This window comes from Pseudomonas sp. Bc-h (assembly GCF_002080045.1).
Taxonomy (GTDB): Bacteria; Pseudomonadota; Gammaproteobacteria; order Pseudomonadales; family Pseudomonadaceae; genus Aquipseudomonas.
In genome coordinates this window covers 115344-228681 of sequence record NZ_MUIN01000012.1, presented here as the reverse complement: position 1 = coordinate 228681, position 113338 = coordinate 115344, and the positions used below count along the sequence as shown (strand labels likewise).

Here is a 113338-nt window from a genome sequence, read left to right as displayed (position 1 = left end):
GTGCCACCGGGCAGACGGCCTACCGGGACTTCATGCTGGTCATGCAGAAGTCGCTGAACATGCGCTGGGGCGACGGTCGGCCGGTGGAAAACCTGGCTGCAGAAGGCAATGGCGTACCGGCAGACCCGCAGGACAACTCCGGCATGGCGATCAACTACCGCTCCGAGCCGCTGTGGTACCGCTTCGGCATGGCTCCGGATGCGCCGTTCGGTCACGCCGACGGTCATGGCTTCGCCGATGTGCCGAACGCCCACATGGCCTACAGCAACGCGCTGGTCGGTGGCGATCCGCAGACGCCGGTGCTGTACGTCAAACCCGGGCAACCGTTCCGTACTCACCTGACAGTGCCGGGCGGTGGCAGCCGTGGCACGACCTTCCAGCTCGATGGTCATGTCTGGGCGATGCATCCGTTCCAGGCCGAGAAGTCCGACTCTGGCGGTTACCCGATGGGGCCGTCGGGCGTGGGCTCGGTGCGCTTCGCCTATAACCCGATGTCGCTGTACATCGGCGCTCAGGAAAGTCTCCTGCCCGCCGCGCACTTCAGCCTCATGTTCCCGAGTGCCGGGGGCGCGAACGCTGTACCTGGGGATTACCTCTTCCGCGACTATGCCGGGTTCGGCAACGTTTCGGGGCTGTGGGGGATTCTGCGGGTGACCAACGATCCAGAGCCTGCGGCCACGCCTTGAGCGCCCGCAAGCCATGACGACCAGGCCCGTTCGTACAAGAACAATCAGGACGGGCCAGACACAACTCATCGGAACCGGCGCACTGGTGCCGGCTCCACAGGGGGTGCAGCGTGAATGGATGGATCAGAGGTGGATTTGCAGGCGCAGCGCTGGCGACAGCGCTGGTGGTCATGGGGCATACGGGCGAACCGCTCAAGGACGCCAACCTGGCGATGGGTGAAGCGGACAGCCCGCCGACGATCCCGAGCATGACCAGCGACCGGCAGCAACTGGTCAAGAACGGTGTGACCGTGAAATTCGAGGCGCGCCCGCTGAACAGCGGGCCGTTGATGGAGGGGATGTTCGCCGACGTGCGTTTCAGCGTCAGCGACACCGCCACTGGCCAACCGTTGCCGGGTGTCGCGCCTGGCGCATGGCTTGACCCGAGCGTTGCCGAAGAAAAGCCCGGGTCGCGGGACACGCAATGCAAATCGCGGGTGGGCCTGTACCTGAAAAGCACCATCGGCGCGCGGCCCTTGCTGGACCTCAACAGCTACTTTCTGATGGTGCTGAACAAGGACGCCAGCGCCACGGTGATCGACCCGACTGTCTCGGTGGGCGGCATCACCAGCACCATGAGCCGCATCGCGCTCAAGCAACCGGGCATGGACTGGACCTCGACCAACGATGACAAACGCGTGTTCGTGTCGATGCCGGCGGCGGGTGAAGTGGCGGTCATCGATGGCGAGAAATTCCAGGTGATGACCAATATTCCTGCCGGTGAGAACCCGCTGCGCGTCGCCTTGCAGCCTGACGAGCGCTACCTGTGGGTCGGCAACAACGCGTCGAGCGAAGCGGCGAGTGGCGTGACGGTGATCGATACCCAGTCAATGAAGGTTGCCAGGTTCCTGCCCACCGGCACCGGCCATCACGAGATCGCGTTTAGCAAGGACTCGCGTTTTGCCTTCGTCAGCAGTCGCGATGCCGGGACCGTCGACGTGTTCGATGTCGCCACGTTAGCGCACAGCAAAACCCTGAAAACCGGGTCCCATCCGTTGTCGGTCGCCTATTCGCCGCTCTCCGACGCGGTGTACGTGGCCGACGGCAAGGACGGCTCGGTGACCGTCATCGATGCCCATAGTCTGGAAGTGCGCAAAGTCATCGCCTCGCAGCAGGGACTGGGCCCCATGACTTTCAGCGATGACGGTCGGTATGGCTTCGTGCTCAACACCTTGAACAGCCACGCGCTGGTGATCGACGCCTCGAACGACAGCGTGGTGCACGACCTGGAAGTCTCGCCCGAACCGTTCCAGATCAGCGTGACCCAGAACTACGCCTACATCCGCGGGCTGGCGTCGCCACGGGTGACCATGGTCAACCTGTCGAGCCTGGGCAAGGACCGCAAGCCGATCCTGCAGTCGTTCGAGGCAGGCCCGGCGGCGCCGCGTCTGGCGGGGGATCTGCCGCTGGCGGCCGGCTTGAGCCCGGCGCGGGACAACGATGCGGTGTTCGTGGTCAACCCGGTGGACAACACCACCTATTTCTACGCTGAAGGCATGAACGCGCCGATGTCCGGCTATCCCAACAGGGGCAACGCCGCCCGCGCGGTGCGGGTGATCGACCGCAGCTTGCGGGAAGTCGAGCCCGGGGTTTACAGCTCGCGGGTTCGCCTGCCCAGCGCGGGCACGTTCGACGTGGCGTTCATGCTCAACCAGCCACAGGTCATTCACTGCTTCACCGCGCAGATCGAGGTCAATCCGGCGCTGGAAAAACGCCTGGCCGTGCCACGGGTGGCGTTCTTGCTGGAGCGTCGTTTCGAGCCGGTTGGCAAGCTGGTGCCGATTCGCATCCGTCTGGTCCAGGGCCGCGATAACACGCCCATGACCGGCGCCAAGGACGTGTATCTGCGCTACTTCCTCGCTCCCAGCTCGCGGCCCCGGGAAGTGCTGGCGGTTGAAGTCGGTGAGGGCATCTACGAGGCCCAGGCTGACCTGAGTGAAACCGGAGCCTATTACCTCCACGCCCGTTCCGAGTCGTTGGGCATCCGGGCCAACGAGCAGTCCTACGCCAGTCTGCGGGTGATGCCGGTCGACACCTCGCCGGTGCACCTGAATAACCAAAGCCCTGCTGTTTCCGACAGGACGACGCCATGAAAAATGTCATTGCAGTATCGATGTTGGCATTGCTGATTTCCCAAGGCTTTACCCCGCAGGCTCGGGCCCATGGCGGCGCGGATCACGCACCGCCCAAGGCGGCGGTGACGCAGGACAGCGCCGTGGTGCATTTCGCCGATGTGTCGCTGACCAACCAGAACGGCGAGCGGGTGAACCTCAAGCGCGATCTGGTCAGTGATCGCATCGTGGTCATGGGTTTCATCTACACCACCTGCACCACGATCTGCCCGGTGATTTCTTCGATCATGGGCAAGGTGCAGAAACAGCTCGGCGCCAAGGTCGGCACCGAGGTGCAACTGGTTTCGATCACCGTCGACCCGCTGCGCGACACGGCGCCGCGCCTGCTCACCTACGCCAATCGCTTTCAGCACGGTCCTGGCTGGGCCTGGCTGACCGGCACGCCGCAGGCCATCGACGCGACCCTCAAGGGCTTGGGCACCTGGACCGCGGACCCTGAAAACCACCCGCCGCTGATCATGATCGGCGACGGCCACAGCAGCCACTGGACACGGTTCTATGGCTTCACCGACCCGCAATTGCTGGTCGAGCGAGTGGAGCAACTGCGCGGTGACCGCGCCAACCGCAGTGGCCGACATGGGGTGTATGTGATGGGGGAGGATCTGCCATGAAGCTCCTGCCTGTTTTGACCTTCGCAGTCTTTGCCCAGCGACGCGATTGCTCAGGTGAGCTCGGTCACTGTGGGAGGGACCTTGCCCACGAAGAGGGAGGGTCAGTCACCTCCAGCGGTCCTGATACACCGCATTCGCGAGCCAGCTCCCTCCCACAGGGTGCGCCGCGTCTGTTGATGTTTCGTTTGATCCAGACCTGGGTTGCGATTGCTCTGACATTGTCTGTACCTGACCTGATGGCCCACGAAGCCCACGAAAATCCCACCCTGGCCAAAGCCGCGCCGGTGCAGGTCGCGCCTCCTTCCAGCGGCACGCACGACGCACAGCAATACTTCACCGACACGGCCCTGAAGGATCAGGACGGCAACACCGTGCGTTTCTACAGTGACGAACTCAAGGGCAAGCGGGTCCTGCTCAACGTGGTGTTCACCCACTGCCAGGACGCCTGCCCGCTGATCACCCGCAAACTCAAGGACGTGCGCGCTGCCATGGCCGATGACGTCGCCAGCCAGGTGTATTTCATCACCCTGACCAGCGACCCGAAGAACGACACCCCTGAAGTGCTCAAGGCATTCGCCGCCAAGCATGGTGTGGATGGGCCCAACTGGCGGTTTCTGACCGGTACTCAGGAGCAGATGGACCTGGTGCTGGCGCGCCTGGGGCAAGTGATTCCGAGCCCCGAACAGCATTCCACGCAGTTGATCGTGGGCGATGTGGCGAACAAGCGCTGGGCGAGGATTCGTCCCGATGCGCCGGTGGACGCCATTGCCCAACGCTTGCAGTTTCTGACCTTACCTGTGGCCGGACGTTAAGGAGTCGACCATGAAGTCGCTGGCGCTTTTTCGCCTGAGGCTGACTTTACAGTTCAGCCTGCTGTGGTGCCTGACGAGCGCAGCTCATGGTATGGAGCTGAGCCCGATGGAGGCGGCCGGCAAACGTGTGTACCGCGAAGGCGTCTCTGCCAGCGGTGCCGACGTGTCGGCGCGCATCGGCGTGTCGGGCACCGTGGTTCCGGCCGCGACTGTGCCGTGCGCGGGTTGCCATGGTGCCGATGGCCGCGGGCGACCGGAAGGCGGCGTGCGTCCGCCGGACATCACCTGGCGGCGGTTGAGCACGCCCTACGGTCAACAGGTCAGGGCAGGGCGCAGCCATCCGCCGTACAGCGACAGCGCGGTGTCCCACGCGATCATCGAGGGCATCGACCCGGGCGGCAATGCACTGGACAGTGCGATGCCGCGTTTCGTCATGTCCAGTCAGGATCAACTGAATCTGGTCGCCTACCTCAAACGCATCGAAGACGACGGCGATCCCGGCGTGCAGGCCACGACCTTGCGCCTGGGCACGTTGTTGCCAACCCAGGGTGCCATGGCGCCGCTGGGCGATACCGTGGGCGCAGTGCTCAAGGGCGCGCTGGCAGCGATCAACGAAGCAGGGGGCATTCACGGGCGCCAACTTGAGTTGCAGATCGTCGACCCCGGCCCCGATGCTGAAAGCGCCAAAGCCGCGCTGCAAACCCTGACCGGCGACGACGGCGTGTTTGCGCTGATCACGCCGCTGGTGCCTGCGCTGGACGGGCATCTGGGCGAGTTGCTGGAGCAGGTGCAACTGCCGCTGGTGGGCTCGGTGTCGCTGGTTGGCGGGGAAAGCGACAATCCTTTGATTTTCGAGCCATTGCCCGGTACGTCCGAACAACTGGGGGCGCTGGCGAGCTACGGCCAGCGCACGCTGGGTCTCGCCGGGCAGGCAACCCGGATCGTCTATCAGGACAATCCGCAGGATCAGCAGCAGGCCGAAACCCTCAAACAACACCTCAACGCCCAGGGCTGGACGGACGTCAGCCTGCAGTCCTACCCGACAGGTCAGACCGTGGGCGTCGGCGTTTACACCGCTGAAGTCAAATCGCTGTTCTTCCTTGGCCGCGCCGCCGACTTTGCCGCCATGACTCAAACCCTGGACGGAGCCGGACAGCATCCGTACCTGTTCGCGGCGTCGGCCCAGGTACCCAACGATGTCTGGCAAGTGCCTTCTTCGTTCTCCCGCCGTCTTTTGCTGGCCTATCCGTTCATCCCCGGCGACTGGACCGACGAAGGCAAGGCCGCGCTCGCCAGTGTCCGCGAACGCAGCGGCCTGAAAGGGCAATACGCGGTGTTGCAGGTCGATGCCTATTGCGCAGTTCTGCTGGTGGCCGAGGCATTGCGACAGATCGGTCGAAACCCCGCGCGAGAGCAGTTGGTCAAGGCGCTGGAAGGGTTGCACGATATACAGACCGGACTGACCCCACTGTTGGGATTTGGGCCGGGGCGCCGGCTGGGGATGTCGGGCGCCCATGTGGTGACCGTGGATTTAAAGCAGCAGAGGTTTGAACTGGTCAGCCCGTACACGCGGGTCAGCGCGGCCAATTGAAGTGAGAATTCGCCATGAAGCTCAAGGTGCTTTTACTGTTGTTGGCGTTTGTGATGCCGGGCGTGCTGCTCACGGTAGGCCGTACCGAGGCAGTGGCCGAGCCGACCGTTGGGCAAATGGCCGTGGCGCGGGTCAACGGCGTGGAGATCGGGCAGATGCAGCTTGAGCATTACTTTGCCGACTACTTGCAGGCTCAGGGGCGTATGGTGGGTTCGATACGTAACCCGGTGGCCTATAACCGCTTGCGCAACGCCGCGCTGGACGACTTGATCGACAAGGAATTGTTGTGGCAGGAGGCCGGCAAGCGCGGAGTGCGCATCGATGAAAAGAGCGTGCGGGAGAATTTCGCCGCGCTGCGGGGCGAGTTCACCTCCGACGAGATATTCAACCGTCGGCTGGAGGAAGCGGGTTTTGACACCACCTCTTTCCAGGCTTACCTGCGTCGCGAACTGACCAGCCAACGGATGCTCGCCGAGCTCAGTCAGGTCCCGGCGCCCGGCGATGCCGAGGTAGAGGCGTTCTACCGGCAGCTGTCGCCGCGCATTCATGCCCGGCACATCCTGCTGCAACTGGACGCCACTGCCGACGCCGCGAAAGCCGAAGCCGTGCGTGAACAACTGCTGCAATTGCGCGCGCGAATCGTTGCCGGAGAAGACTTCGCCAAGGTCGCTCAGCAGCACTCTCAGGACAGCCGGTCAGCCGAAGGCGGCGATCTGGGCTATTTTTCTCGTGAAAGCATGGTCTCGGAGTTCGCCGATGCCGCTTTCAGTCTCAAGCCTGGCACCGTCAGTCAGCCGGTACGAACCATTTACGGCTGGCATTTGATCAAAGTTGAGAACACTGTTTCAGCTAACGCCATCGAAGACAGTCAGGGACTGGCGATGGCGCGTCAGGCGCTGGATCAGCAACGCCAGGCACAGGCGACGGCGGCGGCGCTGCAGCGATTGCGAGCGGCGAGCAGGATAGAACGGGCGGCGGAGCGATGACCCGGGTTTTCCCCGAAAGTGGGGGCAAATCCGATTATCGATGGCGCCTCCCCCCGCTAGTGGGGTCGAGGCCGGACCACGGGTCTTTCTTTTTTATCGAAGAAAATCAGTGGCATGGGCAAAGAAATTTTCAAGTGGAGGGTCTGGCATGAACAGTGCTCTTGTACCTATACAAGGCGGGAATCCCCAGACCGGGCCACAGGACCTGTCCCGATTTCAGGAGTCCACCTTGTTGAACAAAGTAATGGTTGTAGAGGACGAGCAAATCCTGGCGCAGAACCTTCAGTCGTATCTGGAGGCCAAGAGCCTGGATGTCCGGGTCGCGAACGATGGCGCTGCTGCCATCGACCTTGCACAGGGTTTCGCACCGGACGTGGTGGTCCTCGATTTTCGCCTACCCGATATGGAAGGGTTTCAGGTACTCGATGCGGTACGCAAACAGAAGGACTGTTTTTTCATTCTGATCACCGGCCATCCGACCAGCGAAGTCTGCGGTCGGGCCACCGATCTGGGTGTCAGCCACATTCTGTTCAAGCCGTTTCCGCTGGCCGAACTGGCCCGAGCTGTCTGTGACTTGTTGGGTACTGAGCGACGCTCGACGAGCAGGGCGCCACAGGCGGCCGGTTTCATCGAGCGGCGACACAGCCCGGCTGAGACGTTCCCGTTGCAGTTGTACGACGGTTCCTGGGTTCATGCAGACCGTCGAAGCAGCAAGCAGATCGCGTCGCCTGACAGCGACAAAGCGGTCCACGACGGGGAGGGCAAACTCTAGCCGGGACCGGGATCTTCAAGACCACGGGTATTGAAGGTTCCGGGAACGGCACACCGGTCATGGACGGCCGGGCGCGTCGAATGTGTGGTTCCTTTTTTGGGGTCCGGGAGTGCATTCGATGGAAAGTCTTACGCTCGCAGTCGAAAGACCGCCACTGGCGCAGCCAGTCGAGTCACCCATACGTTTTCCCGGCAGCCTGCTCAGCGCCGCCAGAGAACGCGCCATCACCGAGAGCGAACGCCCTGTCGAAGCGCTCGAAATCCTCTCAGACCTCGAACCCACAGCGTTCATCCGCGCCCTCGGCGCGACCTTGCACTACCCGGTGCTGGACGCCTCCAGCCTGTTCAAATGCAGCCCCGACTTCGATCAGGTCAGCCTTGCCCAGGCACTGAAACGCGAGTTCGTCATGCTGCGGCACGGGGACGCCCTGATTGGCGTGTTCGCCGACCCGTTCGATGACTCGCGCCTGGCCTGGATCGACGAGTGCCTGCAAGGCGCTGCGCTGTACCTGTGCCATCCGGCGGATCTGGGCGCGTATCTGGCCCGTCAGGAAGAAAGTTTTCACGCGGTGGCCGCCCTCGATACCCATGGCGACGAGCAGCATGAATTCGACAACCTCGAAACCCTGTCGCTGACCAGCATCAGCGAGGACGCGAGCGCCGTGGTCAAGCTGGTCAACTCGACGCTGTATGACGCGCTGAAAATGCATGCCAGCGACATCCATCTTGGGGTGACCGGCAGTGGTCTGGTGATCAAATACCGCATCGACGGCGTGCTCAACAACATCAGCAAGGTGCAGGGGGCCGAGTTCGCCGATCAGGTGATTTCGCGGATCAAGGTCATGGCCGAACTGGACATCGGCGAGAAACGCGTGCCACAGGACGGCCGCTTCAAGATCGGCATCAATGGCCGGCAGATCGACTTCCGGATTTCCATCATGCCCAGCATCTTCGGCGAGGACGCGGTGCTGCGGGTGCTGGACAAACAGGACCTGGCCGACCGGGTCAGTGGCGTCAGCCTCGAAGCGCTGGGTTTCGAGGACGCGACCCTGCGCAGCCTGCGCCGGCTGGCGGCAGAGCCCTATGGCATGGTGCTGGTGACCGGCCCCACCGGCAGCGGCAAGACCACCACGCTGTACGCGATGATCACCGAGATCAACCACGGCGTGGACAAGATCATCACCATTGAAGACCCGGTGGAATATCAGTTGCCGGGCGTGCTGCAGATTCCGGTCAACGAAAAGAAAGGCCTGACCTTTGCCCGCGGCCTGCGCTCGATCCTGCGTCACGACCCGGACAAGATCATGGTCGGTGAGATCCGCGACCCGGACACCGCACAGATCGCTGTGCAATCGGCGCTCACCGGCCACCTGGTGTTCACCACCATCCACGCCAACAACGTGTTCGACGTGATTGGCCGCTTCACCCAGATGGAAGTCGACCCTTACAGCTTCGTCTCCGCCCTCAACGCGGTGGTTGCCCAGCGCCTGATTCGTCTGGTGTGCAGCGGCTGCTCCACCCCGGTCAAGCCTGAAGAGGAAGAGCTGCGTGCCTCGGGCCTGACCGCAGAGGACAGCGGCCATTACCACTTCGTGCACGGCGCCGGTTGCGGTCGCTGCCGTGGCACCGGTTATCGCGGCCGTACCGCCATCGCCGAACTGCTGCATCTGGATGACGAAATTCGCCAGATGATCGTCGAGCGCAAACCCATTTCCCAGATCAAGCATTACGCCTGCAGCCGTGGCCTGCGCCTGTTGCGCGGCTCGGCTCTGGAACTGGTGCGCGATGGCCGGACCACGCTGGAGGAGATCAATCGTGTCACTTTCATTTCGTGATCATTATGTGGCCGTGATCGGCGCCAACGGCGTCGGTCTTTCCCGCTGCAGCGCCAGCGGCAGGACCTGGCTGGGCAGTGCAGGGTTCATCGCCGATCGCCAATCCACCGCGACCCTGGCCCTGGATACTCTGCAACGTTTGCTCGCCGAGCATGTGAAAGGGCGCGCCCGGCTCAGCGTTCTGCTGTCCAGTCACTACAGCCGCTTCGGCCTGATTCCGTGGAGCGAGCACATCACCACCCCGGACGAACTGCGCGCTTATGCCAGCGCCTGTTTCGACGACACGTTCGGCAAGTCGACGCAAGCCTGGAGCCTGAGCCTGTCGCCAGAGAATGCCGGGATGCCGCGCATCGCCGTCGGCCTGCCTGACGCCTTGCTCGGCCGCTTGCGTGAGGTGGTCAAGGCACTCGGCTTGCGTCTGGTGTCGGTGCAGCCGTACCTGATGACCGCCTTCAACCGCTTTCAGAAGAGCTTCGGTGACCGCGACTTCCTGTTCGTGGTCGCTGAACCCGGCCGCAGCACCTTGTTGCTGGCCAGGGAAGGGCGCTGGTCTGCCGTGCGCTCCCTGCGCATCGCCGATACCGATGCTGCGCTGGCTTCGATGATCGCCCGGGAAAGCGAGCTGCACGGGCTCAACGGCGACAAACCGGTGGACCTGTTCGTACACGCCCCGGCCCGCCACAACGATGCACCGTTGATTCTCGGCGTACAGACCCTGGAATTGCCTGTGGTCGAGGGCGACATCCAGGACGCGTTGCACCTCATGTCCAGAGCGGTGAACTGACATGCGCGCCCTCGATCTGGAATTTCAGCCCCAACGCCGTGGCAGCAAATTGGGCTGGACCCTGTTGAGCCTTGGTCTGGTGCTCAGTGTTTCGGTTGCCACCGGCGCCCATGTCATCGGCGAAGAGATTCACGAGCAGCAAGGCCGGTTGGGTCACGCACAGAAGAAAATGCAGGTGCACACCGGCCCCGTTGCCGGTCTGACCCCCGCCCAGCAGCGCGAGCAGGAAGTGCGGCTGACGGAGATGAAACAGATCTCCGCGCAGTTGCGTCGCCCTTGGGAGCGCCTGTTCGCGGCCCTCGAGACCCTGCGCGGCAAGGACATCGCCTTGCTCAGCCTGAGCCCCGACGCACGCAAGGGCCAGGTACGGATCAGTGCCGAAGCGCGGGATCTGGAAGCGATGCTGACCTTTCACCGGCAGTTGGAAGACAGCCCTGAGCTGAGCGACGTCTCGCTGGTCAACCACGAGATCGTCGCCAACTCACCGCAGAAACCGATCCTGTTCAACCTGTTGGCCACCTGGGAGGTGAGCGATGTCCGTCCCTAGCCTGATTCTGCGTGAACACGTGCAACGGGCCGGCTGGCCTGGCTTGGGGGGTGCGGCGCTGGTGATTCTGGTGCTGGCGTACGGGGTGTTCAGCCTGCTGCCTGACTGGCAGTCGCTGGGCAGTCTGCGTCAGAACAGCCAGAAGGCCAGCGAGTTTCTGGAGAAGGTCGCCAACGGCACCGCCGCGTTGCCGGTGGTGCCCCAGCAGCAACTCGATGAGTTCCATCGTGCGTTGCCGACCCAACTGGATGCCACCTCGGCCATCGACCGCATCTACGCCATGGCCAGCAAGGAAAAGATCAACCTGTCCCGGGGCGAATACTCGCTGGGCATCGACCCGAAAACCCAACTGGCGCGTTACCAGATCCTGTTGCCGGTGCGGGGCAGCTACCCGCAACTGCGTCGATTCATTCACGCCCTGTTGAGCGAGCTGCCGGCAGTGGTGGTGGAGGACGTGGACTTCCAGCGCAAGCGCATCGCTGACACCGAGCTGACCGGGCGTATCCGCATGACCCTTTATCTGTCGAGGTCATGATGAACACTCGTCGCGTAGCAGGCTGGCTGGCGTTCTTCGGCATCTGCGGGCTGATCGCCTGGGTGCCCGAGCAGTTTTTCAGCGAGCAGGCGCAGGATTCGGTCAGCGATGCCGCGCCTCTGGCGAGCAAGCACCGGGATGGCATCGCTGGGGCGAAAGCCGCTTCGGACAAGGACGGCACCGCCAAATCAGCAGCGGCCAAGGTTCCGCAACTGGACCTGTTCGCTGCGCAGAGCTGGTTCGTCGCCCCAGTGGTGACGGCCGAGCAGGCTGCGCTCAACAACGCACCTGCAGCACCCACGGTGCCCACTGCACCGCCTTTACCGTTCCAGTTCATTGGCAAGCTGGAAGACAGCCAGCAGTTGCAGGTGTTTCTGCAAAACGGAGAACGGCTCTATGTGGTCAGGGCCGGCGATGTGATCGACGACGTCTACAAGGTCGACCGCATCTCCGCCACTGAAATGAGCCTCGTCTATCTGCCGTTGAAGTTTGCGCAGACCTTGTCTGTGGGGAGTGCACCATGAGTCCGCTGCGGTTGTCGTTGAACGCGTTGTTGCTGGGCTTCACCTTGGCGCTGGGGCTGATGCTGGCTTCCTGCACATCGGACATGAACCGGGCCATCGGTCAGGATTTGATCGAGGAAGGCCGTTACGAGGAAGGCCTGGCCAAATTGCAGGAGGCGGTCAACGCCAATCCGCGGGACGCAACGCTGCGCATTGCCCTGACGTCGGGCAAGGCGCGGGTGGTCAAGACCTTGCTGACCAAGGCCGACTCCGAGCGCTCCCAGCGTGATTTCAACAGCGCGGCGATCGACTATTCGCGAGTCATCGCCATCGAGCCGAGCAATGGCCGCGCCCGTGACGCGCTGTATCTGCTTGAGCAGATGCGCAACATCAACGACATGCTGATCAAAGGGCAGACCAGCCTGCGTCGCGGTGATCTCACCGGCGCCGAACACCAGGCCCGCCAGGTGCTGGCGCTGGATCCGCGGCACGAAGGCGCGACGGAACTGATGCGCAATGTCGAGCTGATGCGCAGCCGCAACACCGTGTCCAATCCGCAGCTCAAGACCCGTCTGGAAAAGCCTGTGACCCTGGAATTCCGTGACGCCAACCTCAAGGTGATCTTCGAGGTGCTGTCGCAAGTCGCGGGCCTCAACTTCATCTTCGACAAGGACCTGCGCGCTGACCTCAAGGCCACGATCTTCGTCCGTGAAGTGCGCATCGAAGATGCCATCGACCTGCTGCTGCAGCAGAATCAGTTGCACCAGAAGGTGGTGAACGACAACACCATTCTGATCTACCCGGATTCGCCGCAGAAGGTGAAGGATTACCAGGAACTGGTGATGCGCACCTTCTACCTGACCAACACCGATGCCAACACCGCGCTGAACATGGTCAAGACCATGCTCAAAACCCGCGATGTGTTCATCGACGAACGCCTCAATACCCTGACCATGCGCGACACACCGGATGCGATCCGCATGGCCGAGAAGCTGTTCTTCTCTCAGGATCAGTCCAACCCCGAGGTGGTGCTGGAAGTGGAAGTCATGGAAGTCGCCCGCCAACGCATCCTCGATCTGGGCCTGCAATGGCCGAACACCTTCGGCGTGATCAACAGCGACGGCACGGCAGTCAGCGTGCTGAACCAGCTCAAGGGCATCAACTCCAGCCGGATTTCGATCTCGCCTTCGCCGCAGCTGAAAATCAACGCTCAGGACAACGACGTCAACACCCTGGCCAGTCCGACCATTCGCGTCAGCAACCGGGAACAGGCCCGTATCCACATCGGTCAACGGGTGCCGATCATCAGTGCCACGTCGGTGCCTTCCACCCAGGGCCCGGTGATCACCGAAAGCATCACGTATCTGGACGTCGGTCTGAAGCTGGAGGTGACACCCATCGTCCACCTGGACAACGAAGTGGCGATCAAGATTGCCCTGGAAGTGAGTAACGCCACCCCCCTGGAACCGACCCGCCAAGGCACGATTCCGGTTCAGGTCGATACCCGCAACGCCCAGACCACCCTGCGACTGCATGACGGCGAAACCCAGATCCTTGCCGGTCTGGTGCGTAACGACAACAGCTCCACCGGCAACAAGATTCCGGGACTGGGCGATATCCCCGGCATCGGCCGGCTGTTCGGCAGCAATAAGGACACCGTCGGCAAGTCCGAGCTGGTGCTGTCGATCACCCCTCGCATCGTACGCAACCTGCCGTATCAGGCGCCGAGCGACATGGAGTTCGATTCGGGCACCGAAACCAGCATGCGCATGAACCCGGTCAACCCGGACATGGCGCCGATGACCGTGGAAATCGACCGCAAGTCGGCGCCGCTGGCTGCCGTACCTGCCGTACCTGCCGCAGCCGAGAAGCCTTGATCATGAACGGCCAGAGCAGATCGCGCGGTTTTACCCTGATCGAGATGGTCGTGACCCTGGCCATCGTCGGTCTGCTGGCGAGCATCGCTGCACCCCTCACCGAAACCGTGATCCGGCGCGGCAAGGAACAGGAATTGCGCACCGCGCTGTACCAGATTCGCGATGCGGTAGACGCATACAAACGGGCCGCCGACGCGGGGCGGATCGAGAAGTCGGTCGCCAGTAATGGTTATCCCGCGAACCTCAAGGTGCTGGTCGAGGGCGTGCGTGATCTGCGCAGCCCCAAGGGCGCGAAGATCTTCTTTCTGCGGCGCATCCCACGCGATCCGCTGCTGGGCAAAAGTAAGCGCGACGCCGAAGACGAATGGGGCCTGCGTTCCTACGACAGCCCGGCGAACAACCCTCGGGACGGCGAAGACGTATTCGACGTGTACTCCAAAGCCCGTGGCAAAGGCCTCAACGGCATTGCCTATTCGGAGTGGTGAATCATGCGCAGACAAAAGGCTTTCACGCTGATCGAGCTGCTGGTGGTCATGGCCATCATCGCCACGCTGATGACCATTGCCGTACCGCGCTATTTCTCCAGCCTGGAAAACTCCCGGGAGACCGCACTGCGCCAGAGTCTGTCGGTCATGCGCGAGGCACTGGATCACTACTACGGCGATACCGGCCATTACCCGGAATCGCTGGACGACATGGTGACTCATCGTTACCTGCGCAGCCTGCCCCAGGACCCGATCACCGGGCGCAGCGACATGTGGGTCATCGTTCCGCCGCCGGAAGGCGTGCAGGGTTCGGTGGCGGATATCAAGAGCGGATCCACCGGGAGGGCGCGTGATGGCAGTCTTTTCGGGCAATGGTAGAGCGCTCGGCGCCGGCCTGCCGGTCCGCCAGCAGGGCTTCACGTACCTGAGCGCGTTGTTGCTGATTGTGATGATGGGCACCGCGTTGGCCGCGGTGGGGCAAGTCTGGTCCACTGTCGGCAAGCGCGAGCGCGAACTGCAATTGATCTGGGTCGGCACTCAATACGCCCAGGCGCTGCGCAGTTATTACCGCAGCGGCACCGGGGTGTCGCAATACCCGGACTCGCTGGATGAACTGCTGGAAGATCATCGCTTCCCGTCCATTCAGCGGCACCTGCGCCGCCTGTATCCCGACCCCATGACGGGCAGTGCCGACTGGGGGCTGAGCAAGTCCATCGACGGTCGTATCACCGGCGTCTACAGCCAGTCGGCCGAGACCCCGCTCAAGACCGCGAACTTCCCGCCGCAGTGGCAGGAATTCGAAGACATGACCAGTTATGCCGACTGGCGCTTCGTCGCCGAGAAGGCGTTTCTCGAATCCTCGTCCAACCGTCCGGCCGGTGCGCCTGGCACGCCGGGGGCACCACCGACCTCAGGACCAGGCACTTCGCTGGGCACCTCGTTGGGCACTCCGTTGGGAGGGGCCAGCCAATGAACGCCGTCAGCTCCCACGTCAAAGGCTTGTGCCTGTGCGCTGCGCTGTTGATCGGTGGGCTCGGTGCCAGCTTTGCCCATGCTGACGACGAAGACGAAATGATGGGTTTCATCGTCGACGACTGCATCTCGCTGGTCGGCCATAACTTCTACAACGCCTTCACCGACCGGCTGCGCGCCACCAGCCGGCTGGATTTCAACCTGGTGGTGCGCGAGCGCCCCGACCCTCGCTGGGGCAGCCTGATCTGGGTCGAATACGACCAACGCATCGTGTACCGCCGTTTCATCGCACCCAACGCCACGGAAACCCGGGAGCTGGCCATCGAAGCCGCCGATCAGGTTCGCGCGGCGGTGGTTCAACGCAAGCTGCAAGTTCAGTTGCAGGACAACATTGATCTGGGGAAGGACGAACTATGAACAGAACAATAACCGCCGTCTCGACCTGCCTGTGCCTCACAGGCTTCAGCCTGATCTGCCAGGCCACGGAGCTGGTCTACACACCGGTCAACCCGAACTTCGGCGGCAACCCGCTCAACGGCCCGACGCTGCTCAACGAGGCGCAGGCGCAGAACGACTACAAGGACCCGGACCTCAAGCGCTCGACCACCACCGCGACCTCGGCGCTCGAGCGTTTCAGCCAGCAGCTGCAATCGAGCCTGCTGTCCCAGGTGCTGACCAACATCCGCAACGGCAACACCGGCAGCCTCACCACCGACGCCTTCATCGTCAATGTCATCGACGATTCGGGCTCGCTGAGTATCCAGATCACCGACCGGGTGACGGGCGAAATTTCGGAAGTAAACGTCAACGGACTTACCTCCAACTGACGCGTGCTGAAGTTCCAGAGGAGCGATAGACCATGAAAAGATGCATCACGATTCTGATGCTGGTCGCTGCACTGCAAGGCTGCGCTGTCCGCGAGCCGATGCCGGCCGAACAGGCGAAGGAAACCCCGACCCTGACCCCGCGTGCCTCGACCTATTACGACCTGTTGTCCATGCCCCGGCCCAAAGGGCGTTTGGTGGCGGTGGTCTATGGTTTTCGTGACCAGACCGGGCAGTACAAACCGACCCCGGCCAGTTCGTTTTCCACCAGCGTGACCCAGGGCGCGGCGAGCATGTTGATGGACGCCATGCAGGCCAGCGGCTGGTTCGTGGTGCTCGAACGCGAAGGGCTGCAGAACCTGCTGACCGAGCGCAAGATCATCCGCGCCTCGCAGAAAAAACCGCCTGCCGTGATCGGCCCGAACGGCGCGCCGGTCAACATCCAGATCCCCAACGAACTGCCGCCGCTGCAGGCGGCCAACCTGATGCTCGAAGGCGGCATCGTTGCCTACGACACCAATGTGCGCAGCGGCGGGGAGGGCGCGCGGTATCTGGGCATCGGGCTGTCGCAGGAATACCGCGTCGACCAGGTGACCATCAACCTGCGCGCCGTCGACGTGCGCAGCGGCCAGGTACTGGCCAACGTCATGACCAGCAAAACCATCTACTCCACCAGCTACAACGCCGGCGTGTTCAAGTTCGTCGAGTTCAAGAAACTGTTGGAGCTGGAAGCGGGCTATACCACCAACGAACCGGCGCAATTGTGTGTCTTGTCGGCGATCGAAGCGGCGGTGGGGCATCTGGTGGCGCAGGGCATCGAGCGGCACATGTGGCAGATCGCAGGGGACACCAGCGCCCCCAATGAGACGCTGGATCGCTACTTGAGCCAGAACAAGTCGCCGGAAGACGGGCAGTGATTCGCGGCGCTCATGGCGGCGGGGGGGCGGTTATGAACAGGATATCGTCGTAGCTGAGGACTACGCCCTGATCCGCTGTAGCTGGCGATCAGAGGCACCACGGTCGGGCGCTCAGAGGTACGAGGGTACATCCCACTGCTTGCAGTCGTTGCAGGCGTCTAACGTGGCGTTCTCGGATAAATCCGACCTCTGACACGTCTGCAAACGTGAATTAACGCAGGTTTGAATGCCTGCGCCGTTGTGCCGCGTCATGGCAGGGTGCCACAATCTGCCCCTATAACCGTGGTATGGCCAGGCGAGATCCGATGTCCACCCTTGAGTATCCGCACGAACGCGATGCCCTCATCAGGGCTCAGGTGCGAACCGACCGTTTGCAACTGCTGTTTCGTCAGACGTTTTTCTCGGTGCTGGGAAGCTTTCTGGCCGCCCTGATGTTGAGCTGGCTGTGCTGGGCGCGGATCGAGCACTCGGTGATTCTTTATTGGCTGGCATTGTTGGGCGTCTCGACCTCATTGCGCGTGATCCTGTTGGTCACGTATTTTCGCAGCCCCTCCGATACCCGCACCCCGCAGCGGTGGGAACTGAAATACTGCCTGACACTGGTGTTGTCGGCGGCCATCTGGGGTGGCGGCGCACTGGCGTTGATGCAGGCCAACGATCTGCTGACCCAGACCCTGGTGCTGTTGTTCACGGTAGGGATGTCGGTCAGCGCGGTGTCGTGCTATTCGGCGTATCGCTCGATGACCATCGTCTCTATTGGTCTGGTGTTGCTGCCGTGTTCCTTCTGGTTGTTGTTCCAGCCAGCGCCGATGCAGATCGGCATGGCTGCCGCGTCATTGGTCTTCGCCTCGTTCGTGGTCAGCGCCACGCGCAAGCTGTCCGAGGCCATGGAGAAAGCCTTCCGCCTGACCCGCGAGATGGAATATGCCCACAGCATCGCCAACCATGCCGCACAGACTGACGAGCTGACGGGACTGAAAAACCGTCGGGCGTTTTTCCAGGAGGCAGAGCAGACCTACGAGCACTGCAAGCGCAACCGGCTCCCGCTGTCGGTACTGATGATGGACATCGACCACTTCAAACACATCAATGATTCCTATGGTCATCAGGCGGGCGATCAGGTGCTGCGGCAGATCGGCGCGGTCATCTGCGAGGCGGTTCGCGATGTCGACCTCTGCGGTCGGCTCGGCGGCGAAGAATTTGCACTCTTGCTGACCGACACCTCGATCGACGTGGCCCGGGCCACAGCGGAGGAATTGCGCCAGGCCATCGCCAGACTGCCCTGCGAACATATCGAAGGCATCACCGCAAGCCTGGGTGTCGCGACCATGAGCGCGGTCGATCAGAACGTGCACATGCTGCTCAACGATGCCGACAAGGCATTGTTCCGGGCCAAGGCTCAAGGGCGCAATCAGACAGCGGTGGCATGAGGCTTTCAGTTGTCTGACCTTCCGCATCGCCACTGTCGTAAACTCCAGCAGCTCCCACAGGTTCAGCGTCAGGCTCAACCCTGCGGTTTCCTCGATTCCTGTGGAAAGGTCACGCTCAACCCTGCGGTTTCCGCCGATTCCTGTATACAGGTAGGCCCAAACCTTCGGCGCAGCGCATTCCCTGTGGGAGACGCCGGAGGTCACGACGGCAGCGACAGCGTGGGTTCAGGCGACTCATCTGTGACTGATCCACCGCATCGCCACTGTCGTAACCTCCAGCAGCTCCCACAGGTCCAGTGTCAGGCTCAACCCTGCGGTTTCCGCCGATTCCTGTGTACAGGTCAGGCCCAAACCTGCTGATCCACCGCATCGCCACTGTCGTAACCTCCAGCAGCTCCCACAGGTCCAGTGTCAGGCTCAACCCTGCGGTTTCCGCCGATTCCTGTGTACAGGTCAGGCCCAAACCTCAGGCGCAGCGCATTTCCTGTGGGAGACGCCGGAGGYCACGACGGCAGCGACAGCGTGGTTTCAGGCGACTCATCTGTGGCTGATCCACCGCATCGCCACTGTCGTAACCTCCAGCAGCTCCCACAGGTCCAGTGTCAGGCTCAACCCACGGCAGCGACAGCGTGGTTTCAGGCGACTCATCTGTGGCTGATCCACCGCATCGCCACTGTCGTAACCTCCAGCAGCTCCCACAGGTCCAGTGTCAGACTCAACCTCGCGGTTCCCCTCGATTCCTGTGGAAAGGTCAGGCTCGACCCTGCGGTTTCCCCCGATTCCTGTGTACAGGTCAGGCCCAAACCTTCGGCGTAGCGCATTCCCTGTGGGAGACGCCGGAGGTCACGACGGCAGCGATCTCTGTCACGCAGCCGTGACATTTGTCACAACTCTTTTCATTCGCTTCAAGCTGTGGCGTAGTGTGTTTCGCACGATTACCGACTGGAAGAGGTAAAGAGAAATGACCCTGCAAAACCGCCTGGACAACCTGTACCCGAGCGCCGATGAAATTCCTGAGCAGTTTCGCGCAGGCCCTGCCATCGAGCAGCGAGAGTACTTGGTCAATGGCGAACTGCGTCAGTGGCAAGGACCGCTGGCGCCGGTGCTCAGTCCGGTTTCGTTGAAGACCGACGCAGGCCTTGAGTCGGTGGTGCTGGGCAGTACCCCATTGATGGACGCCGACACCGCGATGACCGCTCTGGACGCGGCGGTCAAAGCCTATGATCGGGGGCAGGGCGCCTGGCCGACCATGCGCGTCGTCGATCGCATCAACCACGTCGAGACCTTCCTCAAACTGATGCGCGAGCAGCGGGACGCCGTGGTCACGCTGCTGATGTGGGAAATCGGCAAGAACCTCAAGGACTCGCAGAAAGAGTTCGACCGTACCTGCGACTACATCGTCGACACTATCAATGCGCTCAAGGAACTGGACCGCCGATCCAGCCGTTTCGAACTGGAGCAGGACACTCTTGGCCAGATTCGCCGTGTGCCGCTGGGCGTGACCCTGTGCATGGGCCCTTACAACTACCCGCTGAACGAGACCTTCACCACGCTGATTCCGGCGCTGATCATGGGCAACACCGTGGTCTTCAAACCGGCCAAGTTCGGCGTGCTGTTGATCCGTCCGCTGCTGGAAGCCTTCCGCGACAGCTTCCCGGCCGGGGTGATCAACGTCATCTACGGCAGCGGCCGCGAGACCGTCAGCGCGCTGATGGCCAGCGGCAAGATCGACGTGTTTGCCTTCATCGGCACCAACAAGGCCGCCAGCGCCCTGAAAAAGCTGCACCCCAAGCCGCATCGCCTGCGCGCAGCCCTGGGGCTGGACGCCAAGAACCCGGGCATCGTGCTGCCCGACGTCAATCTCGACAACGCGGTCAGCGAGGCCATCACCGGTTCGCTGTCGTTCAACGGCCAGCGCTGCACCGCACTGAAAATCCTCTTCGTGCATGAAAACGTGGTGGGCAGCTTCCTTGAGAAGTTCGAAGAGAAACTGGCGCAGCTCAAGCCAGGCATGCCGTGGGAGCCGGGCGTTTCGCTGACGCCGCTGCCGGAGCCGGGCAAGACCGAATACCTGCAAGGGCTGGTCGACGATGCCGTGAGCAAAGGCGCCAAAGTGGTCAACGAGGGCGGCGGCACCACCCATCAGCAGTTTTTCTACCCGGCGGTGCTGTACCCGGTGACCCCGGACATGCGCGTCTATCACGAGGAACAGTTCGGCCCGGTGGTGCCAGTGGTGGCTTACCGCGATCTGGATACCGTCATCGAATACGTGCTGGATTCGGACTTCGGTCAGCAGCTGAGTATCTTCGGCAACGACTCCAAGCAGGTCGGACGACTGGTGGATGCATTCGCCAATCAGGTGGGCCGGATCAACATCAACGCCCAGTGCCAGCGCGGCCCTGACAGCTTCCCGTTCAACGGACGCAAGAACTCGGCGGAAGGGACCCTGTCGGTCCACGACGCCTTGCGCGTGTTCTCGATCCGTACGCTGGTGGCCACCAAGTTCCAGGAGAGCAACAAGGCGCTGATCAGCGACATCATCCACAATCGCGAATCGAGCTTCCTGACCACCGACTACATCTTCTGATAGCAGGTTTGCACCCGGCTGCCGCGTACATTAGTGTGCGCGGTAGCCCATTGCCTTGAACCTGCAGGTGGCTTTGTACTCCAAGATTTCCCCCCTACTGACTGGACGCCACCGCCCTTGGTCGAAGCGACTCCCGAGCTGCACCTCTCCACCGCACCGCTGACGCCGCTGCCCGTCCTGCAAATGCTGCGCATCGCCACCGCCGTGCAGCACAAGCGGCTGGAAGCCCGGCTGCCGCTGACGCACCCCCAACTCGATCAAGCCACCTATAAACGGATCATCGAAGCCTATTACGGTTTTCATGCCCCGTTGCAGCGGCGCATCGAAGGCTTTCTGGGCGCTGAAGGCGCAAATCCCCAGCGGCAGAAGATCCCGGCATTGCTCAAGGATCTGCATGCACTGGGCCTGACCGCCGAACAGATCGCCGCGTTACCTGTGTGTTGCGAACTGCCGACACTCGATTCCCATGCCCGATTGCTCGGCGTGATGTACGTCATGGAAGGCGCAACGCTGGGCGGGCAGGTGCTGCGAAGGATCATCGCCGACAGATTGGCCATCGGCCCGGATAACGGTGGCGAATTTCTTGATGTCTATGGCCGTGACACGGGCCGCCTGTGGAAAGACTTTCTCAAAGAGTTGGCAGCCAGCGACCATCCCGACTACAACCAACAGACGGTGGACGCTGCGTGCGCCACCTTTTCCTGTTTCGAAGGATGGCTTGAAGGCACAGGAGTGCTGCTATGACTGCCATGTCCGAACAACGTCTGGACGCCTTGGTCCAGAACTGCGCCAATGAACCGATCCGCATCCCCGGCGCGATCCAGCCCCATGGTGTGTTGCTGACGGTCGACGAGATGTCCTGGAGCGTGCAGCAGGCCAGTGCCAACGCTGCAGCCGTTCTGGCGTTGGCCGGCGATGTCGCACCCGGTCAGGCGTTGTCCCGCTGGCTGGGTGAAGAGCAGGCGAGGCGTTTACGTCTGGTGCTGGAAACCGAGTCGACTGAGGACATCAATCCTCTGTCGCTCAGTTTCCGCGATCAGTCCTTTGATTGCCTGGTGCACCGCCATGACGGCTTGCTGTTTCTCGAGCTCGAAGCCCTGCAGCCTCTGTCACCGCTGGCTGGCAAGTCTCTGGACCAACGCCTGGGCCGCACGTTGCGGCGTATGCAATCGGCGAAAACCCTGGCTGAGCTTTACATCATCAGCGTCAATGAAGTCCGCGAGCTGACCGGCTACGACCGGGTGCTGGTCTACCGTTTTCAGGAACAGGGCCATGGCCAGGTCATCGCCGAGTCTGCGACACCTGAACTGGATGCGTATCAGGGCCTGTTTTTCCCCGCCAGCGACATTCCGCAGCAGGCGCGCGAGCTGTATCGCCTGAACTGGCTGCGGATCATTCCCGATGCAGCGTATGTTCCGGTGCCCATGATCCCGGCCCTGCGTCCTGACAACGGCCAGGCGCTGGACATGACCTACGCGGTGCTGCGCAGCGTGTCGCCGATTCACTGTCAGTACATTCAGAACATGGGCGTGCGCTCGTCCATGAGTATCTCCTTGCTCAAGAATGATCGGCTCTGGGGCCTGATCAGCTGTGGCAACCGCCAGCCATTGCACGTCCCGCATGCCCTTCGCGCGGCGTGCCAGACCATCGGCCAGGTGCTGTCGATGCAGATCAGTGCGCTGGAAGATCTGCACGCGCAGCACCAGCGAGAGGCCAAGGCCGGCGTGCTCGGCACCCTTGCCCGGGCCATGTCCGAGGTTGAAGGAGACGTGTACCAGGGGCTTATCGAACATCCTGAGGATCTGCTGGCGCTTGCCGATGCCGATGGCGCTGCCGTGATCATCGAGGATCGGTTGCATCTGTTCGGCCAGTGCCCGACGCCTGAGCAGGTCCGGGCGTTGCAGCAATGGGTACAGCAGCAGCCCGAAACCACGGTGCACACATCGAGTCTTTGTGAGGCATTCGCCCCAGCGAAGGATTACCCGCACCTTGCCAGCGGGCTACTGGCATTCAGCCTGCCCAAACCGATCGACAACGCGGTTCTGTGGTTCCGCCCTGAGGTGAAAAGCAGCGTGCAGTGGGGGGGCGACCCGGATAAAACCAAAGTGGTGGTGGCCAACCGCCTGCGCCCACGGGAATCGTTCGAAGCGTGGAAGCAAGAGGTGGCTGGCACAGCCCGAGCGTGGACGAGCGGAGACATTTACGCGGTATCTGACCTGCGTCGTTCGGCGCTGGAATCCGATCTGTCGCGTCAGGTGTTGCGTGAGCAAGACGCCGTCCGCGCTCGCGATGAGCTGGTGGCAGTGGTGTCCCACGACCTGCGCAGCCCGCTGACGGTGATCGTCATGCAGTGCGGGATGATGCAACGGGTGATCGCCGCCGATATCAGCCCGTCCTCCAAACGGCTCAGTTCTGCAGTCGACACGCTGCAACGAGCATCGGGGCGCATGACCAACCTGCTGGAGGACTTGCTCGACACCTCTAAGATCGAGGCCGGGCGCTACCTGATCGCCCCCCATCCGCTGGAGGTCAGTCAGCTGTTCGAGGACGCCTGGTCGCTGCTCATGCCTCTGGCGCTGAACAAATTCATCGACCTGACGTTCAGCAGCGAGCCCCAGCTGAAGATCATGGCCGACACCGAGCGCCTGTTTCAGGTGTTGTCGAATCTGGTGGGTAACGCGATCAAGTTCACCCCGAAGGAGGGCCGCATTAGCGTCACGGCCACTGTCGACGGGGATTTTGTCGCGATCAGCATTACCGATTCGGGAACCGGCATCGATCCAGAGCAACTGCCCCATGTGTTCGAACGTTACTGGCGCATCCGCGAGGGCAACCCCAGCGGCAGCGGGCTGGGCCTTTACATCTCGCAAGGGATCGTCAAGGCTCACGGCGGCGAGCTGACGGCCAGCAGCGAGCCGGGCGTCGGCAGCGTGTTCCGTTTTACCGTGCCGTTGGCGCGGTAGAGGTGAGCCGAGGGTTGGCTCGGCTGCCTATAGGAGGGAGCTTGCTCGCGAATGTCCTTTCATCTGATTCAAGGTTTAATGACACACTGCATTCGCGAGCAAGCTTCCTCTCACGGTTTCTGCGCTTGCCCTATCAATCCGGTAGTCATTGGATACTGAGGCCGCTTCCCCCTTGAACATCGACACCCGCATCAAGTTTCGTCATCTGCTGTGTTTCCTTGAGGTCGCGCGCCAGGGCAGTCTGGCCAAAGCCTCGGACAAGCTTGCGATCAGCCAGCCGGCCTTGTCCAAAACCCTCAAGGAACTGGAAACCCTGCTCTGCGCCAACCTGTTCGTGCGCAGCAAGAGCGGAGCGGCGTTGACCGAAGCCGGTGTGGCATTCATGCGCTATGCCGGGCCCAGCGTTCAGGCGCTGCGCGAAGGGGTGCACAGCTTGCGTTCCGGTGAGCACGAGCCGGTGACGGTGCGCCTGGGCGTGTTGTCGACCGTGGAAAGCCTGCTGGTTCCGGAAGTGATCTGCCGTCTGCACGCCCGGCATCCGGCACTGGTGGTCAGCGTCGCCACCGGACCGAGTGCCTATCTGCTCTCGCAACTGCGTCTGGGCGAGCTGGATCTGGTGGTAGGACGCATGACCGACAGCCCGCAGATTCTCGGCCTGAGCTTCGAACACCTGTACAGCGAGTCGATGACTTTGGTGGTGCGCGATGGCCATCCGCTGCTCGCCAACAATGACAATCGCCCAACGCTTGAAGACTTCCCGCTGGTGTTGCCGCTGGCGGGCACCACCATCCGCAAGTTCGCCGACAGCCTGTTCGTGCAGCACGGCATCAGCCCGCCGCGCCAGCGTCTGGAAACCCTCTCGCTGACGCTGAGCCGACGCTACGTGCAATGCAGCGACGCGGTGTGGATCGCGCCGTTCGACGCGGTGCGCCAGGATCTGAGCCGAGGCGAACTGGTAGAACTTGAGCTGGGGATACGCGAGCCGGGCGGTTCGGTCGGCCTGTGCAGCAACCCCGCGTTGCCGTTATCGATTGCCGCGCAATGGTGCGTGGATGTGTTGCGGGAGGTCGGGCAAGCCTATCGCGAAGGCGCCTATCCATAACCGTTTGGTTATGAATGCTTGTGTTTTTTTCAGTTTTGTCGAGGTCGATTGCGCGGGACACTGCGCTATCGCCTGCTCCTTTGTTGCCTGAAACGCCATGGAGCAGCCGCAGACCTCCCATAACTACAAAAGGAGACCGGCATGTCCGACGCCCACGACAGCCGTTTCGCCATTCGCGACCGTAATTGGCACCCCAAAGCCCTGACCCCTGATTACAAGACCTCGATCCTGCGCTCACCGCGCCAGGCGCTGGTCAGCATCCCGCAGTCGATCTCCGAAACCAGTGGCCCCGACTTCACGCACCTGCAATTCGGCCGTCACGATGCCGATTTACTGCTCAACTTCGACAACGGCGGTTTGCCCATTGGCGAGCGCATCATCGTCGCCGGTCGAGTCATCGATCAGTACGGCAAACCCGTTCCCCACACGCTGGTGGAGATGTGGCAGGCCAATGCCGGTGGACGTTATCGGCACAAGAAGGATGCCTATCTGGCGCCGCTCGACCCCAATTTCGGTGGCGTTGGACGCTGCCTGACCGACCGCGATGGCAACTACAGTTTCCGCACGGTAAAGCCCGGACCATACCCGTGGCGTAACGGCCCGAATGACTGGCGCCCGGCGCACATCCACTTCTCCATCAGCGGCCCGTCGATTTCAACCAAGCTGATCACGCAGCTGTATTTCGAAGGTGATCCGCTGATCGGCATGTGCCCTATCGTCAAGTCGATTGCCGACCCGGACGCGGTGCAGAGCCTGATTGCGCGGCTGGACATGAGCATGGCCAATCCGATGGATTGCCTGGCTTACCGCTTTGATATCGTCCTGCGCGGCCAGCGCAAGACTCACTTCGAAAACGTCTGAGGAGGGAAGCCCATGCCCGTTCAAATTCTGCCGGAAACCCCTTCACAGACCGCCGGCCCTTACGTGCACATCGGCCTGGCGCTGGAAGCCGCAGGCAACCCGCCTCGCGAACAGGAAATCTGGAATGAGATGGCCCGGCCCGACGCGCCAGGCGAGCACATCCTGCTGCTGGGGCACGTCTATGACGGCAACGGCCATCTGATTCGCGACTCGTTTCTGGAGCTGTGGCAGGCCGACGCCGACGGCCATTACGACTGCGATTACGACCTGAGCAAAGCCTTCAACAGCTTCGGTCGCACCGCCACCACCGACGAGGGCGAATGGCTGGTCAAAACCATCAAGCCGGGTGTGGTACGCAATGCAGCCGGTGTGCCCATGGCGCCCCACGTCAACGTCTCGCTGTTTGCCCGGGGCATCAATATTCAGCTGCAAACGCGCCTGTATTTCGATGACGAGGCGCAGAACAACGCAGTGGACCCGGTGCTGAACCTGATCGAACAGCCGCAGCGACGTCAGACCCTGATCGCCAAACGGTGTACGGTCGACGGCAAGTTGGCCTATCGTTTTGACATCCGCGTACAGGGCATCGATGAGACGGTGTTCTTCGATTTCTGATCGCGAACCAGCCAAATCTGTAGCAGTCCGGCTTGCCGGCGGCGGCTTTTCTCCGTTCGTCGTCGCCAGGCGGGCTGCTACTGTTGATGCGTAAGGATCGTATGAACGAGCCGTCAGGAGCAGTCCGTTGAACAGACCCGGCAACCAATTATTCGACCGATATTTTACTCAGGAGCCCATGCGCCGGATCTTTTCCGATCAGGGCCGCGTGCAGGGCATGCTCGATTTCGAAGCAGCGCTGGCCCGCGCCGAAGCGGCCATCGGCGCGATACCGACCGAGGTGGTGAACGATATCGTCGCCGCCTGCGATGCCTCGCTCTACGACTTCGATGAGCTGTCCATCGCTATCGGCAATGCCGGTAATTCGGCGATTCCGCTGGTCAAGGCGCTGGGCAAACAGATCGCTGCGCGCAACGAAACGGCTGAGCGCTACGTACACATGGGCGCCACCAGTCAGGACGTGATGGACTCAGGTCTGGTGCTGCAATTGCGCAGCGCCGTCGGCTTGTTGGAGCAGGATCTGGCCAGCCTCGCCGACGCTCTGGCACAACAGGCCCAGCGGCATGCGGGCGTGCCGATGTCAGGGCGGACCTGGCTGCAACAGGCGACCCCCGTCACCCTTGGCGCGAAGATTGCCGCTTGGCTGGGGTCGATCACCCGACATCGCCAGCGGCTCAAGGAGCTCAAACCACGTCTGTTGTGCCTGCAGTTCGGCGGCGCTTCCGGCAGCCTCGCGGCGTTGGGCGAGATGGCATTCCCGATTGCCGAGAGCCTGGCCCGTGAACTGAAGTTGAACTTGCCGGACCAACCCTGGCACACCCAGCGCGATCGTCTTGTGGAGTTCGCCGGTTTTCTGGGCCTTGTCGCTGGCAGCCTGGGCAAGATCGGCCGCGACATCAGCCTGATGATGCAGACCGAGGCCGCAGAAGTGTTCGAGCCAGCCGCAGCAGGCAAGGGCGGTTCCTCGACCATGCCCCACAAGCGCAACCCGGTGGGCGCGGCGGTGATGATCGGCGCGGCGACCCGTGCCCCTGGGCTGGTGGCGACCATGCTCAGCGCCATGCCGCAGGAGCACGAGCGCAGCCTGGGTCTGTGGCACGCTGAGTGGGAGACGTTGCCGGAACTGTGCTGCGTGGTGTCCGGCTCATTGCAGCAGGCGTTGGCGGTGATCCCCGGCCTTGAAGTCGATGCACAGCGCATGCTGCAGAATCTGGACCTGACCCACGGGCTGGTGCTCGCTGAAGCTGTCAGTATCGCGCTGGCCCAGCGCATGGGGCGCGATGCGGCGCATCACCTGATCGAGCGATGCTGTCGCCGCGCCGTTGAGCAGGGTAAGCACCTGCGCGAAGTCTTGGGTGCCGAGCCGGAGGTCACTGCGCAGTTGTCGTCTCAGGCGCTGGACAATCTGCTGAATCCAACCCATTACCTTGGCCAATCCAAACGCTGGGTCAAGCGCGCGGTGGCCGATCATCAGGCTTTCAACCTTCGATAAATCCGACTGGACCGAAAATGGACGAGAAACAACGTTACGAGGCGGGCATGAAAGTCCGCCGCGAAGTATTGGGCGATGCCCATGTCGACCGCAGCCTGGAAAAGCTCACGCCGTTCAACGGTGAGTTTCAGGAAATGATCACCCGCCATGCCTGGGGCGACATCTGGACCCGCCCCGGATTGCCGCGCCATACCCGAAGCCTGATCACCATCGCCATGCTGATCGGCATGAACCGCGAAGGCGAACTGCGCCTGCACCTGCGTGCCGCGAAAAACAATGGCGTAACCCGCGACGAGATCAAGGAAGTGCTGATGCAGAGCGCGATCTATTGCGGGATTCCGGCGGCCAATGCGACGTTTCATCTGGCTGAAGAAGTGTGGAATGAGCTGGGGGTCGAGTCTTTAGAGGAGTGATCGGTTCGCGCCTCGACGCCTCATTCCTGTAGCGCTCCGGCGTGCTACAGGGATGAGGCGTCTGTAAGGTCAGTGCCTTACAAAACCGAAATCGGATAACTCACGATCAGCCGGTTCTCATCGAACTGATTGCTGCTGAAATCCCGGCGCATGGTCGAGTTGCGCCAGCGCACGGACAGGTTCTTCAGGCTCCCTGCCTGAATCACGTACGCCAGTTCCGACTCCCGCGCCCATTCCTCGCCATCGGTGATGCTGCCCGTGTGGACATTGTCGCCCTTGATGTAGCGATTCATCATCGTCAGCCCGGGAACGCCCAGCACCGCGAAGTCGAAATCATGCCGCAGTTGCCAGGACTTCTCCTTGGCGTTGTCGAAGCTGGAGTTGTAGCTGTCGTTGGCCAGGGTGCCGCCGCTGGTGCCATTGACGCGCATCCACGCGTTGTCGCCGCTGACTTTCTGCAGGCCGACATAAAAGGTGTTGCCCAGATACCGCGCCGACAGCAGCGCCGACCAGGTGCGGTTGTCCAGATCGCCAGCCAGCGCGCTGCCGTCTTCCTTGCCGGTGAAATATCCGAGATTGGCCCCCAGCGTCCAGGCGCCAATCGGCTGGCTGTGAATCAGGTTGAGGTACTTCTGCTGATAGATGTCTTCCAACTGCGCATACCACAGGCCGATCTGCGTGTGCTTGTCGTTGAAGCTGTACTCGGCGCCGCCAAAATTGAAGCGGTCCGAGGTGACCGCCGCGCGGCCGGTCATGGACATGTCCTCCATACTCGCATCGTTGCGTGGGCTGTTGCCGCGGAACTGCCCACCGTAGAGCGCCAGGCCCGCCAGCTCTCGGGAGGTAATCTGCCCGCCACGAAAAGTCTGCGGCAGTGAGCGACCGTCATCGGAGCGCAGAATCGGCAGCACCGGCATCCACTCGCCGATCTTCATTTCGGTGTTGGATACCTTGGCTTTCGCAGCCACCGCCAGCCGTCCAAAATCGTCGGCAGGGCGCCCGTCATCGTGGATCGGCAATAACTGGGTGCCGCCCGATCCCTTGCCGCCATCGAGCTTTACCGAATACAGCCCCAAGGCGTCGACGCCAAACCCTACTGTGCCCGGCGTATAGCCGGAGCGGGCATCGAGGATGAAGTTTTGCGTCCATTCCTGGGCGCCACTCTGCGCGTTGGCCGGGTCGACGAAATTGCGGTTGATGAAGAAGTTGCGCAGGTTCAGACCGACTTTGGCCTCGTCGACAAAACCTTCGGCATGGGCGGTCAGAGAGGTGATTGCGCTGGCGGAAATGACGAACGAAAGACGGCTGACGAGACGAGATGAGCTATGCATCGTTTGGACCTTTTTATAATTATTGGCAAGGCGAAACTGAGGCCCATGGTGCGAGGCGGGAAGGGGGCCGATCAATTGGTGGAATGCAGTTTGGTGCGGTAATCGAACGTTAATTAACCGGTTCGTACATTCCTAGGCGTTAATTTAATGCCCTGCGGTTATCGTTATCGGGAACTTGCCAGTGCCCGGTGGAATAGCTGCCAGAACCATCGGGAATACCTGAAGAATGTTTCATGTTTGCTTGGTTATCTGCCGGTGGCTTCTATATTCTTTCCAGGTCTACCCAACGTGCTCGCGGCGGCTATGGACAGACCACGCACTCACGCAAGACCAAAGGAAAGCTGATGAGTACCACCAGCACGCCGCTCTCCGGCGTCAACCAGCCTCTCAAAGGCATCGCACTGATCGTCCTTGCGACCTTTCTGTTTTCCACACACGACACGCTGTCCAAATACCTCTCTGGCATCTACCCCATCATGATGGTGGTGTGGATTCGCTACGTGGTGCATACCGCGTTGATGGCCTGCATCTTCATGCCCTCGGCGGGGTTGCGGGTTTTGCGCACCAAGCGTCCGGGCTTGCAGGCTTTGCGTGCGGCCTGCCTGCTGGGCACAAGCCTGTTGTTCACCAGCGGCCTGATGTTCATCCCGATTGCCGAAGCGACGGCTGTCAACTTCCTCGCGCCGTTGCTGGTGACTGCATTGTCGGTGCCGTTGCTTAAAGAGAACGTCAGCCGCGGCCAGTGGATTGCGGTACTGGTGGGCTTCAGCGGAGTCATGGTGATCGTCCATCCCGGCGGCGAGCTGTTCACCCCGGCAGTGCTGCTGCCACTGGGTTCGGCGCTGTGCTTCGCCTGTTATCAATTGCTCACCCGGCTGGTGGCTGCCCACGACAGCCCGACCACTAGCAACTTCTTCGCCGGTCTGTTCAACAGCCTGCTCATGAGCGCCATCGTGCCGTTTTTCTGGCAATCCCCGGAGTGGAAGCATGTGCCGTTCATGCTGGCACTGGGCACCTGCGGGATGGTCGCTCACTTGATGTTGACCCAGGCGTTCCGCTTCGCCGCGCCGGCGTTGCTGGCGCCGTTCGGTTATTGCCAGATCGTGTTTGCCGGGCTGTGGGGTTTTATCGTGTTCAACCACGCGCCGTCGCTCACCGCCCAGGCGGGGATCGCGATCATCTGTCTGAGCGGCCTGGCGGCGGCATGGCAGCAGCGTAAGAAGGGCGGTTGAGGTCAGGTTCGGCTGCTGTTTTCAGTGAGGGATAAACGCTTCGCCCAATAACCTCTGGCCGACAGCACCCACAAAAAAGCCCCGTCGCAACGACGGGGCTTTCAGCTACAGCCTGCAGTGATTTAGAACACCACACCCTGGCTACGCAGGTAATCATCGTAGGTGCCGCTGAAGTCGGTCACGCCGTTCGGGCTCAACTCGATGATGCGAGTGGCCAGGGACGATACGAATTCACGGTCATGACTGACGAAGATCAAAGTGCCTGGGTAGTTTTCCAGCGCGAGGTTCAGCGCCTCGATGGATTCCATGTCCAGGTGGTTGGTCGGTTCGTCCATCACCAGCACGTTCGGCTTTTGCAGGATCAGCTTGCCGAACAGCATGCGGCCTTGCTCACCACCGGAGATGACTTTGACCGACTTGAGGATCTCGTCGTTGGAGAACAACATGCGGCCCAACGTGCCACGGATGATCTGCTCGCCCTGCGTCCACTGACCCATCCAGTCGAACAGGCTGACGTCGTCTTCGAAGTCATGGGCGTGGTCCTGAGCGTAGTAACCCAGCTCCGCGCTCTCGGTCCACTTCACCGAACCCGCATCCGGCGTCAGTTCGCCCATCAGCGTGCGCAGCAGCGTGGTCTTGCCGATACCGTTCGGGCCGATGATCGCAACGCGCTCGCCCGCTTCAACGGTGAAGCTGAAATTCTTGAACAGGGTCTTGCCGTCGAAGCCCTTGGACATGTGCTCGATGGTTACCGCCTGGCGGTGCAGCTTTTTGGTCTGCTCGAAGCGAATGAACGGGCTGACGCGGCTGGAAGGCTTGACCTCGGCCAGCTGGATCTTGTCGATCTGCTTGGCGCGGGAAGTCGCCTGCTTGGCTTTCGAGGCGTTGGCCGAAAAGCGGCTGACGAAGGTCTGCAACTCGGCGATCTGGGCTTTCTTCTTGGCGTTGTCCGACAGCAGTTGCTCACGGGATTGGGTCGCCGCGGTCATGTACTCGTCGTAGTTGCCGGGGAACAGACGCAGTTCGCCGTAATCCAGGTCCGCCATGTGGGTGCAGACGCTGTTAAGGAAGTGCCGGTCGTGGGAAATGATGATCATGGTGCTGTTACGCGCCGTGAGAATGGTTTCCAGCCAGCGGATGGTGTTGATGTCCAGGTGGTTGGTCGGTTCGTCGAGCAACAGCACTTCAGGATTGGAGAACAGCGCCTGAGCCAGCAGGACGCGGAGCTTCCAGCCTGGCGCGACTTCGGTCATCGGGCCGGAATGCTGCTCCAGGGGAATACCCAGACCCAGCAGCAACTCGCCTGCGCGAGATTCGGCGGTATAGCCGTCCATCTCGGCGAACTCGGTTTCGAGCTCGGCAACGGCCATGCCGTCTTCTTCGCTCATCTCTGGCAGCGAGTAGATACGGTCGCGCTCGGCCTTGACCTTCCACAGCTCCTCGTGGCCCATGATCACGGTGTCGATCACGGTGAATTCTTCGTAGGCGAACTGATCCTGACGCAACTTACCCAGACGCACGTTCGGCTCGAGCATCACCTGACCGCCCGACGGCTCCAGATCGCCGCCCAGGATCTTCATGAAAGTGGATTTGCCACAGCCGTTGGCGCCGATGAGGCCGTAGCGATTGCCGTTGTTGAATTTGACCGAAACGTTCTCGAACAGCGGCTTGGCGCCGAACTGCATCGTGATGTTAGCTGTGGAAATCAATTGCTTATCCTGCTTGGGTTACAAGTATGTATGAGTGAGTCGCCTTCATCCCTGAGCCGGTTTCGAGCCGATTCACATTCGATTCGGCAGCTTCTCTACCGCCTTCCATTGAGAGGCAGAGCGGCGGCAGTTGGCAAAGGTGCAAAGCAGTATTTCGACGCCATCTTCAAGTGGCCTGGCAGTGAACGAAGGGTTCATGCCTGCCAACCCGTGCATGGTCGCATAGGGATGGTGCGTGTCGTGTTGGCGCCGCCGATATACGTTCGGGACGCTCAGTGCTGACGTAAAGTGCGCGATTGTAACACCGGTCGAGTTGATCTACATCCCGCGCTTGCTCGACGGTCCTATATAAGCGCTATCTCATGGAAATCATGGCGCGCTGGTGTGCCAGGTGATGGAGGTGTAGGAATCGTCTGGTTCTGCTGTCCCTGGATTGCGAAGCGGTCAATGTCGTACCAGAATCCGTGGCACTTGTCGGCACGTTGCGTGCCTCTCGATCACTTCACATGGACGGACTCGACAATGCCAGCCAATTGCACTCGTGATTCTACTTCCCGCCCGCTGATGTCTCGCCTCATGGACGTTCGAATGATCGCCCTGACTGCGGGTTCCGCCTCAGTGGCCAACATGCTGATACCGGGATTTGGAAGTTCGGCAGTGGGCGCAGCACTTGGAGCGGCTTTTGCCCTGCATGTGCTCAAGTCCCGGGACTTCTGAGGCCTGCGACATGAGCGCAGAGCAGTTCGAATATTCGTTTTTCGTGAGTGCGCTTTTGGTATCGATGTATATAGGCAGCGCACTTTTCTACAGGCAGAAACCCGACCTGGCTCACGCTTTGATTATCGCCACGTCCTGCTCAAGCGCGATGGCTGCGGCGTTGGCCGGATTCATGACCTACCACGCACCGGCGGAACAACTGGGGGTACTGCGCGAGCACAAGACTATTGTGGCAACGGGGACGCTGGCGCTGGTATGGGTTTCGGTCAGTGCGGTTTTCAAAAGCTTGATGCACCCGCGGCGTCGATCAAGACAGGTGACGTGAAGCGCCCTGAGAAGGTGGTCACGGAATCGCATCACTCAAGAAGGCTTTGACGATCGATTTCGCAGATGGATTGACCTTCTGCGCGCCGAGCTCCTTGGCAGTAAACCATCTGCAATCGGCAATTTCATTCTTCGGTGACGGGGTGGCCATGAACGTCACGGAGACCTCGAAGACGTGGTGAAGCACTTCTCCACCTTCGAACCGCGTCACATAGGACAGATCTGCGAGAATCAGACCCGTCTCCTCGCGAAGTTCACGAGCTGCGGCTTGTGCCGGAGACTCGTTGGCCTCGACCTTGCCACCCGGCAACGTCCAACGGGCCTTGGTTTTGCGCACATACAGGATTTCGTTGTCCCGTCTGCAGATCACTGTGGCTCGTTCTTTCATTGGGTGTTCCCTCCACCGTACAACGTGTGAGATGCACGCGACGCTATAGTCGTCACGCCAGTGTCACAAAAGCTTCATAAAAGGCTTTGAAGCATTTACGGTGCCAATGTTCCCTTGTTTTTAGTACAGCAACGTCCTGTCTGAACCATAGCAGTCAGGTGAGCCAGACGTTGTGACAAGTCAGAGACTTATTGAGTTGGCTGCGGATGGGTGGCGCTCGTTTTGTGCGTCGCAGATTTTTTGTGTTCAGTCTTTTTCTGAGCGGGTGCCTGCTCAGTTGAATGCCCCGAGGGTTTGGCCTTGTCGTCGGAACCGGGCGGTGGGGGGTTGACCGGCTTCTTATCCATACCTTGGGCATCGCCGCCATTACCTCCTGCCGGTGATGAAGGGTTCACGCCAGGCGGCAGGGCGGAGCCCGCGGATTCGGAGGCTGCGGCGACGGTCGTCATCATCGGCAATGGGGTACTGAATAGCAGCATCGCCGCCAGCCACAGCGTTGATCGTTTTGACTTGATCATGGTGTATCTCCCAGCTGAAGAGACATCTCACGACCTTTGGCACCTGATGCGATGCCATTGTGCCCTCAGTGTGACGAACGGTCAGGGGCCGGGTCAGGAGACCATCTTCGAAGGCCGTTTCACGCGATACAGCTCCCAAGTTCCGGCACTGACACGCATCAGATGTTGCCCGTTTGTGGCGCGCTGCGCACAACAGTGGGGCCCGGGTACTCAGCCGTTTGTGGCGAGCAGTAGCGGCTTGCGCTCTTTCTGATTGACGTCATGCATCCCAGGTTTCTGCCAGCCCTTTGATATTGCAAGCTTTTCCTGTGCTGTTTTTTCGCCGTCGTTCTGTGGCACACTTTCTGCTGTTAATTCCGTTGTTACATGCTCAGTTCCGGTATAGCGGAATATACATCTTCTCGGCGGAGTTCATCACATGCATCGCGGACCTTCTTTTTTAAAAGCTTGTGCGTTCGTTCTGGTGGCCACGGCCACTTTGGCCGGTACTGCTCAAGCAGCTGACAGCAAGCTCGACAGCGTGCTGCAGCGCGGACATCTCGTCGTCGGCACCGGAAGCACCAACGCCCCTTGGCATTTCCAGGGCGCTGACGGCAAGTTGCAGGGGTTCGATATCGACATCGCGCGCATCGTCGCCAAAGGCTTGTTCAACGACCCGACCAAGGTCGAGTTCGTGGTGCAGTCCTCCGATGCACGGATCCCGAACTTGCTGACTGACAAAGTCGACATGAGCTGCCAGTTCATCACCGTGACCGCCAGCCGGGCGCAGCAGGTCGCCTTCACGCTGCCTTACTACCGAGAAGGCGTGGCGCTGTTGCTGCCGACCAACAGCAAATACAAGGAAATTGACGACCTTAAAGCGGCGGGTGATGGCGTAACCGTTGCCGTGCTGCAGAACGTCTACGCCGAGGAGCTGGTGCATCAGGCCCTGCCTAAAGCCAAGGTCGATCAGTACGACAGCGTCGATCTGATGTACCAGGCCATCAACTCCGGTCGTGCCGATGCCGCCGCCACCGACCAGTCTTCGGTCAAGTACCTGATGGTGCAGAACCCGGGCCGCTATCGCTCCCCGGCCTTCGCCTGGAGCCCGCAAACCTACGCCTGTGCTGTCAAGCGTGGCGATCAGGACTGGCTGAACTTCGTCAACACCGCCTTGCATGAAGCCATGACTGGCGTGGAATTCCCGACCTACGCGCAATCCTTCAAGAAGTGGTTCGGCGTGGATCTGCCGACTCCGGCCATTGGCTTCCCGATGGAATACAAGTAAGGCGTCTGTTTGCACTACGTCCCAATTGACGGGGCAGGGAAGGCCGTGGCGTCTTCCCGTCCCAGGTACTGCTGACCATGAATTATCAGTTGAACTTTGCAGCCGTCTGGCGGGATTTCCCCAGTCTGCTGGCGGGGCTGGGGCTAGGCCTTGAACTGGCGCTGATCTCCATCGCCATCGGCTGCGTGATCGGCCTGATGGCCGCGTTCGCGATGCTCTCCCGATACCGCGCCCTGCGCGTGGTGTCGTCGGTATACGTCACGGTGATCCGCAATACGCCGATCCTGGTGCTGATCCTGTTGATCTACTTCGCCTTGCCGAGCCTGGGCATCCGCATGGACAAGATCCCTTCGTTCATCGTCACCCTGTCGCTGTATGCGGGGGCGTACCTGACCGAAGTATTTCGCGCCGGCCTGTTGAGTATTCACAAGGGCCAGCGTGAGGCCGGATTGGCGATTGGTCTGGGCGAGTGGCAGGTACGCGCTTACATCATCGTGCCGGTGATGCTGCGCAACGTGCTGCCAGCGCTGTCGAACAACTTCATTTCACTGTTCAAGGACACCTCGCTGGCGGCTGCCATCGCGGTGCCGGAACTGACCTACTACGCGCGCAAGATCAACGTCGAAAGCTACCGGGTGATCGAAACCTGGCTGGTGACCACGGCGTTGTATGTCGCGGCCTGTTACCTCATCGCCATGCTCTTGCGCTACCTCGAACAGCGCTTGGCGATTCGCCGCTAGGAGGCCCCTGACATGTACGAACAACCTACCTGGCTGCATGAACTGTGGATCGCCCGCGAGGCACTGTGGAACGGCTTCCTCACCAGCGTGCAGTGCGCGGGTCTGGCGATCGTCTTCGGCACCGTGATCGGCGTGTTTGCCGGGCTGATCCTGACCTACGGCAAGCTGTGGGCACGTCTGCCGTTTCGCTGCTACGTCGACCTGATTCGCGGCACGCCGGTTTTCGTGCTGGTGCTGGCCTGCTTCTATATGTCACCTGCGCTGGGCTGGCAGATCACAGCGTTCAGTGCTGGCGCATTGGGGCTGACACTGTTCTGCGGCTCCCATGTGGCCGAGATCGTGCGCGGCTCGTTGCAGGCCATCCCTCGGGGGCAACTGGAAGCGGGCAAGGCAATCGGCCTGACGTTCAGTCAGTCCCTCAGTTACGTGCTGCTGCCGCAGGCGCTGCGGCAAATCCTGCCGACCTGGGTCAACTCGTCCACAGAAATCGTCAAGGCTTCGACCTTGTTGTCGGTGATCGGCGTGGCCGAATTACTGCTCAGCACGCAACAGGTCATCGCACGCAATTTCATGACCCTGCAGTTTTACCTGTTCGCCGGATTTCTCTTCTTCGTCATCAACTACGCCATCGAGCTTCTTGGGCGGCAAATCGAAAAACGGGTGGCCTTGCCATGACACAGACTCAAACCGCGACCGCCGCCACGGCTCTGTTGAGCATCGAAGGGCTGCACAAATCCTACGGCCCCGTTGAAGTGCTCAAGGGCGTGGATCTGAAGATGAACAAGGGCAACGTGGTGACCCTGATCGGCTCCAGCGGATCGGGCAAGACGACGCTGCTGCGTTGCGTGAACCTGCTGGAGGAGTTTCAGGGCGGCCACATTCGCCTTGAGGGCCAGGACATCGGGTACAGCGACGTCAACGGCAAGCGTGTGCGGCACCCGGAAAAAGTCATCGCCCAGCACCGGGCCATGACCGGTATGGCGTTTCAGCAATTCAACCTGTTCCCGCACCTGACGGCGTTGCAGAACGTGACCCTGGGTCTGCTCAAGGTCAAGAAGCTGCCGAAAGATCAGGCCGTGGCGCTGGCGGAAAAGTGGCTGGAACGTGTTGGCCTGCTGGAACGTCGTAATCACTACCCGGGCCAGTTGTCCGGTGGTCAACAACAGCGTGTGGCGATTGCCCGCGCCATCGCCATGAATCCGAGCCTCATGTTGTTCGATGAAGTGACCTCGGCGCTGGACCCCGAACTGGTCGGCGAAGTGCTCAGCGTGATCAAGGGATTGGCGGAAGAGGGCATGACCATGCTCCTTGTCACCCACGAGATGCGCTTCGCCTACGAGGTGTCGGATCAGATCGTTTTCATGAACCAGGGCCGCATCGAAGAGCAGGGCTCTCCCAAGACATTGTTCGAGCAGCCGAAGTCGGCGCGCTTGAGCGAATTCCTCAAGAACATTCGTTTTTAAACGCTCAACCAAAGGAGATTTTTCATGAGCATTACTCGTTACGGTGCAGGCAGCACCGCAGGTGGCGGCCAGCCACGTCCTTTCGCCCGCGCCGTGGAGGCTGACGGCTGGCTGCATGTTTCCGGTCAGGTGCCCGCTCTGGACGGTGAAGTCATCGTCGGCGGCATCGTCGAACAGACCCATCAGACCATGAAGAACCTGGTGGCGATTCTGACCGAAGCCGGTTACGCCCTCGAAGACGTGGTACGCGTGGGTGTGTGGCTGGAGGACCCTCGGGACTTCTGGAGCTTCAACAAGGTATTCGGCGAATACTTCAAGCCGGAACACGCCCCGGCCCGCGCCTGTGTGCAGGCGAACATGATGGTCGACTGCAAGGTCGAGATCGACTGTATTGCCTACAAGAAGAAGGCATAAAAGCGGCGCGCGCGCGGCCTTCTGCTGGCGCGCGTCGCCGCTGTACACTGCCAGCCTTCTTCAAAAGAGACACTCTGCTCAATGGAAAGCGCAACCATGACCGAAGACACCATCAAACGCCGGGCCCGTGGTCTGGACCGGGCGTTCGATATCCTCGACTTCCTCAAGGAAAAGGGCACGCCGCTGCGGCCGAATGAAATTGCCAGCGGCATCGGCAGCCCGAAGTCGACGGTGTACGAGTTGGTCAGTTCGCTGCTGGAACGGCGCATCCTGGAAACCGTGGGCAAGGACGGCCACGTTTACCTGGGGCGTCAGCTGTATTTCCTTGGGCAGGCACACCTGCGGCATTTCGATTTCACCCGTGAGGCTGAAGTCAGTCTGAGTGAAATCGTCGACCAGACCCGCGAAACCGCGCAGATGTGTCTGCTTAACGGCCGTAAGTACACGGTTGCGCTGATGAAAGAGGGCGCGCGGCATTTCCGGATTTCCTCGGACATCGGCGAAGACGCGCCAATTCCATGGACCGCCTCTGGCCGCTTGCTGCTGGGGCATCTCAGTGATCAGCAAATCATCGACCTGATCGACCCCGAGGATTTCATCCTGCCAGACGGTCAGCGCCTGCCGCTGGAGACTTTCCTGGCCGAGATTCGCAAGGCCCACGACGAAGGATTTTTCTCCTTCAATAGCATTGCCGACACGTTCACTCACTGCTTCGCTGCACCGGTGAAGGACAAACAGGGCATCTGCATCGCGACCCTGTGCATCGTTGCCCCGAGGGCCGATGCCATCACCCATTACGACGATTACCGACGCGTGCTGATCGACAGCGCCAATGGCCTGGCCCGCCGCGTCAACGATTAACGGCGGTCAGTGAGTCGACGATTCACGACCTGCATCGAACAAGAATTCCGGAGAACAGACATGACGATTGCCACAGTAGAAAAGGGCGCCGCCAAGCCGGGCGACCAGTTGGTACTGGATGTGAGCCTGCCCGCGCTGGTCATTCACGACAAGGCACTGGAGCACAACCTGCGCTGGATGCAGAAGTTTGTCAGCGACAGCGGCGCAGAACTGGCGCCTCACGGCAAGACCAGCATGGTCCCGGCGCTGTTCCAGCGTCAGTTGCAGCATGGCGCCTGGGGCATGACCCTGGCGACAGCGGTTCAAACCCGCGCAGCCTACGCCCATGGTGTTCGCCGGGTGTTGATGGCGAACCAACTGGTCGGCGCGCCGAACATGGCGATCATCGCTGAGATGCTGGCTGACTCGATGTTCGACTTCCACTGCATGGTCGACCACCCGGATAACGTCAAGGCGCTGGGTGAGTTCTTCGCCCAGAAAGGCCTGCACCTGAACGTCATGATCGAATACGGCGTCGTCGGCGGGCGTTGCGGTTGCCGCAGCGAAGAAGAAGTCATGGCCTTGGCCGACGCCATCGCTGCTCAACCGGCACTCAAACTGACGGGTATCGAAGGCTATGAAGGCGTGATTCATGGCGACAAGGCCATCAGTGGCATTCGCGCATTCGCAACGTCTCTGGTGCGCCTGGCCGTCACCTTGCAAGACAAGGGCGCGTTTGCGCTGGATCGCCCCATCGTCACCGCGTCGGGTTCAGCCTGGTACGACCTGATCGCCGAAGAGTTCGATAAACAGCAGGTTCGCGATCGCTTCCTCGCGGTGCTGCGTCCCGGCAGCTACGTGGTGCATGACCACGGCATTTACAAAGAAGCCCAGTGCTGCGTCCTGGATCGTCGCCAGGACCTGAACGAAGGCCTGCAGCCGGCGCTGGAAGTCTGGGCTCACGTGCAGTCGATGCCAGAGCCCGGGTTTGCCGTGATCGCGCTGGGCAAACGCGATGTGGCGTTCGACGCCGGCATGCCGAATCCGATCAAGCGCTACAAGCCCGGCGTTTTGCCCGCCAAAGGCGATGACGTGAGCGCCTGCAAGGTGACCGCAGTCATGGACCAGCACGCGTTCATGACCGTTGCCCCTGGCTGCGAGTTGAAGGTCGGCGACATCGTCTCCTTCGGCACTTCGCACCCTTGCCTGACGTTCGACAAATGGCGAGTGGGTTGTTTGGTGGGTGATGATCTGGCGGTTATCGAATCCTTTGAAACCTTCTTCTGACCGGAGACTGCGATGAGCGAATTTCTCAGTCACAGTCATCCGCGCGTGGCGCTGATCGGCGAATGCATGATCGAGCTGCAGCAGCACGCCAATGGCACGCTGAAACAGAGCTTCGGTGGCGACACCCTGAATACGGCGGTCTATCTCTCGCGCTTGCTGGGGTCGGCGTCGCAGGTGGATTACGTCACCGCGCTGGGCGATGACAGTTTCAGCGATGCCATGTGCGCGATCTGGGCCGAGGAGGGCATTGGCCTGAGTCGCGTGCAGCGCCTGCCGGGCCGTCTGCCGGGGTTGTATTGCATCCAGACCGACGCGAATGGCGAGCGACGTTTCCTCTATTGGCGCAACGAAGCCGCGGTGCGTGAGTGCTTCACCACGCCTGCGGCCGATCCGATTCTGGCGGCGCTGCCGGAATACGATGTGCTGTATTTCAGCGGCATCACCTTGGCGGTGTTGGGTGAAGTCGGTCGGGCGCGTTTGTTATCGACGCTGGGTGATGCCCGTGATCGCGGCGCGCGCGTGGTGTTCGACAACAATTATCGGCCACGCCTGTGGCGCAGCGTCGATCAGGCACGCCAAGCCTACCGGGCGGTCATGCATGAGGTGGACCTTGCGCTGTTGACGGAAGAGGACGAACAGGCGCTGTTCGACTACACCGACAGCGAGCAGATCATGACCGCTTATCGCGATATGGGTGTCAGCGAAGTGGTGATCAAGCGTGGTGCCCAGAGTTGTCTGGTGCGCGCGGACAACCGTCGCTACGAGGTCGCCGCCCACCCGGTGCAGAAGGTCATCGACACCACGGCAGCAGGGGATTCGTTCAGTGCGGCGTATCTGGCCAGGCGTCTGCGTGGCGGCAGCCCGCAGGAAGCGGCGCAAGCCGGGCATCGTCTGGCGAGCCTGGTGATCCAGCATCCGGGTGCGTTGATTCCGCGCAGCGTGATGCCTGCCTGATCAGTCCCGGTAAAACACCTGCACCAGGTGATAGCCGAATTTGCTCTTCACCGGCCCGTGCACCGTGCGCAGGGGCTTTTTGAAGATGATCTGATCGATCGCCCCGACCATCTGGCCGGGGCGCACTTCACCCAGGTCCCCGCCGCGCTTGCCTGAGGGGCAGGTCGAATATTTTTTCGCCAACACATCGAACGCCTCGCCCTTGGCGATGCGCTGCTTGAGCTGTTCGGCCTCTTCGGCGGTTTTGACCAGAATGTGGCGGGCTTGAGCTTTCATGATGAAAATCGCCTCGATAAAAAAGCCGCGCATTATGCCTTTGTCGCGGGATTTCAGGTAATTTCCTTCACCTTGGTCAGACGAGCGTTACGCTAACCTTCAGCGAACGTTGGTGTGGGTCGATGGTCGCACTTGAATGGTGTCGACCTGCTGTCTTCTTAAAACCTTTATGTGCGGTGTGACTTATGGATTTCCCGGCGTTGTTGAAGGTTCTTGCCACCCAGGACGGATCGGATCTCTATCTCTCCACGGGCGCGCCGCCCTGCGCCAAGTTCAATGGCGTGCTCAAGCCGCTCGGCACCGAGGCCTTCAAGCCCGGCGACGTGGCGTTGATCGCCGAGGGCATCATGGATGCCGAGCAGCGCGTGGATTTTGACCGCGAGCTTGAGATGAATCTGGCGTTTTCCCTGTCGGGCATCGGTCGTTTCCGGATCAACATCTTCAAGCAGCGCAACGAAGTGTCCATCGTCGCGCGCAACATCAAGCTCGATATCCCGAAATTCGAAGACCTGCACCTTCCACCCGTGTTGCTGGACGTGGTGATGGAAAAACACGGCCTGGTGCTGTTCGTCGGCGCCACCGGTTCGGGCAAGTCTACGTCGCTCGCGGCGCTGATCGATCACCGCAATCGTCACGCCAGCGGCCACATCATCACCATTGAAGACCCGGTGGAGTTCATCCACAAACACAAGAAGTCGATCATCAACCAGCGTGAAGTTGGGGTTGATACCCGCAGTTTTCACGCGGCACTGAAGAACACCCTGCGCCAGGCGCCGGATGTGATTCTGATCGGCGAGATCCGCGATCGGGAAACCATGGAGCATGCCCTGGCATTTGCCGACACCGGGCATCTGGCGATCTCGACTCTTCACGCGAACAATGCCAACCAGGCGCTGGACCGCATCATTAACTTCTTCCCCGAGGAACGTCGCCCGCAGTTGCTGCACGATTTGGGCAACAACCTCAAGGCGTTCGTCTCGCAACGGCTGGTAAAAACCAAGGACGGCAAGCGCCGTGCGGCCGTGGAAGTGATGCTCGGCACCCCGACCATCCGTGACCTGATCCACCGCAACGAGCTGACCGAGCTCAAGGGCATCATGGAGAAGTCCACCAACCTGGGCATGCAGACCTTCGACAACGCGCTGTATGACTTGGCGGTGGAGGGCGCGATCACTGAAGACGAAGCCCTGAAAAACGCCGACTCGGCAAACAACGTGCGCTTGCGCTTGAAGTTGCACACTGAAAGCGGCGTCAGCCACATCACCACACCGCCTCCCGCGCCGCAGCCTGCAGCTCAGGTGGACGTGAAGGATTGGGGGCTCGTGGACGAGCGGGATGAGCCTGGTTCCTGAGTAGCCAAGCCCAGAAGCTGCATTGCTCCGGCGTCTCCTACAGTGTTTGCAGCGTGTCGGGATCTTGGGATCGACACAAATCTGTGGGAGACGCCGCAGGTCAAGACGGCAGCGAAACCGAGGCGCAAGGCACTATGCGTTTACGCAGGCTTACCGCGCCAACCAGCCACCATCGATATTCCATGCCGCACCGCGCACCTGCGCACCCGCCTCACTGCACAGGAACAACGTCAATTCGCCCAGTTGCGAAGGCGTAACGAACTCCAGCGACGGCTGTTTCTCCGCCAGCAGGTCATGCTTGGCTTGCTCAAGATCACCGGTTTCGGCGCCACGGTCATCGATCTGCTTCTGCACCAGCGGGGTCAGCACCCAGCCCGGGCAGATCGCGTTACAGGTCACGTTGGACGTTGCGGTCTCAAGACCCACGACCTTGGTCAAGCCGATCACCCCGTGCTTGGCGGCGACGTACGCCGCTTTCCCTGTCGACCCGACAAGGCCGTGTACCGACGCGATATTGACGATGCGCCCCCAGCCCCTGGCTTTCATGCCTGGCAACGCGAGGCGGGTGTTGTGGAACACCGACGACAGGTTGATCGCGATGATCTTGTCCCAGCTCTCCACCGGGAAGTCTTCGACCGCATCCACATGCTGGATGCCCGCGTTATTGACCAGTATGTCCACGCCGCCGAATTCGCGCTCGGCGTAGGCAATCATGTCGGCGATCTGCGCCACATCGCTGACGTCGGCTGGATGATGGCCAACCTTACCGCCGTACTGCTTGACCTGCTCGATCACCGCCGAGGCGTCGCCAAAGCCGTTCAGCACCAGGTTCGCTCCAGCCTTGGCCAGCGTCAGGGCGATGCCCAGGCCGATGCCACTGGTGGAGCCGGTGACCAGTGCGGTTTTACCTTGCAGACTCATGTTCGATTCCTCATACGATGCCGGTTGCATAGAACGTGGCGATCACCACGAAAACCGCCAGGGTCTTGATGATAGTGATCCCGAAAATATCCTTGTACGCCTCGCGGTGGGTCAGGCCGGTGACCGCGAGCAGGGTAATGACCGCGCCGTTGTGCGGCAGCGTGTCCATGCCGCCGCTGGCCATGGCCGCGACCCGGTGCAGCACTTCCAGCGGGATATTGGCGGCGTGGGCAGCTGCGATGAAACTGTCTGACATCGCCGCCAGCGCAATGCTCATGCCGCCCGACGCCGAACCGGTGATGCCTGCGAGCAGGGTCACGGTGATCGCTTCGTTGACCAGCGGGTTGGGGATGGTCTTGAGCCCATCGGCCAACACCAGAAACCCCGGCAGCGAGGCGATGACCGCGCCGAAGCCATATTCCGAAGCGGTGTTCATGGCTGCGAGCAGGGCGCCGCTGACGGCACCCTTGCTGCCTTCCGCCAGCTTGGACTTCACCGCGCCAAACGCAAACAGCAGGACAAACACGATGCCCACCAGCAACGCCGCTTCCACGGCCCAGATCGCGGTGATCTTGGAGATTTCGGTCTGGACAGGGGTCGCCATGCCCGGCAGGGCGAGGGTGTGGGTCTTGCCGTACCACTGTGGAATCCATTGCGTGAACAGCAGGTTCATTACGCCCACCAGCAGCAGGGGCGCCAGTGCGATCCAGGGATTGGGCAGCTTGATGTCTGTGGCGGTTTCCGGCTCGTTGCGCAACTCGGTGCCGTAGCCCTCGCCCGCGCGTTGCGCCCTGTTGCGCTGACGCTGGAGGAAGAGCATGCCCGCGCAGAACACAAACACCGTGCCGATCAGGCCCAGCCACGGGGCGGCCCAGGCGGTGGTATTGAAAAAGGTCGACGGGATGATGTTCTGAATCTGCGGCGTGCCGGGCAGGGCGTCCATGGTGAACGAGAACGCACCGAGGGCAATGGTCGCGGGAATCAGACGCTTGGGGATATTGCTCTGGCGGAACATCTCGGCCGCGAAGGGGTAAACCGCGAACACCACTACGAACAGCGAAACGCCGCCGTATGTGAGCAGTGCGCACACCAGCACGATCACCAGCATGGCCTGCCGCGTACCCAGCAGGCGAATGGCGGCAGCGACAATGGAGCGCGAGAAGCCGGAGAGCTCGATCAGCTTGCCGAACACGGCACCGAGCAGAAACACCGGGAAGTAGAGTTTGACGAAGCCGACCATCTTGTCCATGAACACGCCGGTGAAGGCGGGTGCCACGGCGGATGGATCAGTCAGCAAGACCGCGCCGAGGGCGGCGATCGGGGCGAAGAGGATAACGCTGTAACCACGGTATGCAGCAAGCATCAGCAGCGCGAGGGCCGCCAGGGCGATGATCACACTCATCGAGTGTCTCCTGTTGTTTTTGTTATGTATGCGGTCGAGCCGCGTAACAGGAGGTATAGCTAGTTTCGTGCCATTACGCTAACAGACTGATTTAAAACGGTTTTCTAAATAAAGGTTATAAAGTTTGAATTTCTTGTCTCTATATCGAGACGTGGAGTGATCTTTTTGTAGCAGTCCGGCTTGCCGACGGTAGCGATTGCAAGGCCCAACCGCCGGCAAGCCGACCGCTGCAAGTAAAAGGCGGTATTTCCCGAAAGCGGGACGATATGTCTCTTTAGTGAGACTCTGCAATCCCCAATGCCGCCATTTTCTTGTAAAGCGTCGAGCGCCCCAGTCCCAGTTGCCGCGCCGCCAGAATTACATTACCCCGACACTGTGCCAGCCTGGCCTGTATCAACTCCCTGTCGAAGCGTTCACGGGCTTCGCTGTAGGTTTCCTCGCAGAGCGGGGCTGCCTGTCTCCCCCACGCAACGTCCTCTTCGATGGGAACCACGGTGCCAATCGCGGCGCGAATCTCCTCGCTGCTCAGTTGCAGGTTGTCACTGAGCAATGCCGCGCGCTCCAGAACATTGCGCAACTCGCGGATATTTCCAGGCCAGGCATGTTGTCCCAGCGCAGTCATTGCCTCAGGTTCAAGTTCGTGCTGACTGCGCAGTTCCTCCAGAATGGCTTCGCTCAGGGCGGGCAGGTCGTCCAGTCGCTCGCGCAGGGGCGGCACGTCGATGGGCAGCACGCTCAGGCGGTAATACAGGTCCGCACGAAACTCGCCCCGTTTGATCGCCGCTTCAAGGTCGGTGGAGGTGGCTGCGATCAGCCGCACATCGCTCTTGATCATCTCGTTCGAACCGACAGGCTCGTATTCCTTTTCCTGCAACACCCTCAGCAACTTGCTCTGCAAGGGCAGCGGCATGTCGCCGATCTCGTCAAGAAACAGCGTGCCGCCTTCGGCCAGGTGCAGCTTGCCCTGACGCCCACGTCGGTCGGCCCCGGTAAATGCGCCCGGCGCGGTGCCGAAGAATTCTGCTTCGAGCAGGGTCTCGGGAATCGCTGCGCTGTTGACGCTGACGAACGGTTTGTGAGCTCTGGGGGAGGTGTTATGAATCGCGTGTGCGAGCAGCTCCTTGCCGGTGCCGGTTTCCCCCAGCAGCAGAACAGGAGAGTCGGTGCTGGCGCTGCGACGGGCGCGCCGTTTGACTTCAAGGCTGGCGGCGCTGGTGCCGATGAAGTGCGCGAAGCTGTATTTGGCCTGGCGTGCGCGCAGCAGGGAGCGAGTCGAGGCCAGCTCCTGCTGCATGCTCAGGTAGCGCTTGAGCAAGGGCGACAGCGCATGCAACTCATCGAACAAGGCAAAACCGATCGCACCGATGACGCCGCCGCTGTCGTCATGAATCGGCAGGCGCATGACCACCAGCGGGTCTTTGGCGGTGTCCATCATGTCCAACAGGATGGGCTGCCCGTTGCTCGCGACTTGCCGCAGCAAACTGCCGGGAATCACCTTTTCACAGGGTTGACCCACCGCCCGACTGGCGTCCTCCAGACCGAAGCGCCTGGCGTAGCGCTCGTTGATCCAGACGATTCGCGCTTCCTTGTCCACGATCACAGTACCTTCACTGGACTGCTCGATGATTTCGAACAACGAACGGATCGCTAACCTCCGTACGCGTCGGTAATCCTTGAGGCTGTCACTGTCTTTCATGCACTGTTCCGTAGTTCCTGCTTCCCCGGCATCTGGCCGCACAGACAGCTGGTTATTGCCGTGTTCTCTCAATTGAATCCCGGATGCGCTGCCGCCAGCAGCTCCTTGGTGTAGGGGTGCTGAGGCGCATCGAATACGTCGTGACTGGCGCCTCGCTCCACCACTTTGCCGTCCTTCACCACGATCAGGTCATGGGCGAGCGCCCGTACCACAGCCAGATCGTGGCTGATGAACAGGTACGTCAGCCCGTGTTTCTCCTGTAACTGGCGCAGCAGCGCAACGACCTGTTTCTGCACGGTACGATCCAGTGCCGAAGTCGGTTCATCGAGCAAAATCAAGGCAGGTTTGAGCACAAGAGCGCGGGCGATGGCGATACGTTGCCGTTGCCCGCCGGAAAACTCATGGGGATAGCGATGCCGGCTCAACGGGTCGATGCCGACTTCCTCCAACACGCGAATCACTTCGTTCTCACAGCACACCTTGTCCAGTTCACTGTGAACTTCCAGGCCCTCGCTGATGATCTGCGCCACCGACATGCGCGGGCTGAGACTGCCGTAAGGGTCCTGGAACACCACCTGCATCTGCTTGCGCCACGGGCGCATCTGCTTCTGATTCAGGCTGTCCAGCGCGTGACCCTTGAAACGGATACTGCCACGGGATTCCAGCAAGCGCAGGATTGCCTGACCAAGTGTCGATTTCCCCGAGCCGGATTCACCGACAATCCCCAGAGTTTTGCCGCGCTCGATACTCAGGCTGATGTCATCGACGGCCTTGAGGTATTCATGATGACGATTGAAAATCCCGCCACCCAGAGAGAACCAGACCCGCAGATTCTCGACTTCAAGCACTTTCTCACGCGTGTCCCTGGGCAGTGGCTCACCGGCGGGCTCCGCGTCCAGCAGCAGCCGGCTGTACGGATGTTGCGGGTCCTTGAACAGCGTATGGCAGTTGGACTGCTCGACGATTTCCCCGGCACGCATCACGCAGACCTTCTGCGCGATGCTGTGAACCAGGTTGAGATCGTGACTGATCAACAGAAGTGACATGTTCAGACGTTGCTGCAACTCCTTGAGCAGCAACAGAATCTTTCTCTGAACGGTGACATCCAAAGCAGTGGTCGGTTCGTCCGCGATCAGCAATTCCGGCTCGCACGCCAAGGCCATGGCGATCATCACCCGTTGCCGCTGGCCGCCGGAAAGTTCATGAGGGTAGGCCTTCAAGCGTTTCTTCGGGTATTGAATGCCCACCAGTTCCAGCAGTTCGAGAATGCGTAATTTAGCTGCCTTGCCGCTCAGGCCTTTGTGCAGCAGCAGGGTTTCGCCGATCTGTTTGGAAACGGTGTGCAGCGGGTTGAGCGACGTCATCGGTTCCTGAAAAATCATCGCGATCTGATTGCCGCGAATCTGCCGCATCGTCTTGCCATCGGCGCCCAGCAGTTCAGTTCCGCGATAGCGGATGCTGCCGGTGCAGACCGTGCCCGCCTGAGGCAACAGTTGCAGGATCGAATGCGCCGTGACCGATTTGCCGGAACCCGACTCACCCACCAACGCCAGGCACTGGCCTGCAGGAATGTCGAGGCTGAGGTTCCTGACCACAGTGTTTCCATTGAAAGACACCGACAAGTCTCGGATTTCAATCAGGTTTTCAGACATGTCAGGACCTCGGGTCGAAGGCGTCACGCAGCGCCTCGCCAATGAACACCAGCAACGACAGAATCAGCGCCAGGGTGAAGAACGCGGTAAAACCCAGCCATGGTGCCTGGAGGTTCTGCTTGCCCTGACCGATCAGCTCACCCAGAGATGCGCTGCCTGCCGGCATGCCGAAGCCGAGGAAGTCCAGAGCCGTCAGGGTCGAAATCGCGCCGGTCAGAATGAACGGCAGGTAGCTCAGGGTCGCATTCATGGCATTGGGCAAAATGTGCCGCATGATCACCTTGCGGTCGTCCAGCCCCAGCGCGCGCGCCGCCTTGACGTATTCCAGATTACGCCCCCGCAGGAACTCGGCCCGCACAACGTCCACCAGCGCCAGCCATGAGAAGAGCGCCATGATCCCCAGCAGCCACCAGAAATTGGGCTCGACGAAGCCTGAAAGGATGATCAGCAGATACAGCACCGGCAGCCCTGACCAGACTTCCAGCAGGCGCTGACCGATCAAATCCACCCAACCGCCGTAGTAACCTTGCAGCGCCCCAGCGGCAATGCCGATCAGGGCGCTGATGACAGTCAGGGCAAGGGCGAACAGGATGGAAACCCGAGAGCCGAAAATCACCCGCGCCAGAACGTCGCGAGCCTGATCATCAGTGCCCAGCCAGTTGATTGCGGAAGGGGGGCTGGGGGCCGGTTTGTTCAGGTCATAGTTCGGTGTGTCGTCGCTGAACGGGATCGGCGGGAACAGCATCCAGCCGTCGCCCTTGCTGATCAACTGACGCACATAGTCGCTGCGGTAGTCGGGCTGGAACGGCAACTGTCCGCCGAACTCTTGCTCGGTGTAGCGTTTGAAGGCAGGAAAGTACAACGAGTGTTGATAACTGAGCACCAGGGGTTTGTCGTTGGCGATCAGTTCGCCGCACAGGCTGATGGCGAACAGCGCGCAAAACAGCCACAACGACCACCACCCACGGCGGTTGTTGCGAAAACGCTCGAAACGTCGGCGAGCCACCGGAGACAGTCTGCGCATCATGCATTCCTCGCGCTGAAGTCGATCCGCGGGTCGACCAGGGTGTAGCAGATGTCCCCGACCAATTTAATCAGTAGCCCGAACAGGGTGAAGATGAACAAGGAGCCGAACACCACCGGGTAATCGCGAGAAACCGCCGCTTCGTAACTCATGCGCCCCAGGCCGTCGAGGGAGAAGATGACTTCGATCATCAGCGAGCCTGCGAAGAACACACTGATGAAGGCCTGCGGGATGCCCGCGACCACCAGCAGCATGGCGTTGCGGAACACGTGGCCGTAGAGCACGCGACGCTCACTCAGGCCCTTGGCGCGAGCGGTGACCACGTACTGGCGGGTGACTTCATTCAAGAAGGAGTTCTTGGTCAGAATGGTCAGCGTCGCGAAGCCGCCGATGACCAGCGAAGCGACGGGCAACACCAAGTGCCAGAAGTAATCGGCAATCTTGCCCAGCGTGGTCATCTGGTCGAAGTTTTCAGAGACCAGCCCGCGCACCGGGAACCAGCTCAAGGAGGTGCCTCCGGCGAACAGCACCACCAGCAGCATGGCGAACAGGAATGCAGGCATTGCGTAACCGATGATAATCGCCGTGCTGCTCCAGATATCGAAGTGGCTGCCATGCTTCACGGCCTTGCGAATCCCCAGCGGGATCGACACCAGGTAGGTGATCAGCGTGGCCCAGAGCCCAAGCGAAATCGACACCGGCATCTTCTGCAGGATCAGGTCGGTGACCTTGGCGCCGCGGAAAAAACTGTTGCCGAAGTCCAGCTTCGCGTAGCTCTTGAGCATCAGCCACAAGCGTTCGTGCAGCGGTTTGTCGAAGCCGTACTGGTGTTCGATTTCCTTGATCAGCTTGGGGTCCAGGCCTCGACTGGCGCGGGACTGACCGGCATTCATGGTCTCGGTGTGGCCGGCGCCGATGGTGCCACCGGCGACGCCTTGCAGCTTGGCGATGGCCTGTTCCACCGGCCCGCCCGGCGCGGCCTGCACGATGAAGAAATTCACCAGCAAAATGGCCAGCAAGGTCGGAATGATCAGCAGCAGGCGTCTCATCAGGTAGCCGAGCATTACTTGACCTCCGAAGGAATGGCCGACGCGCCCCGTTGCTGGGCGAACTGTTCGTTGGTCAGGGCTTGTGGGCTGATTTCCCACCAGGTGTCGATGGCCTCGCTGTTGCTGGCCTGCACCTTGGGAATGCCGAAACGGTTCCACCAGACGGTGGAGGAACCCGGGGGGTAATAGTTGGGAATCCAGTAATAACCCCATTGCAGGACCCGATCCAGCGCGTGGGCGTAGTCGATCATCGCGGGTTTGTTGTCAGCCTTGGCAAGGCCGGTGATCAGCGTATCGATGGCAGGGTCGCGCAACACCATGTAGTTGCTGGAGCCCGAGTCCATGGCCACCTTGGAGCCGAAGTTGTTGTACAGCTCCATGCCTGGCGAAGTCGACACGCCGTACCCGGTCACGATCATGTCGTAATCCCGCGCCATGACCCGGTTCAGGTACTGCGCGGAGTCGATGCGACGGATCTCGAAATCGATGCCGATCTGCGCCAGGTTGCGTTTGTAGGGCAGCAGGATCTTTTCAAAGCCGCTCTGGCCATTGAGAAAGGTGAAACTCAGCGGCTCGCCGGCCGCATTGACCAACTTGTCGCCTTTGGGCATCCAGCCCGCCTCTTCGAGCAGGGCGAGGGCCTGAAGCTGTTTGTCGCGGATGAACCCGGTGCCATCCGTCTTCGGCGTATGGAATACCGTGGTGAAGACCTCAGGCGGCACCTGTCCGCGCAGCGGGTCGAGAATTTTCAGCTCGGACTCGGTGGGCAATTCGGTCGCGGCCAGATCGCTGTTGGAGAAATAGCTGTTCTGACGCACGTAGACGTTGCGCATCATCTGCTTGTTGGTCCACTCAAAGTCCCAGAGCATGGCCAGCGCCTGGCGCACACGGCGGTCCTGAAACTTCGGACGGTCCAGATTGAACACGAACCCCTGAGAACTCTGCACCGACCCCTTGGCCAGATGCGCACGTTGCAGGCGGCCTTCGGTCAGCGCGTCGCTGTCATAACCAATGGAGTAGCCCGTCGCCGAGTATTCACGGTTGTAGTCGTAACCGCCGCCGCGCAGCACCTGACGTGCTACATCGGTATCGCCGAAGTACTCGACCTTGAAATGATCGAAGTTGTAGATGCCACGGTTGACCGGCAAGTCCTTGGCCCACCAGTCCGCATTGCGCTCGAAGGTAATGCTGCGCCCGGGATCGACCTGACCGATCCGATAGGGGCCACTGCCCACCGGAGCCTCGAAGCCTCCACCGTTGGCGAAGTCGCGATCTTTCCACCAGTGCTCGGGAAACACCGGCAGTGATGCCAGATCCAGTGGCAGGGTGCGACTTTCATTGCTTTTGAAGTCGAAACGGATTTGCGTCGGCGACTCGACTTCCACTCCCTGCACATCACCGAACTCGGTGCGATAAGACAGGCTGCCCTGAGTCATCAGCAGGTTATAGGTGAAGCGCACATCGTCGGCGGTGATCGGCGTGCCATCGGAAAACCGGGCCTTGGGGTTCAGGTAGAAACGCAGCGACATGCCGTCCGGGGCGCGCTCCATCTTCTCGGCGATGAGGCCGTAAACGGTATAGGGCTCATCCAGCGACTTGACCGCCAGTGGCGAATACAGCAGGCCATTGACCTGGGACACCCCGGTGCCTTTGTCCAGATACGGCATGATGTGGTCGAACTGGCCGATTTCCTGTGCAGAGCGGCGCATGCTGCCGCCTTTTGGAGCATCGGGGTTTACATAGTCGAAATGCTGGAAGTTCGCCGGGTAGCGGGGCGCTTCACCATAAACAGTCAATGCATATTGAGGGGCGGCGGACAGGGACTGAAAACCCGAAACCAGGACAAGTGTTGCAACCATCAGCGATGAAAAAACAAAACGCATTACACGAATCCTGACTGACGTTGTAGCGCAACATCAGGGTTGAAGGTCATGGGCAGGCGATTGCGGCCTGTCCCGTTGATTGCTCGTTGTTCTTGTTCGTTACCTCCGGTGGCAAGGTACCGCAATGCCGAGATCTTTGTAACCGCACAATCGCTGTGGTTGCTGACTTCATGACGGCGCCTTCGGGGTTCACGAATCTTCAAGGACTTGGCGAGCCGCGAATACGACAAAGCAAAGCAATTTCTCTGCCGGAATCGATACAGCAGCGGTTGCCTGCGCACTAAATACAAACGGCCCGCTTTTCAGGGCGGGCCGTTCGGGGCAATCACTGCAGGATCAGTCTTGACGACTGGTCACTTCCAGCAGGTGGTAGCCGAACTGGGTTTTCACCGGTCCCTGCACCACGTTGACCGGAGCGCTGAAGACCACGGTGTCGAATTCCTTGACCATCTGGCCTGGACCGAACGAGCCCAGGTCGCCGCCCTGGCGGCTGGATGGGCAGCTGGAGTTGGATTTGGCTACTTCGGCAAAATCAGCGCCGCCTTCGATCTGAGCTTTGAGTTCGTTGCATTTCTCTTCGCTGGAAACAAGGATGTGGCGGGCAGTGGCTTTGGCCATTTGGGGTACTCCTGTCGAAAAAAAGAAAAGAGCCTACCGGATTAAGGGACTGTTTTCTCGAGAAAGTTCCGCCGCACCTTCCGGGCGGCGTCAGAGCGAAAACCGTCACAGGCCCTTGCTGGACAACAAAGCTGCATGATCCACATAAAGTTTCACCGGATCGGTGCTTTTATCCATGACCTCGGCGGTCTGATGGATTGCAGCGACGTGATCCATCGGATAGTCGGAACGGATGACTTTGCCAAGGTGCGAACTGTAGCGCCCGACCAGACCGTCATTGAAAAGGGTTTCCCGTTCGAAAAGCAGTGCGTAACTGCGTAATGCCAAGTGTAGGGGGTCAAGCGGGTTTTGCTCTTCACCGGGCGGCGGGTGCTGGATGCAGCCACTCCATGAATAATAATGCACCCCTTCGACCCGTTCCGACCCTTCGCCACCCCAGTCCGGAGGAAGTCCTTGCGGGAATCGTCGGTTGAACTGGGCGACGGAATAAGTGGAGAGTTCTCTCAGCGCGTACAGAGGTCCCGGCGAGGCATTGGAGTCGGGGTCCAGTAACCTGATGAAGTGGCTGTACCCCGCAACCAGCCTGGTCGCCTGTGCTTCGGGCAGCTCGCCGGGAATGAAGGCCTGACGTACCAGATCGATGACTTCAGATCCATGATTCGGGCCGTTCACCGAGGTCACGGAGGCGACCCGATCGGGACGCAGGGCGGCTGCATAACGACAGCTCAGCGCCCCTTGGCCATGGCCGATGAGGTTGACTTTCAGATAGCCCGTGCGCTTCATGAAACGTTCGATACGTTCGAGTAACAGCTCGCCGCGTCCTTCATTGTCGTATACGCCCGCCAGCCCGGGTACGTAAACGCGACAGCCCAGCTGTTCCAGCGCGTCGACTACCCCCTTGAACATGGCGCAGCCGACACGATCCAGCCCGAACAAGCCGTATACCAGCAGAATGGGGTATTTGGTGGTGACGCGCTGATGGTTCATGGTGAGCACTCCCTCGCTTGACTGAGCGGGAGAGGTTAACCAAAGCAATGGGACTTCGCCGTGGTCATTCCCAGTTGAAAATCGAGTGTCCCCCGGCTCTGAGAAAACGGGGGGGTGAGCCAATAGCTAGCGATTTTAAAGGGCTTTGCGGCCGGGCTCGAAGCCTTGAGGAATATGACGAGGGGGTATTCCCGGATTTCCTACGTCTTCAATCAATGAGTCAGCAGCCGCCTGCTGTCAGCAGCGACGAGCGTCGGGGAAGCAGGCCGCGTCAATCCGGCCTATTTCCCACGCCCGATTTTTTACCTGTAGCGCAGCTTATTCACGGCATCGCGTAGCAAGCGCTCGGTCCCGTCCCAGCCCAGGCAGCCGTCGGTCACCGACACGCCGTAGCGCATCGAGTCGCTCAAGGGTTGGCACCCGTCGAACAAATGGCTTTCCAGCATCATGCCGATCAGGGTGTTGTCCCCGGCCAGGCGTTGCTGAAGGACATCATTGAACACGTGGGGCTGGCGCAGCGGATCCTTGCCGCTGTTGGCGTGGCTGCAATCGACCATGATTCGTGCGGCAATCCGGTTCTTGTCCAGGCTTGCATTGACGCCGGCCACGCTAGCGGCATCGTAGTTGGGTCCGCCATGACCACCCCGCAGGACGATGTGAGTGTCTGGATTACCCTGGGTTTCGATGATCGCCGGATGCCCGTGGCGATCGATACCGAAGTGGCGATGGGCGTGGGCGGCAGAGCGAATGGCATCGCAGGCCACGGAAACACCGCCGTCGGTGCCATTCTTGAAACCGACCGGCATCTGCAGGCCGCTGGCCATCTCCCGATGGATCTGTGACTCAGTGGTGCGTGCGCCAATGGCTACCCAGCTCAACAGGTCGTCGAAGTATCCGGCCGCCATCGGTTGTAGCAACTCGGTCGCAATCGGCAGACCAAGCCGGATCATTTCCCGCATCAGCTCGCGAGACAGCGTGAGGCCCGCGGCCATGTCATCGCTGCCATCCAGATGCGGATCGTAGGCCAGGCCTTTCCAGCCTACAGTGGTGCGGGGTTTTTCAACGTAGGCGCGCATGACCAGCAACATCTGATCGCTCACTTCAGTGGCGAGATTTGCGAGACGCTCAGCGTATTCAAGGGCGGATTCGGGGGCGTGAATGGAGCAAGGGCCTACCACTACCAGCAAGCGGGTGTCTTCACCGTTGAGGATGGCGCGTACCGACTGGCGATGGGCCGAGACTTGCGCGATGAGCGCGGCATCCAGCGGCAACTGGTTTTTCAGTGCCAGTGTGCTGGGAAGACGTTGTGGGGCGGGGTGGCTGTCGATCAAGGTCACAGGGCTGGACGGCAGATCAGACAGGTTTTTTGCAGCGACGGACGAATTCATGAGTTGGGCTTCCTGGCCGGCGGGCGTTGTCCCGCGCGGGCCTACTGGGGTGTTCGACAATTTGGCGTGTTGGCCGTATGTGTTGATTTGCCACCTGTCAGTGACCGATCGGAGGCGGCAGGCTGTCCCGAACGGAGGTTGCTAAATCGCCATGCAAAGTCGATGTCGTTGCGGTAATAGGTGCTGTAGTTCATGTCGTGAATCCTCAAGTCGAAGCGTGGGTCAGATTTTGTAAAGGCCAAAAAAACGAAACCCCCGGTCGGGAGGCCGACCGGGGGTAGAGTTATCTCTGGTTGGCGTCCCGTGATTCGTGGGCGCCGTGTGGGTATCAGGCGCGCCAGTGGCTAAACCAATACCCATAAAAATAAGAAGCCGGGAAGCCGACCATTGTTGCTGCCTTCCATGCGGCCAGATCCGCAACCGGACGCGAGACGTCGGCAGGGCGCTGAAGCAGCAGTGGGATGGCAGGTAACATGGTGTGTCTCCGTGGAATGAGGGCGAGCTTACTTCAGGGTAACGTATTTATTCAATTGGAAAATTCAATGGCAGCCATTGAGCGGCTGTGACTAGGGTTGCGCACCGGGGCGTTGCTCGGCACTGTCTCGGGGCCACGAAGGCGTCCTGCTTGAGTGCGTCTGGTCAGGGGCCTGGAGAGTCTGTCATGCATGCGAACGAGCAGTGCGATGGTCCGTCAAATACAAGGAGCGCGCAGGGATGAACGTCAAGGAAGCAGATCTGCGTCTACAACCGGCCACACTTGAAGACCTGTCGTTTGCCCGGGAGCTGACCCGCGTCAACATGCGTGATTATTACGTCCGTTACGGACTGGTCTGGCTGCCGGAGGCCTTCGACGCGGAGTGGCCATTGCGTGAGAGCTTTCGAGTGCACAAGGACGGACGACTGATCGGTTTTCTTGGGTTCACGGTCGAGGACAGCTATCTGTATCTGCGTGACGTTCAATTGATCGAGGCGTACCGCGGCGAGGGCGTTGGTGCGTGGATCATGGCATCCATCCAGCGCACAGCCAGCGAGCGCGGATGCCAAAGTGTTCGGCTGAAGGTGTTCAAGACCAACCCGGCGGCGAATCTGTATCGCAGCCTCGGTTACACCTGCGTGGGCGAGGAAGCCGCGCTCTTGTGGATGGAGCAGAGAGTTGACTCGTAGGGGCTTGCGTTACAGCAAACCTCGCGCTGACCACGGATTCTTTGCCGCGTGTTTTATCAGCAGTCTTACCGTGACTAGTGGTTTTAAACAGCAACTTTGAAGAAACCTCCTACAAATAAGAGGGGTTAATTAACTTACTCTGTCGGCTGGTCGCTTTTGGTGTCCAATTCGGTCGGGATCACACCGACTTTCATTCCTAACAGCACCGCAACTTTATGCGACTCACCACGACGCCCCTTCTTTCGTCCGGAAAGAATCTGATAGGTCGTGGCGGGATCGACGCTGTTTTCCCGGGCAAACTCTTGAACAGATTTACCTTGTTGTTCCAGCCAGGCCTTGGCTTGTGCTGCGGTGCGGATTCCGGGCATAGTTCAAAACCGTTCAAGTCTGTTTAAATTTATCTCGATTCTACCATTCGTAAGGATGGGGTCAACAAGGTTATGCATTCAAATGAGTGGAATTGGCGCCCGGCTTAGGGAAGAACGTGAACGCTTGGGGCTTTCGCAGCGAGCGTTCGGAGAAATAGGTGGAGTGGAGCCCAATGCGCAGGGCAAATATGAAAGCGGCGACCGTACGCCAAAAGCGGACTATCTGGCGGCGGTTGCAGCCAAAGGCGTGGATGTGCTGTACGTGCTGACCGGGACGCGCACACCGGCCCCGATCGAAAACCTCAGTGAGGTCGAAGAATGGGTACTGGGTAGCTATCGCTCGCTGGTGAAGGAGGATCAGGCGGCGATTTTACGACTGACGACGACGCTGGCCGAATATAAAGCCGTTTATGCCGTCGAGAAGAAAATCACTTCGAATGAGGGCTGACATCGCTGTTTGACTGCAAGCGTGCGTTTGAAGATTTTTTGCAAGTTTCATGGTCGATGATGATAGCTTGGCGGTATCGTTGTTGATCATCTGGCATGGCCACCGGAACGCTGTTTCGAGCTAGGTCCTGCACTTTCTTTTTGCTAAGGTGGCGAGCATTCGTCATAAATTGTTCGTGAGGTGTCTGCTTGATTAGGGTGCTGGTTGTCGATGACCATGATCTGGTTCGGACAGGTATCACGCGCATGCTCGCCGACATCGACGGTTTGCAGGTGGTCGGGCAGGCCGACTCCGGCGAAGAATCGCTGAAAAAAGCCCGCGAGCTCAAACCCGATGTCGTGTTGATGGACGTGAAGATGCCAGGCATCGGCGGTCTGGAAGCAACCCGCAAACTGATGCGCAGCCACCCTGACATGAAGGTGGTGGCGGTCACGGTGTGTGAAGAGGATCCGTTTCCAACACGATTGCTTCAGGCAGGCGCGGCGGGATACATGACCAAGGGCGCCGGGTTGACTGAAATGGTCCAGGCGATTCGTCTGGTGTTTGCCGGGCAACGCTACATCAGTCCGCAGATTGCCCAGCAACTGGCGCTCAAATCGTTCCAGCCACAAACCAGTAACTCGCCGTTCGATCTGTTGTCCGAACGGGAGATCCAGATCGCATTGATGATTGTCGGCTGCCAGAAGGTGCAGACCATTTCCGACAAACTCTGTCTGTCGCCAAAAACCGTAAATACCTACCGCTACCGTATCTTCGAGAAGCTTTCGATTGGCAGTGACGTCGAGCTGGCGCTGCTGGCCGTTCGTCACGGCATGGTCGATGCCAGCGCCTGAAATGACCCAACCGTTCGATCCAAGTGCATTTCTGTCCACCTGCAGTGGCCGTCCTGGCGTGTATCGCATGTTCGATACCGACGGCAAGCTTCTGTACGTGGGCAAAGCCAAAAACCTGAAAAAGCGCCTCGCCAGCTATTTCCGCAAGACGGGCCATGCGCCGAAGACCAGTGCCCTGGTCGCGCGCATCTCTCAGGTTGAAACCACCATTACTGCCAACGAAACCGAGGCGCTGCTGCTGGAGCAGACGCTGATCAAGGAATCGCGGCCGCCCTACAACATCCTGCTGCGAGACGATAAGTCCTACCCGTACGTGCATCTGTCCGACGGCGAATTTCCACGGCTGAGCATCCATCGCGGTGCCAAGAAAGCCAAGGGGCGTTATTTCGGGCCTTATCCGAGTGCGGGTGCGATTCGAGAAAGTCTGAGCATCCTGCAAAAGACCTTTCACGTGCGCCAGTGCGAAGACAGCTTTTACAAGAACCGCACCCGACCTTGTCTGCAGTACCAGATCAAGCGCTGCAAGGCGCCCTGCGTGAACTTCGTCGAGCCGCAAGTCTATGCCGAAGATGTACGCCACTCGGTGATGTTCCTCGAAGGACGCAGCAATGCCCTGACCGATGAGTTGAACGCGCTGATGGAAAAAGCCGCGATGGAGCTCAATTTCGAGCATGCCGCCGAATTGCGTGATCAGATCGGTCTACTGCGCCGGGTTCAGGATCAGCAGAGTATGGAAGGCGGTACCGGCGATGTTGACGTGGTCGCGGCGTTCGTCAATCCGGGCGGTGCCTGCGTACATCTGATCAGCGTGCGTGGTGGCCGGGTGCTGGGCAGCAAGAATTTCTTTCCGCAGGTGGGTATCGAGGAGGAGGTCGGCGAAGTCATGTCGGCGTTTCTGGCGCAATACTTCCTCGGCGGTGGCGAGCGCGAGTTGCCGAGCGAGGTCATCGTCAACGTAGTCAACGAAGACTTCCCGGCATTGATCGAAGCCATCGAAGCCTCGCGCGGTCGTGAAATTACCATCAGCCATCGCGTGCGCGGCACTCGAGCACGCTGGCAACAATTGGCCGTGACCAATGCTGAACAGGCACTGGCGGCGCGACTGGCGAATCGTCAGCACGTGGCAGCGCGTTTCGAGGCATTGGCCGAAGTGCTGAAACTGGATGAACCGCCGCAGCGCCTTGAGTGCTACGACATCAGTCACTCCAGCGGTGAAGCGACCGTCGCTTCATGCGTGGTGTTCGGGCCTGAGGGGCCGATCAAGTCCGATTACCGTCGTTACAACATTGAAGGCGTGACGGCGGGGGATGACTACGCCGCCATGCACCAGGCGTTGACTCGTCGGTTCAGCAAAGTCAAGGATGGCGAGGGCAAGCTGCCTGACATCCTGTTGGTTGACGGCGGCAAGGGTCAGCTGAACATGGCGCGCGACGTGATGAACGAACTGGCGGTGCCTGATCTGATTTTGCTCGGAGTGGCGAAGGGTACGACGCGCAAGGCCGGTTTCGAAACGCTATATCTCAACGATGCCGCTCACGAGTTCACCCTGCGGGGCGATTCGCCGGCCCTGCACCTGATTCAACAGATCCGTGACGAAGCTCACCGGTTCGCGATTACCGGGCACCGCGCTCGACGCGGCAAAACCCGCCGCACATCGACCCTCGAAGGCGTGGCCGGCGTTGGGCCGACGCGGCGTCGGGACCTGCTCAAACACTTCGGTGGCCTGCAGGAATTGTCTCGTGCGAGCATCGAAGAAATCGCCAAAGCACCCGGAATCAGCAAAAAGCTCGCAGAGTCGATTTATGCAAGCCTGCACAGCGAGTAGAATGCCCGCTCACCTCGTAGCCAGTTGTGCCGATGAATATCCCTAATCTGATCACCGTATTACGTGTCCTGCTGATTCCGATCTTTATCCTGCTGTTTTATTTGCCCTATCACTGGAGCTATACGGCGGCCAGTTCGGTCTTTGCGCTGGCTGCCGCCACTGACTGGCTCGACGGCTATCTCGCCCGCCGTCTGGAACAAAGCACGCCCTTCGGCGCGTTTCTCGATCCGGTGGCTGACAAGCTGATGGTCGCCGTCGCGCTGGTGCTGCTGGTCCAGGCCCACGCCAACTTCTGGCTGACGCTGCCAGCGGCTGTGATCATCGGTCGTGAAATCGTTATTTCGGCCTTGCGTGAATGGATGGCCGAACTGGGCGCGCGCGCTCAGGTTGCAGTGTCCAATCTCGGCAAATGGAAGACCGCCGCGCAGATGCTCGCGCTGGTCATTCTGCTCGCCAACCCGCCTGCATTCACCTTCTGGGTCGTGCTCGGTTATGTACTGCTGATGATCGCAGCAGGGCTGACTTTGTGGTCGATGGTGCAATACCTTCGGGCGGCGTGGCCGCATTTGAGAACGACGACCTCAGAAAAATAATTCGAATGGAATTGGGATCGGGCATTACGCGGATGCCCGGCCCATCCAAATGTGCGACATATCGATCAGAAATGCTGACTCGCATGTTTGCATGCCCCATTCCCGTTTCCGCTACACGTGATGTGCGTTCAGCGCTGCTTTAAAACCACGAAGACGATCTATTGTCGTCTGAGTGCGCTGGTTCAGGAGTGAGTGGCTATAAGACTCTATGGCGCCGGCGCTGTTTTCGACAGTGTAACGTTCTGAATTGTCGCCCAGTGCACCCATTCCTCTTCGTAGAAAGTCTGAATGTTGCTGAAGGATGTTTATTTGTTTTGATATCTCAGCGTTCAGTTGGTCTGATACGTATTCTTTTGGGGCTTTTGCATGTTCAAAGTGAAACGCGGCTTCCCCAATGTCGTAGAGCGGGCCAGATGCTTTGCCGAGCTTACCAAGCAGTTTGGTGCTTGAGTATTTCGCGACGAACTTTCCAAGTTTCATCCGGCCAGATCGTCTGTCAGGACGGTAATCTTCGACGGTTAGTTTTATTTTTCCCGACGTTGAGTTTTTCATTTCGGCTTTATCCCATGTCCGGACGGCGTTTAACTTTGAAGACGCGAACACTACAGGCTGCGCTATATTATTGGCTTTCAGCACCTTGCCTATTGTTTTGGACTCTAACTCTTTTGTAAGCGCGGTCGCCGCTGCGACGACTGCCGTTCTGCGCCAGATACTCTCGTCGGGGACCAGTTGGCTGGCGAGGTAATCAATCCCCATACCTACTGCAATACCAACGGCAGAGCTGATCAGATTGACCCCTAGTCGAATCCCTGTATTCATTGAAAGGCTTCGGATTGATCTGCTATTTTCCAGCTGCGTTGAGGCAATGGGGAGTGCGACATCTAAATAGTCCAGAACGGCTAAGTGAAGCCTTATCTCTTCTCCAACGAGTGTGCGCAGTGAGCTGCGGATCGCTCTCAATGCCGTATCAGCTTCAGGTCTTTCTATTTTGCACCGCATCCCCTGCAGCAATAAGGCGTTGGATCTGCTCGGGTCTGTCTCCTCTTCTTCCGTCCAGGTCTGAAATAGAGACGGGATTATTCCCCACCATCCGATACAAATTCAATCCATCAATTTCTCCCCCAGGGTCCGGATTTATCCATCTCTGCAACCAAGGCGCATAATAGCGATACCCATAATAGTAAAGCCCACTCGCATCCCGTTCTTTTCCAGAATACCGTATGGTCTTGTACTTGCCGCCCAACTCACCACGTGCCGCCCACCATGCGGTTCCGCCAAAGGGCAAATACCCTTCATGGTTAAGCAATTCTGCATTGCCATCAAACTCCATGCTGCAAGAGCCCAAGCTATCGTTCAGTCCATAGCGTATTTGCTTATTGGGAACGTCGTCCGGTTTGCCGCTGATCCAGTGCAGACAGCGAATGCTACTTCGGCCCGCTTGTACGGTAATGACTTCCAGATGCTCGCTGGTGTTGGTGTCCGTGCCAGTGAGGCGTACTTCCAGGCCGGGTAGATAGAACACTTCTTGTTTGCGTGCGATGCTTTGCGCCTGAAAGGTTCTGAGCTTGCGCACACGCTGGTCGCCGCCGTCATAAACATAGATTTCTTCATCGTTGGCAGCGTCGGTGCGGCTGACGGTCGCAATTTTCGTCAGTTGATTACGCAATCCCCATTGCAATGTTCGTCCCGGTTGCAGCGCCAGAACGTTGCCAGCGACATCAAAGGCGGTGTCAAAGTCAGGGTTGGGCTGTTCGTCGGTCCTTTGCAGGCTGCGGTTTGACGTTTCGGATATCGCGAATGTGCGAGTGTAGTTGTTGCCGTCCCGCACATGACGCAATTCCAGCATATTGCCAGCCTGGTCATACCTGCAGGTTTCGCTGTAGTTGAGGAATTGGCTGGTATCACCCGGATCGGGAGCAGCGTTTTCCGGGGGCGGATAGTTGCCCGTGACTGTTGCTGACTCTCGGCCGGAGGCTTCGATCAGTTGGTAAAGGCTGTCATATCTATACAGATTGGTCGGGGTGATTTCCTGATTGCGGAAATAACGGACCACCTGTGCGCTGTCTGTAATTTCCGTGACGTTGCCAACCGGGTCGTAGCGATATTCCAGTTTCTGCGAGAGGAGGGCGCGTTTTTGCGTAACGATGCATTGCAGCCGTTGCGTTATCGGGTCATAAGCGCAGGTGCTGACCACGCCATTCCCTGCCGTTTCGCTCTCTACCTGGCCCAATGCGTTGTAGTTGACCTCAGACAACAGCAGATTTTCGGCATCGTCCTTGAGCGCGAGGTGAACCCGTTTCGTCGCGCCAGCGATATCCTGGGTAAATCGTTGCCGGTTTCCAGAAGCATCGGTCTGAGTAAGCACTTCGCCCAAGGCATTTACGGTTGAGGAGGTGGTCTTCTCCACATCGAGAACCGGAGATTGGGACCAGTCGGGCAACTCGGTGCTTTGCAGGAACTGGCGGCTTTCGATCAGGCACTGGCCCAATATGCCGAACTCCGAGCATTTCCTAAGGCCAGCATTGTCGTATAACTCGACGATTTGCCCGCATTTATTGTGTGTAGCGCTGGCTTCGCTGCCATCGGCATAGACGCAGCGCGACATCGTTCTTGTTTCTAGGTTGGGCGCGGTTTCATGCTTGGCGATTGGCCTGAGCAGCTCGTCGTAATCACTATGCCAAGATGCGCCTTTGCTTTCCCAGCTGCGATCGACGACGCCGGACTCGCGCAGCAACGACAAATCCCAGCCTTCATCAACGCTGACACTCAGCAAAGGCAGGCTGGAGAGGCTATAGAGATGCGTTCGGTTGGGCTGGGTGTGGGGATCGTTTTGGGCCAGCGCCCACAAGCGTGGGTCCCGGAGTTCTGTAATCCGGCCCGCCAGATCGAAGGTGATGCGAGTGACGTCCTCCCTCGGCGGATCGCTCTCGGAGGCGCGATGGTAGGCAACCTTACGGACTATCAGTCCGCGGCTGTCGACCACGGTGAGGCCGGGGGTGTGGCTGTGAGTATCCATACTTTCCACGAGCTCCAGATAAACGCGCACCTGTCCTTCGGGTGTTATACGCCGCATGCAGGAATCCGGATACTGTCAGAAATGACAGTATCTCAGAGGTCCGCGCGGCACGGTCTATAGCCGTTCGCACAGCATTTTGCTGCTTTCGGCTCGCATCATTCGACGCTCTCTGAAGAAAAATAAGTTTTTTTAAATCAAGGGGTTGACGGGGTCATTTGAATCTATAGAATGGCGCCCACACCAAGCGGGAATAGCTCAGTTGGTAGAGCACGACCTTGCCAAGGTCGGGGTCGCGAGTTCGAGTCTCGTTTCCCGCTCCAGTTTGTACGCGTTTAGTGTTAGCTTTCAGAGCGCTTAACGTTTGGGGCCGAGTAGCAAAATGGTTATGCCGCGGATTGCAAATCCGCTTACGCCGGTTCGATTCCGACCTCGGCCTCCACTATAAATAAGCTCTGTAGATCAATGATTTACAGAGCTTTTTTATTTGCGCTGAAGATGTCTCTCAGTCGCATTTTGAAGCGGCTCAAGCTTGCTTCACCGTGTAGGGATGTATATATTCCCAGCTCTTGTCGGCCAACCTGCTAGCGTTTTTTCGCTACTGCCAAGGCTGACGCGCAACACCGCCCTGATGGTGAAATTGGTAGACACACCGGACTTAAAATCCGTCGTCCGAAAGGATGTGCCGGTTCGACTCCGGCTCGGGGCACCATCCAGATCAGCCGCTTACGGAGCAATCCGAAGCGGCTGTGTCGTATTTGTCAGCTCAATCCTTGGCATCAGCCCGACGTCCCGTCGTCGTCATTTACCTTCCTTCTGCTCACCCTTCGAGGTCGCTGCTTCTTTTTTCAGCGCCTCGCTATCGGCTCCGGCGTTCGCCCCTGATGCCTCTTCTCCGACCTTGTCCGCTTTTTCATGATTAGATTCAGTGGGCTGGGAAGTCTTGTCTACGGGAAGCGCGGTTTTTGGATCGGTGTCTTCAGCCATTGCGTAGAGCGAGCAGCTTGAAAGCAAGCCGGTCAGGGCGAGGGCGTTCATCAGCTTGTTCATGATCCAGATCTCTGACAAAGGACGGTATTGCGTTGGAGGCGCACACGCCCGGAATGTGCGACTCAATGGACGAGCGGGCGCGCGCGCCTCTTGGGTCATTTGCCGTTCAGCACGTTTCGCAAAAACGGAGCGGTCCGGCTCGCTTTCACCTTGGCGACCTTCTCCGGCGTCCCGCTTGCCACAATCGTTCCGCCCTGATCGCCCGCACCCGGGCCGATGTCGATGACCCAGTCACTCTGGGCCACGACGCGCATTTCATGTTCGACGACGATCACGCTGTGGCCGTTGTCCACCAGCGTATTGAGCTGTTTGAGCAGGCGATCGACATCGCTGGGGTGCAGGCCTGTGGTCGGTTCATCCAGCACGTACAAGGTCGCGCCTCTTTGGCTGCGTTGCAGCTCAGTGGCGAGTTTGATCCGCTGGGCTTCGCCGCCAGACAGTTCGGTGGCGGGTTGCCCGAGGCGCAGGTAGCCCAGGCCGATGTCGCGCAGAACCGTCAGCGATCGGAGTACCGCAGGCTGTTCAGCGAAGGCTTCAACGGCCTGATCGACCGTCAGTTGCAGCACTTGGGCAATGTTCAGTTGCTGCCACTTGACCGCAAGCGTGTCAGGGTTATAACGCGCGCCGTGACAGGTCGGACAGGGCGCATAGACGCTGGGCATGAACAGCAATTCGACGCTGACGAAACCTTCGCCTTCGCACACCGCGCAGCGGCCTTTGGCAACGTTGAAGGAAAACTGCCCTGCGCCATACCCGGCCGCTTGCGCATCGGGCGTTGCAGCGAACAGTTTGCGCACGTTATCGAACAGGCCGGTGTAGGTGGCCAGGTTGGACCGCGGGGTGCGACCGATGGGTTTCTGGTCCACTTGCACTAGGCGTTTGATCGACTCCAGGCCGCTTACGATGCGGCCGCCGGTGACCTGAGGCGCGTCGTCTTCAAGCGTCGGTTCTTCCTGATCGCCACTCGCGGCAGGGCGACCCAGTTCTGCGCCCACCAGCTCCAGCAGCGCCTGGCTCACCAGGCTCGATTTGCCCGAGCCCGAGATACCGGTCACCGAGGTGAAGCAGCCCAGGGGGAATTCGGCCGTGAGGTTGTCGAGGTTGTTGCGGGTGACACCTTCCAGTCGCAGCCAATGGCTGGCCGTGCGACGTGTGGTGCGCAGTTCGTTGTGGTCGGCAAACAGATGCAGTCGGGTCTGGGAGGCTTCGATGTGTTTCAGACCTTGCGGAGGACCGCTGAATAACACGCGACCGCCATGTTCACCCGCCGCAGGGCCGACATCGATCAGCCAGTCGGCGCGCCGCATGGTTTCCAGATCGTGCTCGACGACGAACAGCGAGTTGCCAGAGGCCTTGAGTTGCTGCAGCGCAGTGAACAGGGCTTCGCTATCGGCGGGGTGCAGGCCTGCGGAGGGCTCATCCAGTACGTAGATGACACCGAACAACTGCGAGCCCAGTTGTGTCGCCAGACGAAGCCGCTGCAATTCCCCGGACGACAATGTCGGTGTGCTGCGGTCGAGGGCCAGATAGCCCAGGCCCAAATCGGTGAGGGTGCTGACTCGGGTTAGCAAATCCTGGGCGATACGTTGCGCCGCCATACGTTTTTCGATCGACAGATTCGGTGTAACGCGTACGTCGGGTGCTGCGTCGTGCGCCGATTCACCGGCCTTGCGTCGCTTCTTGCGCGCGGTGTCGATCTGCTGACGATCCAGGGAGTTGTCGTCAGCAGAGGCTTCGAATGTTCCTTCAGCCACCGGCCGCAGCACTTCGGCAAGTCTCAGCAGTGGCATTTGCGACAACTCGCCGATGTCCAGACCGGCAAAGGTGACCGACAGGGCTTCGCGCTTCAGTCGTTTGCCGTCGCAGAGCGGGCAGGGGCTGCCGCGCATGAACTGCGACACGCGCTTCTTCATCAGCGCACTTTGTGAGTGAGTGAACGTGTGCAAGACGTAGCGCCGGGCCCCGGTAAACGTGCCTTGATAGCTCGGTTCGAGTTTGCGCTTGAGGGCCAGGCGGGTTTCTTCAGGCGTGAAGCCTGCGTAGACCGGGGCCGTGGGTTGCTCTTCAGTGAACAGAATCCAGTCGCGCTGCTTTTTCGGCAGGTCGCGCCAGGGAATGTCGACGTCATAGCCAAGCGTCACCAGAATATCGCGCTGATTCTGCCCCTGCCACGCCAATGGCCAGGACGCGACAGCACGTTGGCGAATGGTCAGCGAATCATCGGGCACCATCAGTTCTTCCGGCACTTCATAGACTCGCCCAAGGCCATGGCACTCGGGGCAGGCGCCTTGGGGCAGGTTCGGCGAAAAATCTTCGGCGTAGAGCATCGGTTGCCCGGCCGGGTAGTTGCCCGCGCGGGAGTAGAGCATGCGGATCAGGCTGGACAAGGTCGTGACGCTGCCCACCGAAGAGCGAGTGCTCGGCGTGCCGCGTTGCTGTTGCAGGGCCACGGCGGGCGGCAGGCCTTCGATGGAGTCGACATTGGGCACGCCCACTTGATCGATCAGTCTTCGGGCATAAGGCGCCACTGACTCGAAGTAGCGTCGCTGGGCCTCGGCATACAGCGTGGAGAACGCCAGCGATGACTTGCCGGAGCCCGAGACGCCGGTAAATACCACCAGGGCATCGCGTGGAATGTCGACATCGACGTCCTTCAGGTTGTGCTCGCGGGCACCGCGCACGCGCACGTAGCCGGGCTGGTCCGGCGCTACGGTGAATGAAACGGGGGAGCGAGCGTCGGCATCGTCAGGCAGGTGTGGCGCTGTGGTCATGTCAGGGCCCAGGGTCAAAAGTGGCTGAGAGGAGAGCTTACCCGGCGTCGGGGACTTTCGGGGTATGCCCGGCGTCGTCGTGTTCGCCCCCGGTCAAGGGCTGTTCCTCGCGGGCTTCCTCGTTGCGCTCGCGATCATCGGCGACGTCGGCGGGTTTGGCGTCCGGGTCGTTGATCTTTTCGCCAGGGATATGGGCGTGGGTCATGGTTTTTCTCCAGTGGTTTCGCGTATGGCTTCGGCAGCCTGCAAGCCCTGCAGAAAACCCGCGAGTGCGGCTTCTTCCAGGCGCAGGCCCTTGCGTTGTCGCGAGCGAGGCAGCTTGGCCAATTCGCCGATGACAAAGGCTTCCAGAACAGCCGGGTGGATGTAGCATTTGCGGCACACCGCCGGGGTGTTGCCTAGCAGACGTGCGACTTCCTTGACCATGGCGACGATGTGTTTCTTTGCGTCGGCTTCAGGTTCCCAGTCCAGCTTGCGCAATGCTGCCAGCGCCATCGCGCTGCCTGCCCAGGTGCGATAGTCCTTGGCGGTGAAGTCGGCGCCAGTCAAATCACGCAGATAGTGGTTGATGTCCGAGGAGCTCACGGTGTGACGCTGGCCATCATCGTCCAGATACTGGAACAGGTTCTGACCCGGAAGATCCATGCAGCGTTTGAGGATGTTCGCCAGGCGCCGATCAGTGACGCTGACTTGATGCTCCACGCCGCTCTTGCCGCGAAACTGAAAAAGAATCTTGCTGCCATGAACATCGACGTGTTTGCTGCGCAAGGTGGTCAGGCCGTAGGAGCGGTTGTCCCGGGCGTACTGACTGTTGCCGATGCGAATCAGCGTCTGATCGAGCAATGACACTACCGCCGCCATGACCTTCTCGCGGCCCATGCCGGGCACGGCGAGTTGTGCCTCCAGCTGTTTTCGCACCTTGGGCAGCGCCTGGCCAAACGCGATCATGCGCGAGTATTTGTTTTCGTCGCGAATCTCGCGCCAGCGCGGATGATAGCGATATTGCTTGCGGCCGCGGGCGTCACGGCCCGTGGCTTGCAGATGGCCCTTGGGGTCGGCGCAGATCCACACATCGGCATAGGCCGGAGGGATCACCAGGGCGTTGATGCGCTTGATCTCGGCTTCATCCCGAATGCGCTCGCCGTGAGTGTCGAAATAGGCGAACTTGCCGCGCAGGATCTTGCGCGTGAAGCCGGGCTGGCTGTCATCGACGTAATGCAGGTCCTTGGGCAAGTCTTCAATGAGGGTGGTGTCCGGCATGAGCAACAATCCTGAGAGCTGGTCTTTGCATTGACCTTGCCTCGCCGCAGTCGTGCCGACTATTTGCCGAGCACTTCAGATCAGGCTCAAGCGAGCAGCGCCACCGATTTGATTTGCGCCCAGAGGTGCTGGCCGGGATGCAGATTCAGCTGATCGCGCGAGTAACGGGTGATGCGCGCGAGCAGAGGCGTCCCTTGGGCATCTAGCCGCACCAGGACATGAGCGACGTTATCGGCAGGCACTTCTTCCACTACCGTCACGGGCAGGCGATTGAGGATGCTGCTGTGCTCATCGGGTTGCAGGTTGAGGCTGACGTCTCGGGCCGGAATCTTGAAGCGCAGTGGCTTGCCCGACTCCAGCGGCGAATGGGCCACGCGGATAGACAGGTCGCTCTGAGGCAGGCGTACGGTGACCAGGTGGTAGGTCGCGTCATAGGCGCTGACCTTGCCTTCGATGACCACGCCCGCGTCGTCGCCCATTGCCAGCGGCAGATCCAGTCGCGCCAGGGTTTCGCCAATAGGGCCGCTCGCCAGCGCCTTGCCGTCACTGAGCAACACCAGATGATCGGCCAGTCGCGCGACCTCATCCTGAGAGTGGCTGACATACAGCATGGGAATGTCGAGTTCGTCGTGCAGGCGCTCCAGATACGGCAGGATCTCGCCCTTGCGATGAGCGTCGAGCGCAGCCAGGGGCTCGTCGAGCAGTAGCAGGCGAGGGCTCGTCAGCAATGCCCGGGCGATGCCGACGCGCTGGCGTTCGCCGCCTGAGAGCTTGTCCGGCTGGCGCTGCAGCAGATGATCGATGCCCAGAAGGGTGGTGGCCTGCGCGAGATTGACGCGACGGTCTTTGGCCGGAATACGCTTGAGGCCGAATTCGAGATTACCTTTGACAGTGAGGTGAGGGAACAGACTGGCTTCCTGAAACACGTAACCCAGCGAGCGTTTGTGCGGAGCGAGAAAGATGCCCTGGGCGCTGTCCTGCCAGACGTCGCCGTTGATGCGGATCAGCGCGTCCGACGCCTTTTCCAGCCCGGCGATGCAGCGCAGGCAGGTGGTTTTGCCGGAGCCGGAGTGGCCGTACAGCGCCGTGACGCCGCGCCCTGGCAGGGCCAGATCGACGCTCACGGAAAAGTCGGGAAAGTCCAGGCTCAGGCGGACTTCGATGCAAGAGGTCATGAGTCAGTCAGCTCCAAGTGGCTTTGGTCTTGCCGCTGGAGTAGAGCGCCAACAGAACCAGGAACGAGAACACCAGCATGGCCCCGGCCAGCCAGTGGGCCTGGGCGTATTCCATGGATTCGACGTGGTTGTAGATCTGGGTCGACACCACACGGGTTTTCTGCGGAATATTGCCACCGATCATCAGCACCACCCCGAACTCGCCGACGGTGTGGGCGAAACCGAGAATGGCGCCAGTGATGAACCCCGGGCGCGCCAGCGGCAGCACCACAGAGAAGAAGGTATCCCAGCGGTTGGCGCGCAACGTCGCAGCAACTTCAAGCGGCCGTGGACCGATCGCCACGAATGCGTTCTGCAGCGGCTGCACCACGAACGGCATGGAATACAGCACCGAGCCGATCACAAGGCCGGTGAAGCTAAAGGTCAGGGTGCCAAACCCTAGGCTCTGGGTAAATTGCCCCAGTGCCCCATTCGGCCCCATCAACAGCAATAGATAGAAGCCGATCACCGTCGGTGGCAACACCAGAGGCAATGCCACCACCGCGCCGACCGGCCCCTTGAGCCAGGACCGGGTGCGCGCCAACCACAAGGCGATGGGGGTGCCGACGATCAGCAGGATCACCGTGGTCAAAGATGCCAGTTTTAGCGTCAGCCAGATCGCCGCGAGGTCGGCACTGCCCAGCGGCATTTACAGCTGGTATCCGAAGGATTTGATCACGGCAGCGGCTTTCGGACCCTTGAGGTATTCCATCAGCGCTTTCGCGGCGGCGTTGTCCTTGCCCTTGTTGAGGATCACGGCGTCCTGCTTGATCGGCTCATGCAGGTTGGCCGGAACGATCCACGCGGAGCCGCCCGTCAGCTTGCCATCCTTGTAGACCTGCGACAGCGCGACGAAGCCCAGTTCCGCGTTGCCGGTCTGCACGAACTGATAGGCCTGGGCAATGCTCTGGCCCTCGACGATTTTTGCCTGGGTGGCGTCGGTCAGACCAAGCTTGGCCAGCACTTGGGTGGCAGCCAGGCCGTAGGGCGCCGCTTTAGGGTTGGCGATGGACAAGTGCTCGTATTTGTTGTCCTTGAGGACCTGGCCCTTGTCGTCGACGTAACCTTCTTTAGCCGACCACAACGCCAGGGTGCCAACGGCGTAGGTGAAGCGCGAACCCTTGACGATTTCGTTCTCGCTCTCGAGTTTGGCCGGGGTGGTGTCATCGGCAGCGAGGAACACTTCGAATGGCGCGCCGTTCTTGATCTGAGTGTAGAACTGCCCCGTTGCGCCGAAAGAGGCGACCAGCTTGTGCCCGGTGTCCTTTTCGAAATCCTTGGCGATGGCCTGAATCGGTGCGGTGAAGTTGGCAGCCACCGCTACCTGGACTTCGTCGGCGAATGCGCTGCCAGCCGAAAGGGCGGCGACAGCGAGGGCCAGGGACTTGAAGGTGACGCGTAGGGGAGTTGCGCGCATGAAACGGCTCCGTGGTGTTTTTATGAAGTGATGACTTACGTGAGCCGAATACCGGCCAATCGCTATGCACTGGAATATATAGCGAGTCATCACCTCAAGGAAGCCTGTTTTGTTAACGTGGCGGTCAGTTTTTGATGCCTGCCAGTTTTTCCAGGGTCTGAATCGCCAGTTGGCGGGTCCATTCCTCGGCGGGTGACTGATGCTTGATGCCCACTGCCTGACCGGCCCAAAGGTTCATGAAGCCTTCGTTACCCTGGGGTTCGGCCTTGGCGCGCAGCGGCATCAGCGCGCCGCCAGCGGTGGGGAAGGCCGGCGCTATCGAACTGATCGGGCCAATCTCACGCATGATGCGATTGACGATGCCGCGCGCCGGGCGGCCAGTGAACAGATTGGTCAGGGCTGTTTCGCTGTCTTTGCCGCTGCGCAATGCCGCCTGGTGCAGCTTCGTGGTCTTGGCTTCCGGCGAGAACAGATAAGCGGTGCCGAGTTGCACAGCACAAGCGCCGAGCATGAATGAGGCAGCCACACCGCGACTGTCGGCAATACCGCCCGCTGCGATGACCGGCACGCTGACGGCATCGGCAATCTGCGGCACCAGCGCCATGGTGCCGACCTGTGTGTAGAGCTGATCGCTGAGAAACATGCCGCGATGACCGCCGGCTTCGTAACCCATGGCGATGATCGCGTCACAACCGCGTTGTTCGAGCCAGATTGCCTCGTCGACCGTGGTGGCGCTGGAGATGACCTTGGCGCCGCTGGCCTTCACGCGCTGTACGAACTCGTCCGACGGCAGGCCGAAATGGAAGCTCACGACCTCAGGTTTCAGCTCTTCGACCAATGCGCAACTGGCTTCATCGAACGGTGCGCGATTGGAGACCGGAGTCGGCGCGTCAAAGTCGGCACCGAGCTCTTGATAGTAGGGTTGCAGCAAGTCTTTCCAGGCTTTGTCTGCGCTGGGGTTGGCGTCCGGCGTCTGGTGACTGAAGAAGTTCAGGTTGAGCGGCGCGCGAGTGCCAGCGCGGATCAGGCTGACTTCTTCACGAATCTGATCATGACTGAGCATCGCGCAGGGCAGCGAAGGCAGACCACCGGCCTTGCCGACTGCAATCGCCAGCGCCGAACCGGCGGCGCCGGCCATGGGCGCCAGCAGAACGGGCACTTCAATGCCAAGCAGCTTGAGAATTCGAGTGTCGGGCCAGGCGATCATGGGCAGTTCTCCAAGGGCAGTGAAAGGCGATGGGAATAACCAACGCTGCATGACCAGCGGGTTTTCCAGCGCTCAGTTTCGGCTTTTTCGAAAGACGCGGTTGATTTAATAGACGATCAGTCTAATATGCAACCCATGAACGACATGACCGTAAAACCCCGCCGCCCAGGCCGCCCGCCGAAAATCGCTCGCGCCGATGACTTCGACACCCGCGAAGCGTTGATCCGCTGTGGTGTGGAAATACTGACCGAGCAAGGCTTCATGGCCACTGGTATCGACAGTATTCTCAAGCGCGTCGGCGTGCCCAAGGGCTCGTTCTATCACTATTTCGCCAGCAAGGAAGCCTTCGGGCTCGCGGTGCTGGCCAGTTACGCCGGGTATTTCGCTCGGCGTCTGGATCGCTGGCTGCTCGACGAATCGCTGTCGCCGCTGGAGCGTCTGGCCGGTTTCGTTCAGCATTCCAAGGCCAGCATGGCCCGTTACGACTATCGCCGGGGGTGCCTGGTGGGCAACATGGGCCAGGAAGTCAGTGTCTTGCCTGCCGGTTTCCGTGACACGCTGGAAAACATCTTTCTCGATTGGCAGCGCCGCTTGTGCGCGTGCTTCGAGGCCGCCAAACAGTTCGGTGAACTCCCTCGTCACGCCGATTGCAACGAGCTGGCGGCGTATTTCTGGATTGGCTGGGAGGGCGCCGTTCTGCGCGCCCGCCTGGTACAAAGTGACACCCCCCTCAACACTTTCATCGCCGGATTTCTGCGTGGCTTGCCGCGTTGATTTTCCGGCTTTATTTATAGACGATCGGTCTATAACGGAGGCGACGCATGTTCAACGGCATTTTGATCGACAAGGACGACAGCGGTTATCGCGTACAACTGACGGCTATCGACGAGGCGCAGCTGCCCGCAGGTGATGTCACGGTACGGGTGTCCCATAGCACGCTGAACTACAAGGACGCTCTGGCGATCACCAATAAAGGGCCGATCGTGCGCAAGTTCCCGATGGTCCCGGGCGTGGATCTGGCGGGTACCGTGCAAGCCAGCAGCGACCCGGATTTCAAGCCCGGCGATCAGGTGCTGCTCAACGGTTGGGGTGTCGGCGAAGGCCACTGGGGCGGGTTGGCGCAGTTGGCAAGACTGGAAGGCAAATGGCTGATCCCTTTGCCCGACGCGTTTACCGCATCACAGGCCATGGCCATCGGGACTGCCGGTTATACGGCGATGCTGGCGGTGATGGCGCTGGAAAAGAATGGCCTGACACCGGACAAGGGCGAAGTACTGGTGACGGGCGCCAACGGTGGCGTCGGCAGTTTCTCCATCGCGATTCTGGCGAAGCTGGGCTATCGCGTTGTCGCCTCAACGGGGCGGCTGGAGGAGAGCGGTTACCTCAAGCAACTGGGCGCGACCGAGATCATTGATCGTGCAACGCTGTCCGAGCCGGGCCGTCCGCTGGTCAAGGAGCGCTGGGCCGGTGCCATTGATTCGGTGGGCAGCCACACCTTGGCCAACATTTGCGCCAGCACACGTTATCGGGGGACCGTGGCGGCCTGCGGTCTTGCTCAGGGGATGGATTTCCCGGCATCGGTGGCGCCGTTCATTCTGCGCGGCGTGACACTGGCAGGCATCGACAGCGTGATGCGCCCGCGCCAGGACCGCATCGACGCCTGGGCGCGCCTGGTAACCGATCTGGATCAAGACAAGCTGGCACTGATCACCCATGAAATTGGCCTGAGCGAAGTCATCGAAACCGCGCAGCGGCTGATGGATGGCGGGGTACGCGGCAGGGTAGTGGTCGACACCCAGCGTTAACAGAATGCCTTGCGGTCGGGCCTGCCGTAACTGAAGTCGACAATCTCCACCCTGTGGATCTGGCTGGACGCCGGGTGTTCGGGATTGATCAGCAGGCCGCTCGCTTGGCCCGTCACCACCGAAGGCAGGATGAGCCCAAGCTGTTCGCCTCGTTCCAGCCAGCGACTGCCGAAATCCATGCCGGGGCTGTTCGCTGGCAGTGCATCCCAGCCCGCTGGCAGTTCGGCGGGCATTGGATGGCGGTAAAGCGCGGGGTCATCCGGCAGTCGCAGCGTCATCAGTTTCAAGGGCCATTCAGGGACATGCCCGGCAAGAAGCAGAGTGTCCAGTGCGCACTCTGCCGGATTCAGACTCAGGTACAAGGCTGCGTGATCCGGGTGATTCCAGCGCCCGCCGAACATCGCAGCGCCGCTTCCCGACAGATCCTCGATGTCGCCCGCCTTGGCGATTCTCCACGCCAGCATCAAAGAGCCCCGCCATGGCGCAACGCTGCCAACACGCGATGCACCTGACGGGCGCCTATCTCAGTGGCGCAGAGTGTGAGGGGGGATTGGTCGTTCAGGCCGCGGTTGGGGGTCATCATCCATCGTTGCGCAATTCGCTGGTCCTCGAATACCTGCGCCGCTTGTAATGCGAGGGTGGCCAGTCGGTCCAGGCGTTCCGAACTCACCAGGTCCAGTGGCCGTTGCTGTCGCAGACGGCGTTCCAGCGTGGAGATGGAGGTGCTCAGCAGGTCTTCCAGCTGAGTGTTGCTCAGGTCGAAGGCGCTGCGCACGGCCTTGACCCAGCCCGGCGGAAACCCCGTGTGGATGTAAGCCAGGCGTTCGGTTTCGTTGCGGGTGTGTAGCTGATCGGCGATCAGCCAGAAAGCGGGCGCGGCGTCGAGGGTCGATGCTTGAGAAATGGCAGACACTTCCATGCTCCTTGAGTCGGACTTTCAGAGCACCGGACCTTACGCCGCTGTCACTGTTTCTCAAGCGCCAAGCTGTTACAGGTATTTGCCCGGGCTTCACGGTCGAGCAGTTGACGCTTACGCTCCGCGCCCCAGCGATACCCCGACAGGCCGCCATCGCTGCGCACTACCCGGTGGCAGGGAATCGCCACTGCCAGGCTGTTCGCACCGCACGCCTGCGCCACGGCCCGAAACGATTTTGGTGCGCCGATGCGTTGAGCGATTTCGGCATAACTGGCCGTCGTCCCCGGCGGAATCAGCGCCAGCGCCTGCCAGACCCTCTGCTGAAATGCAGTCCCTTGCAGATCCAGCGGCAAGTCGAGCCCCAGCCCCGGTGCCTCGATAAAGCCGACGACCTGAGCAATCAGATACTCGAAATGCGAGTCGCCACCGATCAAGGTCGCGTTATGGAACTGGTCCTGCAAATCCTTCACCAACCGGTCAGGATCGTCACCGAGCAAGATCGCGCAGACCCCACGCTCGCTTTGTGCGACCAGTATGGAGCCCAAAAAGCACTCGCCCACGGCAAAGCGTATGTCGGCATTGGCGCCGCCCTTGCGATAGTCGGAAGGTTTCATGCCAAGCAATTTTGCGCTGCTCTCGTAAAACCGGCTGTTGGAGTTGAACCCTGCGTCGTACATCGCTTCGGTGATGGTGGGGGTGTCGGTCAATCGGCTGCGCACTCGCGCTGCCCTGTGCGCATTGGCCCACGCTTTCGGCGTCAGGCCAGTTACCGCCTTGAATACGCGATGAAAGTGCCACGGGCTCATGCCTGACTGCTCGGCGAGCTGGTTCAGGCTCGGCGGCTGTTGCGCGTCGACGATCTGTCGACAGGCGCGCTCGACCAGCATCGCGTGTTGCCCGGCCAGGTGCGTCTGGTCCGCCGCTGCGCGTTTGCTGGGCCGATAACCTGCCGCTTCTGCCTGCGCGGCAGTGTCGAAAAACACCACGTTTTCCGGGCGGGGCAGGCGCGATACGCTGCTGGGCCGGCAGTAGATGCCCGTGGTGCGCACGGCGTAGACGAACTGCTCATCGGCGGCCGAATCACGTGCCAGCACCGCTGCCCAGCGTGGGTCTTGCTCGGCGCCTGACTGCGATAGGGGGGATTTGCTGCGACTCATGGCGCTCTACCTCTGAGGAAACCCGATGTGCCACAGGTTAGTCGCTGTCGTGCCCGCTGAAACTCCGAGTCTTGCGTTCAAATTCAGGCAAGCATCGGCGGCAGCGTGCCCAGTAACGAGACCGCAGCCAGTGCCGCTATCCCGAACAGGCATTCGAGCAGAACGGTGATACGCAATGCGCGAAGGCGCAAGTGACGCTGGCGGGCCAGCCCGCGATTGACCGCTGCCAATGCCAGCATGCACAGGACCATCGACACTTTGACGGCCAGCACGCAACCGAAGCCGGAAAGCGCCGGCGCCGGCCAGAGCGCGCCGCTCAATGCGCGTACGTTGATCATGCCCGTGACAATGATCAGCGCCACCAATGCGTAACCGATGCCGCTGAACCGTGCCAGCACGGCGCGCAGGTCAACAGTATTAGAGTGCAGAAGCAGCAACGCCAGCATCAGCAGACCGCCGAACCAGGTGCCGATGCCCAGCAGATGCAGCATCTGATTGAGGATGAGCAACTGGCCTTGCGTGCCGTCGTACATGGCGCCGTGGCCGACCGGCGCCAGGGTCAAGAGCAGCAGTGTATTGATCAGCAGAAGGGCGCGGGGCGCGCCATTGCGCTGTCGTAGCGCGAACACCAGCGCCAGCAGGTTGAGGATCAGATGGACGATCCAGACGTGGCCGAAAAACGTGTGGGTCAGTACTAGCGCAATGGTCTGGGGGTCGACGGCGTCGCGCCAGTCGTCCGCCATGTTCGCCGCCGTCAGCATCAGCCAGCTCACGGCGCTGACCAATGCCGCAGCGGCCAGCCACGCCTGCGCACGATCAAGCAGGCGTCGGGCTGGGCTGGCCTCAAAGGCGTGCAGTGAAGAGGCGAACAGGACGTGGCGAAACATCCCGACACCGAACAGCAGCAGGACTGCACCGAAATGCACGAATCGGCACAGGATCAATCCATCTTGCATGGCGTTATGGCGTCACCTTGAAGCGATAGACACCTTCGCTCTTGTGGGTGTCCACCGACACGGCGTGCCATTCAACCTTGTACTTGCCCGGCGCCAGTGGCACGGCTGGCACCACGATCAGCACCTTCTTGTCGGCGGGGTCGGTGGTCACGCTCTGGGTCTGAATGATTTCGGTGCTCTCGCCCGGGCCATCGAGGCTGATCGCCACTTTGGTGAATTTCTCTTCAACGCCTTCGGAGAAATTCAGGCGCAATTCCTTGGGCGTGGTCACTTCGCTGTCGGCGGCGGGCAGCTGGCTTTGCAGATGGGCGTGGGCGAACGCCACAGTGGTGGTCAGACACGCGAGCAGGGACAGGCAGGAAAGGGCGAGTTTTACGCGGGGGGCAGACATCAAAGGCACCTCTGGTTTTGCGGCAGCTTTTTGCAGCAACGTTCATGGAAGAAACCGATCTGTGTCGATTTCGACAAATTCGAGCGCTACTAGACCAGAAAGTGTCTTTGGACTCCATTAATAAGTGACGCCGTCGCTCACGCGGGCAAGCCTTTTTGAGCGCTGCGAGCCATGATCTGCAGGTCCTCGAAGGGGTTCTTGCCGATCAGCATGAACGCGTGGCCGGGGCTGGACCAATAAACGACATTCAGGCCCATGCGCTCTTCGCTGGCGAGCTTCGCGCTGCCGTTTTTTTCGGCGGTGATGCACAGCGCCAACGGGCCGTGGCGCGGATCCAGATAGGTCAGCTGGCCGATCAGCACGCCCTCGTAGTCGAGGATCTGCGCACGCCGAAACTCCGCGCCGGGCAGGGTCACGGCAGCAAGCGAAAGCGGCAGCCCGAGTTGTTTGCCCACCGAGTCCAGTTGCGCGATGTGGGAATTCACATCCGAGGACAGATGATCCAGGGTTTGCGGGGTGTACAGCACCATGTATTCGGCAACCGAGGCCCGCCAGCCATCGTCGGACTCGACGTTCTGCCAGTTCACGAACAGCCGGTCAGCGGCAATGCCCGCCACGATGAAGCTCGCGGCGGTCGCCAGGAAACCTCGGCGGCTCATGGTCGCCCGGTGCTGGATCGCAGTGGGCGGCAAGCCGTTGAGCATCGCCTGCAGGCGCTCGGTGGGTGCTTCGTCGAGGACTGAATCGAAGGCTTGTCTGAACGGCAACTCCCCGCACTTGAGCTGGTCCAGGCGCGCGGCCACCGGCGCCTCGGTACGCAGCAGGTGATCGATGTGCTGACGCTGTTCGCGGTCCAGTTCATCGTCCAGGTAAGCCACCAGCAATTCGTCTGAAGGTGGGGAGTGCGTGTTGCTGCGGGTCATCGCCGTTCTCCTGTCGATTTATCCGACATGGCGCGTTGTGGAGCGGTTTCAGCCAGTTTCAAGCGTGCGGCGGCCAGCCGGCTCATTACCGTACCGACCGGAATATGCAGGATTTCGGCAGCCTCTTTATACGAAAGCCCTTCAACGTAGGTCAGAAATACCGTCTCACGCTGGGCTTCCGGCAGCGCATTGACGCGCTTGATCACTTGCGCGGCCAGTACCTGATCCTGAGCCTCGGTTTCGCCATCGAACGACAGCTCCTGTTCGGCATCGACGAAACCCTGGCCCTGTCGTACCCGTTGCGAGCGCACTTCATTGAGCCAGATCGAATGCATGATCGACAGCAACCAGCGGTCCAGCCGGGTACCGGCCGTGAACTGCTCGGCGCGTTCAAGGGCACGAACGCAGGTCGCCTGCACCAGATCGTCGGCCAGATGCTTTTGCCGGGACAGCACTAAACCGTAGCGCCACAGGCGTGGCAACAACTGGCCCAGTTCGCTACGAAATTCAGCGTCGCTGGCTATGACTGCCTCCCGATTTTCGCCTGTCGATCTCTGACTCAGGTCTGGGACGCAGCGGCAATCGCCTCGGCCAGATCTTCGTACTCTTCACAGGTGGTGCTGCACAGGGACTTGATCTTCACCAGTTGCTCCTGGGCCAGATCCAGCCGCCCCTTGATGACGTACGCCTCACCCAGGTATTCGCGCACTTGCGCATAGTCGGGGTCCAGCGCCACGGATTTCAGGTAATACCCGATACCTTCGTCTGTTCGGCCCAACTTGCGTGTCGCATACCCACGATAGTTCAGCGCCTTGGCGGTGTTCGGATTTTTCAGTGTGTCCAGCAAGGAAAGAGCCTCTTCATAGCGGCCGTCCTTCGCCAAACGGTAGGCGTAATCGGCGCGATCCGCGTCGGACGTCGCCTTGCTGGTCTGCATCGTGCATTTGCGCGCCTTGCTGTCCCAGACCTGGCCTTTCGGACAATCGGGTTTGGGCGGCGCCGATTCGTCACCCGACGCTCGGGCCTGACCGGCCATCAGCGCCAACGCCATGCAGGTCCCGAAGAACAGGGTGGTGCGGTAACCGACAGCGGATTCGTGGCGGGTATTCATTGTTGTGATGCTCCGTAACGATCGGATCAGATAAGTACAGCAGCCATTGATAAACGCTTGATCTACCGGGTTCAGCCGCGAAGCTCGCCCCGGCGCGCGGGCAACATGCGACGCAGGGTACTGTCACCGAGGATGTAGTGGTGCCACAGCGCCGCGCCGGCGTGCAGACCGGCCAAAAGAATGATCGCCCAGGCCACATTGTCGTGCAGGTTGCCGAATGTGCCGCGCAGGTCGTGGTCGATGACAAAGGGTGCCGGAATGGGGAAAAGGCCGAAAAAGTTGAAAGGTTCACCCTGGGCCCAACGAAACAGGAAACCCAGCACCACTTGCGCCAGCAGCAACAGGTACAGGCAGCCGTGGCCGACCTTGGCGGCGAGGTTGACGGCTGGATGGGTGTCCGTTTTCGGGCGATTACCACCGAACAGGCGCCAGGCGATGCGCGCAGCGATCAGCACGGCCAGCGCGATGCCCAAGGAGATATGTACCGACTGCAGCCCTTTGCGCAGAGGCGTGCCTTTGGCCAGGTTTTCCCAGATGTGAGCGCTGGCGAACATGAAAATCACCAGCGCTGCGGTCAGCCAGTGAAAGGTCCGTGTCAGACCGTCGTAGCGTTGAGACGAGGCATTGGCGAGGCCTGAATGCGTGCTGTTCATGAAGGATCCCTGAGAGTGTTGAGTAAAGAACACCCCAGCCGGAAAACTTATTCGGTAGGTTGCGAAGGATTTTCAAGGTATTTGCGCGGATGCGTTCGATACTGTGGTCGTTTACTCAAGAGAGAGGGTCTGGCATGCGTTTTTCTCCCTTCGTTCAGCGGATCGCCGGTCATGGCGTGGCCGCGTGGGACATTCATCATGCGGCGTTCGACGCCCAGCGCGATGGGCAGGATGTGATCATTCTCAGCATCGGCGATCCTGATTTCGCGACACCGGAATTCATCACCGATGCTGCCGTCAGCGCGCTGCGCGCTGGGGATACCCACTACGCCGACATTCCCGGTCGGCCGAAGCTGCGTCAGGCGATTGCCGCGCGTTACACGGCAACGATCGGTCGGCCGATCAAGCCGCAAAACGTGATTGCAGTGGCGGGGGCGCAGAACGCGCTGTTCGTGGCGTCGATGTGTTTGTTGCAGGCGGGGGACGAGGTCGTCGTACTTGATCCGATGTACGTCACTTATGAAGCAACGCTCAAGGCGTCCGCAGCGACCCTGGTCAGAGCAACCTGTGACGCAAATTCCGGTTTTCGCTTGAACGCTGACAATCTCAAGCGTGCAATCACCGACCGAACCCGTGCGATCTTCCTCTCTAACCCCAACAATCCCACCGGCGTGGTGCTGGACCGCGACGAGCTGCAGGTCATCGCTGATCTAGCGATCAAGCACGATTTGTGGGTGGTGGTGGACGAAGTCTACGAAAGCCTGTGTTACGAACGTCAACACCAGAGCCTGGCCAGTTTCCCGGGCATGGAGAAGCGCTGCGTGGTGATTGGCAGCCTGTCCAAGTCCCACGCCATGACCGGCTGGCGAATCGGCTGGCTGGTCGCGGACACGGAGTTGATTGCCCACGCAGAAAACCTGGCGTTGAGCATGTTGTATGGCTTGCCGGGCTTTGTAATGGAAGGCGCACTGGCAGCGGTTCTGGAGCACGACAAAGTGACTCTGGGCATGCGCGACACCTACCGGCGCCGCCGTGATCTGGTCGTCGCCGGACTCAATGAGTGTCCGGGCATCAAAGTGCTCAGGCCGGACGCCGGCATGTTTGTGCTGGTAGACGTGCGGGGCACCGGCTTGAGTTCGCTGGATTTTGCCTGGCGGCTGTTTCGTGAGGCCGGGGTTTCGGTGCTCGATGCGGCCGCATTTGGCGAACCGGCCCAAGGGTTCGTGCGGCTGTCATTTACCCTTGGGGAAGAAAAGCTCGCCGAGGCCTGTGCGCGGATTGTCAGGTTTGTGAACACGCTCGCGCTTTAATCAAGGCTCACGGCTTGCGGGAGGGCGTGTGGTTGGGGCTTGCCTGATTCTGCCATTCATTAAGCGGCAAGTAAGCGTGATACCGACCTGTCTATCCTGAATTAACCGGACAGTGAAACTTGCATTAAAAATTATTTAATAAAAAAAGCCACCGCACTGACGTGGGGTGGCTAAAAAGTCTTACCAAAGGAATGATGAAGTGGAGCAAGATTCGATTGCCTGATGCTGCGGATTCACCAGGCAGTTGATTCGTGTTCTTCATCGCCGACCACGGTAACACCGCTTTGGAGATTTCAACTATTACAAAGATCGATAGTGACTATCATGACTGGTTTGTGAGTCGCTGGTCGGAAAAATGCTAAAAGTTTTCCGGTCCGGGGAGCACACCCGACAATAATGAAGTGCCATGCGCTTCAGGAAACACAATAAGGAAATGGGCTGAAAGCCTGTCGTTTTGCCGTGATTTCAATAACGGTGTTGATGTTTTTTAGCCCATCTGCCATAGCGCGAATTCCACCGTTTCAAACTTCGCCTGAACTCAGGAGGAAGCCCCGTATCTCGGGGTTTGCGGAACGTTGGGCCTTAATCGAGACAGGGGATAATAATGACGTTTGTGAAATGGAACCTCGTGACGCTGGCGGTTTCGCTGGGCGTGAGTCAACTGGCGACGGCAGGGGTTGTCAGTGATCAATCGGAATCCAAAGGGTTTGTCGAAGACAGCAGTCTCACCGTTCACCTGAAGAACTACTACTTCAACCGTGATGGCAAGAATGGCGGCGGCGACCGCAAGGACTGGACCCAGGGCGTGCTGGGTAACTTCAGCTCCGGCTTCACTCAGGGCACCGTCGGTTTCGGTGTCGATGCCTACGGTTACTGGGGCATCAAGCTCGACGGCGGCGCGGGCACGGCGGGCACCGGCAACCTGCCAGTGGATCGTCATGGCGAGCCAGAAGACGAGTACGGCACCGCAGGCGGTGCGATCAAGATGCGGATCTCCAAGACCGAATTGCGCTACGGCGATCTGCAGCCAGCCGCTCCGGTGTTTGCGGCCGGTGGCTCGCGCCTGTTTCCGCAGACAGCAACCGGCTTCAATCTGTTGAGCAGCGATATCGCCGGGCTTGAGCTGGACGGCGGTCATTTCACCGGCGGCAACGGCCCGGTGACCACCAACCACGATCACGATATCTATGCTTCCTATGCCGGGGTGACTGCCACCAGCATCGATTACGCGGGTGGCAAATATGCATTCACCGACAACCTGACCGCGAGCCTTTATGGTTCCAATCTCAAGGATGTCTGGGATCAGTACTACGGCAACATCAACTACACCCTGCCGGTGACGGGTGATCAGTCGGTGAACTTCGACTTCAATATCTATCGCACCAATGACGCCGGATCAGCCAAGGCAGGGGATATCAGCAACACCACCTGGTCTCTGGCAGCCGCGTATTCTTTCCTCACGGCGCACACGGTCACTCTGGCCTACCAGAAAGTTCACGGCGATACCCCCTTCGACTATGTGGCTTTCGGGATTAACGGCCCTGGCGATACCGCTGACTCGATCTTCCTTGCCAACTCCGTTCAATATTCCGACTTCAACGGTCCGGGCGAGAAGTCGTGGCAAGCGCGTTATGACTTGAACATGGCGAGTTACGGCGTACCCGGCCTTAGTTTCATGGCCCGTTATATCACCGGTGACGATATTGACGGCTCGCATATGCCATCCAACAGCACCTATGTCAATTACGGCTATGGTGACGATGGCAAACACCATGAAACCGATATCGAAGCCAAATATGTTGTTCAGTCCGGTCCTGTGAAGGACCTGTCGCTGCGCATGCGTCAGTCTTTCCATCGGGCCAATGCTGACCAGGCTGAAGGCGATAACAACGAACTGCGCCTGATCGCCGATTACCCGATCAACGTGTTCTGATCGCTTAACACCGGCTGAAAAAAAGCCAGGCCCCCGTGAAGGAGGCCTGGCTTTTCAGTCTCTGGCGAACTGAATCAGTCCGGCTTGTGATCGCCACGAATCGAGAAGTTCGACATGTGTTCCAGGCCTTTGATCAGGCCGGAGTGATCCCAGCCGCTGCCACCCAGTGACGCGCAGGTGCTGAACACTTGTTGCGCATTGGCAGTGTTCGGCAGGTTCAGGCCGAGTTCGCGAGCGCCTTCCAGTGCCAGGTTCAGGTCCTTCTGGTGCAGGGCGATGCGGAAGCCCGGATTGAACGTGCCCTTGATCATGCGTTCACCGTGCACTTCGAGGATCTTCGACGACGCGAAGCCCCCCATCAGCGCCTCACGGACCTTGGCCGGATCTGCACCATTCTTCGAGGCGAACAGCAGCGCTTCTGCCACGGCCTGGATGTTCAGGGCGACGATGATCTGGTTGGCGACTTTGGCGGTCTGGCCGTCACCGTTCCCGCCGACCAGGGTGATGTTCTTGCCCATGGTCTGGAACAGTGGCAGGGCGCGGTCGAAGGTGCCCTGATTGCCGCCGACCATGATGCTCAGGGTCGCTGCCTTGGCGCCGACTTCACCGCCCGACACGGGTGCATCGAGGTATTGCGCGCCAGTGGCGTTGATCTTCTCGGCGAACGCTTTGGTGGCGGAAGGGGAGATCGAACTCATGTCGATGACGACCTTGCCTGCGCCGGTGCCTTCGCTCAGGCCGTTCTCGCCAAACAGCACGTCGTTGACCTGCGGGGTGTCCGGCAGCATGACGATGATGAACTCGGCTTCCTGCGCCACTTCACGCGGGTTGCCCAATACTGTCGCGCCACCCTCGACCAGCGAGGCAGGAGGCGCCACGAAATGCCTGGACAGGAACAGTTGGTGACCTGCTTTCTGCAGGTTTTCCGCCATTGGCAGGCCCATGATGCCGGTGCCGATGAAACCGATGTTAGCCATAGTAACCTCTCATTTTTGTGCAGGACCGCAGACTCAAGGCGGTTACAGCTGCAAGCTTCGAGCTGCAAGCCTCACGTCGTATCGCGATCATCTGGTTGTCAATTCTTGTGGCTTGGAGCCGGGGCTTGCAGCCGCGGCAGGCCTAAATCAAATTATGGGTTTTCAGCCAGCCGAGGCCCGCTTCGGTGGTGGTCAGCGGCTTGTACTCGCAGCCGATCCAGCCGCGATAACCCAGCTTGTCGAGATGTCCGAACAGGAACCCGTAATTGATTTCGCCAGTGCCCGGTTCGTGCCGCCCGGGGTTGTCCGCCAGCTGTACGTGACGAATCACCGGCAGGTTCTTTTCCATGGTCCGGGCCAGGTCGCCCTCCATGATCTGCATGTGGTAGATGTCGTACTGCAGCGACAGATTGCGGCTGCCGACTTTCTCGCGAATCTCCAGCGCCTGAGCGGTGGTGTTGAGGTAAAAGCCCGGGATGTCGAGGGTGTTGATCATCTCCATGACCAGATCGATACCCTGAGCCTGCAGCTTGTCGGCGGCGTACTTGAGGTTGTCGACGAAGGTCTTTTCGATCAGCGCATCATCGAAACCCTGCGGCTTGATCCCGGCCAGGCAGTTGACCTGGGTATTGCCCAGCACTTTGGCGTAGGCAATGGCCAGATCGACGCCGGCGTAGAACTCTTCAACCCGGTCCGGGTGGCAGGCAATCCCGCGCTCACCCTTGGCCCAGTCGCCAGCGGGCAGGTTGAACAGCACTTGGGTCAGGCCGTGGGCGTCCAGTTCGGCCTTGATCTGGGCCGAGCTGAAGTCGTACGGAAACAGGTATTCGACACCGCTGAAGCCCGCATTGGCGGCCGCTTCGAAGCGTTTCAGAAAGTCCAGCTCGGTGAAGAGCATCGACAGGTTGGCGCATAAACGTGGCATGGTTGGCTCCTTGTTCTCGCTCTTGTTAATCGGCGCTGATCAGTCCAGCAGGCTGATGGCAGTCGGGGCGTCGTCGCGGTGCTCGGCCAGCGACTCGAATTCGTTGATCGCGTTGATCTCGGTGCCCATGGCGATGTTGGTCACGCGCTCCAGGATGATCTCGACAACCACCGGCACGCTGTACTGTTGCATCATGCTCGTGGCTTCGGCGAAGGCGGCCTGAATGTGCGCCGGATCGGTAACCCGGATCGCCTTGCAGCCCAGCCCTTCGGCGACCGCGATATGGTCGACGCCATAACCCTCCAGCTCAGGGGCGTTGATGTTGTCGAACGCCAGTTGCACGCAGTAATCGATGTCGAAGTTGCGCTGCGCCTGACGGATCAGGCCCAGGTAGGAGTTGTTCACCACGACGTGGATGTACGGCAGCTTGAACTGCGCGCCCACGGCCAGCTCTTCGATCATGAACTGGAAGTCGTAATCGCCGGACAACGCGACGACCTTGCGGCTCGGGTCGGCCTTCGCCACGCCCAGCGCAGCCGGGATGGTCCAGCCCAACGGGCCCGCCTGACCACAGTTGATCCAGTGACGCGGCTTGTAGACGTGCAGGAACTGCGCGCCAGCGATCTGCGACAGGCCGATGGTGCTGATGTAGCAGGTGTCCTTGCCGAAGTACTGGTTCATCTCCTCATAGACACGTTGCGGTTTGACCGGAATGTTCTCGTAGTGGGTCTTGCGCTGCATCGTGCGCTTGCGTTCCTGACAGCTGGCGAGCCAAGTGCTGCGGTCCTTGAGCTTGCCAGCGGTGTGCCACTCACGGGCGACTTCGAGGAACATCGCCAAGGCGGCGCCTGCATCGGAAACGATGCCCAGGTCCGGCGTCAGCACGCGGCCGATCTGGGTCGGCTCGATGTCGACGTGGATGAACTTGCGGCCTTCGCTGTACACCGAAACGGTCCCGGTGTGGCGGTTGGCCCAGCGGTTGCCGATGCCCAGCACCATGTCTGACTCAAGCATGGTGGCGTTGCCGTAACGATGGGAGGTCTGCAGACCGACCATACCGGCCATTTGCGGGTGATCATCAGGAATCGTGCCCCAGCCCATCAGGGTAGGGATCACAGGAATGCCTGTGAGCTCGGCGAATTCGACCAGTGCGTCTGACGCATCGGCGTTGATGATGCCGCCACCGGCGACGATCAATGGACGCTCGGAGGCGTTGAGCATCGCCAGGGCTTTTTCGACCTGATTGCGGCTGGCCTGCGGCTTGATGACTGGCAGTGGTTCGTAGGCGTCGATGTCGAATTCGATTTCGGCCATCTGCACGTCGAACGGCAGGTCGATCAGCACCGGGCCCGGACGGCCGCTGCGCATCAGCTGGAAGGCTTTCTGGAACACGTACGGCACCTGGCCCGGTTCCATGACGGTGGTGGCCCATTTGGCGACCGGCGCCGCGATGCTGGCGATGTCGACCGCCTGGAAGTCTTCCTTGTGCATACGGGCACGTGGCGCCTGACCGGTGATGCAGAGGATCGGGATCGAGTCGGCGGAAGCGGAGTAGAGGCCGGTGATCATGTCGGTACCGGCAGGGCCGGACGTACCGATGCACACACCGATGTTGCCGGCGATGGCGCGGGTGTAACCCTCGGCCATGTGCGAGGCGCCTTCGACGTGGCGGGCCAGCACGTGATCGATGCCGCCGAGTTTCTTGAATGCGGCGTACAGCGGGTTGATGGCAGCGCCAGGGATACCGAACGCGGTATCCACCCCTTCGCGACGCATCACCAGAACGGCGGCTTCGATGGCTCTCATGATGGTCATTTGTTAGTCTCCTCAACTCGATAGTTTTTGTACGTAGCTTTATTGTTTTTCTACGTAACCAGCCTGATTTGAATTGAAGTTTTTGTGAATGGCTGCTTTTGGCAGTTCTGTCGGTATCAGGAGTATCGAATGGATCGTTACACAGAAGTGCGCAGCTACGTGCTGGTCGCCACCCACGGCAGTTTTGCCGCGGCGGCATTGGTGGAAGGCGTGACGCCAGTGATCATGGGACGACGCTTGAGCGCACTGGAGGATCGACTGGGGGTGAAGCTGATTCACCGCTCGACACGCGGCCTGACCCTGACCGACGCCGGTGATTCGTATCTGGAAAACGCCAAGCTGGTATTGCAGTCATTCGAGGAGCTGGACGCCAGCATCAGCGAGAACGAAAGCAGCGTGCGCGGGCACCTGGTGGTATCGGCGCCCGCCGGTTTCGGACGTCAGCATGTGGCGCCCCATGCGCCGGAATTTCAGGCACGATTCCCGGATTTGCAGCTGTCGTTCAACCTCACCGACAACGTGGTGGATCTGGTGCGTGAGGGGTATGACATGAGTATCCGCATCGGCGAGGTGCTCGACCCCAATTACGTGGCGATCAGGCTGTACGCCAACAAACGCGTGGTGTGTGGCTCACCGCAGTATTTCGCCGAACATGGTTTTCCGCAGACGCTGGAAGAGTTGCCTCAGCACAACTGTCTGTCGTTCAACCTGCAAGGCGGTCAGCACCGCGGCTGGACGTTCTTGCGTGACGGCAAACAGGTGGCGATCAAGGTGGCGGGTAATCTGTATTGCAATGACGGCGAGTTGCTGTATGACTGGGCCAAGCGCGGTCTGGGCTTGTGCTGGCGCTCGACCTGGGAGATTCAGAACGAGGTCGAGAGCGGCGCGCTGGTGACCGTGCTCGACGAGTTCGCGCTGCCCAGTTACGACATTCAGGGCGTGTATCCGCAGCAGCATTATCTGCCGGCGAAGGTGCGGTTCTTTATTGCGTTTCTGAAGGAGGTGTACAACCGGCCAGGGTATTGGCAGCAGGGTTGAGGCTGGTGGGTTGCCAAGCCAAGAGCTCAGCGCAGTACTGTTGGCAGGTCAGAGCCCTGTGGGAGGGAGCTTGCTCGCGAAGACGTCGTTTCAGTCGACTCGGCAGTGACTGATCCTAAGCATTCGCGAGCAAGCTCCCTCCCACGGGATGCGATCAGATCAGCTCCACCGAAATCGGCGGTAGCCCACGAATCTCACCCACGGCCAGCCCCGGCCCCTTGGTCTGATACATCCCGGTGTAGGAACCGGTGGTGATCACCAGATCCGGCGTCACGCTCAATCCATTCCGGGTGTGGTGGTTGACCAGCCAAGGCAACAGCCGACGTGGGTCACCGGCCGGATTTGCGCCGTCGCCGGGCACGATGTCTTCTCCTGCGTAGGTGAACGTCAGCGCTGGCTCAACGAATGGGAAACTGGCGTCGTACGGCACGAAATCGCCGATGATCAACGCGCCATGGTTCAACAGATCCCCCAACGCCAACAGTGGCTCGATCTTCGGCCAGGCCGCAAAACGGCTGGAAACCACTTCAATCGTCGTGCCCATCGAACCGATGCTGCTCAGCACTTCTTCGTCGGAGTAGGGTTGTTCGCGAGGGGTGAACTCCCGGTTCAGGCGGAAGGCGATTTCCAGTTCCAGAATCGGCGACGGGTAGTCGACGCATTCAACCTGGCTGCCACTGGCAAACAGGCCGTCTTCGGGCAACAGTGCGCCATTGATCGGTCCGCCACTGGTGGATTTGGAACCGACTTTCCAGCCGCCGACAGTCGTGTCGCGCAGGCGCAGGATTTCACGCTGCAGGGCATAGGCAGCGGCAGCATCGGCAGGGACGTGCTCCGGACGAATCTCGGTGAGTTTCTGACCGTCGTGCATGGCGTCGACGATCAATTGGGCAATGTTCGCTGGGTGAGACGGTTGATTCACGCGGGACTTCCTTCAGACAGTTGAATGGAAAGCGCTCCACGGTGCAGACCGGCGTCGGACCGTGGAGCCAGCACAGCTACTCTAACCTCATTTGCTCACCACTGCGGAAGCGGGCGCCTGCTCCGAGACCTGCAGCGCCCCGGCGGCGGGTGCTTCAGGAACGCTGAATTTATCTTCAGGCTTCATGCGCAGGGCCAGTATCACGCCGATTGCCATCAGCACCACACTGCCGACAAAGGGCAACTCCCAACTGCCGAAACGGTCGATCACGTAGCCTGAGACCACCGGCGACAGAATCGCTGCGGCCGCCGAGCCGGTGTTCATGATTCCCGAGGCTGTCCCGCTGTATTCCGGAGCAATGTCCATAGGGATTGCCCACATCGGGCCGATGGTCATTTCCGCGAAAAAGAAGCCGCCCGCCAGGCACGCCATCGAGAGGTAGACGTTGTGGCTGAACATGACCGGAATCACGCACAGCAGCGTCAGAAACATGCAGATCGCAACCATCCAGCTGCGTGAGCGTTTCAGGCACTTGGTCTTGATCAGCAGCCGGTCGGTGACCAGACCGCCCAGGGTGTCGCCAACCACGCCGGCCAAGAATACCGCCGACGCGAAAATCGCCGACTTCTTCAGGTCCATGTTGTAGCTGTGCAGGAAGTATTGCGGGATCCACGACAGGAACAGCCACAGGGTCCAGCCGTAGCAGAAATAGACGATGGTCACCGGGAACATGCGCTTGAACAAAGGTTTCCATGGCACTTTAGGCGGCTTGGGTTTGGGCGGTGGCAACAGTGCCAGTTCGGCTTGGGTAATGCTCGGATGATCCTTGGGATGCTCGGTGAAAACGAATGCCCACATCACCACCCATACCAGACTGATTGCCCCGCAAACGAAGAACGCTGCACGCCAGCTATACGTGGCCATGATCGCCACCACCGCTGCAGGGGCGACGGCGTTACCGATCCGGGCGGCGGAGTGAGTGACGCCCTGGGCGAAACCGCGTTTTTCCTTCGGGACCCAGCGCGACATGGCGGCGGTGGCGGCGGGGAAGGTTGCCCCTTCGCCCAGGCCCAGCAGCAGACGCGCAGCGAGCAGGGAGAACAGGCCGCCAGCGAAACCGGTGAGCACCGTCGCGAGGCCCCACAAGGCGCCGCAGACGATCAGCGTCCGGCGCGCACCGTATTTGTCGCTGATCCAGCCACCGATGATCTGAAACACCAGATACGGATAAGCGAAGGCCGAGAACACCAGCCCGATCTGCGTGTTGGACAGACCGAATTCGGTGCCGAAACCGGACGCGGCGGTACTAACGTTGACGCGGTCCAGGTAGGTAATGAAATACATGACGCAGAGCATGAGTAGCACCATGCTCGTGGGGCGTAGGCGGAACAGTTTCATGACGCTATCTCCAGTTTCTTATTGTTTGCGCGCGAAGGCGCATGAGTCGGGATAGGACAGGAGCAGTTACGGGTTGCAGGCTTCAAGCGGCAAGCAGGACGCCGCTTGAAAGCCTTTTGATCTTCATCGCTGGAAGGGCACCTTCTGCGAGCCAATGAAATCCATGGCTGCCGCGACGCCGCTGCCATTGAGTTTCACCCCGGCCATTTGCAGGCCCATTTCGCAGCCCGCCAGGGTCGCCATCAGGGTGAGGTCGTTGCAGTCGCCCAAATGACCGATGCGGAACATGCGGCCTTTCATCTTGCCCAGGCCCGTGCCCAGAGACATGTCGAAGCGCTCGTAAATCACCTTGCGCACCTGGTCGGCGTCGATGCCATCCGGAGTCATCACGCCGGTCAGTACCGGGCTGTAAACCGCAGGGTCCGCGCACTGGATCGGCAGACCCCAGGCGTTCACGGCCGTGCGGCAGGCCTGCGCCAGACGGTGGTGACGGGCAAATACATTGTCCAGCCCTTCGGCCAGAATCATGTCCAGTGCTTCGGACAGGCCATACAGCAGGTTGGTGTTGGGGGTGTACGGCCAATAGCCGGTCTTGTTCATCTCGATGATCTCGTCCCAGGCCCAGAAACTACGGGGCAAGCGCGCGTTTTTGCTGGCAGCGACGGCTTTGGGGGAGACCGCGTTGAAGCTGATGCCGGGGGGTAACATCAATCCTTTCTGTGAGCCGGAAACGGTGACGTCCACACCCCATTCGTCATGGCGATAATCGGCTGAGGCGAGCCCGGAAATGGTGTCCACCAGCAACAGCGCGGGATGGCCTGCCGCGTCGATGGCCTTGCGCACCGAAGCGATGTCGGAAGTCACGCCGGTGCTGGTTTCGTTATGCACGACGCACACGGCCTTGATGCTGTGGCCCGGGTCGTTACGCAGGCGCTCTTCGATCTTGCTGGCATCCACACCATAGCGCCAGCCTTCGATACCCGGCAGGCCCAGAAACTCGGGCTCGATACCCAGGCTTTCCGCCATCTTCTTCCACAACGTGGCGAAGTGGCCAGTTTCAAACATCAGCACTTTGTCGCCTGCACTCAGTGTGTTGCACAGCGCGGCTTCCCAGGCACCGGTGCCGGAAGCGGGGTAAATGATCACCGGTTGTGTGGTTTTGAAAATCTGCTTGATGCCGGCTAGTACCTTCAGCCCTAACTCGGCGAACTCCGGGCCGCGATGGTCGATGGTGGGGTAACTCATGGCGCGCAGGATGCGATCCGGTACCGGGCTTGGCCCAGGGATTTGCAGGAAGTGACGGCCGGCAGGGTGGAAATCGAGCTTCATGGTGGTTCGCCTCTGTTTTTGTATTTTGAATGCAAAATACATTAGCAGCGGTTTTGCTTCCGTCAAATCGATAACGAAAATGCGCGATGGACGCCTTTTTTCGCCGCACAGGTGGAAATTTTGTCTTAGTATCCGTGCATCACTGTGAGGACTTTGTATGCAAGATTCAGATTTCTCGATGTCCACGGAAGGCGTGAAACAGTTACCCAAGCTGGCACGTCAGCGCCTGCATGACACCGTGGTAGAGCACCTGCGCAGTTTCATCATCGAAGGAACGCTGGGCGCCGGCACCAAGCTCAACGAGCGCGAATTGTGCGAAACCCTGGGGATTTCTCGCACGCCGTTACGGGAAGCCTTGAAGGTGCTGGCGGCTGAAGGCTTGATCGAAATCTCGCCAAATCGTGGTGCCAGCGTCGCCCGTATGTCGGAACTGGAGATTCGCGAGGCGTTCGAGCTGATGAGCGGTCTGGAAGCCTTCGCCGGGGAATTGGCCTGTGAGCGCATCACGGTCGATGAGCTGGACGAGATCAAGGCGCTGCATTACGCGATGATCGTCTGCAAGAACCAGAACGACCTGCCGGGTTATTACCAGCGTAACCGGGCGATTCACGATTTGATCAATCTGGCGGCACGCAACTCGGCGCTGCGGCAGACCTACATGGCCTTGAACTGGCGCATTCAGGCGCTGCGGTTTCGCTCGAATCTGCAGACGCCGAAATGGGATCGGGCCGTGCACGACCATGAGGAAATGATTCAGGCGCTGGAAGCTCGCGACGGCAAACGTCTGAGCGCAATCCTGCGACAACACCTGCTCGCCAAGCGCGACGCACTGATGTTGATGGTGGGGCAGGCGGATGAGCACCCGGGTTCGATAAGACGCCCATAAAAAAACCGCTGCTTGGATGGCAGCGGTTTTTCAATGAGGGTCGGTTCCTGCGCGCAGTACCCTGCGCCGAGTCTCAACCATTCTGGCAACCATCACCGAGGCGGGTGTATTCCATATTGTGGGTCACGCCTTTGCTGTCGACGTAAACCATGTGTGCTTCAACCGGACCGCACTCGGTGGCGACGTTGCTGGCGGTGGTCATGCTCACTACTTTGGCGATGTCCAGGTGTTGCGAGTAGTTGTACTCGACAGCAGCGGGCGCTGATTCGCTGACGTCGCTGTTGGCTGACGCAAATGCGCTGAAAATGGAAAGGGCTGCAAACAGGGCGTATTTCATGATGTCACTCCGCAGAAGTTTAAATAGTCGTGAGGTTTGCTCTTGGATTTGATTCTAAGAGCGAGGACAAATTTTAAAAAATGGTCGCTGTCGATACGCGCCATCATCAAAAGTGATGAGCATTAACTGAATTGATTAACAGGGGATTAATTGTTCCGTTTCGCGTAATGGATTGTTGCCGGGAACTGTAAATATTCAGCCCTTTTCACACTCGTCACCCAGCCGTGTGTATTCCAGCTTGTGGCTGACACCCTTGCTGTCGACATACTCCATCTGCGCCTTGATCGGCCCGCATTCACTGGCTCCGCTGCTGGCATTGCTGATCCGCACCACCTTGGCAATGTCCAGATCCTGGGTGTAGTCGTATGGGTCGTTCTGGGGGGCGGAAGCCGATGCGCTGCCGAGGTTATCGTTGGCAGACGCGAAAAGGCTGAACATCGACAGGGCGGCAAACAGTGCGTATTTCATGACGAACTCCAACTCATCTGGCGGCGCAAGCGGCAGGGCGGGTGGCTTGCTGATGGGCTGATTCTAAGTACCGCGGTTGCGGCGCAAGAAATATTGTCTGTCGATAGGCGACATCATCAGTCGTGATACACCACGCGCCCGTTGTATTAACGCGTTTCGGGTAAAAGAGTGTTGTTTGTTTTGTCGGTAATTCGGGTGAGTTATGAAGTCACCTAAAGACGATTTGCGCGAATGTTTTGATGGCGTGGAATAAATCCGAACAGGGAGCGTCTTGCTTGCATCATTCGATGAACACTCTGTGTTTTGTATTTTCCCCGTTCGAGACTCAAACCTCATGAAAACTTGCAACCTGCGTTCCCTGTTCGCCATTGCCGCCCTCGCTCTCGCCGCCGGCACCGCCAACGCCGCACCCACTGCGCCGGTGCACAACATCGTGCTGGTCCACGGCGCCTTCGTGAATGGAGCGGGCTGGAAGCCGGTCTACGACATTCTGGTCAAGGACGGCTACCACGTCTCGGTCGCTGCGCATCCGCTGACCTCGTTCAACGACGATGTCACGGCGGTCAAACGCATTCTGGCCATGCAGGACGGCCCGACCATTCTGGTAGGGCACAGCTATGGCGGCGCGGTGATCTCCAACGCCGGTGAGGATTCCCACGTCGCCGGGCTGGTCTACATCGCGGCTCACGCGCTGGATGTCGGCGAAACCGAAGCCGCCAACGGCAAGCTGTACCCCAACGCCACCAAGGCCGTGAAGAAGACCGACGACGGCTTCCTCTACCTTGACCCTGCGTTCTACCCTGCGGATTTCGCCGCCGACCTGCCCAAGGCCCAGGCCGAGTTCGAGGCCAACGCCCAGTCCCTGACTTCGGCATCGGTGTTCACCACCCCGGCCACCGTCGCCGCGTGGAAGACCAAGCCAAGCTGGTACGCGGTCGCCAAATCCGACCGGATCATCAACCCCGATCTGGAGCGCATGTACGCCAAACGCGCCAACGCTCACACCATCGAAATCGACGGCGCGAGCCATGCAGTGTATGAGTCGCATCCCCAGGAAGTCGCGGCGCTGATCGAACAGGCTGCGCAGCACGCACTGGATGGCAAATAACCGCCAGTCGACCTCAGTGACGCCCTGAAGCAGCACGGCTTGCCGACGTTGAAGTGATTGATGTCACCAGCGCTGACAAGCCGTGCCGCTGCAGTTGTGTAGCCGGCTCGCGTCAAACCCAGGCCTTGGCAGCACTCCCCAACGCCGGGTAGTCGATGTAACCCCGCTCATTCCCACCAAAAAAGCTGCTGGCGTCGGCGGCATTCAGCCGATGATTGCCAAGAAAGCGCGCGGGCAGGTCGGGGTTGGCGATGAATGGCCGACCAAACGCGATGACGTCGGCGCGGCCCTCTTGCAGGGCCTGCTCGGCGCTCTGTTGGTCATAACCGCCCGCGAGCATCAATACGCCTTTGAAGTCGCCACGCAGGCGCTCGATGATCGCGTCCCAGCGCGGGTCGAACTGTTCGTCGCGCACGGTGCCGACCATGGCGGGTTCCACCAAGTGCAGATAGGCCAGGTTCATTGCATCGAGCTGGCGAACGATGTAGCTGAAGGTTTCTTCAGGCGTCTCATCGCCCATCCCCATGAACCGACCCATCGGCGTCAGACGCACCGCCACCCGATCCGCGCCGACTTCCTCGGCCACTGCACGCGTGACTTCCAGAACCAGCCGGGCGCGTTTCTCCAGCGAGCCGCCGTATGCATCGTCGCGCTGGTTGCTCGCCGAGTTGATGAACTGATCCAGCAGATAACCGTTGCCCGCATGGATTTCCACGCCATCCATCCCCGCCAGCAACGCGTTACGTGCCGCGACGCGGTAGTCTTCGATGATGGCGTTGATACCTTCGACAGTCAGTGCTTGCGGCACCGGGACATCGCCCCACACACCATTGCCTTGCTCATCGATGATGAACGTCTTGCCCGGAACCGGCAGTGCGCTCGGCGCCACAGGCAGAGCCCCTTCGGGCTGAAACACCGGATGAGAAACCCGGCCCACATGCCAGAGCTGCAGAAAGATCGTGCCGCCTTCGCCATGCACCGCCTCACTGACTGTTTTCCAGCCTGCGATCTGTTCGGCACTGTGAATGCCCGGCGTCCAGGCATAGCCCTGACCTTGCCGGGAAATCTGCGTCGCCTCGGTGACGATCAACGCCGCACTGGCGCGCTGACGGTAGTACTCGACGTTCATCGGCGTCGGCACGTTGCCCGGCTGCCCCGCGCGGGAGCGGGTGAGGGGGGCCATGGCTACGCGATGGTCGAGGGTCAGGTTGCCGAGTTTGATCGGAGTGAAGAGTTTCATGGTGTTTGCCTCGTGGTGCTGAAAGTGTGGGTTGATGGGCTCCACGTTAGGGGTTGTCGTTGATTGGGAGAATCGGTCGGCGGCGCAACGCTGAGTCGCGTTTTGCGCAACGACCGGCGCTTGCTCGCGGACAAAAAAAGCCCCGCATTTGCGAGGCAGACTGGTGTTTTTGATAGTCGGGAGTTGCGGCACGTCAGGCCTTGCCAGCTTTTTTGATCCCCATGATTTGATTGCCCATGGAAACGCCCCAGTCGACCATTCGTACGCCGTCGGGCACCTGGTCACGCTGCCACCGGTCCAGAGCCTGATGGATGTCAGTCTGCCCCCGTAACGCGCGGGCCAGGGTCAAGGCGTTGGTCGCAGCCTTGGCGGTGCTGCCTGCCGTGTGCGGTCTTGGAATGAAGGCTGCGTCCCCCGTGAGCAAGGCACGATCAAACACCATCTGCGGCACTTTCAGGTCCATGATCGACTGCACGAAAATCTCGTCAGTGCGACAGATCAGCTCAAGAAAACCCGGATTGATTCGACCCTTCGCCAGCGTGCGGAATACCGCCTCCTGGTCCGGTGCCATGGATCCAGGCGGTATCGAGTGAGCCCGGCGCCGGCCGAACTGATCGGTCAGGGCAGCATCGAGCTCGGGCCCTGTGGCCGCCTTGAGGTACCAGAGCCAATTGTAGCGACGCTCGCCGACACGAGTGGACCCGTCGACGCCGGGCACCATGTACGTGAGCATCAGCGAGTCCGGACTTTGCTGGAACACGAAGTTTTCGTAGAGGCACGCCCTGGCTTCGTTGGGCAGCTCCCGCTCATCCACCAACCCTCGCCAGACCAGATACCCGGAGTACGCCGGTTCCAGTTCAGGCAGCAATAACCGGCGAACGGTTGAGTTGGCGCCGTCTGCGCCGATCAACAGATCCCCGCGGGCGTGGCTGCCGTCCTCGAAGATCGCCGTGACTGCGTCGGCATCCTGCCGGATGTCGATCAACGTCGCGCCGCGGTGGTAGTGCTCGTTCGGGATTGCTGAGATCAAGGTCCGATACAGCGTGTTCCATGAAGTTTGCGTCTGCGGCATCGGCTCGCTGTGGCGAATGCGGCCCGCAGCGTCCAGAAACACCCGCTGTCTTGAACGCACACCCAGCGCCTGGGTGAGCTTGATGCCGGCGAAATCGAACGCCTCGATCACTGGCGGCTGCAGGACAATGCCGCCGCCTCGACTGTCGAGCACGGCAGGAGAGCGTTCGAACACATCGACCTGCCAACCGATCGCGCGCAGGGCAGTCGCAGCGAACAAGCCTCCCAGCGACCCGCCGACGATCAGCGCCTTGCCGGATGAAAGAGACAAGTGTTGCGGCGACGAATCGTTCATGGCGCAGTCCTCTGGGCGTGTGCAAAGGACGTCACAGTAGGGCTGCCACAAGATCGGGAGAATCAGTCACGCACGCAAAAGCGTGTTGCGCTGACTGCAAGACTGATCAGATCGCCAGGATCTCATGCATGAACCCGATAAACGCCTTCACCCGCTTCGAACCCCGGTGGTTGGGCAGGTACAGCGCCGAGATTTCGCTCTTGGCGTTGTCCGGGTACGCCGGGCTGTGTTCGAACAGTTCGATCAGGTGACCGTCGGCGATGTCCTCATCAATCAGCCAGTCCGGAAGCAAGGCGATGCCGCCGCCGGCGCGGGCCATCTCGCGCAGGACCTCGGCGTTGTTGCTCTTCAAGCGGCCGTTGACCGGCACGCGAATTTCACCGTCGATAGAGAGAAAGGTCCAGGCCTGTTGCGGGTTGCCGAAGTTGAAGCGCAGGCAGTCGTGGCTGGACAGATCGACAGGCGTGTGTGGTTCGCCGTGCTGTGCAAGGTAGGCAGGGCTGGCCACCACCCGCCGGCGAAACAAGCCCACCGGGCGGCAGACCACGCCGTCCATGGGCGCGGCGGCTCCAAGACGAATCGACAGGTCGACCCGTTCGCTGAACAGATCGACGATGCTGTCGGTCAGGGTGATGTCCAGTTCCAGCCGCGGATAACGGCTCATCAGCATGCCCAGTTTTGGCGCGATGATACGGCGGCCAAACGCGGTGGGCACCGAAATGCGCAGTGGTCCTGAGGGCTCATCGTCGCTGTCCATCACCGTGGCGTCGGCGTCGGCGACATCTTCGAGAATCTTGCGGGCTCGGGAATAGTAGGCAGCGCCAGCATCGGACACCGTGACTTGGCGGGTAGAGCGGTTGAACAGCACGGTGCCGAGTTCAGCTTCCAGCGAATCGATCATGCGCGTCACGCTGGACGTGGCGACATCCAGTTGCCGCGCCGCGGCGGAGAAGCCTTTGGCGTCGACCGTTGCCACGAACATCTTCAACGCCAACAGCTTATCCATCGTTTTTCAATCCCGTGCGTTCACCTGTGCGCGAGTGTAGGCGGTGATAACTGAGCCGCCAATGCCTGGAAGCGCTCACGATGATCAGCCGTTATTCCAGCAAGGAATCCACTGCATAAAAAACATGAATTTTATTTATGGGGCGAGGGCATCTAACGTAAGCGGATTCCGAACCAAGAGGAGCCGACATGAGCGCCCAGCCGCACCCCGCCACCCTTGAACAGCCCGCCGTCGAAGAACACTGGAAACGTAACCTCGCGGTCTGTGTGCTCGGCGCATTCACCACCATCATCGCCATGACCTTGCTGCTGCCGTTTCTGCCGCTGTACGTGGAGCACCTGGGTGTGAGCGATCCTGCCGCCATCGTGCAATGGTCCGGCGTGGCGTTCGGCGCAACGTTTCTGTCGGCGGCGTTCACTGCGCCGTTGTGGGGGCGGCTGGGGGATCGTTACGGACGCAAACTGATGCTGATTCGCGCCAGCCTGGGCATGGCGATTGCGATGTCGTTGATCGGCCTCGCAGAGAATATCTACCAATTGGTCGGCCTTCGTTTGCTGGCCGGTTTGCTGGGTGGATATGCCTCGGGGGCGACGATTCTGGTAGCAACGCAAACCCCGAAGGAACGCGCCGGCTGGGCGCTGGGCATGCTGTCGTCGGGGATCATGGCAGGCAATCTCACCGGGCCGTTGATTGGCGGGCTGTTGCCGCCGTTGATCGGCATTCGCAACACCTTCTTTCTGGCCGGTGGCGTGATTTTCCTGACCTTTCTCGCGACGCTGTTTCTGATGAAGGAAGCGCCGCGCCCGAAACGCGCGGCTGGCGCGCCGAAACCTGTCGCGGTGCGTCCGTGGGATGTGATTCCCGACAAGAAACCGGTCATTACCATGTTCGTGGTGGCGTGCCTGGTGATGTTTTCGATCATGTCCATCGAACCGATCATCACCGTTTACCTGATACAGCTGGGCACCAGCAACGTGACGTTCATGGCGGGTCTGGTGATGTCGGCCACGGCCCTGGCCAGCGTGTTGTCAGCCTCGCGAATCGGCAAGTTGGCGGATCGAGTCGGTCATTGGAAAGTGGTGGTGGGCTGTCTCATTGCGGCAGCCGTGCTGCTGATTCCACAGGCCTTCGTCACCAATGAGTGGCAACTGGTGGTGCTGCGGTTCCTGATGGGCATCGCATTGGGCGGGTTGCTGCCGTGCATCGCGGCGATCATTCGGCATTCGGTGCCCGACATCGTCGCCGGGCGCATGCTCGGTTATTCGACCTCCAGCCAGTACGTCGGTCAGGTACTGGGGCCGTTGACCGGCGGCTATCTCGGTGGCCATTTCGGCATGCCCATCGTGTTCATCGCCACGTGCGTGCTGATGGCGGTGTGTGCGGCGGTGATGCTGGTCATGCGCCCGGCAACGGTGCAGTAGCCGACATCAGAGGACATGGGCCTCGCCTGCGGTGGACAGCCTGACGCTGCTGCCAAGCGCGGGGACGTTGATGCCGGGATTGCGCACGTTGAGGGTGCGATGGGCGATATGTTCGCCGTTGGCGGAAACCCTGGCTGCCATCTCCAGCGTAAGGATGCAGGAGCCACCGGCAAAATCGATATCGGTGACCAGGCCGATACTGTTGTGCGCCGGGTCCTCGTGAGTCTCGTGGCGGGTGACGGTCAATTGCTCGGGTCGCAACAGGATCTGCGCCGCGCCTTGTCGGCGGGGTCTGATCACCGGCACGACTCCCAATTCGCAAATGGCGGAATCGCCTTCGATCCAGGCAGGCAAGACGATGGCCTCACCCAGGAACACAGCGGTTTCTTCATCCACCGGGTGGCGGTACACGTCCATCGGCGAGCCAGCCTGAACCAGTTTGCCTTGGCGCATCACCGCCAGCTGATCGGCGAATGACAGGGCTTCTGCCTGATCGTGGGTCACCAGAATCGTGGTGATCCCGGCATCTGACAACAGCTTGCTCACAGCCTTGCGCATACTGCTGCGCAAACCGGTATCCAGCGCCGAGAAGGGTTCGTCCAGCAACATGATGCCGGGGTTCTGTGCCAGCGCCCGGGCCAGCGCCACGCGTTGCTGCTGGCCGCCGGACAACTCGTGTGGCCAGCGCTCACTCATGGACGCATCGAGGGCAACCATCTCCATCAGCTCGCCGATGCGCCGGTGTTTCGCTGCGCGATCCCCCGCCAGGCCAAAACCGATGTTCGCCGCCACTGACAGGTGCGGGAACAGCGCCCCGTCCTGGGGAACGTAGCCGATGTTGCGCTGGTGTGCGGCGACCTCGCGGGTCTCATCCACCAGCGGGTTGCCGTGCATCACAATACGACCGCTGTCGGGAAACTCGAAGCCGGCGATCATTCGCAGGAGCGTGGTCTTGCCGGAGCCGGAAGGGCCGACGATGGCGGTCCGGCTGCCCACCGGGATCGACAGGCTAACGTCGTCCAGCGCAGTGAGGTGACCGAAGTATTTTTTGAGGGCGTGCAATTCAAGAGCGTTCATCGGCCTGCCGTGCGTCTGGATTGGTGATAGAGAAGGGCGGTCAGAGGCAGCGACAGCAGCACCATGATCAGTGCATAAGGCGCTGCGGCGGCGTAGTCGATTTCGCTGGTCATGGCCCAGAACCCGGTCGCAAGAGTGCGGGTGCCGCTGGGAGCGAGCAGCAAGGTGGCGGTCAGTTCGTTGGTGATCGCCAGAAACACCAACGCAGCGCCAGCCGCCGCACTGGGTGCGGCCAGACGCAAGGTGATCAGCCAGAGCGCCTGAGCAGGCGAGCGACCGAGGCTGCGGGCGATGTTCTCCAGCTCTACCGGCGCCTGAGCGATTCCCGCGCGCAGGCTGACCAGCGCCCGGGGCAGGAACATCAGCAGATAGGCCAGCAACACGGTGATCGCGGTCTGATAGATCGGCCGCGCCAGCTTGATCGTGACGGTCACCAAGGCCAACGCGACCACGATGCCAGGCAAGGAGCTGGTGATGTAATTGCAGCTTTCCAGCAACCGGTTGAAGCGTCCCGGCGAGCGGATCGACAACCAGGCAATGGGAAATGCCGCCGCCGTGATCAACACCGCGCCGACCGAGGCCAGCACCAGGGTTTGCTGAATTGCATCGAGCAAGCCTTCCTGCTGCCACACTTCACTGCCTCCAGCTATCAGCCAACGGGCCAGAGTGATGAACGGTACACCCAGCGCCAACAGGGAAATACCCAGCGGCAGCAGCAGACAGAGCAGGGTGGCCGTCGATGACAACCGCCAAATCTGTGGCTGGCGTGCGCTCCCCGAACCGACGCGTGCGTAACGCGCCTTGCCGCGGGCGGCGGATTCGACGGTCAGCAGCGCCAGGCACAGCATCGCTAGAACCCCGGCCAACATGTTCGCTGCCGGGCCATTAAAAGATGACTGAAACTGGTCGAAGATCGCCGTGGTGAATGTGTCGAAGCGAATCATCGCGAACAGCCCGTATTCGGCCAGCAGATGCAGGCCGATCAACAGCGCGCCGCCGCACATCGCTAGGCGTAGCTGTGGCATAACAATGCGCAAAAACACTGCCCACGGTTTGAGCCCGAGCGACTGGCCGACGTCCTCGATGGCCGGGTCCAGCCTGCGCATGGTCGCGGCGATGGGCAGGTAGAGAAAAGGGAAATACGCCAGCACTGACACCAGCACCGCCGCAGGCAGCCCGTGCAGCGACGGTACCAGGCTGACCCAGGCGTAGCTGTGAACGAACGCCGGTACCGCAATTGGTGCGGTGGCCAGTAACGACCACATCCGCCGCCCCGGCAAGTTGCTGCGCTCGGTGAGCCACGCCAGCGCCAGAGACAGTGCGATGCACAGCGGCAGAGTGATCAGCACCAGCATCAGCGTGTTGAGCAACAACTCCGCGACTCTTGGCCGAAACACCAACTGCACGATGCTGTCCCAGCCACTCTGAATAGCGATGAAGATAACGAAGCCCAGGGGCAGCAGAGCCAGCAGCGAAATCACCAGCGCGCTGCCGGTGATCCACAGCGCCAACTGCCGACCGTGCCTGCGCCTGCGTGAAACCTGCGCAGACGCTGCAGCGGCCCCGGCGGCGGTGTGGGCGGATCTGGAAAAAGACTCGGATTGCACGGTTACAGCAGCCCGGCCTGAGTCATCAGGTCCACGACCTTTTTGCTGTCCAGTTTCGAAGCGTCCACGGCAGGCGCATCGAGCTCGGCCAGCGGTGTCAGTTTCGGGTTGGACTCGGCGCCCTGGCCGACCGCGTATTCAAACGACTTGCCGTCCTTGAGTACCGCCTGGCCTTGCTTGCCGGTGATCCATTTGATGAACGCCTGAGCCTGTTCCTGATGCTTGCTCGACGCCAGTACGCCGCCACCGGAAATGCTCACTAAGGCGCCCGGGTCCTTGTGTTTGAAGTAGTGCAGCGAAGTATTCTTGCTGTTTTCGCCGGTCTTGGCCTGATCGACGAAGCTGTAGTAGTGGAAAATCACGCCGCTTTCGACCTGCCCGGCGTTGACCGCCTTGAGCACGGCGCTGTTACCACGGAAGGCGGTGAAGTTGGCCTTCATGCCTTTGAGCCACTCCAGCGTTGCCGCTTCACCCTTGAGCGCCAGCATGCCGCCGACGATGGCCTGGAAGTCTGCACCGGCGGGCGAGGCGGCCCAACGACCTTTCCAGCTTGGGTCAGCCAGATCGAGAATCGACTTGGGCAGCTTGTCCTGGCTGAGTTTGTCCTTGTTGTAGACGAACACGGTGGACCGCGCAGCGATGCCCACCCAGTTGCCGTGGGCGGGACGATATGGCGCGGCGACTTGCGACAGAGTCGTCGGGGCAATCGGCGCGAACAACCCGGCGCCGTCGACCAGCACCATGGATGGCGAGTTCTCGGTCAGAAACACGTCCGCTGGCGAGGCCTTGTCCTCCTGCACGATTTGATTGGCCATTTCGGTGTCATCGCCATTGCGCAGTGTGACCTTGACGCCCGTCTCCTTAGTAAAGCCCTCGACCCAGGCCTTGGTCAGACCCTCATGTTGGGCGTTGTACACGACGAGGCCGTCGGCGGCCCAGACCGTGGCGCAGGAGCTGGCCATGGCGGAGAACAGAGCGGCTCTGACGAAGGTGGGTTTGTGCAGTGTCATTGTTATGGTTCCCGAAGAGGTGTGGAAGGCGAAAGCCCGAACAGCATCGGCGTTAAACAGGGAGGGTGGGATTTCTTCCTCCAATGCGAATCATTAGCGCATGCGAGTAAGTGGCAAATTAGAAGCAGTCCTGAGAAAAATTCGTCAAAAGGCTGTTCATGCGGTGTAAATCCGTCAACAAGTTAAAAAAATCGTCCTGGACCTCACGCCGCTTTGACAAAACAATGACATGGCGTCCGGATAATCGAGCTCGGTGGCGTTCAGCCCCATGACACGCGTCTGGTTATGCACGGAACCCCATGGATATCAAACACAGCCTGAAGCAACGGATTGTGATCGTTTTTGCCCTGATGAGTACGCTGGTGGCCGGTGTCTTTGCCGTAGGCATCATTGCCACGGTGCATGTGGTGGAAAAGCGGCTCACGACCATCAGCCTGGGCGGCAATCTGCATCGCCAACTGACGCAGGATCGTATCGAGGACTGGCGTCATCGGCCGGAGAAGGATGAGTTGTTCTACGCCGACGACGGGATCGGCGACGTGGCGATGAGCGACGATCTGAAAAATCTTGAACCGGGCTTTCAAGAGTTCTTTCGCGGCAAAAAAGAGTATTACGCGATGGTCGAGACAGTGGGCGACCGTCGTTACGTGCTGCTGCGAGATCAGCGCAAGTTCGAGAAGCGTGAGCGCATTCTGTTCGGTGTGGTGCTGGTCGGTTTCATTCTGAGTGTCTTGCTGGCGATCCTGCTTGGGCGTCTGCTGGCCTCACGGGTCATGGCACCGGTGTCGCGGTTGGCGGGTCAGGTAAGGCATCGCGATCAACTGCTGGAGATGGCGCCCACGCTGGCCGACGATTACGCCCGTGACGAAGTCGGCGCGTTGGCCCGTTCCTTCGACGAGACGCTCGGGCGTCTGCGGGCGGCGCTGGGTCGGGAGAAACTCTTTACCAGTGACGTCAGTCATGAGCTGCGCACGCCGCTGATGGTGCTCGCCACATCCTGCGAACTGCTGCTGGAATACCCACGGCTGGACGAACGTTCGCGCACCCAGGTGCAGCGCATCAGCAAGGCCACCGCCGGGATGAACCAACTGGTCGAAACCTTCCTGTTACTGGCTCGCACCGAGGGCAAGAATGCGCCGCAGGGGCAGCGCGCCAGTGTTGTTCAAGTGGCCGAGGAATTGCTCGAAGTGTGGCGGGTGCCCATCGAAGAGAAGGGCATTCAATTCGTTTATGTGCCTTGCGAGGGCGCAGAAAAACTGACGTACAACGCGCCGCTGTTGCGTTCGGTGATGGGGAACCTGTTGCGCAATGCCTGGCATTACACCGATCACGGTGCTATCTGCCTGACCCTCAATCCGCACGGCTTCAGTGTGGAAGACAGCGGGATCGGCATTCCTCAAGAAAAGCAGCAGGCGATGTTCCAGCCTTTCGTGCGCGGCGATGAACAGCGCGGCGAAGGGCTGGGACTGGGGCTGTCGCTGGTCCAGCGCATTTGCGCGAACCAGGGCTGGAGCGTGACGCTGACCAGCCGTGAACCGGCGGGTTGCTGTTTTACGGTTGTGCTTGAGGCTGCGGAGCAATCGTTGGGTTGATTGGGCGCCCCTCGGCAGCCAGTTGGACTGAGGCATCCAGCCTCGTGCGGCCGTAGAACGCCATCGCCGTGAGGAACGTCGAAAACCAGACGATGATCCCGGCCCAAGGGGTGTGGGACATGAAGTGCCAACCCTGAAACACCCGAGTGGTGCCATAGATCGTCCCCAGGATCAGCGAAAACGCCAGGACCTTGCGGGCATGGCGCCAGCGGTAACGGCGGGCCACGAAGAACAACGCCATCATAGTGAAACCGCCGGACGCATGACCACCGGGCCAGCAACGACCTTTGCCGGCATCATGCAGCAGATTGAAATTCTCGAACCACTCTTTCTTCTGCTCGGTGCCCCCATAAAGAGTGGTTTCCACCGGGCAGTAGATGCTGGTGTGGCTCTTGAAGTAATGAATCGCTGCGGTAGTGATCGAGAAAGCGAAGACCACGAACAGCAGATCACGGCGATGGCGAGTGAGGAACCGCAGCGCGGGAGCAACGCGAACTTTCTCTAGCCAGGCCATCAGCTTTGCGTGTTTCTCGGCCTTGATGCGGGGCCAAAGGAATGACAGAACGGCTCCGATGATCGCCGCCTCGCCGGTCCAGTTCGGGATGATGCGAGCCCATTTGTGCGTGATGGTCTCGAACAGCTTGTTGTGCTGCAACGGGAAGGCGTGGGTGGTGGTGTTGTACATCCAGTCGCTGAGGATCACGTCCAGCCCGGTCAGGTCGAAACAGACGTACAGAGCAAGGGCCAGCAGCAACGGAATGCCGACATGGGTGAGGTAAAAGCGGTTTCTGCTGTTGTACACGATCGCGTGTTCCCCTGAGTGGCAGGAAAGGTTGAGAGAGTTGGATCAGGGGCGCCTGGCGACGACTTTTGCCCAGTCGCGCGCGTCGATAAAGCCCAGCACTCTGGTGCTGTGGTCATCGGGGTTGACCGACAGGATCAGCGAGGCGCCGTAATCCAGTGAAACCGGCGAGGGCACGTTGAGGGACTTTTCCAGCGCGCTGACGCATTCGCTGTGGGTCACCAGGATCAGGTTGTGATGGTCCTGTTTGTGCTTGAGAACGTTGTCGAGCATCGAGCCACGGCAGTTGATCAACCAGTCCTGAGCGGTGGCGGCGCGATTGAAGACGAAGCTTGAGGTCTGTTCGGTCCGGCGCAGGGGGCTGTTGTAGATGTCGGCCTGAGTCAGCCCGAGCTGGTGCAATGCCTGCCCCATGCGATCGGCGACGCGCTGGCCTTTGACAGTGATGCCGTCAGGTTGGGCCAGGCATGGGTTGGTCGAGTGGTCGCAGCGCTCGACATGGCGCATGAGAATGACCACATTGCCTTGGTCCCACAGTGAATAAAGATCGGCGCTGCGCGAATGATGGCCCTCGGCAAGATCGGTCATCGGTGCAGGTTTGAGGGCGAATGCGATCATGCTCAGAAGCAGTAACGCACCGGTTATCACGAGTGCAAGCCGCGCAGACTTTCTCAGTGCGCGATAACGTGCGCTCAATTCATCCAGAGCGTGGCTGAAGTTCGAGGTCATGATCGGCCCGTTTGCATTAAAGGAAATAAGGTCGAGCGTCTTTAAGTTGGCGCAAGCGATGTGCATGAATAAGTCTGCAGCGCATCACGCCGGGACGCCGATGAGTCTGCGCGCAGGGTAAAGGGAGGGGAGTGAACGGCCGGTGAAGCGCGTGTGAAAAGGGTTTTCACATTTCGCGGCTGCTTTGCAGGCTTGGGAGAACAGGCGCAAGATGAAGTTTCAAATGAACAACATGCAGGGCAGGATATTTTTCACGAAACTTTCAACTTGCTGTCCGCTGGCTGAAAAGAGCGAGAAGTGTAAAGGCTGACAACATTGGTGAATTCCCGGTTTCCTCGTCCTGCTGTATATAAGGCCGGGCGTTATTTTAATTAAAGAATGATGTTGGAGCGTGCCCGGTATATCCGACAGGGGCGAACGGGCTCGTATTATCCGACGACGCAGATCGACGATGGCGTCTACGCTTTCGTCAGTCGTGGCCCCCGCAGTGCGCTGACAACAGGAGTGTGTGTTGACGTCGATCGCTTCCGAGTTTTTATCAGGTGTCACTCCGGCGCGGGCCAGACGTCAGGCGTGGAGTGCCGGTGGGCTGGCGTTTATGGTGTTCATCATCGCCAGTTGGCACCTGCCGATCATCGGGTTCGACTCCCGCTTCGTGCTGTTCGCCCAGGAAATGCTGCGCCACGGCCCCGGTTTTTTCCCCACCACTTATGGCGAGCCCTATCCCGACTACTCGGGTTTCACCACGTGGCTCATCTACCTTGCATCGTTGCCTTTCGGGCAAGTGACCAGTTTCAGCGCCTGGCTGCCGACCTGTATCGCGTCAGCGGTCATGGTGGGTCTGATCTATCGGTTGCTGTCGCCTTACTCCCGACGCTGGGCCTGGCTGAGTATCGCTCTGCTGTTGCTGACCAACACCTTCATCACCGAAACCCGCGCGGTGTCGCTGGACCAGATGCTTGCCACGGTTTCCTTTGCCGTGTTCTACCTGGCGTATGCCTGCGATCATTTCGGTTCATCCCGCCGCCTATGGCTGGTGTTTGCATTGCTGGTATTGGGCTTCGCGATTCGCGGCCCCATCGGGCTGGTGGTGCCTGCGGGGGTGGCCTGCAGCTACTACCTGTTCGGCCAGCAATGGCGGCGCTTCTGGTGGTTCGGGATGGCCGCGTTGCTGTTGCTGGTGGTTTGCACGTTGACCCTCCTGTTGCTGGCGCGGGTCAGTGGCGGCGAGGCGCTGCTCGCCGAGGTGGTGCGCATGCAAGTCACCTCACGCATGGACGGCAGCGAGGGCTCGAGCCCGCTGTTCTGGTATTTCGCAAGCTCCATGGGCAATTACGCGCTGGCATACCCACTGGCGCTTGTGGTGCTGGTGATCGTTGCCCTGACTGCCCGAAGACAAACCAGTGCAGCGCTGCATTTGCTGTACCTGTGCGCGTTTGCCGGATTGGTAGTCATGGTCGGCCTGTCGATTCCCCAGGCGAAGAAGGCCCGCTATGTCCTGCCGATGCTGCCCATGGCCGCGATCATCGCGGCGTATCCGTTTCAGGTTCGAACCGGGCGTGCGTTCTGGTGGTTGCGCGGGCTGACATTGACGCTGTGCTGTTTCATACCGGGCGCATTGATGGGCGGTTTGTTGGCAGTGCGGCCAAGGTTCCCTGAAGCGCTGAGCGATATCGGGCCGGTGTTGGTGGGGCTGGGGCTGCTGCAACTGATTGCGCTGCCGCTGTTGATGCGCCCGCGCCTGAGGCTCTACGGCCTGCCAGCCTGCGCTGTTCTGGCGGTCTGGATCAGCTACATCGGTGTGTTCGAGAAAGCCGAGCGTACCTTGTACGACACTCGGCATTTTACTCAGGGCGTGCTTGAGCGGACGCTGGATGACAAGGCGCCGCTGGTGCTGCACTCCATGGGCAAGGACGCCAAGGGCATCAAGTTCATGGTCAATGTCAATCAGGACCTGCAGCCTGTATTCACCGAAACCCCTGAGCAGTTGAGCGCCGTGAAAGGGCCGGCCAATGTGGTCATGAGCAATGGCGATTTCCAGCAATTGCAGGGCACGCCGCTGGGGCAGCTGCCGGTATGGTTCAGCGGCCGTTTTGACAAGGAGGATTATGTGCTGGTGCGCGTGCCCGCCCCGTGATCGGGTACCACGCCTATACGCGGGTATAAATCGGACAAACCCATGCGCTAGCTGGCGCAACTCGGGCATAAACGACAGCGGCGCGGCGCCTCGTTACAGTAACCACATGCCGCAACACATGGCTTTGCCGCGAGCCGACGGGATTCGGTCGTAACGTTCAGGCGGCTATCCATCTCACTCACGGGACCTGTTGCCCAGGAGGTTGAAATGCTGACCCGACACGATCTGCGCCGCACGGACCTGAGCCTTCTGGTGATCTTCGAAGCCATGATGAACGAGCGCAATGTCAGTCGCGTCGGCGAGAAACTGTTCCTTGGGCAACCCGCTGTGAGCAATGCCTTGTCGCGGTTGCGCAACCTGTTTGCCGACCCCTTGTTCATTCGCAACGGGCGTTGCATGGAGCCCACCGCACGGGCCGAAGACCTGTTTCAGATTCTCACGCCATTGCTCGACACCATTGCCACCACCCTCAGCCAGACCTCTGATTTCGACCCTGCCAACAGCACCGGTACTTTTCACATCGGCCTTTCCGACGATGTCGAGTACGGCCTGCTGCCGCCGTTGCTGCGCCGCTTGCGCACCGAGGCACCGGGCGTCCGTCTGGTGATTCACCACACCGACTGCCACCGCATGCCAAGCCTGCTCGCCACCGGCGAGATTTCAGTTGGCATCAGCTATACAGGGGAGTTGCCTGCAACGTCCAAACGCAAGTTCCTGCGCATGATCAGGCCGATGGTATTACGCGCCGATTCGGCGAAAGGAGCGATGAGTCTGGATGAGTTCTGTCGCCGACCCCACGCTGCCGTAGCGTCCATGGGCACGCTGGTGGCCGATACCGACCGCGCTTTGAAACGGGTCTCACGCAGCCGTCAGGTGGTGCTCAACGTGCCGCAATTCAGCGCGCTGCCTGTGCTGCTGGCGGACAGCGATCTGGTGGCGGTGGTGCCGGATTACGTGGCTCACGCGATGGCTGCATCCTCCAGCCACTTGCGCGCGGAAGCCGTGCCACTGGACCTGAATGGCTTCGAGTTGTCGATGGTCTGGCGCGGCGTCGCCAACAACGATCCGGCAGAACGCTGGTTGCGTTCGCGTTTCAGCGAATTGCTCAGCGATAACAGCCGGCGTCCCCTGTCGGTGGTGGCGGCCTGAGCGCCTTCAACATCTCAAAGCACACTGCCAGATCGCCATCGTCCGAGTCGCGGCCCGTATTGTCACGGCCTCCGGCGTCTCCCACGGGGATTGTGGCGTGCTGCAGATCTGGGTTTGGCACAAAACCTGTGGGAGCTGCTGGAGCTGTGCGACAGCCGCGATAGCGGTGGGTCAGATGGCTCATTTGCTGACTGACACGCTGCTATCGTCCGCATCGCTGCCGTCGTGGCCTCCGGCGTCTCCCACGGTAATCCCGGAGTACACAGGACCCCTGTGGGAGCTGCTGGAGCTGTGCGACAGCCGCGATAGCGGTGCGTCAGCTGGCTCATTTGCTAACTGACAAGCCGCCATCGTCCGAATCGCGGCCCGTACCGTCGTGACCTCCGGCGTCTCCCACAAGAACCGCGTCTGGCGCTGGACTTGTGGGAGCTGCTGGAGCTGTGCGACAGCCCGGGCCGCGGTCGGACGATAGCGGTGGGTCAGTCGCAGCTGTTGTTGTCTGACACACCGCTTCGTCCGAATCGCGGCCCGTACCGTCGTGACCTCCGGCGTCTCCCACGGGGATTGGTGGCGCCACTGATCCTGCCAACCCTTGGCAGAAAATCAGGGTTTTATGTCGTGTCGCTCTGACAGCCGCGCTCATACACTCCTGAGCAGTCTTTCAGTTCGAAAAACCTCACGCGTCCAGCACAACCGGTACACGCCTCCCTGGCTGATGTCACCTGCGCCCCGCGTCGGTGTACACCCGGCTGCCAACTTCCTTTGGCGTGACCCCTTCAGGTGGGATCAGATCAATGGGCACTCTTTACACCAACAGCCAGAAGCACAATCCGATGACCAGCAAAATGGCCACCGATACTTCCTGCGTTTTTATCGTCGATGACGATCAGTTATTACGTGAATCCCTGAGCAGCCTGTTGCGCTCGATTGGGCTGCGAGTGGAACTCTTCGCCTCAGCGGCAGAGTTTCTCGGTTTCAAACGACCGGATATCAACAGCTGTCTGGTGCTGGATGTCCGGCTGCAAGGCATCAGCGGGCTCGACTTCCAGAACGAGTTGGTCAAGGCCAGGGAAACATTGCCCATCGTGTTCATGACGGGCCATGGCGACATCGCAATGACAGTCAAGGCGATGAAGGCCGGCGCCGTGGATTTTCTCGCCAAGCCGTTCCGTGATCAGGACCTGCTGGACGCCGTAGCGCAGGCGTTGAGCAAGGACGCGCAACAGCGAGAAGCGAGCAAGGGCATGGCGGCATTGCGCAGCCGCTACCAGACGCTCAGCGTGCGTGAGCAGGGCGTCATGGCATTGGCTGCGTCCGGTTTGATGAATAAACAGATCGCCAGCGAAGTGTGCCTGAGTGAAATTACCGTGAAGATTCACCGGGCCAATGTCATGCGCAAAATGAATGCTAAAACATTCGCCGAACTGGTGCGCATGGCGCAGGCGCTGAGTTTGAAACACGACAAATAAGATAACTATACGCAAGTATGATTATGTCGCCACGGGCAGGGGGTATGGTGTAGGAAGGGACAGTCAACGGACTCGACCCTTATCAAGGGAAGGTGCATAAATTGGTCACCCGTCCGGCAATTGCAGTGATTGATGATGATGAAAACGTTCGAGTATCGCTGGACAGTCTGTTGCGTTCACTGGGTTATTCCGTGCACCTGTTCGACAGTGCCGAACAGTTTCTGGCGTCCCGGTCTATCGAGGCAATGAACTGCCTGGTTTCTGACATCCAGATGCCGGGTGCAAGCGGTTTGCAGATGTACGAGCAACTGCTCTCGGCCGGGCATTCGACGCCGGTCATCTTTATCACGGCATCGGCCCATCAGGCCCCGCGGCAGGCTGCTCAGAAGCTCGGCGCCTGCTGTTATCTGTCCAAACCTTTTGATGATGAACAACTGATCGCCTGTCTGGACATCGCACTCGGGGGCAAGGGTTGTTAACCATTGGCTAAAGTCGGCGTTTATGTATACGTGTATTAACTCACGTGGCCAGCACTGCGCTCGGCTATACCAAAGTATGAGTGATTAAAACCTTGTCACTAACATAGCCAACTTATGCAGCCATGACGCCCATGGGGCATGTCGTTACAGTAAACCATCGATCACAAACAACCCCTCCTTGAACATACACATCTGGAATAAACATGAAACGACATATCCTGGTATTGGGTGCTGGATTCGGTGGTGTCTGGAGTGCATTGAGCGCCGCACGGCTGCTTGACTTGAATGGCTCCACAGATGTGCAGATCACTGTGTTGGCGCCGCAAGCGGAACTGCGTATTCGTCCGCGCTTTTATGAGCCGAACGTGCATGAAATGAAAGCGTCGCTGGCCGAGCTGTTCGATGCCACCGGTATTCAGTTTGTCGAAGGCGTGGCCGCCAACATCGACACCTCAGGCAAGCGCGTCGAGTACATCGCAGCGCCCGGGGTGCACAGTTGGTTGAGCTACGACAAATTGGTCCTGGCCACGGGCAGTCGCCTGAACCGTCCAGCCATCGAAGGGATAGAGCGCGCCTTCGATGTCGACGAAATCGAGACCGCCGCTTGCCTGGAACGCCACATCAAGGCATTGGCCGATTACCCAGAATCCGAAGCACGGAACACCGTCGTGGTGTGCGGTGGTGGCTTCACCGGCATTGAAACGGCGACCGAGCTGCCGGCGCGTCTGCGTGCTGTGTTGGGTGCGGATGCCAAGGTCAATGTGATCGTGGTCGACCGCGGCGCTGAAATCGGCGCTGCGCTTGGCAAGGGCATCAGCCCTTCGATTGCCGAGGCGTCGGCTCATCTGGGCATCGAGTGGTGCCTTGACGCGTCGGTGGCGGGCATCGACACGAATGGCGTCACGCTGGCGGACGGTCGCCATATCCAAGC

The 113338-nt window shown here is 60.3% G+C and carries 109 protein-coding genes, 3 tRNA genes and 1 pseudogene (2 of these 113 only partly in view); 62 read left to right on the top strand and 51 right to left on the bottom strand.

Going from position 1 to position 113338, the window contains the following annotated elements; all coding sequences use genetic code 11:
* The 28 genes from mnxG to pcaC all read left to right on the top strand — a co-directional run.
* Positions 1–686, top strand: the 3' end of a protein-coding gene (mnxG, locus tag BWR59_RS24160; RefSeq protein WP_081568158.1) for a manganese-oxidizing multicopper oxidase MnxG. It extends 5161 nt beyond the left edge of the window; only the last 686 of its 5847 coding nucleotides appear in the window; its start codon lies beyond the left edge, outside the window; it ends in the stop codon at positions 684–686.
* Positions 687–898: 212 nt separating this feature from the next.
* A complete protein-coding gene (locus BWR59_RS24155) occupies positions 899–2818 on the top strand; it encodes a cytochrome D1 domain-containing protein (RefSeq protein ID WP_230982083.1) in 1920 nt (639 codons plus the stop codon).
* Positions 2815–3468: an SCO family protein gene (locus tag BWR59_RS24150; RefSeq protein ID WP_081568156.1), complete on the top strand. Its 654-nt coding sequence runs from the start codon at positions 2815–2817 to the stop codon at positions 3466–3468. Before BWR59_RS24155 ends, BWR59_RS24150 begins: the two co-directional genes overlap by 4 nt.
* 176 nt (positions 3469–3644) lie before the next feature.
* Positions 3645–4280 carry an SCO family protein gene (locus BWR59_RS24145; protein ID WP_081568155.1) on the top strand — a complete coding sequence of 212 codons (636 nt, stop codon included), beginning with the start codon at positions 3645–3647 and terminating at the stop codon, positions 4278–4280.
* Positions 4281–4290: 10 nt separating this feature from the next.
* Positions 4291–5871 (top strand): ABC transporter substrate-binding protein, encoded by a 1581-nt coding sequence (locus tag BWR59_RS24140; protein ID WP_081568154.1) that lies wholly within the window; start codon positions 4291–4293, stop codon positions 5869–5871.
* A 14-nt stretch (positions 5872–5885) separates the two neighbouring features.
* Positions 5886–6857 (top strand): peptidylprolyl isomerase, encoded by a 972-nt coding sequence (locus BWR59_RS24135; protein ID WP_081568153.1) that lies wholly within the window; start codon positions 5886–5888, stop codon positions 6855–6857.
* A gap of 229 nt (positions 6858–7086) precedes the next feature.
* Complete coding sequence (locus BWR59_RS24130) at positions 7087–7629, top strand: response regulator (RefSeq protein WP_081568152.1); 543 nt, start codon at positions 7087–7089, stop codon at positions 7627–7629.
* Positions 7630–7747: 118 nt separating this feature from the next.
* Positions 7748–9463, top strand: a complete 1716-nt coding sequence (locus tag BWR59_RS24125) for a GspE/PulE family protein (RefSeq protein ID WP_081568151.1) — start codon at positions 7748–7750, stop codon at positions 9461–9463.
* Positions 9444–10247, top strand: coding sequence for a hypothetical protein (locus BWR59_RS24120; protein WP_081568150.1), 804 nt, complete (start codon positions 9444–9446; stop codon positions 10245–10247). The genes BWR59_RS24125 and BWR59_RS24120 overlap by 20 nt, the downstream gene beginning before the upstream one ends.
* A gap of 1 nt (position 10248) precedes the next feature.
* Positions 10249–10794 carry a PilN domain-containing protein gene (locus tag BWR59_RS24115; protein WP_081568149.1) on the top strand — a complete coding sequence of 182 codons (546 nt, stop codon included), beginning with the start codon at positions 10249–10251 and terminating at the stop codon, positions 10792–10794.
* Positions 10781–11329 carry a GspMb/PilO family protein gene (locus tag BWR59_RS24110; protein ID WP_081568148.1) on the top strand — a complete coding sequence of 183 codons (549 nt, stop codon included), beginning with the start codon at positions 10781–10783 and terminating at the stop codon, positions 11327–11329. Before BWR59_RS24115 ends, BWR59_RS24110 begins: the two co-directional genes overlap by 14 nt.
* Positions 11329–11853, top strand: a complete 525-nt coding sequence (locus BWR59_RS24105; RefSeq protein ID WP_081568147.1) for a hypothetical protein — start codon at positions 11329–11331, stop codon at positions 11851–11853. Before BWR59_RS24110 ends, BWR59_RS24105 begins: the two co-directional genes overlap by 1 nt.
* Before the next feature lie 59 nt (positions 11854–11912).
* Entirely contained in the window at positions 11913–13709 is a 1797-nt protein-coding gene (locus BWR59_RS24100; protein ID WP_081568403.1) for a secretin N-terminal domain-containing protein, read from the top strand.
* A gap of 2 nt (positions 13710–13711) precedes the next feature.
* On the top strand, positions 13712–14194 hold the full coding sequence (locus BWR59_RS24095) for a type II secretion system protein (RefSeq protein WP_081568146.1): 483 nt from the start codon (positions 13712–13714) through the stop codon (positions 14192–14194).
* A 3-nt stretch (positions 14195–14197) separates the two neighbouring features.
* A complete protein-coding gene (locus tag BWR59_RS24090) occupies positions 14198–14572 on the top strand; it encodes a type II secretion system protein (RefSeq protein WP_081568145.1) in 375 nt (124 codons plus the stop codon).
* Positions 14547–15167, top strand: coding sequence for a type II secretion system protein (locus BWR59_RS24085; protein WP_230982077.1), 621 nt, complete (start codon positions 14547–14549; stop codon positions 15165–15167). Before BWR59_RS24090 ends, BWR59_RS24085 begins: the two co-directional genes overlap by 26 nt.
* Complete coding sequence (gene csgE / locus BWR59_RS24080; protein ID WP_081568144.1) at positions 15164–15583, top strand: curli production assembly/transport protein CsgE; 420 nt, start codon at positions 15164–15166, stop codon at positions 15581–15583. Before BWR59_RS24085 ends, csgE begins: the two co-directional genes overlap by 4 nt.
* Entirely contained in the window at positions 15580–15993 is a 414-nt protein-coding gene (locus BWR59_RS24075; protein ID WP_081568143.1) for a curli assembly protein CsgF, read from the top strand. The genes csgE and BWR59_RS24075 overlap by 4 nt, the downstream gene beginning before the upstream one ends.
* A gap of 32 nt (positions 15994–16025) precedes the next feature.
* The gene (locus BWR59_RS24070; RefSeq protein ID WP_081568142.1) at positions 16026–16907 is read left to right on the top strand and encodes a CsgG/HfaB family protein; all 882 of its coding nucleotides are present in this window, start codon (positions 16026–16028) and stop codon (positions 16905–16907) included.
* A 305-nt stretch (positions 16908–17212) separates the two neighbouring features.
* The gene (locus BWR59_RS24065) at positions 17213–18337 is read left to right on the top strand and encodes a diguanylate cyclase (RefSeq protein ID WP_081568141.1); all 1125 of its coding nucleotides are present in this window, start codon (positions 17213–17215) and stop codon (positions 18335–18337) included.
* Between the two features lie 961 nt (positions 18338–19298).
* On the top strand, positions 19299–20924 hold the full coding sequence (locus tag BWR59_RS24060) for an NADP-dependent glyceraldehyde-3-phosphate dehydrogenase (protein ID WP_081568140.1): 1626 nt from the start codon (positions 19299–19301) through the stop codon (positions 20922–20924).
* 183 nt (positions 20925–21107) lie between these two features.
* Positions 21108–21668 (top strand): biliverdin-producing heme oxygenase, encoded by a 561-nt coding sequence (locus BWR59_RS24055; protein ID WP_081568402.1) that lies wholly within the window; start codon positions 21108–21110, stop codon positions 21666–21668.
* A gap of 5 nt (positions 21669–21673) precedes the next feature.
* A complete protein-coding gene (locus BWR59_RS24050; protein WP_143490933.1) occupies positions 21674–23887 on the top strand; it encodes an ATP-binding protein in 2214 nt (737 codons plus the stop codon).
* 172 nt (positions 23888–24059) lie between these two features.
* Positions 24060–24989, top strand: a complete 930-nt coding sequence (pcaQ, locus tag BWR59_RS24045; protein WP_081568138.1) for a pca operon transcription factor PcaQ — start codon at positions 24060–24062, stop codon at positions 24987–24989.
* Positions 24990–25130: 141 nt separating this feature from the next.
* Positions 25131–25850, top strand: coding sequence for a protocatechuate 3,4-dioxygenase subunit beta (gene pcaH / locus BWR59_RS24040; RefSeq protein WP_081568137.1), 720 nt, complete (start codon positions 25131–25133; stop codon positions 25848–25850).
* Positions 25851–25862: 12 nt separating this feature from the next.
* Positions 25863–26465: a protocatechuate 3,4-dioxygenase subunit alpha gene (gene pcaG, locus BWR59_RS24035; protein ID WP_081568136.1), complete on the top strand. Its 603-nt coding sequence runs from the start codon at positions 25863–25865 to the stop codon at positions 26463–26465.
* A 127-nt stretch (positions 26466–26592) separates the two neighbouring features.
* On the top strand, positions 26593–27957 hold the full coding sequence (locus tag BWR59_RS24030; RefSeq protein WP_081568135.1) for a 3-carboxy-cis,cis-muconate cycloisomerase: 1365 nt from the start codon (positions 26593–26595) through the stop codon (positions 27955–27957).
* 17 nt (positions 27958–27974) lie between these two features.
* Positions 27975–28370 carry a 4-carboxymuconolactone decarboxylase gene (gene pcaC / locus BWR59_RS24025; protein WP_081568134.1) on the top strand — a complete coding sequence of 132 codons (396 nt, stop codon included), beginning with the start codon at positions 27975–27977 and terminating at the stop codon, positions 28368–28370.
* A gap of 77 nt (positions 28371–28447) precedes the next feature.
* On the opposite strand, the gene BWR59_RS24020 is transcribed toward pcaC, so the two are convergent.
* Complete coding sequence (locus tag BWR59_RS24020; RefSeq protein WP_081568133.1) at positions 28448–29701, bottom strand: OprD family porin; 1254 nt, start codon at positions 29699–29701, stop codon at positions 28448–28450.
* Positions 29702–30045: 344 nt separating this feature from the next.
* Here BWR59_RS24020 and BWR59_RS24015 point away from each other — a divergent pair, with 344 nt between their 5' ends.
* Complete coding sequence (locus BWR59_RS24015; RefSeq protein ID WP_081568132.1) at positions 30046–30933, top strand: DMT family transporter; 888 nt, start codon at positions 30046–30048, stop codon at positions 30931–30933.
* A gap of 122 nt (positions 30934–31055) precedes the next feature.
* Here the strand turns inward: BWR59_RS24015 and BWR59_RS24010 are convergent, their stop codons facing one another.
* Positions 31056–32642 carry an ABC-F family ATPase gene (locus BWR59_RS24010; protein WP_081568131.1) on the bottom strand — a complete coding sequence of 529 codons (1587 nt, stop codon included), beginning with the start codon at positions 32640–32642 and terminating at the stop codon, positions 31056–31058.
* Between the two features lie 588 nt (positions 32643–33230).
* Between BWR59_RS24010 and BWR59_RS33065 the strand changes: the two genes are divergently transcribed.
* Both BWR59_RS33065 and BWR59_RS24005 read left to right on the top strand, forming a co-directional pair.
* Positions 33231–33359 carry a hypothetical protein gene (locus BWR59_RS33065; protein WP_269140371.1) on the top strand — a complete coding sequence of 43 codons (129 nt, stop codon included), beginning with the start codon at positions 33231–33233 and terminating at the stop codon, positions 33357–33359.
* A 10-nt stretch (positions 33360–33369) separates the two neighbouring features.
* Positions 33370–33684 carry a hypothetical protein gene (locus BWR59_RS24005; RefSeq protein ID WP_081568130.1) on the top strand — a complete coding sequence of 105 codons (315 nt, stop codon included), beginning with the start codon at positions 33370–33372 and terminating at the stop codon, positions 33682–33684.
* 18 nt (positions 33685–33702) lie between these two features.
* On the opposite strand, the gene BWR59_RS24000 is transcribed toward BWR59_RS24005, so the two are convergent.
* Both BWR59_RS24000 and BWR59_RS23995 read right to left on the bottom strand, forming a co-directional pair.
* The gene (locus BWR59_RS24000) at positions 33703–34071 is read right to left on the bottom strand and encodes an NUDIX hydrolase (RefSeq protein WP_081568129.1); all 369 of its coding nucleotides are present in this window, start codon (positions 34069–34071) and stop codon (positions 33703–33705) included.
* Positions 34072–34259: 188 nt separating this feature from the next.
* Positions 34260–34589: a hypothetical protein gene (locus BWR59_RS23995; protein WP_081568128.1), complete on the bottom strand. Its 330-nt coding sequence runs from the start codon at positions 34587–34589 to the stop codon at positions 34260–34262.
* 418 nt (positions 34590–35007) lie between these two features.
* On the opposite strand from BWR59_RS23995, the gene BWR59_RS23990 reads away from it, so the two are divergent.
* The 8 genes from BWR59_RS23990 to BWR59_RS23955 all read left to right on the top strand — a co-directional run bounded on the left by BWR59_RS23990 (position 35008) and on the right by BWR59_RS23955 (position 41554).
* On the top strand, positions 35008–35856 hold the full coding sequence (locus BWR59_RS23990; RefSeq protein ID WP_081568127.1) for a transporter substrate-binding domain-containing protein: 849 nt from the start codon (positions 35008–35010) through the stop codon (positions 35854–35856).
* A 77-nt stretch (positions 35857–35933) separates the two neighbouring features.
* On the top strand, positions 35934–36596 hold the full coding sequence (locus tag BWR59_RS23985) for an amino acid ABC transporter permease (protein ID WP_081568126.1): 663 nt from the start codon (positions 35934–35936) through the stop codon (positions 36594–36596).
* 12 nt (positions 36597–36608) lie between these two features.
* Positions 36609–37271 (top strand): amino acid ABC transporter permease, encoded by a 663-nt coding sequence (locus BWR59_RS23980; RefSeq protein ID WP_081568125.1) that lies wholly within the window; start codon positions 36609–36611, stop codon positions 37269–37271.
* Complete coding sequence (locus BWR59_RS23975; RefSeq protein ID WP_081568124.1) at positions 37268–38059, top strand: amino acid ABC transporter ATP-binding protein; 792 nt, start codon at positions 37268–37270, stop codon at positions 38057–38059. The genes BWR59_RS23980 and BWR59_RS23975 overlap by 4 nt, the downstream gene beginning before the upstream one ends.
* A gap of 24 nt (positions 38060–38083) precedes the next feature.
* Positions 38084–38473, top strand: coding sequence for a RidA family protein (locus BWR59_RS23970; protein ID WP_081568123.1), 390 nt, complete (start codon positions 38084–38086; stop codon positions 38471–38473).
* Positions 38474–38569: 96 nt separating this feature from the next.
* Positions 38570–39334, top strand: coding sequence for an IclR family transcriptional regulator (locus tag BWR59_RS23965; protein ID WP_081568401.1), 765 nt, complete (start codon positions 38570–38572; stop codon positions 39332–39334).
* Between the two features lie 60 nt (positions 39335–39394).
* Complete coding sequence (locus BWR59_RS23960; RefSeq protein ID WP_081568122.1) at positions 39395–40600, top strand: amino acid deaminase; 1206 nt, start codon at positions 39395–39397, stop codon at positions 40598–40600.
* Between the two features lie 12 nt (positions 40601–40612).
* Positions 40613–41554: a sugar kinase gene (locus tag BWR59_RS23955; protein WP_081568121.1), complete on the top strand. Its 942-nt coding sequence runs from the start codon at positions 40613–40615 to the stop codon at positions 41552–41554.
* Here the strand turns inward: BWR59_RS23955 and BWR59_RS23950 are convergent, their stop codons facing one another.
* Positions 41555–41830 (bottom strand): peptidylprolyl isomerase, encoded by a 276-nt coding sequence (locus tag BWR59_RS23950; RefSeq protein ID WP_081568400.1) that lies wholly within the window; start codon positions 41828–41830, stop codon positions 41555–41557. It abuts the gene before it with no gap.
* Positions 41831–42015: 185 nt separating this feature from the next.
* Between BWR59_RS23950 and BWR59_RS23945 the strand changes: the two genes are divergently transcribed.
* Positions 42016–43182, top strand: a complete 1167-nt coding sequence (locus BWR59_RS23945; RefSeq protein WP_081568120.1) for a PilT/PilU family type 4a pilus ATPase — start codon at positions 42016–42018, stop codon at positions 43180–43182.
* A gap of 150 nt (positions 43183–43332) precedes the next feature.
* On the opposite strand, the gene BWR59_RS23940 is transcribed toward BWR59_RS23945, so the two are convergent.
* The 10 genes from BWR59_RS23940 to BWR59_RS23895 form a co-directional block, all read right to left on the bottom strand.
* The gene (locus BWR59_RS23940) at positions 43333–44103 is read right to left on the bottom strand and encodes a 3-hydroxybutyrate dehydrogenase (RefSeq protein ID WP_081568119.1); all 771 of its coding nucleotides are present in this window, start codon (positions 44101–44103) and stop codon (positions 43333–43335) included.
* A gap of 10 nt (positions 44104–44113) precedes the next feature.
* Positions 44114–45505: a GntP family permease gene (locus BWR59_RS23935; RefSeq protein WP_081568118.1), complete on the bottom strand. Its 1392-nt coding sequence runs from the start codon at positions 45503–45505 to the stop codon at positions 44114–44116.
* A 274-nt stretch (positions 45506–45779) separates the two neighbouring features.
* Positions 45780–47201: a sigma 54-interacting transcriptional regulator gene (locus BWR59_RS23930; RefSeq protein ID WP_081568117.1), complete on the bottom strand. Its 1422-nt coding sequence runs from the start codon at positions 47199–47201 to the stop codon at positions 45780–45782.
* A gap of 68 nt (positions 47202–47269) precedes the next feature.
* Entirely contained in the window at positions 47270–48853 is a 1584-nt protein-coding gene (locus tag BWR59_RS23925; RefSeq protein WP_081568116.1) for an ABC transporter ATP-binding protein, read from the bottom strand.
* Position 48854: 1 nt separating this feature from the next.
* The gene (locus BWR59_RS23920; RefSeq protein WP_081568115.1) at positions 48855–49877 is read right to left on the bottom strand and encodes an ABC transporter permease; all 1023 of its coding nucleotides are present in this window, start codon (positions 49875–49877) and stop codon (positions 48855–48857) included.
* Positions 49877–50941, bottom strand: a complete 1065-nt coding sequence (locus BWR59_RS23915) for a microcin C ABC transporter permease YejB (RefSeq protein ID WP_081568114.1) — start codon at positions 50939–50941, stop codon at positions 49877–49879. The genes BWR59_RS23920 and BWR59_RS23915 overlap by 1 nt, the downstream gene beginning before the upstream one ends.
* Entirely contained in the window at positions 50941–52809 is a 1869-nt protein-coding gene (locus tag BWR59_RS23910) for an extracellular solute-binding protein (RefSeq protein ID WP_081568113.1), read from the bottom strand. The genes BWR59_RS23915 and BWR59_RS23910 overlap by 1 nt, the downstream gene beginning before the upstream one ends.
* 336 nt (positions 52810–53145) lie before the next feature.
* Complete coding sequence (locus BWR59_RS23905) at positions 53146–53427, bottom strand: peptidylprolyl isomerase (RefSeq protein WP_027898593.1); 282 nt, start codon at positions 53425–53427, stop codon at positions 53146–53148.
* A 105-nt stretch (positions 53428–53532) separates the two neighbouring features.
* Positions 53533–54414, bottom strand: coding sequence for an alpha/beta fold hydrolase (locus BWR59_RS23900; protein WP_081568112.1), 882 nt, complete (start codon positions 54412–54414; stop codon positions 53533–53535).
* Between the two features lie 302 nt (positions 54415–54716).
* The gene (locus BWR59_RS23895; RefSeq protein WP_081568111.1) at positions 54717–55802 is read right to left on the bottom strand and encodes a 3-deoxy-7-phosphoheptulonate synthase; all 1086 of its coding nucleotides are present in this window, start codon (positions 55800–55802) and stop codon (positions 54717–54719) included.
* Between the two features lie 714 nt (positions 55803–56516).
* Here BWR59_RS23895 and BWR59_RS23890 point away from each other — a divergent pair.
* Entirely contained in the window at positions 56517–56966 is a 450-nt protein-coding gene (locus BWR59_RS23890) for a GNAT family N-acetyltransferase (RefSeq protein ID WP_081568110.1), read from the top strand.
* 134 nt (positions 56967–57100) lie between these two features.
* On the opposite strand, the gene BWR59_RS23885 is transcribed toward BWR59_RS23890, so the two are convergent.
* Positions 57101–57334 carry a DNA-binding protein gene (locus BWR59_RS23885; RefSeq protein ID WP_081568109.1) on the bottom strand — a complete coding sequence of 78 codons (234 nt, stop codon included), beginning with the start codon at positions 57332–57334 and terminating at the stop codon, positions 57101–57103.
* Positions 57335–57416: 82 nt separating this feature from the next.
* On the opposite strand from BWR59_RS23885, the gene BWR59_RS23880 reads away from it, so the two are divergent.
* The 4 genes from BWR59_RS23880 to pgsA all read left to right on the top strand — a co-directional run bounded on the left by BWR59_RS23880 (position 57417) and on the right by pgsA (position 61033).
* Positions 57417–57782 carry a helix-turn-helix transcriptional regulator gene (locus tag BWR59_RS23880; RefSeq protein ID WP_081568108.1) on the top strand — a complete coding sequence of 122 codons (366 nt, stop codon included), beginning with the start codon at positions 57417–57419 and terminating at the stop codon, positions 57780–57782.
* A 188-nt stretch (positions 57783–57970) separates the two neighbouring features.
* Positions 57971–58615 carry a UvrY/SirA/GacA family response regulator transcription factor gene (gene uvrY, locus BWR59_RS23875; protein ID WP_081568107.1) on the top strand — a complete coding sequence of 215 codons (645 nt, stop codon included), beginning with the start codon at positions 57971–57973 and terminating at the stop codon, positions 58613–58615.
* A 1-nt stretch (position 58616) separates the two neighbouring features.
* Entirely contained in the window at positions 58617–60440 is a 1824-nt protein-coding gene (gene uvrC, locus BWR59_RS23870) for an excinuclease ABC subunit UvrC (protein WP_081568399.1), read from the top strand.
* A gap of 32 nt (positions 60441–60472) precedes the next feature.
* Positions 60473–61033, top strand: coding sequence for a CDP-diacylglycerol--glycerol-3-phosphate 3-phosphatidyltransferase (gene pgsA / locus BWR59_RS23865; protein ID WP_081568106.1), 561 nt, complete (start codon positions 60473–60475; stop codon positions 61031–61033).
* A 111-nt stretch (positions 61034–61144) separates the two neighbouring features.
* Here pgsA and BWR59_RS23860 read toward each other — a convergent pair whose 3' ends face one another.
* A complete protein-coding gene (locus BWR59_RS23860) occupies positions 61145–61852 on the bottom strand; it encodes a hypothetical protein (protein ID WP_081568105.1) in 708 nt (235 codons plus the stop codon).
* 154 nt (positions 61853–62006) lie between these two features.
* Complete coding sequence (locus BWR59_RS23855) at positions 62007–64106, bottom strand: RHS repeat-associated core domain-containing protein (protein ID WP_081568104.1); 2100 nt, start codon at positions 64104–64106, stop codon at positions 62007–62009.
* Between the two features lie 187 nt (positions 64107–64293).
* On the opposite strand from BWR59_RS23855, the gene BWR59_RS23850 reads away from it, so the two are divergent.
* The 3 genes from BWR59_RS23850 to BWR59_RS23840 all read left to right on the top strand — a co-directional run bounded on the left by BWR59_RS23850 (position 64294) and on the right by BWR59_RS23840 (position 64758).
* Positions 64294–64369, top strand: a tRNA-Gly gene (locus tag BWR59_RS23850).
* Positions 64370–64414: 45 nt separating this feature from the next.
* Positions 64415–64488: transfer RNA gene (locus BWR59_RS23845), tRNA-Cys, on the top strand.
* Between the two features lie 183 nt (positions 64489–64671).
* Positions 64672–64758, top strand: a tRNA-Leu gene (locus tag BWR59_RS23840).
* Positions 64759–64847: 89 nt separating this feature from the next.
* On the opposite strand, the gene BWR59_RS23835 is transcribed toward BWR59_RS23840, so the two are convergent.
* The 8 genes from BWR59_RS23835 to BWR59_RS23805 form a co-directional block, all read right to left on the bottom strand.
* Positions 64848–65096 (bottom strand): hypothetical protein, encoded by a 249-nt coding sequence (locus BWR59_RS23835; RefSeq protein ID WP_081568103.1) that lies wholly within the window; start codon positions 65094–65096, stop codon positions 64848–64850.
* Between the two features lie 95 nt (positions 65097–65191).
* A complete protein-coding gene (locus BWR59_RS23830; RefSeq protein ID WP_081568102.1) occupies positions 65192–67867 on the bottom strand; it encodes an excinuclease ABC subunit UvrA in 2676 nt (891 codons plus the stop codon).
* A 37-nt stretch (positions 67868–67904) separates the two neighbouring features.
* Entirely contained in the window at positions 67905–68072 is a 168-nt protein-coding gene (locus tag BWR59_RS32480) for a hypothetical protein (protein ID WP_168184528.1), read from the bottom strand.
* On the bottom strand, positions 68069–69127 hold the full coding sequence (locus BWR59_RS23825) for a DNA topoisomerase IB (protein WP_081568101.1): 1059 nt from the start codon (positions 69125–69127) through the stop codon (positions 68069–68071). Before BWR59_RS23825 ends, BWR59_RS32480 begins: the two co-directional genes overlap by 4 nt.
* Positions 69128–69213: 86 nt before the next feature.
* Positions 69214–70302 carry a molybdenum ABC transporter ATP-binding protein gene (gene modC / locus BWR59_RS23820; RefSeq protein WP_081568100.1) on the bottom strand — a complete coding sequence of 363 codons (1089 nt, stop codon included), beginning with the start codon at positions 70300–70302 and terminating at the stop codon, positions 69214–69216.
* Positions 70303–70309: 7 nt separating this feature from the next.
* Positions 70310–70990 (bottom strand): molybdate ABC transporter permease subunit, encoded by a 681-nt coding sequence (gene modB, locus BWR59_RS23815; RefSeq protein ID WP_081568099.1) that lies wholly within the window; start codon positions 70988–70990, stop codon positions 70310–70312.
* The gene (modA, locus tag BWR59_RS23810) at positions 70991–71758 is read right to left on the bottom strand and encodes a molybdate ABC transporter substrate-binding protein (protein WP_081568098.1); all 768 of its coding nucleotides are present in this window, start codon (positions 71756–71758) and stop codon (positions 70991–70993) included.
* 124 nt (positions 71759–71882) lie between these two features.
* Positions 71883–72965 carry a nitronate monooxygenase gene (locus BWR59_RS23805; protein ID WP_081568097.1) on the bottom strand — a complete coding sequence of 361 codons (1083 nt, stop codon included), beginning with the start codon at positions 72963–72965 and terminating at the stop codon, positions 71883–71885.
* 135 nt (positions 72966–73100) lie between these two features.
* On the opposite strand from BWR59_RS23805, the gene BWR59_RS23800 reads away from it, so the two are divergent.
* Both BWR59_RS23800 and BWR59_RS23795 read left to right on the top strand, forming a co-directional pair.
* Positions 73101–73739 (top strand): TetR/AcrR family transcriptional regulator, encoded by a 639-nt coding sequence (locus BWR59_RS23800; protein WP_081568398.1) that lies wholly within the window; start codon positions 73101–73103, stop codon positions 73737–73739.
* 47 nt (positions 73740–73786) lie between these two features.
* On the top strand, positions 73787–74770 hold the full coding sequence (locus tag BWR59_RS23795) for an MDR family oxidoreductase (RefSeq protein ID WP_081568096.1): 984 nt from the start codon (positions 73787–73789) through the stop codon (positions 74768–74770).
* Here the strand turns inward: BWR59_RS23795 and BWR59_RS23790 are convergent.
* The 9 genes from BWR59_RS23790 to BWR59_RS23750 form a co-directional block, all read right to left on the bottom strand.
* Positions 74767–75234 carry an RES family NAD+ phosphorylase gene (locus BWR59_RS23790; protein WP_081568095.1) on the bottom strand — a complete coding sequence of 156 codons (468 nt, stop codon included), beginning with the start codon at positions 75232–75234 and terminating at the stop codon, positions 74767–74769. The two genes, BWR59_RS23795 and BWR59_RS23790, sit on opposite strands and share 4 nt — an antisense overlap.
* Positions 75234–75683, bottom strand: a complete 450-nt coding sequence (locus BWR59_RS23785; RefSeq protein WP_230982076.1) for an antitoxin Xre/MbcA/ParS toxin-binding domain-containing protein — start codon at positions 75681–75683, stop codon at positions 75234–75236. Before BWR59_RS23785 ends, BWR59_RS23790 begins: the two co-directional genes overlap by 1 nt.
* A gap of 50 nt (positions 75684–75733) precedes the next feature.
* A complete protein-coding gene (gene ada / locus BWR59_RS23780) occupies positions 75734–76843 on the bottom strand; it encodes a bifunctional DNA-binding transcriptional regulator/O6-methylguanine-DNA methyltransferase Ada (RefSeq protein WP_081568093.1) in 1110 nt (369 codons plus the stop codon).
* Between the two features lie 83 nt (positions 76844–76926).
* A complete protein-coding gene (gene copD / locus BWR59_RS23775; protein WP_081568092.1) occupies positions 76927–77799 on the bottom strand; it encodes a copper homeostasis membrane protein CopD in 873 nt (290 codons plus the stop codon).
* 4 nt (positions 77800–77803) lie between these two features.
* Entirely contained in the window at positions 77804–78190 is a 387-nt protein-coding gene (copC, locus tag BWR59_RS23770) for a copper homeostasis periplasmic binding protein CopC (RefSeq protein ID WP_081568091.1), read from the bottom strand.
* A gap of 137 nt (positions 78191–78327) precedes the next feature.
* Entirely contained in the window at positions 78328–79113 is a 786-nt protein-coding gene (locus tag BWR59_RS23765; RefSeq protein WP_081568090.1) for a transcriptional regulator, read from the bottom strand.
* A complete protein-coding gene (locus BWR59_RS23760) occupies positions 79110–79607 on the bottom strand; it encodes an RNA polymerase sigma factor (RefSeq protein WP_081568089.1) in 498 nt (165 codons plus the stop codon). The genes BWR59_RS23765 and BWR59_RS23760 overlap by 4 nt, the downstream gene beginning before the upstream one ends.
* A 65-nt stretch (positions 79608–79672) precedes the next feature.
* Complete coding sequence (locus tag BWR59_RS23755; protein WP_081568088.1) at positions 79673–80224, bottom strand: tetratricopeptide repeat protein; 552 nt, start codon at positions 80222–80224, stop codon at positions 79673–79675.
* Positions 80225–80295: 71 nt separating this feature from the next.
* Positions 80296–80877: a cytochrome b gene (locus BWR59_RS23750; RefSeq protein ID WP_081568087.1), complete on the bottom strand. Its 582-nt coding sequence runs from the start codon at positions 80875–80877 to the stop codon at positions 80296–80298.
* A gap of 134 nt (positions 80878–81011) precedes the next feature.
* Between BWR59_RS23750 and BWR59_RS23745 the strand changes: the two are divergent.
* Together BWR59_RS23745 and BWR59_RS23740 are read left to right on the top strand one after the other, a co-directional pair.
* A pseudogene (locus BWR59_RS23745) lies at positions 81012–82166 on the top strand (aminotransferase class I/II-fold pyridoxal phosphate-dependent enzyme); the annotation flags it as partial.
* A 625-nt stretch (positions 82167–82791) separates the two neighbouring features.
* On the top strand, positions 82792–84120 hold the full coding sequence (locus BWR59_RS23740; protein WP_081568085.1) for an OprD family porin: 1329 nt from the start codon (positions 82792–82794) through the stop codon (positions 84118–84120).
* Between the two features lie 74 nt (positions 84121–84194).
* Here the strand turns inward: BWR59_RS23740 and BWR59_RS23735 are convergent, their stop codons facing one another.
* The 3 genes from BWR59_RS23735 to gcl form a co-directional block, all read right to left on the bottom strand.
* Positions 84195–85097 (bottom strand): 2-hydroxy-3-oxopropionate reductase, encoded by a 903-nt coding sequence (locus tag BWR59_RS23735; protein ID WP_081568084.1) that lies wholly within the window; start codon positions 85095–85097, stop codon positions 84195–84197.
* A gap of 142 nt (positions 85098–85239) precedes the next feature.
* Positions 85240–86022: a hydroxypyruvate isomerase gene (hyi, locus tag BWR59_RS23730; RefSeq protein WP_081568083.1), complete on the bottom strand. Its 783-nt coding sequence runs from the start codon at positions 86020–86022 to the stop codon at positions 85240–85242.
* Positions 86023–86061: 39 nt separating this feature from the next.
* Positions 86062–87837, bottom strand: a complete 1776-nt coding sequence (gene gcl, locus BWR59_RS23725; protein WP_081568082.1) for a glyoxylate carboligase — start codon at positions 87835–87837, stop codon at positions 86062–86064.
* Between the two features lie 129 nt (positions 87838–87966).
* Here gcl and BWR59_RS23720 point away from each other — a divergent pair, with 129 nt between their 5' ends.
* A complete protein-coding gene (locus tag BWR59_RS23720) occupies positions 87967–88875 on the top strand; it encodes a LysR family transcriptional regulator (RefSeq protein ID WP_081568081.1) in 909 nt (302 codons plus the stop codon).
* Between the two features lie 154 nt (positions 88876–89029).
* On the opposite strand, the gene BWR59_RS23715 is transcribed toward BWR59_RS23720, so the two are convergent.
* The 3 genes from BWR59_RS23715 to BWR59_RS23705 form a co-directional block, all read right to left on the bottom strand.
* Positions 89030–89797, bottom strand: a complete 768-nt coding sequence (locus BWR59_RS23715; RefSeq protein WP_081568080.1) for a 2-keto-4-pentenoate hydratase — start codon at positions 89795–89797, stop codon at positions 89030–89032.
* Positions 89798–89884: 87 nt separating this feature from the next.
* Positions 89885–91195, bottom strand: a complete 1311-nt coding sequence (locus BWR59_RS23710) for an MFS transporter (RefSeq protein ID WP_081568079.1) — start codon at positions 91193–91195, stop codon at positions 89885–89887.
* Between the two features lie 123 nt (positions 91196–91318).
* Positions 91319–92524: an aminotransferase class V-fold PLP-dependent enzyme gene (locus BWR59_RS23705; protein ID WP_081568078.1), complete on the bottom strand. Its 1206-nt coding sequence runs from the start codon at positions 92522–92524 to the stop codon at positions 91319–91321.
* A 157-nt stretch (positions 92525–92681) separates the two neighbouring features.
* On the opposite strand from BWR59_RS23705, the gene BWR59_RS23700 reads away from it, so the two are divergent.
* Positions 92682–93410 (top strand): GntR family transcriptional regulator, encoded by a 729-nt coding sequence (locus BWR59_RS23700; protein WP_081568077.1) that lies wholly within the window; start codon positions 92682–92684, stop codon positions 93408–93410.
* Positions 93411–93483: 73 nt separating this feature from the next.
* On the opposite strand, the gene BWR59_RS23695 is transcribed toward BWR59_RS23700, so the two are convergent.
* Both BWR59_RS23695 and BWR59_RS23690 read right to left on the bottom strand, forming a co-directional pair.
* Entirely contained in the window at positions 93484–93747 is a 264-nt protein-coding gene (locus tag BWR59_RS23695; protein WP_081568076.1) for a DUF2790 domain-containing protein, read from the bottom strand.
* Between the two features lie 195 nt (positions 93748–93942).
* Entirely contained in the window at positions 93943–94215 is a 273-nt protein-coding gene (locus BWR59_RS23690) for a DUF2790 domain-containing protein (RefSeq protein ID WP_081568075.1), read from the bottom strand.
* Positions 94216–94549: 334 nt separating this feature from the next.
* Here BWR59_RS23690 and BWR59_RS23685 point away from each other — a divergent pair, with 334 nt between their 5' ends.
* Positions 94550–95323, top strand: a complete 774-nt coding sequence (locus BWR59_RS23685; RefSeq protein WP_081568074.1) for an alpha/beta hydrolase — start codon at positions 94550–94552, stop codon at positions 95321–95323.
* Between the two features lie 112 nt (positions 95324–95435).
* On the opposite strand, the gene BWR59_RS23680 is transcribed toward BWR59_RS23685, so the two are convergent.
* From BWR59_RS23680 to BWR59_RS23670, 3 genes are all read right to left on the bottom strand, one after another.
* A complete protein-coding gene (locus tag BWR59_RS23680) occupies positions 95436–96563 on the bottom strand; it encodes an alkene reductase (protein WP_081568073.1) in 1128 nt (375 codons plus the stop codon).
* Between the two features lie 193 nt (positions 96564–96756).
* A complete protein-coding gene (locus tag BWR59_RS23675; protein WP_081568072.1) occupies positions 96757–97929 on the bottom strand; it encodes an FAD binding domain-containing protein in 1173 nt (390 codons plus the stop codon).
* Positions 97930–98035: 106 nt separating this feature from the next.
* Positions 98036–98935 carry a LysR family transcriptional regulator gene (locus BWR59_RS23670; protein WP_081568071.1) on the bottom strand — a complete coding sequence of 300 codons (900 nt, stop codon included), beginning with the start codon at positions 98933–98935 and terminating at the stop codon, positions 98036–98038.
* Between the two features lie 188 nt (positions 98936–99123).
* On the opposite strand from BWR59_RS23670, the gene BWR59_RS23665 reads away from it, so the two are divergent.
* Positions 99124–100356 carry an MFS transporter gene (locus tag BWR59_RS23665; RefSeq protein WP_081568070.1) on the top strand — a complete coding sequence of 411 codons (1233 nt, stop codon included), beginning with the start codon at positions 99124–99126 and terminating at the stop codon, positions 100354–100356.
* A 6-nt stretch (positions 100357–100362) separates the two neighbouring features.
* Here the strand turns inward: BWR59_RS23665 and BWR59_RS23660 are convergent, their stop codons facing one another.
* The 3 genes from BWR59_RS23660 to BWR59_RS23650 all read right to left on the bottom strand — a co-directional run bounded on the left by BWR59_RS23660 (position 100363) and on the right by BWR59_RS23650 (position 104050).
* A complete protein-coding gene (locus BWR59_RS23660) occupies positions 100363–101433 on the bottom strand; it encodes an ABC transporter ATP-binding protein (RefSeq protein WP_081568069.1) in 1071 nt (356 codons plus the stop codon).
* Positions 101430–102938 (bottom strand): iron ABC transporter permease, encoded by a 1509-nt coding sequence (locus tag BWR59_RS23655; RefSeq protein ID WP_178111247.1) that lies wholly within the window; start codon positions 102936–102938, stop codon positions 101430–101432. The genes BWR59_RS23660 and BWR59_RS23655 overlap by 4 nt, the downstream gene beginning before the upstream one ends.
* A 104-nt stretch (positions 102939–103042) precedes the next feature.
* Positions 103043–104050: an iron ABC transporter substrate-binding protein gene (locus BWR59_RS23650; protein WP_081568067.1), complete on the bottom strand. Its 1008-nt coding sequence runs from the start codon at positions 104048–104050 to the stop codon at positions 103043–103045.
* 299 nt (positions 104051–104349) lie between these two features.
* Between BWR59_RS23650 and BWR59_RS23645 the strand changes: the two genes are divergently transcribed.
* Positions 104350–105642 carry a HAMP domain-containing sensor histidine kinase gene (locus BWR59_RS23645; RefSeq protein ID WP_081568066.1) on the top strand — a complete coding sequence of 431 codons (1293 nt, stop codon included), beginning with the start codon at positions 104350–104352 and terminating at the stop codon, positions 105640–105642.
* On the opposite strand, the gene BWR59_RS23640 is transcribed toward BWR59_RS23645, so the two are convergent.
* On the bottom strand, positions 105602–106447 hold the full coding sequence (locus BWR59_RS23640) for a phosphatase PAP2 family protein (protein WP_081568065.1): 846 nt from the start codon (positions 106445–106447) through the stop codon (positions 105602–105604). The two genes, BWR59_RS23645 and BWR59_RS23640, sit on opposite strands and share 41 nt — an antisense overlap.
* A gap of 42 nt (positions 106448–106489) precedes the next feature.
* Positions 106490–107173 carry a histidine phosphatase family protein gene (locus BWR59_RS23635; RefSeq protein ID WP_081568064.1) on the bottom strand — a complete coding sequence of 228 codons (684 nt, stop codon included), beginning with the start codon at positions 107171–107173 and terminating at the stop codon, positions 106490–106492.
* Positions 107174–107771: 598 nt separating this feature from the next.
* Between BWR59_RS23635 and BWR59_RS23630 the strand changes: the two genes are divergently transcribed.
* The 5 genes from BWR59_RS23630 to BWR59_RS23610 form a co-directional block, all read left to right on the top strand.
* Positions 107772–109310, top strand: coding sequence for a glycosyltransferase family 39 protein (locus tag BWR59_RS23630; protein ID WP_081568063.1), 1539 nt, complete (start codon positions 107772–107774; stop codon positions 109308–109310).
* Positions 109311–109517: 207 nt separating this feature from the next.
* Positions 109518–110459, top strand: coding sequence for a LysR family transcriptional regulator (locus BWR59_RS23625; RefSeq protein WP_081568062.1), 942 nt, complete (start codon positions 109518–109520; stop codon positions 110457–110459).
* 833 nt (positions 110460–111292) lie between these two features.
* Entirely contained in the window at positions 111293–111928 is a 636-nt protein-coding gene (locus BWR59_RS23620; protein ID WP_081568397.1) for a response regulator, read from the top strand.
* A gap of 125 nt (positions 111929–112053) precedes the next feature.
* Entirely contained in the window at positions 112054–112407 is a 354-nt protein-coding gene (locus BWR59_RS23615; protein ID WP_230982075.1) for a response regulator, read from the top strand.
* 203 nt (positions 112408–112610) lie between these two features.
* On the top strand, positions 112611–113338 hold the 5' portion of the coding sequence (locus BWR59_RS23610; protein ID WP_081568060.1) for an FAD-dependent oxidoreductase. It continues 472 nt past the right edge of the window; only the first 728 of its 1200 coding nucleotides appear in the window; it begins with the start codon at positions 112611–112613; its stop codon lies beyond the right edge, outside the window.

Excerpts from the sequence above, each read along its gene's own strand:
- BWR59_RS23980 (WP_081568125.1), top strand. The coding sequence starts at position 36,609 with ATGTACGAACAACCTACCTGGCTGCATGAACTGTGGATCGCCCGCGAG.
- uvrC (WP_081568399.1), top strand. The coding sequence starts at position 58,617 with ATGACCCAACCGTTCGATCCAAGTGCATTTCTGTCCACCTGCAGTGGC.
- copC (WP_081568091.1), bottom strand. The coding sequence starts at position 78,190 with ATGTCTGCCCCCCGCGTAAAACTCGCCCTTTCCTGCCTGTCCCTGCTC.
- BWR59_RS23675 (WP_081568072.1), bottom strand. The coding sequence starts at position 97,929 with ATGAACGATTCGTCGCCGCAACACTTGTCTCTTTCATCCGGCAAGGCG.
- BWR59_RS23990 (WP_081568127.1), top strand. The coding sequence starts at position 35,008 with ATGCATCGCGGACCTTCTTTTTTAAAAGCTTGTGCGTTCGTTCTGGTG.
- BWR59_RS24050 (WP_143490933.1), top strand. The coding sequence starts at position 21,674 with ATGTCCGAACAACGTCTGGACGCCTTGGTCCAGAACTGCGCCAATGAA.
- BWR59_RS23930 (WP_081568117.1), bottom strand. The coding sequence starts at position 47,201 with ATGAAAGACAGTGACAGCCTCAAGGATTACCGACGCGTACGGAGGTTA.
- BWR59_RS24065 (WP_081568141.1), top strand. The coding sequence starts at position 17,213 with ATGTCCACCCTTGAGTATCCGCACGAACGCGATGCCCTCATCAGGGCT.
- BWR59_RS23880 (WP_081568108.1), top strand. The coding sequence starts at position 57,417 with ATGAGTGGAATTGGCGCCCGGCTTAGGGAAGAACGTGAACGCTTGGGG.
- BWR59_RS23720 (WP_081568081.1), top strand. The coding sequence starts at position 87,967 with ATGGATCGTTACACAGAAGTGCGCAGCTACGTGCTGGTCGCCACCCAC.
- BWR59_RS23950 (WP_081568400.1), bottom strand. The coding sequence starts at position 41,830 with ATGAAAGCTCAAGCCCGCCACATTCTGGTCAAAACCGCCGAAGAGGCC.
- BWR59_RS23650 (WP_081568067.1), bottom strand. The coding sequence starts at position 104,050 with ATGACACTGCACAAACCCACCTTCGTCAGAGCCGCTCTGTTCTCCGCC.
- BWR59_RS24155 (WP_230982083.1), top strand. The coding sequence starts at position 899 with ATGGGTGAAGCGGACAGCCCGCCGACGATCCCGAGCATGACCAGCGAC.
- BWR59_RS24005 (WP_081568130.1), top strand. The coding sequence starts at position 33,370 with ATGAGCGCAGAGCAGTTCGAATATTCGTTTTTCGTGAGTGCGCTTTTG.
- modA (WP_081568098.1), bottom strand. The coding sequence starts at position 71,758 with ATGCGCGCAACTCCCCTACGCGTCACCTTCAAGTCCCTGGCCCTCGCT.
- BWR59_RS23945 (WP_081568120.1), top strand. The coding sequence starts at position 42,016 with ATGGATTTCCCGGCGTTGTTGAAGGTTCTTGCCACCCAGGACGGATCG.
- BWR59_RS24055 (WP_081568402.1), top strand. The coding sequence starts at position 21,108 with ATGCTGCGCATCGCCACCGCCGTGCAGCACAAGCGGCTGGAAGCCCGG.
- BWR59_RS23940 (WP_081568119.1), bottom strand. The coding sequence starts at position 44,103 with ATGAGTCTGCAAGGTAAAACCGCACTGGTCACCGGCTCCACCAGTGGC.
- BWR59_RS23830 (WP_081568102.1), bottom strand. The coding sequence starts at position 67,867 with ATGACCACAGCGCCACACCTGCCTGACGATGCCGACGCTCGCTCCCCC.
- BWR59_RS23755 (WP_081568088.1), bottom strand. The coding sequence starts at position 80,224 with ATGAATACCCGCCACGAATCCGCTGTCGGTTACCGCACCACCCTGTTC.
- BWR59_RS23935 (WP_081568118.1), bottom strand. The coding sequence starts at position 45,505 with ATGAGTGTGATCATCGCCCTGGCGGCCCTCGCGCTGCTGATGCTTGCT.
- BWR59_RS23625 (WP_081568062.1), top strand. The coding sequence starts at position 109,518 with ATGCTGACCCGACACGATCTGCGCCGCACGGACCTGAGCCTTCTGGTG.
- BWR59_RS23915 (WP_081568114.1), bottom strand. The coding sequence starts at position 50,941 with ATGCTCGGCTACCTGATGAGACGCCTGCTGCTGATCATTCCGACCTTG.
- BWR59_RS23855 (WP_081568104.1), bottom strand. The coding sequence starts at position 64,106 with ATGCGGCGTATAACACCCGAAGGACAGGTGCGCGTTTATCTGGAGCTC.
- BWR59_RS23630 (WP_081568063.1), top strand. The coding sequence starts at position 107,772 with ATGGTGTTCATCATCGCCAGTTGGCACCTGCCGATCATCGGGTTCGAC.
- BWR59_RS24110 (WP_081568148.1), top strand. The coding sequence starts at position 10,781 with ATGTCCGTCCCTAGCCTGATTCTGCGTGAACACGTGCAACGGGCCGGC.
- BWR59_RS23925 (WP_081568116.1), bottom strand. The coding sequence starts at position 48,853 with ATGTCTGAAAACCTGATTGAAATCCGAGACTTGTCGGTGTCTTTCAAT.
- hyi (WP_081568083.1), bottom strand. The coding sequence starts at position 86,022 with ATGCCACGTTTATGCGCCAACCTGTCGATGCTCTTCACCGAGCTGGAC.
- BWR59_RS24095 (WP_081568146.1), top strand. The coding sequence starts at position 13,712 with ATGAACGGCCAGAGCAGATCGCGCGGTTTTACCCTGATCGAGATGGTC.
- BWR59_RS23700 (WP_081568077.1), top strand. The coding sequence starts at position 92,682 with ATGCAAGATTCAGATTTCTCGATGTCCACGGAAGGCGTGAAACAGTTA.
- BWR59_RS23985 (WP_081568126.1), top strand. The coding sequence starts at position 35,934 with ATGAATTATCAGTTGAACTTTGCAGCCGTCTGGCGGGATTTCCCCAGT.
- BWR59_RS24060 (WP_081568140.1), top strand. The coding sequence starts at position 19,299 with ATGACCCTGCAAAACCGCCTGGACAACCTGTACCCGAGCGCCGATGAA.
- BWR59_RS23750 (WP_081568087.1), bottom strand. The coding sequence starts at position 80,877 with ATGAACAGCACGCATTCAGGCCTCGCCAATGCCTCGTCTCAACGCTAC.
- BWR59_RS23890 (WP_081568110.1), top strand. The coding sequence starts at position 56,517 with ATGAACGTCAAGGAAGCAGATCTGCGTCTACAACCGGCCACACTTGAA.
- csgE (WP_081568144.1), top strand. The coding sequence starts at position 15,164 with ATGAACGCCGTCAGCTCCCACGTCAAAGGCTTGTGCCTGTGCGCTGCG.
- BWR59_RS24150 (WP_081568156.1), top strand. The coding sequence starts at position 2,815 with ATGAAAAATGTCATTGCAGTATCGATGTTGGCATTGCTGATTTCCCAA.
- BWR59_RS23670 (WP_081568071.1), bottom strand. The coding sequence starts at position 98,935 with ATGGATAAGCTGTTGGCGTTGAAGATGTTCGTGGCAACGGTCGACGCC.
- pcaC (WP_081568134.1), top strand. The coding sequence starts at position 27,975 with ATGGACGAGAAACAACGTTACGAGGCGGGCATGAAAGTCCGCCGCGAA.
- BWR59_RS23900 (WP_081568112.1), bottom strand. The coding sequence starts at position 54,414 with ATGAACCATCAGCGCGTCACCACCAAATACCCCATTCTGCTGGTATAC.
- modC (WP_081568100.1), bottom strand. The coding sequence starts at position 70,302 with ATGACCTCTTGCATCGAAGTCCGCCTGAGCCTGGACTTTCCCGACTTT.
- BWR59_RS23635 (WP_081568064.1), bottom strand. The coding sequence starts at position 107,173 with ATGACCTCGAACTTCAGCCACGCTCTGGATGAATTGAGCGCACGTTAT.
- BWR59_RS23920 (WP_081568115.1), bottom strand. The coding sequence starts at position 49,877 with ATGCGCAGACTGTCTCCGGTGGCTCGCCGACGTTTCGAGCGTTTTCGC.
- BWR59_RS23885 (WP_081568109.1), bottom strand. The coding sequence starts at position 57,334 with ATGCCCGGAATCCGCACCGCAGCACAAGCCAAGGCCTGGCTGGAACAA.
- gcl (WP_081568082.1), bottom strand. The coding sequence starts at position 87,837 with ATGACCATCATGAGAGCCATCGAAGCCGCCGTTCTGGTGATGCGTCGC.
- pgsA (WP_081568106.1), top strand. The coding sequence starts at position 60,473 with ATGAATATCCCTAATCTGATCACCGTATTACGTGTCCTGCTGATTCCG.
- BWR59_RS23645 (WP_081568066.1), top strand. The coding sequence starts at position 104,350 with ATGGATATCAAACACAGCCTGAAGCAACGGATTGTGATCGTTTTTGCC.
- BWR59_RS24000 (WP_081568129.1), bottom strand. The coding sequence starts at position 34,071 with ATGAAAGAACGAGCCACAGTGATCTGCAGACGGGACAACGAAATCCTG.
- BWR59_RS24115 (WP_081568149.1), top strand. The coding sequence starts at position 10,249 with ATGCGCGCCCTCGATCTGGAATTTCAGCCCCAACGCCGTGGCAGCAAA.
- copD (WP_081568092.1), bottom strand. The coding sequence starts at position 77,799 with ATGCAAGATGGATTGATCCTGTGCCGATTCGTGCATTTCGGTGCAGTC.
- BWR59_RS23695 (WP_081568076.1), bottom strand. The coding sequence starts at position 93,747 with ATGAAATACGCCCTGTTTGCAGCCCTTTCCATTTTCAGCGCATTTGCG.
- BWR59_RS23805 (WP_081568097.1), bottom strand. The coding sequence starts at position 72,965 with ATGATCGCCTGGCCCGACACTCGAATTCTCAAGCTGCTTGGCATTGAA.
- BWR59_RS23835 (WP_081568103.1), bottom strand. The coding sequence starts at position 65,096 with ATGAACAAGCTGATGAACGCCCTCGCCCTGACCGGCTTGCTTTCAAGC.
- BWR59_RS23910 (WP_081568113.1), bottom strand. The coding sequence starts at position 52,809 with ATGCGTTTTGTTTTTTCATCGCTGATGGTTGCAACACTTGTCCTGGTT.
- BWR59_RS23660 (WP_081568069.1), bottom strand. The coding sequence starts at position 101,433 with ATGAACGCTCTTGAATTGCACGCCCTCAAAAAATACTTCGGTCACCTC.
- BWR59_RS23620 (WP_081568397.1), top strand. The coding sequence starts at position 111,293 with ATGACCAGCAAAATGGCCACCGATACTTCCTGCGTTTTTATCGTCGAT.
- BWR59_RS23800 (WP_081568398.1), top strand. The coding sequence starts at position 73,101 with ATGAACGACATGACCGTAAAACCCCGCCGCCCAGGCCGCCCGCCGAAA.
- BWR59_RS23970 (WP_081568123.1), top strand. The coding sequence starts at position 38,084 with ATGAGCATTACTCGTTACGGTGCAGGCAGCACCGCAGGTGGCGGCCAG.
- BWR59_RS23975 (WP_081568124.1), top strand. The coding sequence starts at position 37,268 with ATGACACAGACTCAAACCGCGACCGCCGCCACGGCTCTGTTGAGCATC.
- BWR59_RS24140 (WP_081568154.1), top strand. The coding sequence starts at position 4,291 with ATGAAGTCGCTGGCGCTTTTTCGCCTGAGGCTGACTTTACAGTTCAGC.
- BWR59_RS23895 (WP_081568111.1), bottom strand. The coding sequence starts at position 55,802 with ATGAATTCGTCCGTCGCTGCAAAAAACCTGTCTGATCTGCCGTCCAGC.
- BWR59_RS23860 (WP_081568105.1), bottom strand. The coding sequence starts at position 61,852 with ATGAATACAGGGATTCGACTAGGGGTCAATCTGATCAGCTCTGCCGTT.
- BWR59_RS23905 (WP_027898593.1), bottom strand. The coding sequence starts at position 53,427 with ATGGCCAAAGCCACTGCCCGCCACATCCTTGTTTCCAGCGAAGAGAAA.
- BWR59_RS23740 (WP_081568085.1), top strand. The coding sequence starts at position 82,792 with ATGACGTTTGTGAAATGGAACCTCGTGACGCTGGCGGTTTCGCTGGGC.
- BWR59_RS24105 (WP_081568147.1), top strand. The coding sequence starts at position 11,329 with ATGAACACTCGTCGCGTAGCAGGCTGGCTGGCGTTCTTCGGCATCTGC.
- BWR59_RS23790 (WP_081568095.1), bottom strand. The coding sequence starts at position 75,234 with ATGCTGGCGTGGAGAATCGCCAAGGCGGGCGACATCGAGGATCTGTCG.
- BWR59_RS23795 (WP_081568096.1), top strand. The coding sequence starts at position 73,787 with ATGTTCAACGGCATTTTGATCGACAAGGACGACAGCGGTTATCGCGTA.
- BWR59_RS23665 (WP_081568070.1), top strand. The coding sequence starts at position 99,124 with ATGAGCGCCCAGCCGCACCCCGCCACCCTTGAACAGCCCGCCGTCGAA.
- ada (WP_081568093.1), bottom strand. The coding sequence starts at position 76,843 with ATGAGTCGCAGCAAATCCCCCCTATCGCAGTCAGGCGCCGAGCAAGAC.
- BWR59_RS23705 (WP_081568078.1), bottom strand. The coding sequence starts at position 92,524 with ATGAAGCTCGATTTCCACCCTGCCGGCCGTCACTTCCTGCAAATCCCT.
- BWR59_RS23680 (WP_081568073.1), bottom strand. The coding sequence starts at position 96,563 with ATGAAACTCTTCACTCCGATCAAACTCGGCAACCTGACCCTCGACCAT.
- pcaH (WP_081568137.1), top strand. The coding sequence starts at position 25,131 with ATGTCCGACGCCCACGACAGCCGTTTCGCCATTCGCGACCGTAATTGG.
- BWR59_RS24125 (WP_081568151.1), top strand. The coding sequence starts at position 7,748 with ATGGAAAGTCTTACGCTCGCAGTCGAAAGACCGCCACTGGCGCAGCCA.
- BWR59_RS33065 (WP_269140371.1), top strand. The coding sequence starts at position 33,231 with ATGATCGCCCTGACTGCGGGTTCCGCCTCAGTGGCCAACATGCTGATA.
- BWR59_RS23765 (WP_081568090.1), bottom strand. The coding sequence starts at position 79,113 with ATGACCCGCAGCAACACGCACTCCCCACCTTCAGACGAATTGCTGGTG.
- BWR59_RS23710 (WP_081568079.1), bottom strand. The coding sequence starts at position 91,195 with ATGAAACTGTTCCGCCTACGCCCCACGAGCATGGTGCTACTCATGCTC.
- BWR59_RS24020 (WP_081568133.1), bottom strand. The coding sequence starts at position 29,701 with ATGCATAGCTCATCTCGTCTCGTCAGCCGTCTTTCGTTCGTCATTTCC.
- BWR59_RS23960 (WP_081568122.1), top strand. The coding sequence starts at position 39,395 with ATGACGATTGCCACAGTAGAAAAGGGCGCCGCCAAGCCGGGCGACCAG.
- BWR59_RS23690 (WP_081568075.1), bottom strand. The coding sequence starts at position 94,215 with ATGAAATACGCACTGTTTGCCGCCCTGTCGATGTTCAGCCTTTTCGCG.
- BWR59_RS24015 (WP_081568132.1), top strand. The coding sequence starts at position 30,046 with ATGAGTACCACCAGCACGCCGCTCTCCGGCGTCAACCAGCCTCTCAAA.
- BWR59_RS24145 (WP_081568155.1), top strand. The coding sequence starts at position 3,645 with ATGTTTCGTTTGATCCAGACCTGGGTTGCGATTGCTCTGACATTGTCT.
- BWR59_RS23735 (WP_081568084.1), bottom strand. The coding sequence starts at position 85,097 with ATGGCTAACATCGGTTTCATCGGCACCGGCATCATGGGCCTGCCAATG.
- BWR59_RS32480 (WP_168184528.1), bottom strand. The coding sequence starts at position 68,072 with ATGACCCACGCCCATATCCCTGGCGAAAAGATCAACGACCCGGACGCC.
- pcaG (WP_081568136.1), top strand. The coding sequence starts at position 25,863 with ATGCCCGTTCAAATTCTGCCGGAAACCCCTTCACAGACCGCCGGCCCT.
- BWR59_RS24085 (WP_230982077.1), top strand. The coding sequence starts at position 14,547 with ATGGCAGTCTTTTCGGGCAATGGTAGAGCGCTCGGCGCCGGCCTGCCG.
- BWR59_RS23955 (WP_081568121.1), top strand. The coding sequence starts at position 40,613 with ATGAGCGAATTTCTCAGTCACAGTCATCCGCGCGTGGCGCTGATCGGC.
- BWR59_RS23685 (WP_081568074.1), top strand. The coding sequence starts at position 94,550 with ATGAAAACTTGCAACCTGCGTTCCCTGTTCGCCATTGCCGCCCTCGCT.
- BWR59_RS23995 (WP_081568128.1), bottom strand. The coding sequence starts at position 34,589 with ATGATCAAGTCAAAACGATCAACGCTGTGGCTGGCGGCGATGCTGCTA.
- BWR59_RS23825 (WP_081568101.1), bottom strand. The coding sequence starts at position 69,127 with ATGCCGGACACCACCCTCATTGAAGACTTGCCCAAGGACCTGCATTAC.
- BWR59_RS24075 (WP_081568143.1), top strand. The coding sequence starts at position 15,580 with ATGAACAGAACAATAACCGCCGTCTCGACCTGCCTGTGCCTCACAGGC.
- BWR59_RS24070 (WP_081568142.1), top strand. The coding sequence starts at position 16,026 with ATGAAAAGATGCATCACGATTCTGATGCTGGTCGCTGCACTGCAAGGC.
- BWR59_RS23965 (WP_081568401.1), top strand. The coding sequence starts at position 38,570 with ATGACCGAAGACACCATCAAACGCCGGGCCCGTGGTCTGGACCGGGCG.
- BWR59_RS24100 (WP_081568403.1), top strand. The coding sequence starts at position 11,913 with ATGCTGGCTTCCTGCACATCGGACATGAACCGGGCCATCGGTCAGGAT.
- modB (WP_081568099.1), bottom strand. The coding sequence starts at position 70,990 with ATGCCGCTGGGCAGTGCCGACCTCGCGGCGATCTGGCTGACGCTAAAA.
- BWR59_RS24135 (WP_081568153.1), top strand. The coding sequence starts at position 5,886 with ATGAAGCTCAAGGTGCTTTTACTGTTGTTGGCGTTTGTGATGCCGGGC.
- BWR59_RS24090 (WP_081568145.1), top strand. The coding sequence starts at position 14,198 with ATGCGCAGACAAAAGGCTTTCACGCTGATCGAGCTGCTGGTGGTCATG.